This window comes from Streptomyces sp. NPDC048718 (assembly GCF_043198875.1).
Classification (GTDB): domain Bacteria; phylum Actinomycetota; class Actinomycetes; order Streptomycetales; family Streptomycetaceae; genus Streptomyces.
Map to the genome: position 1 here is coordinate 56,315 of NZ_JBICVG010000017.1, position 94,867 is coordinate 151,181.

Consider the following 94,867-nt stretch of genomic DNA (forward strand, 5'->3'; position numbering starts at 1 on the left):
CGGGCAACTACTACTTCCTCACCGCCGGTCACTGCACCGACGGCGCGGGCACCTGGTGGGCCGACTCCGCGCACGCCACCACGCTCGGCACCACCGCCGGATCGAGCTTCCCCACCAACGACTACGGCATCGTGCGCTACACCAACAGCTCGGTGACCAAGTCCGGCACGGTCGGCAGCGTCGACATCACCGGCGCCGGCAACGCCAGTGTCGGCATGTCCGTCACCCGCCGCGGCTCCACCACCGGCATCCACGGCGGCACGGTCACCGGCCTCAACGCGACCGTGAACTACGGCGGCGGCGACATCGTCTACGGCCTGATCCAGACCAATGTCTGCGCCGAGCCCGGCGACTCCGGCGGCCCGCTCTACTCGGGCAGCCTCGCCATCGGTCTTACCTCGGGCGGCAGCGGCAACTGCACCTCGGGCGGCACGACGTTCTTCCAGCCGGTGACGAAGGCGCTGAGCGCGTACGGCGTGAACGTGTTCTGATCCACCCTGTTCCCTCCGATCCACCCTCGCCCGGCCGCTTGAAAAGGCCCCGGCGGACCTCCCGTGAGGGAGGCCCGCCGGGGCCTTTCGCGTGTGGACCGGTCGCCGGTCGATCGGCTACGGGTTACCGGCTCCGGGTCACGTGGTTACGTGGTTACGTGGTCACGGGCGGGCGCTGTCGGCCGGGGCCGCCGCGGCCGGCACCGACTGTTTGAGCGCGGACATCATCACGGTGATCGCGGCGCCGACGACGGCCCAGGCGGAGAGCACCAGCATCGAGCCGATCATGTCGTTGCCCTTGAAGTACGCGATCGAGCGGGCCGCCCAGGTGCCCGCCCCCGGTGGCAGGGCCGGGCCGATGAGCTGCCAGAACGGTGGCAGCATCGGCAGCGGGAAGGCGCCGCCCGCGCTCGGGTTGCCCGCGACCACGATGAGGAGGATCGCCAGGCCGATGCCGACGATCCCGAACAGCGATTGCAGGGCGAGGGTGGTCGCGCCGACCGCGAAGACCACCAGCGCGCCCAGCCCCCACAGGGCGGCGACGCTGCCCGGCAGGGCGCCCAGGATCGGGCCGACGATGAGTGCGCCGCCGAGCCCGCCGAGGATCGCGTAGAGCGCGAGCGCGCCGAGCCGGATGACCGCCCGCTCCGCGCTGGCGGGGCGCGCGCCGGCGCTGATCGCCAGGATCGCGGCGCAGATGTAGCCGCCGACGCACCAGCCGATGACCAGGTAGAAGGCGGAGAGTCCGTTGAAGTCCTGGGGGGAGGCCGGGGCCACGTCGACGGTCCGCAGTTCGCGGTGCTCGGCCGCCGCCACCCCGCGGAAGGTCGCCTCCAGGGTGACGGAGAGCGCCTTGCCGCCACCGGAGGCGACGAGCAGGGTGTCGGTACGGCCGGCCGGGTCGGCGATCAGGGCCCCGTAGATGTCCCGGTTCAGGATCTGTTTCCGGGCCTCGGCCTCGTCGGCGACGGCGCGCGGGTCGAGCGGCCCGCCGGGCAATCGCTCCAGCCGGGTCACCAAGGGGGCCGAGGCCTGTGCGGGCGCCACCACGCCGAAGGGGACGTCCTTCGGCTTCGGGTGGTGCAGGGCCCCCACGTAGGAAGCGATGAACAGCATCTGGAGGGCGAAGACCCCGACGACCAGCAGGGCTGCTCTCGGTGTGACGGCGCTCTTCAGTTCGTCGACGAAACTCATCCCCCCAGGATCGGGGAGAGTGATCGTTTCCGCAGGTCGGGCTAGGCCGAACGGGTGAGGCGCGGGCATGGAGGGGCGCCCACCTCGGTAATCGTACGGACGTTCGAAGATGGGTTAAGGTGAGAAAAAGGGGGTGGGAACGTGTGTACGAATTTTGAGCGGGGCGTGAAAGGTGGTGCGGCATATGCCGGGATTCACGCATCTGCACACCGCGTCGGGCTACTCCGTGCGATACGGCGCCTCGCACCCCGCCCGGCTGGCCGAGCGCGCCGCCGAACGCGGCATGGACGCCCTCGCCCTCACCGACCGCGACACCGTCGCGGGTGCGGTCCGCTTCGCGAAGGCGTGCGCGACGGCGGGCGTCCGCCCGCTGTTCGGTGCCGACCTCTCGTACGAGCCCGCCGCACCGCACCCGGACGGCGCGCCCTCCCGTAACCCCGGCTCACCCTCCCGTACCCCCGGCGCGCCCCCTGCCCCCGGAGCCTCCGGCGCGTCCAGCGCGTCCGCCCGCGCCCGGCGGGAGACCTCCGCCCGCCGCGCGCCGGTGCGCGGCGGAGCGTTCGTGGACGAGTCCGCGCCCCGGGCCGTCTTCCTCGCCCGCTCCCGGGCCGGCTGGGCCGGGCTCTGCGCCCGGGTCACCGCTGCCCACGCCCGGGCCGGCGACGGTCCGCCCGTACTGCCCTGGTCCGCCCACACCGGCGACGGCCTCTTCGTCCTGCTGGGTCCCGGCTCCGACATCGGCCGCGCCCTCGCCGCCGGCCGCCCCGACCGGGCCGCGCGGCTGCTCGCCCCCTGGCGCGAACGGTACGGGGACGCCCTGTGCCTGGAGGCCGTCCACCACGGCCTCGCCGGCACCGGCCCCGGCTCGCTGCGGCTGGCCGCCCGTACGGTCGGCTTCGCCGCCGAGCAGGGCGTACGGCCCGTGCTCGGCAACGGGGTGCGCTACGCCGACCCCGGCCAGGGCCCCGTCGCCGACGTCCTCGACGCCGCCCGCCGGCTCGTCCCCGTCGACCTGCGTGCCGGGCTCGACAGCGGCGAGGCCTGGCTCAAGGAACCCGGCGCCATGCGGGAGGCCGCCGAGCGGATCGCCGAGGCCGCCGGATTCCGGCGGGACGCCGCGTACCGGCTGCTGGAGCGGACCGAGGAGGTCGCCGCGGCCTGCCGGGTCGACCCCGAGGACGACCTCGGCATGGGCTCCGCGCACTTCCCCGAGCCGTACCTGGTCGGCGCCGCGCACCGGACCGCCCAGCGGGTGCTCGCCTCCCGGGCCGCCGCCGGTCTGCTCCTGAAGGGGTACGACCGGGGTCCCGACCGGCGCGTCTACTGGGACCGGATGCACCACGAGCTGGACATCATCGCCCACCATGGATTCGCCAGCTACTTCCTGACGGTCGCCCGGGTCGTGGACGACGTCCGGGGGATGGGTATCCGGGTGGCCGCCCGGGGCTCCGGCGCCGGCTCCCTCGTCAACCACCTCCTCGGCATCGCGCACGCCGACCCGGTCGCGCACGGCCTGCTGATGGAACGTTTCCTGTCCAAGCGCCGCACCGTCCTGCCCGACATCGACATCGACGTGGAGTCCGCCCGCCGGCTTGAGGTCTACCGCGCGATCCTCGGCCGCTTCGGCGCCGAACGGGTCGCCGCCGTCGCCATGCCCGAGACCTACCGGGTCCGGCACGCCGTACGGGACGTGGGCGCCGCCCTGTCCATGGATCCGGCCGAGACCGACCGGATCGCCAAGGCGTTCCCGCACATCCGCGCCCGGGACGCCCGTGCCGCCCTCGCCGAGCTGCCCGAACTGCGCGGGCTGCGGGCCGAACTCGCCGGCCGGGGCCGGCCGGGGGAGCGGTTCTGGGAACTGGTCGAGGCCCTCGACGCGCTGCCCCGGGGCACCGCCATGCATCCGTGCGGCGTGCTGCTCTCGGACGCCTCGCTGCTCACCCGTACCCCCGTCGTCCCCACCAGCGGCGAGGGGCTGCCCATGTCCCTGTTCGACAAGGAGGACGTGGAGGACCTCGGACTGCTCAAGCTCGACGTGCTCGGGGTGCGGATGCAGTCGGCGATGGCGCACGCCGTCGCCGAGGTCGGCCGGGTCACCGGCACCCGGCCGGACATCGACGCGATCCCGCCCGGCGACGGCGCCACGTACGAACTGATCCGCTCCGCCGAGACCCTGGGCTGCTTCCAGATCGAGTCGCCGGGCCAGCGCGACCTGGTGGGCCGGCTCCAGCCGGCCGACTTCCACGACCTGGTCGTGGACATCTCGCTCTTCCGGCCGGGCCCGGTCGCCGCCGACATGGTCCGCCCGTTCATCGAGGCCCGCCACGGCCGCGCGCCGGTCCGCTGTCCGCACCCCGACCTGGAGGACGCGCTGAAGGAGACGTACGGGGTCGTCGTCTTCCACGAGCAGATCATCGAGATCGTGAGCGTCATGACCGGCTGTGGCCGCGACGAGGCCGACCAGGTGCGCCGTGGGCTCTCGGACCCCGGGGCGCGGGGCCGGATCAAGGCGTGGTTCGCCGAGCGCGCCGGGCGCCGCGGCTACGCGCCCGAGGTCGTCGCCCGCACCTGGGGGATCGTCGAGGCGTTCGGCTCGTACGGCTTCTGCAAGGCGCACGCGGTGGCCTTCGCCGTACCGACGTACCAGTCGGCCTGGCTCAAGGCGCACCACCCGGCCGCCTTCTACGCGGGGCTGCTCACCCACGACCCCGGCATGTACCCGAAGCGGCTGCTGCTCGCGGACGCCCGGCGGCGCGGGGTGCCCGTGCTGCCGGTGGATGTGAACCGGTCGGCGGTCGCCCATCGAATCAAACTGGTGTCCGGGAAGGCGGGTGTGCCGGACGCGGTGTGGGGGCTGCGGCTCGGCCTCGCCGACGTCCACGGCATCGGCGAGGCCGAGAGCGCCCGGATCGAGACCGGCGCGCCCTACGACTCGCTGCTCGACTTCTGGGAACGGGCCCGCCCGCGCCGCCCGGTCGCCGAACGCCTCGCTCGGGTCGGCGCGCTCGACTCCTTCGGCACCAACCGCCGCGACCTGCTGCTCCACCTCGCCGAACTCCACCGCGCCCGGCGCAAGGACGCCGCCCACGGCGGTCAGCTGCCGCTCGCCGAGGGGCTGCGGACCGCCCCCGTCGGCCTGCCCGACCTCGACGGTGCCGAACGGCTCAGCGCCGAACTCGGCATCCTCGGCATGGACGCCTCCCGCCATCTCATGGGCGACCACGCAGAGTTCCTGCGCGAACTCGGCGTGGTCCCCGCCCGGCGGCTGCGCTCGGCCGAGCACGGCCGAACCGTCCTGGTCGCGGGCGCCAAGGTGGCCACCCAGACCCCGCCGATCCTGCGCCGCGCCGCGTCTGGGCCGTACGGCGAGACGGCCGCGCGGGAGCCGCAGCGGATCGTCTTCGTCACCCTCGACGACGCCACGGGCCTGGTCGACCTGGCCTTCTTCGCCGACAGCCAGGCCGGCAGCGCGCACACGGTCTTCCACAGCGGACTGCTCCTCGTCCGGGGGAAGGTCCAGCGCCGAGGGCCGCGTTCGCTCAGCGTGGCGGGCTCGGCCGCGTGGGACCTGGCGGAGCTGGCGGAGCTGCGGCGCACGGGCGGGCTCGACGCGGTGGCGGCCCGGCTGGCCGGACGGCCCGGTACGGGCGGTGCGGGTGCCAGTGCCGGTGCGGCCGGTGCGGGTGCGGGCGCGGGTGCGGGCGCGGGCGGCGCGGAGCCGGACGGCGGGGTGACGAGCGGGCGCGGCCGGACCCTCCGGGTCGCCGACGGTGTCGAGATGAACCCCTGGTCGGACCTCCGGCCCGCCGGCGGAGACTGTCTGGGCGGACGCAAACTGTGGCACTCCAGCCCCGGAAGCGCCGGGTGAGCGCGATGAACGTCGTATACGTCCAGGTGACCGCCCCCGTTTCCGCCCTCGCCCCCGTTTCCGGTCCTGACGCCACCCCCGCCCCGGGTCCGGACGCCGGTCCCGGCGCGCCGGGGGAGAGCGGCCGGCTGCTCCTGCGGGTGCTGGAGGACATCACCCCGGTCGTCCAGGCGCTGCCCCCCGACGCCGCCCTCGCGGACATCACCGGCAGCGTCCGCTACTTCGGCCGCGACGCCACGGAGATCGCCCGCTGGATCCGGGTGCGCGCGCTGGCCTGGTACGGCCTCGACTGCACCGTCGGCGTGGCCGCGGGGCCCCTGCTCGCCCGGATGGCCGGACAGTGGGGGCCGCCCGGCGGTGTCCACGTGGTCCCGGACACCCCCGAGGCCGTCGCCGCGTTCCTGGACCGCAAACCGGTGGTGGCCCTGTACGGGGTGGGGCCGAAGACGGCGCACACCCTGTGCGCGTACGGCCTGGACAGCGTCGGAAAGGTGGCGGCCACCTCCGAGGCCACCCTCCAGCGGATCCTGGGCGCCCGGCTGGGACGCCAGGTGGGCGAACGCGCCCACGGTATCGACCGGACACGGGTGACCCCGCACACCCCGCCCCGGTCGGCCGGCGCCGAACGGCGGTTCACCCGGCACGAGACCGACCCGGCGGTCCGGCGCGGGGCGCTGCTGGAGCTGGCCGTCGGCATCGGCCGCCGGCTGCGGGCGGACGAGCAGGTGGCCCGCGCGCTGACGCTCACCGTCCGGTACGCGGACCGGTCCACGACCACCCGGACGCGCGCGCTCCCGGAACCCACCGCGCACACCCCCGCGCTGGCGGGCACCGCGCAGGCCCTGCACGACGCCCTGGGGCTCCAGCGGGCCCGGGTCACGGGGCTCTCGCTGCGGGCCGAGGAACTGACGGACGCGCGGCTCGCGGGCCGGCAGCTCACCTTCGACCGGCGGACCGAGAGCGCCGACCGGCTGGAGCCGGTCCTCGACCGGATCGCGGCGCGCTGGCCCGGCGCGGTGGGCCCGGCCACCCTGGCCCGGCCGGCGGCAGGGCCGATGGCGGTCTGACGCGCGGGAGGAGAGGGCCGGCGGCGTGCGAGGCCGGGGCACAAGGCCGGGGCGTGGCGACGGCGCCCCGGTGTGACGGCGCGGCACTTTTTGCCGACGCGTCACTTCCCCCGGGAGCTACCCGTACGTAGCGTGACGAGAACGCGTCCCCCTGTGTGGTCCGGACCGCAAGGCGCCGTGCATCCCCCGCTTTTCGAGCCGCGAGGAGATCACCCCATGCTGCCCCGGAACCCCGCAGGACGTCTCGCCCGCGCGCTGTCCGTGCTCGCGCTGACCGCCGCCGCCACCCTCGTTCCCACCGCCGCCCAGGCCGCCGCTTCCGCTTCCGGTCCGGCCTCGGCCTCGGCTCCGTTTTCCTCCGCCGCCTCCACCGGCCGGGGGTGGAACGACTTCTCCTGCGAGCCGTCCGCCGCCCACCCCCGCCCCGTCGTGCTGGTCCACGGCACGCTCGGCAACTCCGTCGACAACTGGCTCGGCCTCGCGCCGTATCTGGTCGAGCGCGGGTACTGCGTCTTCTCGCTCGACTACGGGCAGCTGCCCGGCGTTCCGCTCTTCCACGGTCTCGGGCCGATCGACGCGTCCGCCGGCCGGCTCTCCGCGTACGTGGACCGGGTCCTCGCCGCCACCGGCGCCGCGAAGGCGGATCTGGTCGGACACTCGCAGGGCGGCATGATGCCCCGTCACTATCTGCGGTTCCTGGGCGGCGCGGCCAAGGTGAACGCGCTCGTCGCGCTCGCCCCCGACAACCACGGCACCACCCTGCTGGGGCTGACCAGACTGCTGCCGTACTTCCCCGGCGCCGAGGACCTGATCACCGCCGCCACCCCGGGGCTCACCGACCAGATCGCCGCCTCGCCGTTCCTGACCCGCCTGAACGAGGGCGGCGACACCGTGCCCGGGGTGCGGTACACGGTGATCATGACGCGGTACGACGAGGTCGTCACCCCGTACGGGTCCGGCCGGCTCTCCGGACCGGACGTCACCAACGTGGTGATCCAGGACCGTTGTGCGCTCGACCTGTCGGAGCATCTGGCGATCGCCCTCACCGACCGGATCGCCTTCCACGAGGTGGCGAACGCCCTCGACCCGGCCCGCGCGACCCCGACCACCTGTGCGTCGGCCCTCGACTAGAAGCGCGGCCGGAAGCTCTCCATGCCACGGAAGGGAAGGGAACGTTCATTCGAGAATGCGCATAAACGTGCGTACTCCGGCAAAGATCCCAACTCGCCGCCGGAGGGTGAGTTTCGGACATTTTTCACGTAGATCGGATATCCCTTGCGGGCGTCATATTCCCCTCCCGAAGGGATCTTTCGTCCATGCGCGTACGACTCGCCCTCGCCGCCGGTGTCCTGGCGACCGCCACCACCGCCACCGCGCTGACCGGCGCGACCGCGACGGCCGCCCCCGAGTCCGCTCCCAGGGGCGCCCGGGCCGCCGCGGCCGCCCCCGCCCGGGCCGCCGCCACCTTGACCATCGACCGTCGCGGGGTGGCCCGGAAGAGCGGCGAGGTCGCCGTCTCCGGCACCTACCGCTGCGCCCGCGGCGGCTCGGGGCCGGTCTTCCTCGCCACCACGCTGGTGCGGCAGGACCGTTCCATCGGACTGGGCGGCACCAGCGCCGTCTGCGACGGCCGGACCCACCGCTGGACCCACCACTCCTTCATGGCGCGGCAGGGCGCCACGGCGGCCAAGGCGAGCAAGGCCGAGAAAGGCAAGGCGGCCAAGGTGAGCAAGACGGCCAAGGCGAAGGCGAGCAAGGCCAAGGCGGCCAAGGGCAAGGCGAGCAAGATCAAGGCGACCGAGGCGCGTGTCGAGGCCGTCCTCGTCCGGCTCGCTCCCGGCGGCCCGATGGGTCTGCCGATGCCCGTCTTCCTGGCCCGGCGCGACCAGGCGGTCAGCCTGGGCTAGCAGTCCCTAAGGGATGTCAGGGCGATCAGCCCGTCCCGTCCCAGGGCCTCCAGCTCGTCGAGGGCGAGCACGGCGCGGCGGGCCGCCTCCGGATCGGTGGCGGCGAGCCCGCTCGCCGCGAACTCGTCCTCGTCGAGCCGCAGCACCTCCGAGCCGTCCGCCGACACCCACAGGTCCAGGTCCAGGTCCTCGACCCGGACCTCGGCGCCGTCGGCCAGCGCGGGCCGGGTCACGTCGCAGTACCAGCCCTTGAGGGTGCCGTCGCCGGTCCGGACCTCCTTCACCGCGTACCACCGGTCACGCCAGTAGTGCTCGGTGAAGACGTCGCCGGGCTCGAAGCGCACGAAGCCGAAGTCCCGTACGCCCTCGCCGGCCCAGGGCGCGCGGACCGTCAGCCGGACGCCGTCGTCGGCCACGATGCCGGCCGGGTAGCGGATCTTCGTCCGCCCCGCCTTCATCAGGATCACTTCGACCGTGGCCTCAGCCAAGGGTGCGGACATGACGGACCTCCCGTGCGCCGATCTCGTAACCGAACCACCGGTTGACGGCCAGCATCGGCGCGTTCCCGGCGTCGTTCCCCGTGAACGCCTCCGTGCGGCCGGCCGCGCGGGCCCGGTGCAGCGAGGCGTTCTTCACCAGCTTGGCCAGGCCCCGGCCCCGGAACCCGGGCGCCGTGCCCGTCATACCGGAGCCGTAGCGGCCGAGGCCGTCGTCAAGCGCGGCGCTGAAGGCCACCGGTCGCCCGCCGGAGAGTGCGACCATGGTCAGCTCGTGGTTTTGCAACGGATGGCGCCAGGTGGTGGCCAGCCAGTGCTCGTAGTCCGTCAGACCGGCCGCCACGTCCCCCGGTTCGTCGGCCGTGGTCAACGCGTCCAGTTCGAACAGCGGTCGCGGGTCGGCCGCGAAGTCGGACGCCGGGCGCAGCTCGACGCCGTCCGGCGGGCTCTGGAGCGGCGGCAGCGCGGCCGTCGTCAGGTCGAGCCGCAGGAAGTAGGCGGTGCGGCGGCCCTCGTAGCCGTGCCGGCCGGCGAAGGCGCGGGACGCCGGGTCGTCGAAGACCCAGCTGTAGACCCGGCGCGCGCCGGCGTGCGCGAGGTGCTCCTCGGCGGCGCGCAGCAGCAGCGTCCCGGCCCCCCGGCCGAGGTGCTCCGGGTGGACGTGGACGTTCGCCACTCCGTCGCCCGGCTCCGGGGACTCGTGGGCCAGCTCGACCTCCGCGCAGCCGACGATCTCGCCGTCGGCCTCGGCGAGCAGGGGCCGCGCGTGCGCGTCGGGATGCGCGTGCGCCCACTCGTGGATCAGATGGGGGCCGGTGGACAGCATGAACGGCAGGGCGGCGCGGCGTACCCGCGCGAAACCCTCGGCGTCCTCGGCGGACCCGGGCCCTACATCGCGGACGATCACAGTCATGGGGTCGCACGGTAGGTGGCGGGTGGGGCCGGGCGCCTCCCATTTTCCCCGTGGACGGGTGCAGAATCGGGTGGGTGACGCTTCGAATCAGCGTGGATGCCGGTTCCACCACTCACCCCTACGAACAACTGCGTGCCCAGATCTCGGAGCGGGCCCGCTCCGGCGATCTGCCCGTCGGCTACAAGCTGCCGACGGTACGGGGCCTCGCGGAGGACCTCGGGCTCGCGGCGAACACGGTCGCGAAGGCGTACAAGGCCCTGGAGGCCGACGGAGTGATCGAGACCCGGGGCCGCAATGGCACCTTCGTCGCCGCCGCCTCCGACGCGGCCTCCCGGCTCGCCGCCACCTCGGCCGCGGCCTATGTGACGGAGGTCCACCGGCTGGGCCTGAGCCGGGAGGAGGCGGAGGCGGCGGTGCGGGACGCGCTGCGGGCCGCCTACGACGACTGACCCACCCCGGCCCACGGCCCTGACTCACGGGCCCCGGTGCTGACTGGCGTGTCCCGGCCCAAGAGTCCCGACCCGTGGGCCCCGGCCCGCCATCCGTCCGTCCGGCAGCCCCGGACGCGACCTCCGGCGGACCTCCCGACACACCTCCCGACACACCATCCGACGCAACCCCTGACGGCCCCCGGCCGATCGCGTGCGCCACGCGATCGGCCGGGGGCCGTCGTCCGTCCGGGGACCGCTCCACACGTGGTCCACCAGTGGCCGGTTAGCGATCTGTCGGCGGTTTGCCAGTGGCTTGTTAGTGATCCGTCGGCGATCCGTCAAGGGATCCGCCCGGCGCGCCCTCGGGAGAGTGGTCAAAGGGGCGTGAGCTACCTGGACGCGTACGGTCGGCGCACCGGTTCCCGGGGGGAGGCACGCACCCTGTCGAATGTCTTGATACCGACGTTTTTTGACCGTGGCTCGCAGAAATTTCGTCACGAGTTTTGACATGAACACTTCTCGCGCGGCCGATCCACTGCTACTACCTGGTAGCGCAGAAATCCTGCCCCTGGAGGTCTTCATGAAGCTGTCTCGTTTGGCTGCGGTTTCGTCTTCACTTCTTCTCGGCGCCGTCCTCGCCTTCACCGGATCCGGTGCGGCTCAGGCGGCGGCGACCGCCTCGGTCAACTACGTGGCCCTCGGCGACTCGTACTCCTCCGGCGTCGGCGCCGGCAGCTACGACAGCGCGAGCGGCGACTGCAAGCGCTCGGCCAACGCGTATCCGATGCTGTGGAAGGCCTCCCACGCCACGACGTCCTTCGCCTTCAACGCCTGTTCCGGCGCGGTGACGACGGACGTGACGAACAACCAGCTCGGCTCGCTCAACTCCAGCACCACCCTCGTCTCCATCACGATCGGCGGCAACGACGCCGGCTTCTCCGATGTCATGACGACCTGCATCCTGCAGTCCGACGCGACCTGCGTCTCCCGGGTGAACCAGGCGAAGAGCTACGTGGACACCACGCTGCCCGCGCGCCTCGACGCCGTGTACACCGCGATCCGCAACAAGGCGCCCAACGCCAAGGTCGTCGTCCTCGGCTACCCGCGCTTCTACATGCTCAACGGCACCTGCATCGCCGGCCTGAGCGAGACCGAGCGCAGCGCCATCAACGGTGCCTCGGACTACCTGAACGCGGCCATCTCCAAGCGCGCCGCCAACAAGGGCTTCACCTTCTCCAGCGTGACCTCGACCTTCAGCGGTCACGAGATCTGCTCCGGCTCCGCCTGGCTGCACAGCGTCAACTGGCTGAACATCGGCGAGTCCTACCACCCGACCGCCGCGGGTCAGTCGGGCGGCTACCTGCCCCGCCTCAACGCGGTGGCGTAACGGCCCTCAGGCCGTCACCCGGCCGCCGGGGAGGAGGTCCCGCCCGAAGGAGTCCCCGCCGTGGCCGTGGCCGTGGCCGTCGGTGCCGGGGACGAGGGTGTGGCCGTCTCCCCCTCGCAACGCACAGAGAACGACACCCAGTCGGACGTCAGCGCGACCGGTTCCCGGATCTCGATCCGGATCCGGTCGCGCACCGTCGTGTCCGGCTCGTACGCGGACCAGGTCCGCGTCACCCGCTGCCCGGCGGGCCCGCCCGCCGGGAAGTCCAGCGTCCGCCACCCGGTGTCCTCGTCCTCGCCGCTCCCGGTCGTCCAGCGGTACGACACGGTGGCCGGCGTGTGGTCCACCGTGACCGTCGCCGCGAACTCCGGTCCCTTGTTCTCGGGCGGCGGGCAGATGCCCGCGTAGTCGCCGCGCACCTGCCGCACCGAGACGGCGACCGACACCGGGGGAGTGGTCGTGGGGCTCGGCGAGGCGCTCGTGCTCGCCGTGCTCGGCCGGTCCGTGGGCGAGGGTGTGGCGGTCGTCGTGCTCGTGGCCGGGGGCGCGGGCGCGGGCTCGGTCTTCCCCGGGTCCCGCAGCAGCGCGTACGCCACCCCGCCCGCCACCAGCGCCAGCGCGGCGATGCCGGCGATCAGCGCCGCCCGGCCACCGCTCCGGCGTGGCTCCGGTCCGGGCGCCCGCACCGGCGCCGTCGCACCAGGATCGGCGGGCCCGCCCGTATGCGCCGCTCCCGGGCCGCCCGCGCCCGGGTCCTGGCCGGCCGGCGGGGGCGTGGGGAGCGGACGGGTACGGAAGGAGTCCGCCCCCTGAGGTTCGGTGCGGGGCGTGCCGCCCGCGGCGATCAGCCGCAGCCGGTCCTCGGCCTCCGCCGCGGACATCCGCCGCTCCGGGGCCTTGCGCAACAGCCCCTCGATGACCGGCCCCAGCGGCCCCGCGTGCGCGGGCGGCACGGGCTCCTCGTCGACCGCCGTGCGCAGCGTGGCGAGCGCGGTGTCCCGCCGGAACGGCGACACGCCCTCGACCGCCGTGTACAGCAGGGCGCCCAGCGACCACAGATCCGACTCGGGTCCGGGCACCCGCCCCAGCGCGCGCTCCGGCGCGAGATATTCGGGGGAGCCGACCAGTTCCCCCGTCATGGTGAGCGGCGAGGTGTCCGCCATCGCCGCGATGCCGAAGTCGGTGAGGACCACCCGGCCGTCGTTGGCGAGCTGGACGTTGGCCGGCTTGACGTCCCGGTGCAGCACCCCCGCCGCGTGGGCGGCCCGCAGGGCGGACAGCACCGCGACGCCCACCCGCGCGGCCTGCCGGGGCGGCATCGGCCCCTCGGCCTGAAGGGTCTCGGCCAGCGTGAGACCGGGGACCAGCTCCATCACGATCCACGGGCGGCCGTCGCCCTGCGCCACGTCGTAGACCGTGACCACATGGGGGTGGGTGATCCGGGCCGCCGAGCGGGCCTCCCGCTCCAGCCGGGCGTACAGCCGGGCGCGCTCGTCGTCCGGCAGACCGTCCGGCGCCCGTACCTCCTTGACGGCGACGTCCCGCCCGAGGACCTCGTCCCGGGCGCGCCAGACCGTCCCCATCCCGCCTTCGCCGAGCACGTCCAGCAGTCGATAACGACCCGCGATGAGCGTCATCACTCCAAGGTAGCCGAGGAACGCGGGCCATGGTGGCGAGGATCACACCCGGGCGCGGAGGCGGGAGCGGAGCGGCCGGACCCGGTGCGTGCGGGATGGTTCGTGACGATTCGACAGGTGTCCGCTCTCCGGACGGCCCGCCCGGGAGCCGAAGGGAATCGGACGGTGGTCGTCAACCCCCGTCACCTGATGGTGAATCCCGCGGCCGGAATACACGGGTGTCGTAGCGGGGCGATAGGGTTAACCTGCCCGGGCCGGGTGCCCTTGTACGGGTGGGGAGTGACATGGAACAGACAGCAATGCGCAGCAGGCCGCGAGTGCCTGCCATCACCTGCGGGAGCGTCGCGACCAGTTCGCGCCTCGACCGCCATCTCTCGGTGCTCGGCGGCCCCGCCATACCGCAGCGCGAGGCGGCCGAGGCGACGCTGCTCATGCGGGAGCTGACGACCCGCCCGCGCGAGGCGGCGGTGCACGGTCACCGCGGCGCCAGCGCGCGGGTCTCGCTCTTCGCCCCGCTGCGCCGGCTGCGCCGCTCCCTCTTCGGCAGCCACCGCTGACGGACGGGCCGGGCCGGGCCCTCGTGTGGCCCGGCGTACCGCTCCCGCCCACCGGGGCCCGGCCCTCGGCGCGCCGCTGACACAAGAACGCCGGACGTGTCCCCGCCCGTCCGGCGTTCTCGCATGCCCGGCCGGCCGTCACCCGGCCGGCTTCCTGGCCCCGTGCACCTTGTGTCGTTCGCCTTCCGGGCGCGCGCCGGGAGTTCATCTCCGCGCGTTCACGTCCGTGCGTTCACCTTCGCGCGTTCACGCCCGCGCGTTCACGCCGGGGCGCTCAGGTCCGCGCGTACCGCCGGACCGCCGCCGGCGCGCACAGCGCGATCAGCGCCAGTGACCACAGCAGCGCCCCCGCCACCGGATGCGCCACCGGCCAGGCCGCGTCCACCGGCGCCGGCGCGTTCCCGAACAGGTCGCGGACGGCCGTCGACACCGCCGAGATCGGATTCCACTCCGCGACCGTGCGCAGCCAGCCCGGCATCCCGTCGGTCGGGATGTACGCGTTGGACAGCAGTGGGAGCATGAAGGTGGCGCTGCCCAGCTGACTCGCCGCCTCCTCGCTTCGCGACGCGAGCCCGAAGAAGATGCCCACCCAGGTCACCGCGAAGCGGAACAGCAGCAACAGGCCGACCGCGCCCAGGGCTTCGAGTACGGTGCCGTCGATCCGCCAGCCCATCGCGAGCCCGACCAGCAGCAGCGGCACCGTGCCCGCCGCGCTCGTCACCAGATCGGCCAGCGCCTGCCCGAGCGGCACCGCGGCCCGGCTGACCGGCATCGCGCGCAGCCGGTCCGTGACGCCCCGGTGGGTGTCCTGGGCGGCCTGGAACATCGCGGTCATCAGACCGTTCGCCGCCGTCGCCGTCAGCATGCCCGGCACCAGGAAGGCCCGGTAGTCGGTGCCCGGCATGGCGAGCGCGCTGCCGAAGACGTACCCGAAGAACAGCAGGAAGACGATCGGCATCGTCTGGGTCATGACCGTCATCGCCGGGGCGCGCCGGATCCGCTGGAGATGCCGGCCGAGGATCGCGGTGCCGTCGTGGGCGAGGGAGCTCATGCGGCGGCCTCCTGGCGGGTCCCGGGGGCGAGTGTCCGCCCGGCGGTGGGCGGGCGGCCGGTGAGCCGCAGGAACACCTCGTCGAGGGAGGGCGGGCGCAGGGACGCGTCGATCAGCGGGACCCCGGCCGCGTCGGCCTCGCGCACGATCCGGGGCAGGGTGAGGGTGGTGTCGGTGGTGACCGCGCCGACCGTGTGGCGCTCGGCGTCCAGGACCGGCGCGGATCCGGTGAGCCGGTCGAGCACCGCGGCCGCGGCGGGCAGGGCGCCGGCGTCGGCCACCTTCACCTCGGCGTAGCTGCCGATCAGGGCCTTCAGTTCGGCCGGGGTGCCGCGCTGGGCGGCCTGCCCCTCGTCGACCAGGACGATCTCGTCGGCGAGCTGGTCGGCCTCCTCCAGATACTGCGTGGTGAGCAGCACGGTCGTGCCCTGGGACGCCAACCCCCGTACGGCGTCCCAGATTTCGTTGCGGCTGCGCGGGTCGAGACCGGTGGTGGGCTCGTCCAGGAAGAGGACCTTCGGCGTCGCGATCAGGCTCGCGGCGAGGTCGAGCCGGCGGCGCATGCCGCCGGAGTACGTGCGTGCGGGCCGGTCCGCGGCGCCTTCGAGCCCGAAGCGCTCCAGGAGCTCGGCGGCGCGCGAGCGTGGGGCGCGCAGCAGCCGGGCGAAGAGCCGCAGATTCTCGGCGCCCGTCAGATCGCCGTCGACGGAGGCGTACTGGCCGGTGACGGCGATCCGGGCGCGCACCCCGGCCGGGTCGCGCACCACATCGCACCCGGCGACCCGGGCGCTGCCGGAGTCGGGTGAGACGAGGGTGGTGAGCACCCGTACGGCGGTGGTCTTGCCGGCTCCATTGGGGCCGAGGACTCCGCAGACGGTGCCTTCGGGGACGGCGAGGTCGAGCCCGCGCAGGGCGTGCACCTCTCCGTACCGTTTCCGCAGACCTTCACTAAGTACAGCGTACGTAGTCGTCATGCGGCGACGATAGCGCACTACGTACGGTGTACGTAACGGGGTGGGGTGAAAGCGTCATTACGATGGGGGCGGCGAGGTGATGAACGATGGCGGGCCGAGCGGCCGAACCCGAAGTGATCTGGGCGCGCCCCGAGCGCGCCGGCCGGGGGCCGAAGCCGGCCTACAGCCGGGGCGACATCGTGGCCGCGGCCGTCCGCATCGCCGACGAGGAGGGCATCGACGCCCTCTCCATGCGCCGCGTCGCCGCCGAACTGGGCTGCGGCACCATGTCGCTCTACAACTACGTGCCGCGCAAGGAAGACCTGTACGAGCTGATGGTCGACGCCGTCAGCGCGGAGTACGAGCTCGGCGAACCCGGCGGCGACTGGCGCGCCGACATGACCTCGATCGCCCGCCAGACCCGCGCGATCATGTACCGGCACCCCTGGGTGACCCGGGTCATGACCACCGCCTACGGCTTCAGTCCGAACGCCCTGCGCTTCCTGGAGTGGTGTCTGGCCTGCCTGGAGCCGCTCGCCATCGAGCCCGGACTGAAGATGCAGCTCATCGCCATGGTCAACGGCACCGTGATGGCGACCGTCCGCAACGAACAGGCCATGGCCGAGCGGGCCCGGGGGCTGCCCTGGAGCGAGGAAGAGGAACAGGCGGTGCGCGGCGCCTATCTGGCCGGACAGGTCGCGACGGGCGCCTACCCGCACCTCGCGGCCCTGCTCGCCGCGTCCGCCGCCCCGGTCGACCCCGACGAGATCTTCGAGATGGGGATCGCCCGGCTCCTGGACTCGTTCGCGCCGAGGTAATCCTTGAATGACATCCTTGGACCTCAATCCTGCCATCAACTCAGGTGCTGCTCACTTGAGTTGATGGCAATCAATGAGAAGCCTCGCCTCATCCCGACCGGCAAGTGCCGGTGCGGCTGCGCGAAGGATGTCGATCACCCCGACCGGTAGGCCCTTGCTTCAGGCGATGTGCGCCCTCGGCGGCACCTGGGATCCACAGCGCGCCATCAAGACTCCGGGCGACCACGGTCACACGTGGGAAGACCAACGGGGCCCGTTCGCCGGCCAAGGCGGCGACCATCGCATTCCGGGTCGCGGCGTACCTGGTCGCCTCTACAGTTGCGTCATGGAGTTCAACCGGGGTGACTGGATCTGGGAACTGATGCTGACGAGGCGTCCCTCCGAGACGCATTTCTCGGAGTCGAGCACTCCGGGTGGAGAAAGCCCGCTGGCGAGGGATGACGAAAACAAGCTCGTCACACACGCCGTGCTGTTCGACGGGACCAAGGCGGCCCTGGGGATCCTCGGCACGGGCGTCGTGCTGGGAGCCGTCGCGATGAAGGCCGCGCCGCACGTCAAGAGCGGGCTGGTCAGCCTCAAGTCGAAGCTACGGCGTCGGGGGGAGGACGCCACCGAGGTCGAGACCCCCGTTCCCCTCACGGTTGTCGCGGAGGCCGATCCGGAGCAGCCGGATCCTCCTCGACTGCGTGTTGTATGACCGTCAGGCCAGGCGTCGACGTGTGCCCGGGTGGATCTGGATCACTGACTGTCCAGCATCCAGCACCCTTGCGGTACCCCCATCACTGCGACTGGCGCGGTGCGGGCGTGCGGGGGGCCGGGGCCCGGGGCCGTACGGGCGGGGAGTGAGACGCTCAGTGGGCCTCGACCGTCACCGTGAACGAGAACCGGTCGCCCCGGTAGTGGATCCGGGCCACGTCGACGACCCGGCCCCCGTCGTCGTACGTCACGCCCGTGTAGTGGAGGATCGGCGACAGCAGCGGCACCTGGAGCAGCCGCGCGGTCTCGGGGTCGGCGAGGCGCGCCTCGACGGTGTCGGTGATCCGGCTGATCTTCACCCCGACGACGTCCCGCAGCACCTTCGTCATCGGCCAGCGCTCCAGATCCGCCGGGTCGATGCCGGCCGCGATCTCCGGAAGTACCGCGTTCTCCACCCAGTTGGTGGGCTCGCCGCTCTCCCCGTCCGCGCGCAGCCGGCGAAAGACGGCGACCTCGCGGGTGGCGGGGAAGTGTTCGACGAGCTCGCCCGGCACCGGCTCGGTGCCGTGGCCGAGCACGGTGGTCCGCTCGCCGGACTGCTGGGCCACGATCGCGTCGATCGAACCCAGCAGCCGGCGCGGCGCCGAGCGCCGGGCGCCCGGCTCGATGAAGGTGCCGCGCCGCCGGTGCCTGCTGATCAGGCCCTCCTCCTCCAGCTCCTTGAGGGCCTGGCGCATGGTCAGCACGCTGACGCCGTAGTGCGCGGCGAGCTGCTCCTCGGTGGGCAGCCGCAGCGAGGCGTCCGGGGTGCGGCCCAGTATGGAGGCGCGCAACGACTGCGAGACCTGGTACCAGAGAGGAAGCTTCCGGTTCAGGACCAGTGAGTCGGGGGCGAAGGCGGTCACGGCTCTCTCCGTACGACGGCTACGGACTACGGGGCACCACCCGGTGGCCGGTCACCGGTCACCGGGTGGGGTGACGGTCACGGCCGGAAGTGGCGCTCAAGACCCTGCCATACGTCGTCGTAGCCCTGCTGCAGGTGGTCGGCCCCGGCGGCCTGGGCCGTCGGGTGCACCGGCCAGCGGGTCTCGAACATGAAGGCAAGACCGTCGTCGATCTTCTGCGGGACGAGCTCGGCGGCGCTGGCCTTGTCGAAGGTCTCCTGGTCGGGACCGTGCGCCGACATCATGTTGTGCAGCGAGCCGCCGCCCGGCACGAAACCTCCCTCGCCGGCGGACTTGGCGTCGTAGGCCCCGTCGATCAGGCCCATGTACTCGCTCATCACATTGCGGTGGAAGTACGGGGGACGGAAGGTGTCCTCGCCGACCAGCCAGCGCGGGGCGAAGACCACGAAGTCGACGCCGGCGACACCGGGGGTGTCGGACGGGGCGGTCAGCACCGTGAAGATCGACGGGTCCGGGTGGTCATAGGAGATCGATCCGATGACATTGAAGCGGTGCAGGTCGTAGACGTACGGCGTGTGGGTGCCGTGCCAGGCGACGACGTCGAGCGGGGAGTGGCCGTAGGTCGCGGACCACAGGTTGCCGCAGTACTTGTTGATCACCTCGACCGGGCCCTCGTAGTCCTCGTAGGCCGCCACGGGGGCCCGGAAGTCACGGGCGTTCGCCAGGCCGTTGGCGCCGATCGGGCCGAGGTCGGGGAGCTGGAACGGGGCGCCGTAGTTCTCGCAGACATAGCCTCGGGCGGTCGCGTCGAGGAGTTCGACCCGGAAGCGGACCCCGCGCGGGATCAGCGCGACCTCGCCGGGGCGGGCGGCGAGCAGGCCGAGTTCGGTGCGCAGCAGCAGACCGCCGCGCTCGGGGACGATCAGCAGCTCGCCGTCGGCGTCGCTGAACACCCGCTCCATGGGCGCGTTCGCGTGGTAGAGATGCACGGCCATGCCGCTGCGCTGGGTCGCGTCGCCGTTGCCGCCGAGCGTCCACAGGCCGGCCAGCCAGTCCGTACCGGGGGCCGGCTCCGGCAGCGGGTTCCAGCGCAGCCGGTTGGGGTCGGGCACGGTCTCGGTGAACGGCGCGCTGCGCACGGTGCCGTTGTCGATCCGGACGAACGGCGGATGCGCGGCCGAGGGGCGGATCCGGTAGAGCCACGAGCGCCGGTTGTAGGCCCTTGGCTCGGTGAAGGCGCTGCCGCTCAGCTGCTCGGCGTGCAGCCCGAGCGGAGCCCGCTGCGGCGCGTTGCGGCCTTCGGGGAGGGCACCGGGAACGGCTTCGGTGGTGTGCTCGTTGCCGAATCCCGTGCTGTAGGTCAGCGCGTCGGCGATCTTTCCCGCCGCTTCCGCGTTCAGCGCGTGCATCGTGTGCTCCTGTCCTGACGCTCACAACAATCCTATGTATGACCGTAGGATTCGGCTCCCCCTCGCGTCAACGGAAATCGCGTATCTCCACCGGGTTCGTTGGGACGTGGCGGCTGCACGGGGGGTTCCAAAAGATGAGCGGTGCTCTACTCTCGCGCCATGTCATGGACCCGACGGTTCGTTCTCGCGCTCTCGGCCGTGCTCACGGTGCTCGCCACCGCCCTGTCCACCGCCCCCGCCGCCCAGGCGCACGAGGAGCGGCCCGTCACCCTGCCCGACGGCTCCGGCAGCGTCCCCGCGGCGCACACCGGCGAGCCCGATCTGCTCGTGTGCAAGACCGGCCGGGCCGCCTTCGAACGTCGGGTGGCCGGCTTCCCGGCCGCCCTGAAGGCCCGTAACCTCGCGCTGTTCGACCGCTGCGTCCGGCAGGGCTACCGCCATCTCCAGCAGGCCGTCGACGCCGTCGACCGCCCCGGCATGACCATCGCGATGCTGCCCGGACTGTACGAGGAGGAGCCGTCCCTGCCCGCGCCCACCGGCGCGTGCGCCGCGCTCAAGGCGCCCCGCTCGGCGCTCGGCTACCAGATCCTCAGCTACGCGCAGCAGCGGCAGTGCCCGCACAACCAGAACCTGGTCGCCATCCTCGGCAAGAAGGACCTCCAGATCGAGGGCACCGGCGCCTCCCGGCTCGACGTCGTCGTCGACGCCCGGTACGCCAAGCTCAACGCCCTGCGCGCCGACTCCTCCGACGGCGTCTACTTCCGCAACTTCACCGCCCAGCGCACCACCTTCAACTCGCTCTACGTCCTCGCGAGCGACGGATTCGTCATCGACGACGTCCTCACCCGCTGGAACGACGAGTACGGCTTCCTCACCTTCGCCTCCGACCACGGCCTCTACAAGAACTGCGAGTCCTACGGCAACGGCGACTCCGGCATCTACCCCGGCTCGGCCTCCGACATCAACGACGGCCGCGGCTACGACGTCCCCCGCCACTCCATCGAGATCACCGGCTGCCACAGCCACCACAACATGGTCGGCTACAGCGGCACCGCCGGAGACTCCGTCTACGTCCACGACAACGAGTTCGACCACAACATGGGCGGCGCCTCCATGGACTCCGCCTTCCCCGGCCACCCCGGCCTCCCGCAGAACCACGCCCGCTTCGAACGGAACCTGATCCACGACAACAACGAGGACTACTACCCGTACGTCGCCGACGGCACCTGTGCCCGGCCCCCGGTCGACCGGGGCTACGAACAAGGGGTCGTCTGCCCCCAGATCTCCATGCCGCCCGGCACCGGCATCATCACCGCGGGCGGCAACTGGAACCTCTACGAGAACAACTGGATCTACGGTCACCGGCGCGCCGGCGTCTTCCTCAGCGCCGTCCCCGCCTTCATCCGCGGCGAATCCGCCTGGGGCAAGCAGGCCGACACCTCGCACCACAACCGGTACGCCGGCAACCACCTGGGCGTCGACCGGGCCGGCCACGCACGGCCGAACCGCACCGACGTGTGGTGGGACGGCCAGGGGAGCGGCAACTGCTGGCAGTCCGACACCGGCACCACCACCCCGTACACACTGCCCGTCTGCGGCCCGCGGCGCGGCGACGTCACCGGTGGCACCGGCCGCCTCGTCGGCGAACCCGTCAAACTCGCCCAGCTCCTCGTCTGCGCCGACTACGACGTCCGGGCCCGCCGGCTGCCCGCCGGATGCGACTGGTACGGCGCCCACGGCATCCGGCGCGTCGAGACCCAGCTCGCCCTCGGCGTCGCGGCGGTCCTCACCCTGGTCGGCACCGTGCTGTGGCGGCGCCGGCTGCGCGGCAGCCGGCTCGCGGGCACGGCGGCCCTGCTGGGCCTGCTCGGACTGGCCCTCGACGTGGCCGCCTCCACCCGCTCGCTCACCCCCACCCCGCTGCCCGCCCTGGCCCTGCTCCTGACGGGCCTCGCGTGGACCGGCCTCGGCCTCGCCCTGCGCACCCGCCTCCCACGCCGCCCCGCCTTCGCCTGGACCACGATCGCCCTCGGCGCCCTGACCCTTCTCGACGCGTTCGACAAGGCGGTCCTGATGATCCCCTGGATACCCGTCGGCCCGGCGTGGGTGCGCGGACTGCTCGGTGTGGTGTGGGTGCTCTGGGCCGTCGTGGTGACCGGCGCCCGCCGCCGTCCCGCCCCGTCCCCCGATCCGGCGGGGAGCGCCGCGTGAACGCCGGGCGGGTGGGCGCCGGCCGTCGGCGCCGGGCGGGGGCCGCGCTGTTCGCGCTCATGCTCGGCGCGGTCCTCGTCACCGGCTGCGGCGGGCGCCCCACCACCCACCACAAGCCCGGCACCAGCCACCAGGAGGCGACCGGCGGCGCGGGCGCCCTGCTCGACGCCCGGGACGGCACCGGGCACCGCCTGCGAGAGGTGCCCGCGTCCGGCGCGCCCGCCGTCCGGGTCGAGACCCGGCCCGACAGCGACGGCGGCTGGAACGTCCACCTCCTGGTGGAGAGGTTCCAGTTCACCCCCGAGACCACCGGCGACGCCGCCCTGCCGGGCCGTGGCTACGCCCGCCTCCTCCTCGGCGGCCGCGAGATCGCCCGCGCCTACGGACCCTGGGCCCATGTCCCGGCCGGTGCCCGCGCCCTCACCGCGCGGCTCTTCGCCGACGACCACACCGTCTGGGCCGTCGCCGGCCGTCCCGTCGAGACCACCGCCCGCCTGGGCGCCGGAGCGCCGGACGCGAGCCCGGGCACGCCCACGCTCACGCTCACGCACGTACCCACGTCCGCCACCCCGAGCGGCCGTACCGTCGACATCACCATCACCGACGGCTCCGTACAACCACCCCCTTCCCGCATCGAACTGAAGAAGGGTGAACTCCTCACCCTCCGGGTGACCAGCGACCGCGCCGACACCCTGCACGTGCACGGCTACGACCGTGAACTGTCCCTGTCGCCCGGCCGGACCGCCACCCTCACCCTGACCGCCGACCGCACCGGCCTGTTCGAGGTCGAGACCCACACCTCCGCACTCGTCCTCACGCAACTGGTCGTCAGATGACACCGCCCGCCGTTCTCCTGGCCGCGCCCCTGCCCCTGCCCCTGCCCCTGCCCCTGCCCCTGCCCCTGCCCCCGGCGGCGCCGCTGTCCATGCCGCTCGCCCATGGCGTGGGCGCCCGGCACGATCTGCCGCTCCCGCCCTTCTACGCGTACGCCGGCGCCTTCGCCGCGCTCTTCGTCTCCTTCCTCTCGCTCGGCCTGCTCTGGTCCGCTTCCCGCTTCCGCGGCGACCTGGCGGGCCGTCCGCTTCCCGGCGCCGTGCAGCGCCTCGCCGACGCCCCCGCCACCCGCACCGCCCTCCGATCGCTCGGCGCCGCCGCCGGCCTCGCCCTCGTCCTGTACCTCCTCCTCGGCCCCGACGATCCGGACCGCAACCCCGCACCCGGCGCCGTCTACGTCCTGTTCTGGGTCGGCCTCGTCCCCGCCTCCGTTCTCCTCGGCCCCGTCTGGCGCCTCCTCAACCCCCTGCGCACCCTGTCCGCCCTGCTGCCCGCCCGGAGCGCGCCCCGCCCACTGCCGTCCCGGCTCGGCATCCGGCCCGCGGCCGCCGGACTCCTTCTCTTCACCTGGCTCGAACTCGTCGCCCCCGACAACGTCACCGCCCCCGTCCTCCTCGCCGCCCTCGCCGTCCACACGGCCGTCGGACTTCTCGGCGCCGCCCGGTACGGGCCCGCCTGGTTCGACCACGCCGACCCCTTCGAGGCCTACTCCTCCCTGCTCGCCCGGCTTTCCCCGCTCGGCCGCCGCGCCGACGGCCGGCTCGTCGTGCGCTCCCCCTTCGACAGCCTCGACGCCACCCCGCCCACGCCCGGCCTCGTCGCCACCGTCAGCGTCCTCCTCGGTTCCACCGCCTACGACGGTTTCTCCGACAGCCCCCGCTGGATCACCACCCTGCAGACCTCATCCCTCGGCCGCACCGCCACCGCCACGCTCGGCCTGCTCGCCGCCGTCCTTCTGGTCGCCGCGCTCTACACCCTGTGCACCGGCGTCCTCCGGCTCTTCGACCGCGCACTCGACGCCCCGCTCACCTCCTTCGCCCACTCCCTGCTGCCCATCGCCCTCGGCTACCTCGTCGCCCACTACTTCTCGCTCTTCGTCATCGAATCGCCACGCACCGTCATGATGGCACTCGGCACTGACAACGCCCCCGCGCCCGCTCTGCCCCTGGGTCCCGGGGGCCTCGCCACCCTCCAGGTCGTCGCGATCGTCACCGGGCACGTCCTCGGTGTGGTGGCCGCGCACGATCGCTCCGTCCGGCTGTTCCCGCCCGAACGGTCCGTGGCGTGCGGCCTTCCGCTGTTCGCGCTGATGATCGCGTACACCCTCGGCGGCATCGGCCTGCTCATCGCCTGAGCCCGGCCGGAACGGCATGATGGTCCCGTGCCCCAGTCCAGCCCGCGCCCGCTCGCCCCGCAGCCGCCCGTTCCGCAGTCGCCCGCCCCGCGCCCGGCGACGGGGCCCGCGCTCCGGCGCGCCCCGGTCCAGCGGCGCAGCGCCGAACGCCTCACCCGCATCCTCGACGCGTGCGCCGAACTCCTCGACGAGACCGGGTACGAGCAGTTGAGCACCCGCGCCGTCGCGGCCCGCGCGGGTGTCCCGATCGGATCGGTCTACCGCTTCTTCGGCAACAAACGGGCCATGGTCGCCGCCCTCGCCCACCGCAACCTCGACCACTACGCGGCCCGCGTCGCCGCAGGCCTCGCCGCGCTCCCGGCCGCGCCGGCCGACGCCCCGGTCGGCGGCCAGGCTGACGGGGCCTCGGGTGAAGGTGCTTCAGGCGGGAGCGGGAGCGGTTCGAATGAGGGGGTCCCGAATGACGGCGCCGACGCCGCCCAGGTCATCGACGCCGTCCTTGACGCGTACCTCGCGATGAAGCGCACCGTGCCCGGCTTCGGCCTCGTCGACTTCGGCGTCCCGGGCCCCTGTGCCCCTGCGGACGCCACGGACGCCGGGGGTGTCGGAGGTGCCGAGGGCGTTCCGGATGTCGCGGACGCCCCCTGTGGGCAGGTGGAGCCGGAACTCCCCGGCGAGAGCCCCAACCCCCTGGTCGCCGCCCGTATCTGCGGGCTGATCGCCGGCCCCCTCGGCCGGCCCGTCGACGACACCCTGCGCCGCAAGGTGCTGGTCTGCGTCGAGGCCACCGACGCCCTGCTCCGGCTCGCCTTCCGTGCCGACCCCTCCGGTGACCCGGAGCTCGTCGCCGAGACCCGCGCCCTCCTGCATGCCTATCTGGCTCCCGCGCTGGGCCGCCCCGGCGGCGCCCGCTGACCTCGCGCGCCCCTCAGCGCGTAGCCCCGAACCCGTACCCCGAGCGCCCGCCCCCGAGGGGGTCGCGGGGAGGGCTCGGAGGGTGGACTCAGGGCCGGATGGGTGGAAGTCGGAGGGCGACACGGCTTGTTGCCACCCTGCGTAGTCAAGGGATGACCAATAGTCAGATTATCGGCCAATAGGTTCGGTATCGGTACGACTGGAGGAATCCCGCATGATTGCCCCGGCTCTCCGCCCCCTGCTGTCCACCGCCGTGACCGCGCTCGCCGTCGGTTCACTGGCCCTGACGAGTGCGCCCGCGGCCTTCGCCGCCCCCGGCGACAACGGTGACGTCAAGATCCATCTGTCGGGTACCGCCGTCGGTTCCCTGAGTGACGAGACCAAGGTCTGCCGGTTCTACCTCGACGCCTTCAACTTCGACACCCTCGCGCTGGTGGACTGGGAGATCTCGCCGCAGCCGGCGAAGTCGGCCACGCCGAGCCTCAGCGGCTCGATCAACCTCTCGGTCGGCATCGGGCACACCAACGACCTCATGCTCCCGAACGGTACCTACCAGCTCACCTGGAAGTTCCTGGGCGAGACCGGCGTCGCCAAGCACAAGGTCTTCACGGTCGACTGCACCGGCAACCACCCGGGCGGCGGCAGGCCGCCCCACGGCCCGGTCGGCGCGGGCGGCGGCGGATCGGCCGAGATGGTCGCGGCCTCCGCGGACGGCACCGCCTTCGGGGTCGGATCGGCCGTCGTCGCGGCGCTCGCGGGTACCGCGGGCCTGATTCTCGTCCGCCGCTCGCGCCGCCGCAGCGATGGCGTCGCGTAGGTCCGTTCCCCCGCGCGGGATGGCGTCCGCCGGCCGGGCCGTGGTCTCCGGGACGGCGTCCACCGGCCGGGTCGCGGTCGCGTCCCCGTCTGAGCGGTCCTCGTACGAGCGGCGCCCGTACGCGCGGTACCCGTACGAGGGACACCCGCGTCACGAGCGGCATCCGCGTCACGAGGGGCGTCCGCGCGGGACGGGCCCGCGACAGGGCCACCCGCGCGGGGTCGCCCCGCGCGGTGGTGCCGCCGTCCGCCGGAAGCGTCGGCTCCGTCGCACCCGGCGGCTCGCCCGCACTCTCCTCGTGACGGTGTCCCTGGTCGTCGGCGGGGTGTGGTGGGCGGCGGACGACCAACCGCCGCCCACCCCCGTGCTCGCCGCGGCGCCGGTCGGCCACGGCGTGGCGGCGCCGGTCGCGGCCCGCCCCGTCGTGGCGCCGCAGGTCAAGCCCCGGCCGCCACTCGCACCGCTGAAGCCCTCCCGGCCCACCGCCCTCGCCGTCCCCGCGATCACCATCCAGGCGCCGGTCGTCGGACTGGACCTCGACGCCTCCGGGCGGCTCGCGGTCCCGCCCGTCGACAACCCCCGGGTCGTCGGCTGGTACGCGAAGGGCGTCACCCCCGGCGAACGCGGCACCGCCGTCATGGTCGGCCACCGCGACACCCGGACCGGGCCGGCGATCTTCCTCAACCTCAACGTGCTCAACCCCGGCAACACGGTCCGGATCGCCCGCGACGACGGCCGCGTCGCCGTCTTCACGGTCGACAAGGTTCGTACGTACGACAAGGCGACCTTCCCCGACAGTGAGGTGTACGGCCCCTCCGACCGGGCCGAACTGCGCCTGCTCACCTGCGGCGGACCGTTCGACCGCAAGCACGGCTACGCCTCCAACCTCGTGGTCTTCGCCCATCTCACCGGCGTGGACCGCCAGATCTGACCCCGCCTCACGCCCCGACCCAACCCGACCAGCCCTCGCCCCCTTCCTTTCTGTCCCTCCCCTTTCCCTCTGGCCTCCTGGTCCTGCCGGTCCGCCCGTACGGCGTGCCCGGTGTGGCGAGAACTTGCCAGGTGCTTCCGCTTCCACGGGCCCGGCACGCAGGATGGCCAAGGAGCCGGAAGGAGCCCGCGCCCCCTGCGGGTGCCCGTCCGGTCCGCTGTACGGGCCGCTCCGCCCTGCCATGTGACGTGCGGTCCGTCCTCGCCCGGTACGGGGTGTTCCCGCCTCCTCCTCGGGATCGCTCCCGCATCCGGGTGTGCTCGCCCCAGGACGGCGGCGGAGGGGTTCGGCGCGGACATCCGCTCCCGCACCGGACCCCTCCGTGGCCGGCCGGTCCGCCGGCCTGCCGTCCGGGGGCCGGGCCGATCCGCCTCGCGCGGCCGCGCGCCGGGGCGCGGCGCACCCTGCCGCCACGCCCCGACGTCCGACGTTTCCGGACCCCGGTCCTGACCTGCCAGGGCTCGGCCCCCCAGACCGGGCCGTCGCAATCCGGCGTCTCCGGACCCGACATCCTCAGCCCCCGGACCCGCCGCTTCGGACCCCGCGCCCCGGCGCCCCCTCCCGCGCCCCGGGCCCGTGCGTCCCGGCGCCGCGCGCGAAGGGCCCTGGCGCACGAAAACTAACGGCGCTAGTTTGGGCCGGCGGGTTCGCGGACCCGCGGACCCGAGACAAGCGGTGAAGGCAAGGAGCGAGCGGATGAAGGTCCACGACGCGATGTACATCGGCGGAGAGTGGCGCGCGCCCGCCTCCCCGGAGACGATCGCCGTGATCGATCCGTGGACCGAACAGGTCGTCGCCCATGTCCCGGCCGGGACCGCCGAGGACGTGAACGCCGCCGTACGGGCCGCCCGCGCCGCGCTGCCCGGCTGGGCGGCCACCCCGCCCGCCGAGCGGGCCGCCCGGCTCACCGCGCTCCGCGACGCGCTCGCCGCCCGCGCCGAGGAGATCGCCGCCACGGTCACCACCGAACTGGGCGCCCCGCCCCGGCTCGCCGCCGGGGTGCACGCCGCCCTGCCGGTCACGGTCGCCGGCTCGTACGCCGAACTCGCCGCCACCCACCCCTTCGAGGAGAAGGTCGGCAACTCCACGGTCTACTCCGAGCCGGTCGGTGTCGTCGCCGCCATCACCCCCTGGAACTACCCGCTCCACCAGATCGTCGCCAAGGTCGCCCCGGCCCTCGCCGCCGGCTGCACCCTCGTCCTCAAGCCCGCCGAGGACACGCCGCTGACCGCCCAGCTCTTCGCCGAGGCCGTCCACGACGCGGGTGTGCCGGCCGGGGTGTTCAACCTCGTCACCGGACTCGGCCCGGTCGCGGGGCAGGCCCTCGCCGAGCACCCCGATGTGGGCCTGGTCTCCTTCACCGGCTCCACCGCCGTCGGCCGCGCCATCGGCGCGCTCGCCGGGGGCGCCGTCAAACGTGTCGCCCTCGAACTCGGCGGCAAGTCCGCCAATGTCATCCTGCCCGGCGCCGACCTCGGCAGGGCCGTCGCCGTGGGCGTCGCCAACGTCATGGCCAACTCCGGCCAGACGTGCAGCGCCTGGACCCGGATGCTCGTGCACACCGACCAGTACGACGAGGCGGTGGAGCTCGCCGTCACGGCCGCCGCCAAGTACGTCCCGGGCGAACGCATCGGCCCGCTCGTCAGCGCCCGGCAGCGCGACCGGGTCCGCGGCTACATCGAGCAGGGCGTCGCCGAGGGCGCCCGACTCGTCGCCGGCGGCCCCGAAGCCCCGTGCGAGACCGGCTACTTCGTCGCCCCCACCGTCTTCGCCGACGTCACCCCGGACATGACCATCGCCCAGGAGGAGATCTTCGGCCCGGTCGTGTCGATCCTCCGGTACGAGGACGAGGACCACGCCCTCGCACTCGCCAACGGCACCGTGTACGGGCTCGCCGGCGCGGTCTGGGGTGAACAGGAGGAGGCCGTCGCCTTCGCCCGCCGGATGGAGACCGGCCAGGTCGACATCAACGGCGGCCGGTTCAACCCGCTGGCCCCGTTCGGCGGCTGGAAGCAGTCCGGCGTCGGCCGCGAGTTCGGCGTCCATGGTCTGGCCGAGTACCTCCAGACCAAGTCCCTCCAGTTCTGACCCCGGATCCCCGAGCCCCCGGGCCCGCCCGTTGGCGGTGGGGGCCGGGGCCCGGATCCGGGCCGCACGACCGGGATCCCGCCGCGAACCCCGCTGCGGGATCCCCGTTCCGGGCGCCGGTCCCGGGACCGGCGGGGCCCGTCCCCGGCCGGCCCGGCGCTCTCCGTACGCGCGTTTCGACACCCGAGGAGACACCCGCGTGATCCGTGCCGCCGTTCTGCCCGCCGTCGGTTCTCCGCTGGAGGTCACCGGCATCGAACTGCCCGCCCCCGGACCCGGTCGGGTACGGGTCCGGCTCGCCGCCGCCGGGGTCTGCCACTCCGACCTGTCGCTGTCCGACGGCACCCTGCGGGTCCCCGTCCCCGCCGTCCTCGGACACGAGGGCGCCGGCACGGTCGTCGCCGTCGGCGAGGGTGTCACCCATGTGGCCCCCGGCGACGGCGTCGTCCTCAACTGGGCGCCGTCCTGCGGCCGCTGCCACCCCTGCTCGCTCGGCGAGGTATGGCTCTGCCTCGACGCGCTGTCCGGCGCCGCCGCCGTCCACGCCCGCACCGAGGACGGCACCGAACTCCACCCGGGCCTCAACGTCGCCGCCTTCGCCGAGGAGACCGTCGTCGCGGCCGGCTGCGTCCTGCCCGCGCCCGAGGGCGTACCGCTCACCGAGGCCGCCCTGCTCGGCTGCGCCGTCCTCACCGGCTGGGGCGCCGTCCACCACTCCGCCCGGGTCCGGGCGGGCGAGACCGTCGCGGTGTTCGGCGTCGGCGGGGTCGGTCTCGCGACCCTCCAGGCCGCCCGCGCCGCCGGGGCCTCGGCCATCGTCGCCGTCGACGTCTCGCCCGAGAAGGAGGCCCTGGCCCGGGCCGCCGGAGCCACCGCGTACGTCGTCGCCTCCGACACCACCGCCAAGGACATCCGGAAACTGACCGGCGGCCACGGCGTCGACGTGGCCCTCGAATGCGTCGGCCGCGCCGCCACCATCCGGGCCGCCTGGGAGTCCACCCGGCGCGGCGGGCGCACCACGGTCGTCGGCATCGGCGGCAAGGACCAGCAGGTCTCCTTCAACGCCCTGGAGATCTTCCACTGGGGCCGCACCCTGTCCGGCTGCGTCTACGGAAACTCCGATCCGGCCCGCGACCTTCCGGTTCTCGCCGAGAACATCCGCGCGGGCCGCCTCGACCCGGGCTCCCTGGTCACCGACCGGATCACCCTGGACGACATCCCGGCCGCCTTCGACGCCATGAGGGCGGGCAAGGGCGGCCGTGCGCTCGTCGTCTTCTAGACGGTCTCGCGCCGCTGTACGGTCTCGCGCCCCGCGGACCCGGCCGGGGCGGCGGCCGTCACGGCGGCCCTCGGCCGGGAGCGGGACACCGCCACGCCCGCCAGGCACAGCGCGCCGCCGGCCAGCGTGAGCGGCCCCGGCAGCTCGCCGAGGAACAGCCAGGCCAGCAGCACCACCAGGGCGGGTACGGCGTACGTCGTCGCGCCCATCCGGCCCGCCGTCGTCCGGGCCAGGGCGTAGGCCCAGGTGGTGAAGGCCAGCGCGGTCGGGAAGACGCCGAGGTAGACCATGTTCAGGGTCGCGGACAGCGGTGCCCGGCCCGCCTCCTCGACGAGCTGTCCGGCGAACGGCAGACACGCCACCGTGCCGACCAGACAGCCGAACGTCGTCACCTGGAGCGCGCTGCCGTGCGCGAGCGCCGGCTTCTGGGAGACCACCCCGCCCGCGTACGCCATCGCCGCCAGCAGACACAGCACCACGCCCAGGACGGAGGCGTGCCCGCCGCCCGATCCGCCCGACATCGAGAGCCCGACGGCGATCGCGCCCGCGAAGGACACCGCCATGCCCGCGAGCAGCCGGGGCGGCAGCGTCTCGCCGAGCACCTTGGCGCCGAGCAGGGCGATCAGAATCGGGCCGATGTTCACGACCATCGCGGCCGTGCCCGCGTCGACCTCCTGCTCACCCCAGTTGAGCACCACCATGTACGCCCCGAACCACAAGAGCCCGGATATGCCGATGCCGCGCCAGGCGGCCCGGGGCGGCAGCCCCTCGCGCCGGATCAGCAGGACGGTCCCGAGGACGAGCGATCCGGCGAGCAGCCGGCCGAGCGCGAGGGCGCCGGGGGAGTAGGTGGCTCCCGCGCTGCGGATGGAGACGAAGGCGGAGGCCCACAGGACGACGGTGACCGCGGCAGCGGCGAGCGCGCGTCGGGAGGTTCGGTTCGGCGTGGTCGGCATGGCACGACGGTACGGCCGGAATCGTTCGGTGTTCACCGTACGGTCCCGGCCGCCCGGCGGAAGGAGTCGTTCCGGCGGGCTGCCCGAGCCTCCCGGGTCACCCGACGGACTTCCCGGGCCCGTCCGGCCCTCCCGGACCACGACCCGGTTCAGCGCAGTGCCGCCGGTTCGATGCCTAGCAGCGACTCCAGGGCCCGCTCCCCGTCGGCGGTCACCTTCACCGCCCGCCCGGACCCGATCCGTACGCACCACCCGGCCTCCAGCGCGTGCCGGCACAGCGCCGCGCCCGCGAGGCCGGCCAGGTGCGGTCGGCGCTCGGTCCAGTCCAGACAGCCGCGGGCGACCGGCCGCCGTCCCTTCCCGTCCTTGCCTTCCTTGCCGGTGGGGGACGCGAGCGGGACGCCGAGGTCGGCGAACCAGGCGAGGCCGCCGTCGGTGAGGGCGAACCCGGTGTCCTGGCGGAGCAGTCCGCGCGTGGTCAGGGCGTCGGTGAGCGTGATGCCGAGCCGCCCGGCGAGATGGTCGTAACAGGTGCGCCCGCGCGCCATCGCCTCACCGGCGCGTACCGCCCGCAGACCGCGCGGCGGTTCGGGAACGGCCGGTTCGGAGCGGGCGGCCAGATCCTCGACGAGGTGCGCGACGCCGGGGTCGGCGAGGCGTACGTACCGGTGCCGTCCCTGCCGCTCCTCCGCTAGGACCCCGCCCGCGACCAGCTTGCCGAGGTGCTCACTCGCGGTGGAGGCGGCGACGCCCGCGTGCCGGGCCAGCTCGCCGGCGGTCCAGGCCCGTCCGTCGAGCAGCGCGAGCAGGAAGGCGGCGCGGGTCTCGTCGGCGAAGAGGGCGGCGAGGGCGGCGAGGTGTCGGGGGGCCATGCCATCAAGGATGCCGCGGTCACTGTTCGGCGGCGGCCGAAGTGTTCCCGTACTCCTGCTCGCGCCGCCAGTGCCAGTCCCACAGCCGGGACCAGCGGTGGTCGTGTTCGAGCGCGGGCCCCGGCGGCCCGATCCGGGCGTAGCCGTCGACCGTGCGCGGATCGTCGCGGCGCATCAGGCCATACGCGGCGATCACCCGTACCAGCTGTCTCTCCTCGCCGAGCAGTCCGGCGAGTGCGTCGGCGATCTCGGGCGCGTGGTCGTCGGATTCGGACAAGCGCTCCGCCGCACACCAGCGGACCTCGTCGTCGGGGTCCCGGGCCAGGCCGACCAGGCACGCCCGGACGGCGGCGGAGCCGTCGTGCCGGCGGCCGAGCACCGCACACGCGCTACGGCGCACGGAGTCGTCCTCGTCCCGGGCCAGGGTCAGGAGCGCGGCCCGGGCGGCCGGGGCGAGCGGGCTCGCGTCCAGACAGTCCGGTACGGCCGCGCGGACGAGCGGGCTCGGGTGGCCGGTGTGGCCGAGGCCGGTGGCCACCATGTCCGGGTGCTCGTGCTCGGTCCCCCATGCGAACAGCACGTCCGCGAGGACCCGGGGGTCGCTCTCCTCCGCCGCCCAGGCCGCGAACAGTTCGCTCGTCTCCCGCTCGAAGGAGGGGGTGGTGTCCTCCTCCTCGAAGAGCGTCAGACATCGCAGGACGTCCGCGGCGAACCGCCGGTGGGCGGGGCCCGGGTGGTGTCGCAGCGCGGCGACGGCCGACCAGGTCCGCACGCTGCGCCGCTTGCAGAGAACACGGAGAGGGCTTCCCCAGTCCACATGATCGGGGTCGGGATGTGCCACCCCCCGGTCGGCCAACTCCTCGACGGGGGTGAGGAGGCGCAGTGTCCATTCGAGGTCGGTGAGGATCGCCCCGTGCCCGGCCCGTACCGAGCGCCCGTCCAGGGTCAGTTCGTCGAGGTGCCCGAACCAGTCGCCGTCCTGGACTCTGGTCCGCTCCCCGGGGGCCACGAGGCGCCGCTCGTACCAGTTCCGCGCCAGGGCGAGGGCCCGATCGGCGGCGGGTCCGCGCAGCCGGAGGCCGGGGTCCTTGCCGAGGACCTCCGAGTAGACCCCGTAGGAACCTCTCTCGATCGCCCGCAGCAGCGGAGTCGTACCGTCCGGCAGCGCCCGGTCCGGGTCGGCGCCCGCGTGCGTCAGGGCACCGGCGACCCGCTCGGCGCAGGCGTCGATCGCCAGGCACAGCACCGGCAGCCCGTCCTCGGCGAGCGTGTCGGGATCGGCGCCCGCGTCGAGCAGCCGCTCCACCGCCTCCGCGTCCCCCGCCCGGACCGCCGCTACGAGCTCCGTCCCGAGCCCGAGTCCCGCCCCCATGCCCGGCGCGCGTCCTGCGGCGCCGTCGCCGATGTCCCCCACCCGTCCCCCGTCCCCGTGTCGTACTGCGTCTGCAAGCCGTCGAGCAGCGCCCGCAGCCCCGTCGCGAACGCCCCCTCGTCCACCTTCTCGCGGTGCTCCGCGAGCAGGTGGGCCTGGCCGAGATGAGGGTAGTCGGCCGGGTCGTACGCGGTCTCGTCGTCGACGAAGCCGCGGGCGAAGGAGCCGAGGGCGGAGCCGGTGACGAAGTAGCGCATCAAGGCGCCGATGTACGTGGCCTGGGCAGCCGGCCAGCCCGCGCGGACCATCGCCCCGAAGACCGTGTCCGCGACCTTCAGACCGGCCGGGCGGCGACCGGGGCCCTGGGCGAGCAGGGGCACGAGGTGGGGGTGCCGGGCGAGCGCGGCGCGGTAGGAGAGGGCCCAGTCGTGCAGGGCCGTGCGCCAGTCCCGGGGGTCGTCCGGCGCGAACATCGACAGATCGACCTTGGCGCTGACGGTGTCCGCGACCGCGTCCAGGATCTCGTCCTTGGTGCGGAAGTGGTTGTAGAGGGAGGGCCCGCTCACGCCCAGTTCGGCCGCGAGACGGCGGGTCGACAGGGCGGCGAGCCCCTCGGTGTCCACGAGCGCGCCCGCCGCCTCGACGATGAGGTCGCGACTGAGGAGGGGCTTGCGCGGTCGGGCCATGGCGCACATAGTAGGCGGGACCCATAAAACTAGCAGTGTTAATTAAACGGGGCGGGTGGCGTGGTGGACCTGGGGCTCAGCGAGGAGCAGACGGCGATACGGCGGCTCGCCGAGGACTTCGTCGCCCGCGAGATCACCCCGCACGCCACCGCCTGGGACCGCGCCGAGCAGGTCGACCGGGCCCTCGTCAAGAAGCTCGGAGCGGTCGGCTTCCTGGGGCTGACCCTCCCCGAGGAGTACGGCGGCTCGGGCGGCGACCATCTCTCGTACTGCCTCGTCACCGAGGAGCTGGGCCGGGGCGACTCCGCCGTCCGGGGCATCGTCTCCGTCTCCCTCGGCCTGGTCGCCAAGACCATCGCGGCCTGGGGCGACGAGGAGCAGAATCGGACCTGGCTGCCCCGGCTCGCCTCCGGTGACGCCCTCGGCTGCTTCGGCCTCACCGAGCCGGGCACCGGCTCCGACGCCGGGAACCTCGCCACCCGCGCCGTCCACGACCCCGCCACCGGGACGTACGCGATCAGCGGCACCAAGATGTTCATCACCAACGGCACCTGGGCCGACGTCGTCCTGCTCTTCGCCCGCACCGGCGACACCCCCGGCCACCGGGGCGTCTCGGCCTTCCTCGTCCCCGCCGACACCCCCGGCCTGACCCGCCGGGCCATCCACGGCAAGCTCGGCCTGCGCGGCCAGGCCACGGCCGAACTGCTCCTCGACGACGTCCGCGTACCCGAGAGCGCGCTCCTCGGCCCCGAGGGCAAGGGCTTCGCCGTCGCCATGTCCGCGCTCGCCAAGGGCCGGATGTCGGTCGCCGCCGGCTGCGTCGGGATCGCCCAGGCCGCGCTCGACGCGGCCGTGCGCTACGCCGGCGAGCGCGAACAGTTCGGCCGGCCCATCGCCTCGTACCAGCTGGTCCAGGAGCTGATCAGCGACATCGCCGTGGACGTCGACGCCGCCCGGCTGCTCACCTGGCGGGTCGCCGATCTGATCGACCGGGGCGAGGAGTTCGCCACCGCCGCCTCCAAGGCCAAGCTGTACGCCTCCGAGGCCGCCGTCCGGGCCGCGAACAACGCCCTCCAGGTCTTCGGCGGCTACGGCTACATCGACGAGTACCCGGTCGGGAAGCTGCTGCGCGACGCCCGTGTGATGACCCTCTATGAAGGCACGAGCCAGATCCAGAAGCTCATCATCGGGCGGGCGCTGACGGGCGTCTCCGCGTTCTGAGTCCGAGTAGGGCCATGGGTGCGTCCATGGACACGGGCGGGGGGCGGTCCCGCCTCCCGGTCCGCCTCCCGGCCCGGGTCTCGTTTCCCCCGTGGACGGGCGTGACCTGCCCCGTCAGCCTCTAAGCGCTTGCTCACCTTCGTTGTATGGTGTTCGTCCCTGTGACGGCCCGAAGAGGAGAGTGCGATGAGCGCGGCGGAGGAGACGGAGGAGACGCCCGGCGGCGAGGACACTCCGTGGGTCGAGGTCACACCCGAGGCCGCCCGGCGTCTGCTGATCGCGGCCGTCGAGGCGTTCGCCGAGCGCGGCTACCACGCCACCACGACCCGCGACATCGCGGGCCGCGCCGGGATGAGCCCGGCCGCGCTCTACATCCACTACAAGACCAAGGAAGAGCTGCTCCACCGGATCAGCCGGATCGGGCACGACAAGGCCCTGGAGATCCTGCGCGACGCCGCCGCCGACGACGGGACGGCCGCCGAGCGCCTCGCCGCCGCCGTCCGGTCCTTCGTCCGCTGGCACGCCGAGCGGCACACTACCGCCCGGGTCGTGCAGTACGAGCTGGACGCGCTCGTCCCCGAGCACCGCACCGAGATCGTGGCGCTGCGCCGCGAGTCGGACGCGACGGTGCGGCGGATCATCGAGGAGGGCGTGGCGAGCGGCGAGTTCGACGTCCCGGACGTGGCCGGGACGACCGTCGCCGTGCTCTCCCTCTGCATCGACGTCTCGCGCTGGTTCACCACCCAGGGCCGGCGCACCGCCGACGAGGTCGGCGCGCTCTACGCCGACCTCGTGCTGCGGATGGTGGGCGCCCGTACGGACGCCGGGGCGGACGCGAGTGCGGGCGCGGGGGCGGACGGGGCCGGGGCTCAGAAGTAGTAGCGGGACACCGACTCGGCGACGCACACCGGCTTGTCGCCGCCCTCGCGCTCCACGGTCACCTTCGCCGTGACCTGCACGCCGCCGCCGGCCTCCCGCACCTCGGTGAGCACGGCGGTGGCGCGCAGCCGGGAGCCGACCGGCACCGGGGCGGGGAAACGGACCTTCTCGGTGCCGTAGTTGAGGCCCATCTTCATGCCCTCGACCCGCATGACCTGCGGGACCAGCGCCGGCAGCAACGACAGCGTCAGATAGCCGTGCGCGATCGTCCGCCCGAAGGGGCCGGCGGCGGCGCGCTCCGGGTCGACATGGATCCACTGGTGGTCGCCGGTGGCGTCGGCGAACCGGTCGATGCGGTCCTGCTCGATCTCCAGCCAGTCGCTGTACCCCAACTGCTCGCCGACCGCGGCGCGCAGCTCCTCGGCGGAGGTGAAGATCCTCGGCTCGGCCATGTTCCGCTCCCTTTCGTGCTCCTGCTCGAACGCGGGCGCACACGGGACGCATACGCCTAAGCGACTGCTCAGCATGTTGTGGGGCGGGTGGCGTCCTGTCAATGTGCCGGTCCGGGGCGGGTGGTGGTCCGGCCCCGGACCGGCCGCGATCCGGGCGGGGGCTGCTCGCCACCCGTGCGCGGACCAGCGGCGGGCCGGCGGCGGACCAGTGGCGGGCTGGCGGCGGACCGATGGTGGTCCGGACCACGACCCCTGCGTCCAACGGGGGTTGACGTAGGGTCGGGTGGGTGCCGCAGATTCCCGAGAAGATCCAAGAGCTCACCGTCGGCCAGCTGTCCGCGCGTAGCGGAGCGGCCGTCTCGGCCCTGCACTTCTACGAGTCAAAAGGGCTGATCGCCAGTCGCCGCACCAGCGGCAACCAGCGCCGCTACTGCCGGGACACCTTGCGCCGGGTCGCCTTCATCAGGGCCGCCCAGCGCGTCGGCATCCCCCTCGCCACCGTGCGCGAGGCGCTCGCCCAGCTGCCCGAGGAGCGCACCCCCACCCACGAGGACTGGGCCCGGCTCTCCAAGGCCTGGCGGGCGGAACTCGACGAACGGATAAGCCGGCTCGGGCGGTTGCGCGACCACCTGACGGACTGCATCGGCTGCGGCTGTCTGTCGCTGGAGACCTGCGTGCTGTCCAACCCCGACGACGTCTTCGGCGAGCAGATCACGGGCTCGCGCCTGCTGGGCGAGCGCAGAAAGAGCTGAGCGCGGAAGGAGCCGAGGGCGGAAAAGGGGCGGGCACGACGGTCGACCGGCGGTCGGCCTCGCCCTCTTCGCCGGCGCCCTCGGCGGAGCACCGGCAGGACCGATGCCCTGCCGGACCGCACGACGGGCCGTGCGACAGACCGCGAGCCTGACAGTACGCCCGACCGCACGGCGAACCGCGCCACGGACCGTACGACGAGCCGTGCGGCCGAGCGGACGAGGAACCGCGAGGTCGCCGGGGGAGCGGCGTACGCGGGGCCGGGCTCACGCCGCCCGTACCAGCCGGGAGACGGCCTCCTCGCGCGCACCCTCCTCGCGCGTGCGCGTCCGGGACCGGGGTGCCAGGACGGGGCGGGGTATGCGTATGCCGCAGTCCGCGCACACCGGCCCGAACCACGGTTCGTCCCCCGTGCCTCCCGTGCGCCACTCGACGCGGGCCCCCGCGCACACCGGGCATCCATCGCCCGGGCCCCGCCGCAGCGCGGTCACCAGCCGGTCCATCACCTCCGGCAGCGACTCCGCCGGATGACGGTCCGGGTCGTCACACCGGGCCACCCCGTTGCCGCCCCAGATCCGGCGGTGCCAGGCGTCGAGCGCGGCCGGTCTGCGCAGCCCGTCGCGCTTCTCGAGCCGCCGCCGCTCGGCGTACTCCGTCTCGTACGCGAGCCAGATCGCCCGGGCCCGCTCCAGCTCCTCCAGCGCGGCCACCAACCGCGCCGGATCGGCGTCCCGGTCCTCCGGGCCGAAGCCGTGCCTGCGGCACAGATGATCCCAGGTCGCCCGGTGACCGTACGGCGCGAACCGCTCCAGGCACTTGCGCAGCGCGTAACGGCGCAAGGCCGTGTCGCACCGCGGATCGCGAACCTGTCCCGCGAGACTTCGGAACCCGGCCATGTCCTGCCACCCTCCGTCGCTGACACTTCGGCGTCATCAGAGGGACGAACGAACGGCCTTTCCTGTTCCATTTATTGATTCGATCACTCGTATGGGGGACACCGAAGCCCGGCCGACGCACCGGTGTCCCGCCCCACCGCACCCTGTCCCACCTCAGGCGAAGCGCCCGGCCCGGGCCACCACCCGGGCCAGCTCCTCGTGGCAGATGTCACTGTGCTCGGACACCACGGCGGCGGCGTCCACGTTCACACAGCCCGAGGCGGGCAGCCCGTCGCGCAGCGCCGCCGCCAGCGGGACGGCGGCCGTGCCCGGGACGGCCTGGACGCCGTCGTGGCCCACGGCCCACCAGCGGCGGTCGTCGCCGAGCAGCGAGTCGTCGTCCCGGGCCACCCGGGACGCCAGCGGGTAGAAGATCCCGAGCGCGGTGTCGTGCGCGGAATGGCAGGCGACCAGTGGCCCGTCGATCCGCGCCTGGAGCCCCGGCAGCGAGCCGGGCCGGGCCTTGCCGTACGGCACCCGGTCGGTGAACGCGTAATGGGAGAAGGCGCCCTGAAGCAGCGTCACCGACTTCACGGTCCGCATGCCCTCGGGCAGTCCGCGCAGCGCGTACGCGACCAGCCGGCCGCCGAAGCTGTGCCCGGTCAGATGGACCCGCAACCCCGGCGCCAACCGGGCGAGTTCGCCGAGCAGCGGACCGAGCCCGTGCTCGCCGACCACCCCCGCGCGGCGCTTCATCGTGTAGTACGTCGCCTGCCGCAGGGCCTCCTTGGCGCCCCGCCACAGCCGCTTCACCGGATCGCCGCCGAACAACTCGGCCGCCCCCGGGTCCGACGCCGCCCCCGCCCCCGTGCCCGCTGCGGCGTCGTGCGCGTCGGCGAACATCGCGTACACCGTCCGAGGATCGCCGACCAGGAACCCCGGCGCCTCCACTCCGCTGCCTATGCCGCCGGTGCCGGGACCGGACGCGGGGTCCGGCCTGTCCGCCACCCCCGCCAACTCCCGCAGCAGCCCCGCGAACTCCGTGAACGCGGCCTCGTCCGCCGGTTCCGCCCCGGCCAGCTCCGCGAGCCGGGCGACCACCGCCGCCCGCTCCGGCACGACCCGGGCCACCGCCGCGTAGTCGGGCACCGGCTCGTCGGAGAACATCATCGAGGGCCACACCACGCCCGCGTACCCGAGCCGCGCCGCCTTGCCCGCCACCCGGGGGAAGGGGGCGAGGAAGCGGTCGAAGAGCCCGGTGGCCGACGACGGCGTGTTGTTCCAGCCGTGCGTGAACACCACCAGGTCCGTGCATCCCTGCCGGGCGAGCGCGGCGAGCGCCCGCGCCTGCCCGGCCGGGCCGTCGCCGTCCTTGTCGAAAACGATCTGCTGGTACGGCCCGACACTCGTCACCGTCTTGGCCATGGCCCCGTCCCTCCGCGTCGAGGTGCGCCTCGCCCGCGAGCCGGGACGGCACGGCGCGGGGCCCCGGCCGTTCAGGGGACTCTCGCCGCGGCCCGGCCACGGGCGTCCGCCGGGATTCTTCCCGCGCGCGGCGCCGGCCAGTCGTCGGCCGGACGTCAGTGGCGCAGCCTCGCCGCCGAGATCCGCGGGAAGTACGCGACCGCGTCGAAGGAACGGGAGAGCGACACGTTGGACACGTCGCCCGCCCACGGGTACGTGGTGCCGATCGACCGGGTCGGTCGCGCGGTGGCCAGCCAGGTCCGCGCCGCGGGGGTGGCCCGGCGCGGGTCGAGCAGGAAGGGGTGGTCCGAGACCCGGTCCAGGACGGCCGCGTTGCTGTCCGCGCCCAGCGGCCCGACGGTGAACGTCCGTACCGGCTCGCCCTCCTCCCGCGAGTCGTGCGCGTTGAACGAGCCCTGCCCGAAGGCCGATCCGAGCGCCACGTAGTCGCGGCCGAGCGCGTCGCGCAGGAACGAGCCCTGGGTGCGCGGGTACGTGTCGGGGAGCGTCGAGCGGTAGCCGACGTGGTCGTTGTGCGCGGACAGCACCATCCGGTCGCCGGTGTGCCGCTGCCACCACGCGGTGTTCTCGGCCATGACCCGGTCGCGGTAGAGCATGGCCCCGGCGACACCCTCGTCGGTCATGAAGTCGTAGGAATACTCCGTGCCGACCTGGGCGATGGCCCGGGCGTGCTGCACCGCCCAGGTGTACGCCTCGCGCGCCGCGCGGTCCGGGCCCGCCGGGCCCTGTCGCTGGAGGAGGTCGAGCGCCTGCCGGACGTTCTCGCCCATCGCGCGCCGTTCGGCACCCGGCTTGAACATGTACGCGTTCATCCAGGCGTCGACGTCGTCACCGGTCGGCCGCGAGGTGCGGTACAGCTCGCGGAAGCGGGGGAGCAGGGCCGGACGGGTGCGGGCCACGTAGTCGGTGACCTTGTCGAAGAGGTTCGGGCCCGCGTAGCCGAGGTCGTTGCCCATGAAGCGGACCGGGTGCTCCGGGTGGCGCAGATTGTGCCGGCGCATCCAGGTGAACAGATCCAGGTATTCGGCGGTGTCCCAGAAGGCGTAGGAGTTCTGGAACTCGTCCCGCATGATCGTGGCGATGTCGCCCCGGCCGTGGCGGACGTAGTCGTCGACGAGCAGGCCGGTGCTCCAGTTGGCCTCCAGCGCGAAGGTGGTGAACCCGCGCCGTTCGACCAGTTCCTCGAAGATCCGGTGTTTGGCGGCGAAGAACTCGGTGGAGCTGTGGGTGGCCTCGCCGATCCCCACCACCTTGGCCGAGCCGACGATCCGCTCCAGGGTCGGGACGTCGGTCAACGGCCCTGCGGCGGAGCGGAGTTCGCGCGCCGGGTCGGGGGCGGACGTCGGTCGTCCGGTGGCGGCGGTGGCGGTGGCGGCGGGGGTCGGAAGGCCGACGGCGACGGCGGCCAGCAGGGCGGCGAGCGGGCGGAGGAAGCGGCGGCGGGTGCGTAACGTGTTCATGGCCCCAGCCTCGCCGCCGGCCGCGGGCGGGACCATCCCGGCCCCACCCGTCACTCCAGGGGGACAGCCCTACCCGGCGAGCCCCCGCCCCGCAGGCCCCCGCCCGGCCGTCTCGGCGGGCCGTCAGTGATACATCAGATACGCCTTCCGCATCGCCCGGAACGCCTTCAGATCCGCCTCCCACGCCCCGACGACCTCGTCCACCGGCGCCCCCGCGTCGATCATCGTGCGCACCCGCGCCGAACCGGTCAGCTTGTCGATCCAGTTGTCCGGCCGCCAGGCGAACCCGCGCCACGACCGCCGCGCCGTCACGAGCAGCGCGATCCCGGTCCGTACCGGATCGAAGGCGGCGCGATCGTGCACCATCAGCTGCACCCCGCCCACCGTCTTCCCCTGGAACTTCGAGAACGTCGGCGCGAAATACGCCTCCCGGAAGCGCACCCCCGGCAGCCCGAGCGCGTTGGCGGCCTCCGCCCACGCCCCGTCGATCCCCTCCGCGCCGAGCAGTTCGAACGGCCGGGTGGTGCCGCGCCCCTCGGAGAGGTTGGTGCCCTCGAACAGGCAGGTGCCGGAGTAGACCAGCGCGGTGTCGGGCGTCGGCATGTTGGGGCTCGGCGGCACCCACGGCAGCCCGGTCGTATCGAAGAAGTCCGCCCGGTGCCAGCCGGTCGCGGCCACCGTCTCCAGGGCCGCCGGCTTCGCCAGGAACTCCGCGTTGAACAGCCGGGCCAGCTCCGCGACCGTCATCCCGTGCGCCTGCGCGATCGGTTCGCGGCCCACGAAGGTCGCGTACGCCCGGTCGAGCACGGGGCCGAGGGCCGCCCGCCCGGTCACCGGGTTCGGCCGGTCCAGGACGACGAAACGTTTCCCGGCGAGCGCGGCCGCCTCCATGCAGTCGTACAGCGTCCAGATGTACGTGTAGAAGCGGGCGCCGACGTCCTGGATGTCGAAGACGACCGTGTCGACCCCGGAGGCCGTGAACACGTCCGCCAGCGGCTGCCCGCTCTTGGTGTACGTGTCGTAGACCGGCAGCCCCGTGGCCGGATCGTCGTACCGGCCCTCCGATCCGCCCGCCTGCGCCGTCCCCCGGAAACCGTGCTCGGGGCCGAAGACGGCGACCAGGTCGACCCGTTCGTCGGCGTGCATCACGTCCACCAGGTGCCGGGCTTCGGCGGTGATGCCGGTCGGGTTGGTGACCACGCCGACGCGCTGCCCGGCGAGCCGCGCGTAACCGCCGGCGGCGAGCCGGTCGAAGCCGGTGCGCACCGAACGGCCCTTGCCGAGCGGTGCGTCCGCCGCCGCTGGTGCCGCGCCCGCCCCCACTCCCGCCGCCGCCACGATGCCGCCCCCCGCGGCCAGCAGACCACGCCGGGACGGACCCCGCCTGGACAGGCTCATGAAGAAACCTCCTTGATCGCCTTCCCTGACATGGGCACGCACGCTAGCGTCCGCCGGGCCTTCGCGGGAGGAGGCGTGCGCGAGGAATCCCCCGGCGGGAGCGCCGGGTGCGGCTCTTCCCCGGCTCCGTACCGACCGGTTAGTCTGCGCGGGCGCCAGTCTGCGGCCGCGTGTCGACGGTGGTCACGGGATCGCACGGAACTGTACGAGTCGTACGGCCCCGCGACCCCGAGGACCGGCACCGCGGACCGGCCCCGACCCGCGATCCGAGGAGAGGTGGACCCGATGAGCGCGCTCCAGGGCAAGGGAGTGGTCGTGACCGGTGCGGCCGGCGGCATCGGCGTCGCGCTCGCCCGCCGGTTCGCCGCCGAGGGGGCGCGGGTCGTCGTCAACGACCTCGAACCCGGCCGCACCCGGGCCGTCGCCGACGAGATCGGCGCCCTCGCCGTGCCCGGCGACGCCTCCACCGTCGTCGACGAGGCCCGCGCCGCGCTCGCGGCGACCGGCGCCGGCATCGACATCTGGTGCGCCAACGCCGGACTCGGCTCGCCCGGCGACGCGTTCGCCGACGAGGAGGTGTGGGCCGCCGCCTGGGACGTCAACGTCATGGCCCATGTACGCGCCGCCCGCGCCCTGCTCCCCGAGTGGCTGGAACGCGGCAGCGGCCGCTTCGTCTCCACCGTGTCGGCCGCCGGACTGCTCACGATGATCGGCGCCGCTCCGTACAGCGTCTCCAAGCACGGCGCGTACGCCTTCGCCGAATGGCTCTCCCTCACCTACCGCCACCGCGGTCTGAAGGTGCACGCGATCTGCCCGCAGGGTGTCCGTACGGACATGCTCGACGCCGCCGGATCGGCCGGCGAACTCGTCCTCGCCCCCAGCGCCATCGAGCCCGAGGCCGTCGCCGACGCACTGCTCGACGCCATCGCCACCGACCGTTTCCTCGTCCTGCCGCACCCCGAGGTCGCCGGGTACTACCAGGCCAGGGCCGCCGACCCCGAGCGGTGGATCGGGGGCATGAACCGCGTCCAGCGGACCTGGGAGGCTGCGGACGGATGACGGACCGCTGACCGGCCCGGTCTCCGTCCCGCCTCCGCCCGGCCACCGGCGGACGGAGGGCGGGTGACCGGCGGCCGCCCGGGCGAGCCTGGTCCTGCCGCAGTCCGCCCCGGCGGGAAGTGGGAAGATTCCCGTACGGGCCGCCGCGCGCGGCCTTGTGGAGGACCCCCGTACGGGACCGCGCACCGCGGGCCCGGCAGCGGGGCGACGGGTCCCGGGCGACAGGTACCGGAAGACAGCGGTCGCCGCGACGGCGGCGGCAGGCGAGAGAGGCGGAGCGGCATGGCCAGGACGACGGACGGGAGCGGAACGCCCGTCCCCCAGAGGCTGCTGGCCGCCGCCACCCGGCTCTTCGCCGAGCAGGGCTACGACCGGACCTCCGTCCAGGAGATCGTGGAGGCGGCCGGCGTCACCAAGGGCGCCCTCTACCACTACTTCGGCTCCAAGGAAGACCTGCTCCAAGAGGTCTACGCGCGTGTACTGCGTCTCCAGCAGGAGCGGCTCGACGCCTTCGCGGGCGCCGACGCCCCGGTCGAGCGCCGGCTGCGTGACGCGGCCGCCGACGTCGTCGTCACCACCATCGAGAACCTCGACGACGCGGCGATCTTCTTCCGCTCCATGCACCACCTCAGCCCGGAGAAGAACCTGCAGGTGCGGGCCGAACGGCGGCGCTACCACGAGCGGTTTCGCGCCCTGATCGAAGAGGGCCAGCGGGCCGGGGTGTTCTCCGGCGCGACCCCGGCCGACCTGGTGGTGGACTACCACTTCGGCTCGGTCCACCATCTGTCCACCTGGTACCGCCCGGACGGACCGCTCACCCCGCAGCAGGTGGCCGACCACCTCGCCGACCTCCTGCTGCGCGCCCTGCGCCCGTAGGGGCTGTCCGCCGGTCCCTGCGCGGCGAGGCTGTGGCACCCGGCTCGGCCCGGTGCCCGGCCGCTTCTCGCCGTGACGGTCAGCTGTTCGGACCTCCCGCGGACGGGGCCGTCTGCTGTGACTCCACCGGCCTTCCCGGCATCAGGACGGCAAGGGTGCTGCGCGCTTCACGGCGCAGCGTGCGACGCCGGGCGAAGGTCGCGGTCAGAGCGAGGAGCGAGACCGTGCCCGTGTAGAGCGCGGCGGCAATCGTGGAGAGGAGCCCGATCGTCATCGGGCACGCACCTTTCTTCCCCCGTTCGGCCACCCGGCTCACAGCGCGGGCGGGCGTCGATGCGATTCCCCTCCACCATACGCGCGCCGTCAACTCCCTCCGTGCCCAGGCTCGTTACGGCCTGGGAGTCGACGGCCGCAGCCCTGGCCCGTCGGACCGGCCTAGGCGTAACGCTTCAGCTCCCGGCGGGCCAGCGACCGCTGGTGCACCTCGTCCGGCCCGTCGGCCAGCCGCAGCGTCCGCGCCGCCGCCCACAGTTCGGCGAGCGGGGTGTCCTGCGAGACGCCGCCCGCGCCGTACAGCTGCACCGCCTGGTCGATGATGCCGACGACCGCCCGCGGGGTGGCGATCTTGATCGCCTGGATCTCGGTGTGGGCGCCCCGGTTGCCGGCGGTGTCCATCAGCCAGGCCGTCTTGAGGACGAGCAGCCGCAGCTGTTCGATCGTCACCCGGGCGTCCGCGATCCAGTTCTGTACGACGCCCTGCTGGGCGAGCGGCTTGCCGAAGGCCGTACGGGAGACCGCGCGCCGGCACATCAGCTCGACCGCCCGCTCGGCCATCCCGATCAGCCGCATGCAGTGGTGGATCCGGCCCGGCCCGAGGCGGGCCTGGGCGATGGCGAAGCCGCCGCCCTCCTCGCCGAGCAGGTTCGCGGCGGGGACCCGGACCTGGTCGAAGACGACCTCGGCGTGACCGCCGTGGTAGTGGTCCTCGTACCCGTACACCCGCATCGCGCGCCGTACCTCGACACCGGCGGTGTCACGCGGCACCAGGATCATCGACTGCTGGCGGCGCACGTCGGCGCCGTCCGGGTCGGTCTTGCCCATGACGATGAAGATCCGGCAATCGGGGTGCAGCGCCCCGGAGATGTACCACTTGCGGCCGTCGACGACGTAGGAGTCCCCGTCCCGCCGGATCCGGGTCTCGATGTTGGTCGCGTCGGACGAGGCGACCTCGGGCTCGGTCATCGCGAACGCCGACCGGATCTCGCCCGCGAGCAGCGGCTCCAGCCACTGTTTCTTCTGCGCCTCGTCGCCGAACTGGGCGAGCAGTTCCATGTTCCCGGTGTCCGGGGCGGCGCAGTTGGTGGCGGTGGGCGCGAGCTGCGGGCTGCGGCCGGTGATCTCGGCGAGCGGCGCGTACTGGAGATTGGTGAGCCCGGCCCCGTACTCCGTGTCCGGCAGGAAGAGGTTCCACAGGCCCCGGCGGCGCGCCTCGGCCTTCAGCTCCTCGACGACCGGCGGTACGTCCCAGGGCGAGGCGAGCGCGGCCCGCTGCTCCTCGGCGACGGCCTCGGCGGGGTACACGTGCTCGTCCATGAAGGCGAGGAGCCTTGCCCGCAGTTCCTCGGTGCGGGCGTCGAACGCGAAGTCCATGGCGGATCAGCCTTCCTGGCCGCGGAGCGTGGTGAGGCCGTGCTCGATGAAGAGGGGGACGAGTTCGCCGATGCGGTCGAAGCCCGCGCCGACGGTCTGGCCCAGGGTGTAGCGGTAGTGGATGCCTTCGAGGATGACGGCGAGCTTGAACCAGGCGAAGGCGGTGTACCAGGCGAGGGAGCCGGTGTCGCGGCCGGAGCGGGCGGCGTAGCGCTCGACCAGCTCGGCGGCGGCGGGGTGGCCGGCGGCCGCGGCGGTGGTCGAGATGGGGGAGTCCGGCAGGTCGAGCGGGGTGCTGTACATGACCAGCAGACCGAGGTCGGTGAGCGGGTCGCCGAGCGTGGACATCTCCCAGTCCAGGACGGCCCTGATCTCCTCGTCGGGGCCGACGAGGACGTTGTCGAGCCGGTAGTCGCCGTGGATCACGGTGGGCGCGGGGGAGTCGGGCAGGCTCCGGCCGAGGGCGGTGTGCAGCTCGTCGATGCCGGGCAGTTCGCGGCCCCGGGACGCGGCGAGCTGCTTGCCCCAGCGGCGCAGCTGCCGGTCGAGGAAGCCGTCGGGGCGCCCGAAGTCGCCGAGCCCGGCGGCGGCCGGGTCGACGGCGTGCAGATCGACGAGGGTGTCGACGAGACCGAGGACGGCGGCGCGGGTGCGGTCGGCGCCGAGCGGGGCGAGTTCGGCGGCCGAGCGGTACGGGACGCCGTCGACGAACTCCATGACGTAGAACGGCGCGCCGAGCACCGACTCGTCCTCGCACAGCAGGACCGTCCCCGGCACGGGTACGGCGGTGTCGCGCAGCGCGCTGACGACCCGGTGCTCGCGCCGCATGTCGTGCGCGGTGGCGAGGACATGGCCGAGCGGGGGCCGGCGGACGACCCAGCGGCCGGTGCCGTCGGTCACCGTGTACGTCAGGTTCGACCGGCCGCCCTCGATCAGCCGGGCCTCCAGGGGGCCGGCGACCAGTCCGGGCCGCTCGCGGTCGAGGAAGCGGCGCAGCCGCTCGGGGTCGAGGCCTGGCAGGGCGGAACTCATGCGGGCGTACCTCCGGGGTCGGCGTCGCGCTCATCATGACCGACCAGTCGGTATGTCGTCCAGAGGGGTGTTCCGGGACCCATGGAGGTCGCCGGTGGAACCTGCGGGCGCGGTCCCGGTGATCCCTGAACGCGCCCGGCCACGGGACTCTCTGACACGGGATTCTCCGGCACCCGGCCATGGGACCCCCGGACGCCGGCCCCAGGGGTGCGGGGGCCGGTGCCCGGGGGAGAGCGGGGCGCCGGACGGCGGGTGGGCCGGCCGGCGCCGGGCCGGGCCGTTCAGGCGTGGCAGGCCACCGGCCGGCCGCCGTTCATGACGGTCATGTCCGTGAACACGGCCACCGGGTCCAGCGGGTGACCCTCCGGCAGCCCCTCCAGCTCCGAGTACGCGCGGTGCAGATTGGCCACCAGACGCTCGCTCTCCGGCCAGGTCCCGAACTCGCCCGGGTCGGCCTTGCGCGCCGTCTCCAGCGGGGAGTCCCCCCGGGCCCAGCCCTGCTCCGCGAGCTCCGTCACCCAGCGCAGATAGCGCTCGGTCGGCTCGTACGCCGAGGGGTCGGTGACCCGGCCGTGGCCCGGCACCACGATCTCCGCGTCCAGCGCGCGCAGCAGGTCGAGGGCCCGCAGCGAACCGGCGAGCGAGCCCATAGGCACGAACGGGGTGCCCCCGTTGAAGACCAGATCGCCGGTGAACACGATGCCGTGCCGCGGGAGATGGACGATCGAGTCGCCGATGGTGTGCGCCGGACCCGGGTGGATCACCCGGACCTCGGTGTCCCCGACGTACAGCGTCAGCCGGCCCTCGTAGGTGAGGTGCGGCGGCTCGATCTCGATGTGCCCGAAATCGTTGGCCGGCCACATCTGATGGAGCTGGTGACCGGCCGCGAGCTGCTCGGAGCGGCAGCTCGCGTGTCCGACGATCCGGGCCTCGGGGAGGAACACCCCGTTGCCGTAGGTGTGATCGCCGTGGTGATGCGTGGTCACGATGGTGCGGGGCAGGGCGAGCCCCGCACCGAGGACGGCGTCCCGCAGCAGCCGGGCGCGGCGCTCGGTGGCGGCGGTGTCGACGAGCAGACTCTCGTCGGCGTCGCCGAGGAAACCGGCGTTGTTCAGACACCAGCCGCCGTCGGGCTGGATGAAGGCATGGACCCGCGGCGCGAGCGTGACCACGTAAGGAGCGGTGGCAGACAAGGGATTCCCCCGGTTGAGAGCCCGATTGGACAGGGGAAGAGTGCCAGTCGATTCAGGCCAGGGGGAAGTGGGGGCGCCCAGGGTCCGAGGGGTGGACGGTGCGGCGGCTCAGAGCAGTATGGCGACGGCGAAGCCCGCGAACGCGATCGCGCACCCCGCCGCGAGCAGCGCGCCGCGGTGGGACAGGGGCCGGGGCCGGGCCGTGTCCAGGCATCGGATACGACGGTGGGCGACGGCCACGAGACCGAGCCAGGCCAGCGCCGAAAGGCCCACGGCGGTCATCCCGGCGGCGCTCGCGCCGTCCCGGAGCGCCTGCCGGGCGGCGAGCAGGGCCACCACCGCGGCCGACAGTGTCGTCCGGCGCCAGGCGAGCCGGGTCCGCTCGGGCTGGAGCCCCGGATCGCGGGCGGGTTCCGCTTCGGGTACGGGCCCGGAGGCGGCGGAACCGGGGCCGCTGGGCCCGCCGGGGCCGGGCTCCGGCCCCGTGGGCGGCGGGTTCATCGCCCGGCCCAGCCGGAGAGCACGATCGCCGCCATCGCCAGCGCGACCAGCGCCACCGTCACACTCAGGACGGCCGGGAACCGGGACACCGGCAGATCCTCCCCGCGCCGCATCGCCCGCTCGGTGCGGACCCAGTGGTTCACGGCGCGCAGCGCGCACAGCACTCCGGCCACCAGCAGCGCGAGCGACAGCGCGACCCGCAGGACCCGGTTCAGATCCGGCAGGAACTGGGCCACGGCGAATCCGCCGCCGATCAGGGCGAGCGCCGTCCGCAGCCAGGCGAGGAAGGTGCGTTCGTTGGCCAGCGAGAAGCGGTAGTCCGGGGTCGTGCCCTCCTGCTGGAGGCGCCGGGGGGCGAACCACAGCCGCATGCTCTGTACGAAGTCGCTCACCCGGGCACCCTACCGGCGGCCGTCCGCGCGTTCCGGGCCCGCCACCGGCGCGTGCCGGGCCGCTCCCGCACCGACCGCCGGGCCCCGCGCCTGCCCTTCCCCGCCTGACTTCCGTGCCGGTCGCCTCACCCCGCCTGGTGCTCCCGGTGCGCCCGCAGCCGCTCGTACGCGGCGAGCCCGTCCGGCACCCACGGCCAGTCGCCGAGCCGGGCCGCCACCTCCGCCTCCGGAAGAAAGGCGTGCCAGGCCACCTCCTCGACCTGCGGATGGACGGGCAGATCACAGCGCACCTCGTACACCGCCGACCACCACTTCCCGGCCGCGCCCCCGTCGTACAGGAACCGGAACAGCGGCGCCGGCCGGGCGAGCCCGGTCACCCCCAGCTCCTCCTCGGCTTCGCGCAGGGCGGCGTCGTCGTACGACTCGCCGGCGCCGAGGACACCGCCCACGAACATGTCGTACAGCGACGGGTAGAGCGGCTTCGTCGCCGTCCTTCGGTGTACGAAGATCCGGCCCTGGCCGTCGCGCACCTGGACGAAGGAGACCCGGTGGATCAGCCCCCGGGCGTACACCTCGCCGCGCGGGGCCCGCCCGATCACCCGGTCGTTCTCGTCGACGACGTCGATCACTTCCTCAGCGCTCATGCGCCCATCATGGACCCGGCCGCGCCCTTCCGGAGTCCGGCCCGCGCCCCGCACCGAAGCCCCGCCCGCGCCCCGCACGGAAGCCCCGCCCGCGCCCGTCCCGAAGCCCCGCCCGCGCCCCGGGCCCGAGCGGGACCAAGGGGAGCGGCCGGACCGTTGACGCGCCGCACCCCCGTCCTCAGGATGCGGTGCATGTCCCATGAGCCGTACGACGCCGATGTCATCGTGATCGGGGCGGGCCTCGCCGGTCTCGCCGCCACCGCCGAACTGGCCGACGCCGGCCGCTCCGTCCTCCTCCTCGACCAGGAACCCGGGCAGTCCATCGGCGGCCAGGCCCACTGGTCCTTCGGCGGCCTCTTCCTCGTCGACTCGCCCGAGCAGCGCCGGATGCGGATCCGCGACAGCCATGCCCTGGCGCTCCAGGACTGGTTCGGCACCGCCGGCTTCGACCGGCCCGAGGACGACTGGGCGCGCCGCTGGGCCGAGGCGTACGTCCACTTCGCGGCCGGCGAGAAGCGGGCCTGGCTGCACGGGCTCGGGGTGCGTTTCTTCCCGGTCGTCGGCTGGGCCGAGCGCGGCGGCTACGAGGCGACCGGGCACGGCAACTCCGTACCCCGTTTCCACATCACCTGGGGTACGGGGCCCGGCCTCGTCGCCCCCTTCGAGCGGCGGGTGCGCGAGGGGGCCGCGCGGGGCCTGGTCCGGTTCCGGTTCCGGCACCGCGTCACCGGCCTCGCCCGGACCGCCGGGGCCGTCGACACCGTCACCGGGGATGTCCTGGCCCGCTCCGACGTCCCTCGCGGCACCGTCAGTGGCCGCGAGGCCGTCGGCTCCTTCTCGCTGCGTGCCCAGGCCGTGATCGTCACCAGCGGCGGCATCGGTGGCAACCACGACCTGGTCCGTGCCCAGTGGCCCGAGCGCCTGGGCACCCCGCCCGCCCGGCTGCTGTCCGGTGTCCCCGCCCATGTGGACGGGCTGATGCTGGGTGTCGCCGAGGCGGCCGGCGCCCACCACGTCAACCGCGACCGGATGTGGCACTACACCGAGGGCATCGAGAACTGGAACCCGATCTGGGCCCGGCACGGCATCCGCATCCTGCCCGGCCCCTCCTCGCTGTGGCTGGACGCGACCGGCCGGCGGCTGCCCGTCCCGCTCTTCCCGGGCTTCGACACCCTCGGCACCCTCGAACACATCATGCGCACCGGCCACGACCACACCTGGTTCGTGCTCGACCGGAAGATCATCGGCAAGGAGTTCGCGCTCTCCGGCTCCGAGCAGAACCCCGATCTCACCGGCAAGTCCGTGCGCGGCGTCCTCGACCGGGCCCGCGCCGGCGTCCCCGGCCCGGTGCGGGCGTTCATGGACAAGGGCGCCGACTTCGTCGTCGAGGACGATCTGGGCGCCCTGGTCCGGGGCATGAACCGGATCACCGGCGAGGACCTGATCGACGAGACCGCGCTGCGCCGCGAGATCACCGCCCGCGACCGCGAGATGGCGAACCCCTTCACCAAGGACCTCCAGGTCACGGCGGTTCGCGGGGCCCGCCGCTATCTGGGCGACCGGCTGATCCGTACGGCCGCCCCGCACCGCCTCCTCGATCCCGGGGCCGGCCCGCTGATCGCCGTGCGGCTGAGCATCCTCACCCGCAAGTCCCTCGGCGGCCTGCGGACCGACCTCGCCTCCCGGGTCCTCACACCCGACGGCGAGCCGCTGCCCGGTGTGTACGCGGCGGGCGAGGCGGCCGGGTTCGGCGGCGGGGGCGTCCACGGCTACCGCTCCCTCGAAGGCACCTTCCTCGGCGGCTGCCTCTTCTCGGGGCGTACGGCGGGCAGGGCGGCCGCGAAGGCGGTGGGGTGAGCGGCCGGCCGTACGGAACGGCATGGCCCCGCGACGACGCGAGGCCCGGAACGGCACGAGGCCCCGGAACGCGGGATGAACCGCGTGTCCGGGGCCTCGTGAGGACGTCGGGCCGGGGCCCGTCACGCCATCCGCGCGTGACGCGTCATATGACCAACGACAGCAGCAGCACGAAGACGATGCCGACCACCGAGATGATCGTCTCCATCACCGACCAGGTCTTGACGGTCTGGACGACGTTCATCCCGAAGTACTCCTTCACCAGCCAGAAACCCGCGTCGTTGACGTGGCTGAAGAAGAGCGAACCGGCGCCGATCGCGAGGACGAGCAGCGAGACCTCGCCCGTCGACATGCCCTCGGCCAGCGGGGCCACCAGACCGGCGGCCGAGATGGTGGCGACGGTGGCCGAGCCGGTCGCGAGCCGGATCGCGACGGCGATCAGCCAGGCCAGCAGCAGGGCCGGGATGGCCCAGCTCTTCGAGAAGTCGAGGATCATCTGGCCGACACCGAGGTCGATCAGGGTCTGCTTGAAACCGCCGCCGGCGCCGACGATCAGCAGCACGCCCGCGATCGGGCCGAGCGACTTGTCGACGGTCAGGGCGAGCCGGTCCCGGGTGAAACCGGCCGCGCGGCCCAGCGTGAACAGCGCGACGATGACGGCCGCGAGCAGCGCGATCAGCGGCGAGCCGATGACGTCGGTGACCTTCTGCACGGCGTTGTCCGGGTCGTCGACGACGATGTCGACGAGCGCCTTGACCAGCATCAGGACGACCGGCAGCAGCACGGTCGCGACGGTGACGCCGAAGCCGGGACGCTTGTCCAGGTCCTCCGACGGGCGGGTCGGGATCATCCGCTCGGGGGCCGGGATGTCCACCCAGCGGGCGGCGTAACGGGAGAACAGCGGACCGGCGATGACGACGGTCGGGATGGCGACGAGCAGACCCAGGGCGAGCGTGACACCCAGGTTGGCGCCGACCGCGTCGATGGCGACGAGCGGGCCGGGGTGCGGCGGGATGAGCCCGTGCATCACGGACAGACCGGCCAGCGCCGGGATGCCGATGCGCATCAGCGAGTAGTTGCCGCGCTTGGCGACCAGCAGCACCACCGGGATCAGCAGCACGATGCCGACCTCGAAGAACAGCGGCAGACCGATCACGGAGGCGATCAGGACCATCGCCCATGGCATGGTTTTCCGGCTCGCGCGGGCGAGGATCGTGTCGACGATCTGGTCCGCGCCGCCGGAGTCGGCGAGCAGCTTGCCGAGGATCGCGCCCAGCGCGATCAGCACGCCGACGCCGGCCACGGTGTTGCCGAGACCGGTGCTGAACGACTTGATCGTGTCCGCGAGCGGGGCGGCCGCGAACGCGCCGAGCGCCAGCGAGCCGATGGTCAGCGACAGGAACGCGTGCAGCTTGAACTTGGTGATGAGCAGGACGATGACGGCGATGCCGGCGAGTACGGCGATGCCGAGCTGGGCGTTGCCCGCCGAGGTGATGGGTTCGGCGGCGTCCGCTGCCAGGATCTCGACGCTGAGACTGGACACGGTGTGAGTTCCTCGGGGATCAGGGGATCAGGAGATCAGTGGGGGAGCCGGCGCAGTGCGGCGACGGCGCGGGCCGAGATTTCTTCGGGGGTGCCGGACACGTCGACGGCGACGCCGGCCTCGTCCTCCCGCAGCGGCTGGAGGGTGGCGAACTGGGAGTCGAGGAGCGCGGTCGGCATGAAGTGTCCCTTGCGCGCCCGCATGCGCCCCTCGATGAGGTCCCGGTCACCGGTCAGATGAAGGAAGACCACGCCGGGGGCGGCCGCGCGCAGCCGGTCCCGGTAGATCCGCTTCAGCGCGGAGCTGCTCACCACACCGCCGAGCCCGGCCCGGCCGTGCGCCCACTGCCCGATGGCGTCCAGCCAGGGCCCCCGGTCCTCGTCGTCGAGGGGGGTGCCGGCGGACATCTTGGCGACATTGGCGGCCGGGTGGAAGTCGTCGCCCTCCGCGTAGGGGAGGCCGAGGGCTTCGGCGACCAGCGGACCGATGGTGGTCTTGCCGGTTCCGGCGACGCCCATCACGACGACGACCCGGGGGTCGTCGTCGTGGAGGGCGTCGTCTGGCTGGGGGGTGGTGTGCATGGGGGGATGCCTCGCTGTCTTCTTCGACATCGATCCGTCGCGCTCATGAAACCCATTGAGTACGACTTATTCAAGAGACTGTGACCTAAACATCGTACTTTTTATGGGTGGCGTGATCGTCCACCCGGGGTGCGTAGGCTTGCCGGCATGACGACACCGGCCCAGGGGCTCCATCCGCACGTGCTGACCACCCTGGGCCTGGCGATCACCGCGGGGGAGTATCCGCCCGGCAGCGTGCTGCGCTCCGACGAGCTGGCCGAACGCTTCGAGGTGTCCCGGACCGTGGTGCGCGAGGTCGTCCGCGTCCTGGAGTCCATGCACCTGGTCGCCTCCCGCCGCCGGGTCGGCGTGATCGTGCTGCCCACCGAGCAGTGGAACGTCTACGACCCCCAGGTCATCCGCTGGCGTCTCGCCGGCGCCGACCGCCCCCGCCAGCTCCGTTCGCTCACCGTGCTGCGCTCCGCGATCGAACCCGTCGCCGCCGGCCTCGCCGCCGTCCACGCCGGGCCCGAGCAGTGCCGCGCGCTCACCGAGCACGCCCTCGGCATGGTCGCCACCTCGCGCGGCGGCCGGCTGGACGAGTACCTGGTGCACGACATCGCCTTCCACCGGGTCGTCCTCGACGCCTCCGGCAACGAGATGTTCGCCCGGCTCGGCGATGTCGTCGCCGAGGTCCTCACCGGACGCACCCGTCACCAGGTGATGTTCGAGGACCCGGACCCGGCCGCCGTCACCTTGCACGTCCAGGTCGCCGAGGCCGTACGCGAGAAGGACGCGGTCCGCGCCGAGGAACTGACCCGGCAGATCGCGGTGGGCGCGCTCAAGGAACTCGACGTCCTGGCACCGTGAGGCCGGGCCTCGGCGGCTGAGGCCCGGGGGCCGTACGGCTCGGCGGCCCGGAGCCCGTAGCGAGGATTCCGCCCCGGGATCCCGCCCCGGGAGTCCCGGGGGCTTTCGGCTCGTGGATCCCGTCTCGGACCGCCGGTCAGCCGGCGACGACAGTCCGCTCGGCGCCGGGGAACCCCTTGTCCCACCAGTGCCCGTACCGGCCGTAGACGGCCGGATCGCGGTCGGCGAGCAGTGCCGACAGCCGCTCCGCCTCCCCGGTCAGGCCCTGCCACGCGGCCTTGCCGAGCCGCCGGAAGGCCGTCATCTCCACACCGCCCCCGGCCGCCGCGCGCCACACTCCGGCGACCTGCCCGTCGACGAGCAGACAGGGCAGTACGTCGCCGTTGCGCCGGACGACCAGGGGCCGGTACTCCGGCGGCATGAGCCGCCCCGGGACGGCGTGGGCCAACAGCGTGCTGTCCCACATCGGCAGCAGCCTCGCCGGCGCCGGGGTGTCCTCGTCCGGCACGGTGGCGCCGGCCAGATCGAACAGGGCGGTACGGCCGGGGCCCGGCACCCGCACCACCCGGTCGTCGAGCTCCCGTACCGCCTTGGTGAACGCCGCGCCGGTCAGCAGCGGTCATTGCTGCCTGCACGTTTTTTCGGCCAGCCGTGAGCAGGGTGGGTGCGGTTGAGGACGGTGAGGCGAGAGCGCAGGTCGGAGGCGGAAGGGCGTCCAGAGGGCGGAGGACGGCGAGGAAGGGGACGAGGCGGTGACGACAGGGTGTTCGCCGGGTGAAGCGTGATGTCGGGCGGGGTGCGAGGGGCGTAGCAGCGGGTTCGGCGGCACGCGACCGGATTGGCCACTGTGATCTTCCGCCGTGCCTTCCATAGTGGATGCCGTCTCCGGAAGTCCCGGCGACATGGAGGGGGAACATCATGCGACTGACTCGAAGGATGGGCATCGCCCTGACCACGGCCGTGATGGCGGGGGGCCTCGTCACGGCGACATCCGGCGCGGCGTCCGCCTCGCCGGTGGCGCCGTCGAAGGGTGCCGCGGCCGACTGCGTTCTCAAGTCCATCACTCTGTACAACGACTCGGGCGTGGCCGGCTACGCCCTGTGGAACGCGGACCCCAGCGCCTGCGCGAACGGGGACAACCTCGGCGCGCAGGACATCGCGAGCGACGGTTACAGCGTCGTTGCCCATTTGAGCAAGCCCGACGGCAGTGTCCCCGACCGGGTGGTCTCCACCTCCGGTCACAACGCTCCCTACACCGCGTGGAAGGGCGGCGACCTGCCCGAGGGCGCTCCTTACTACATGTGGGGCTGCCTGTCGAAGAACGGGGTCGAGTCCCACTGCTCGGGCGTGGCGGTCGTCTACGCCTGACGGTCCACGTCCTTCCCGAGGGGCTGAGCCCCGGCCGGCGCGGTGTACTCCCCGCCGGCCGGATCCGCCCCCGACTCAGTGACCGTGCCCCGGACCGCCCGCGTGGTCGTGCCCCAGCGGCAGCACCTCCGGCGGCATCACCACGAACGGCCGCATCATGCCCATGTCCTCGTGCTCCAGCAGATGGCAGTGGTACATGAACCGGCCGTACGCCCCGTCGAACCGCCCCATCACCCGCACCAGCTGGCCCCCGGGCACCCGGAACACGTCCTTCCAGCCCTGCTCGTTCGGCGGCACCGCCACCGGCCGCTCCGGATCGAAGCGCACCGGCTCCCGCGTCCCGCCGACCGCCGGGTCGAACCCGGCCGGCACGTACGCCTCCCGCGCCATCACCTGGAAGTCCGCCAGATGGATGTGCATCGGGTGCAGCACCGTCTGCGGCGCCAGGTTGAGGAACGACCACTGCTCGTACGCGCCCTCGCCGATGGTGAAGCCGAGCCCGTCGTTGAACGTCCGGGCGGTGCGCCGGTACGTACGGACCTTGCCGTCCGACGACTGGACCCGTATCACCCCGTTCACCGGCCCGCGCGGCCCGGCCTGCTCGTGCTCCGGGACCTCCTCCATCTCCCAGATCTCCGGGTGCCCGCCGCCCCCGACCGTGCCCGGAGGGGTGAGCACGACCAGCCGGTGCCCGTGCTCCACGGCCGCGTGGTCGTACCGCCGGAAGGAACCGGAGAGCACCGGCGGCACCTCGAAGGCGTCCCGGTCGTCCCGGCCGTCCCGGTCGTCCCGGCCGCCCCGGCCGTCCGGCTCCTCGCCCCGCTCCGCCGGCTCGCCCACCCGGAACTCCATGACCTGCGGATACGGCACGTTCAGCGTCGCGTCCGCGACCCCCGGCGCCCGGCCCGGCGCCTTGTTGAGCAGCCGCAGCCGCCGCCCCGCGAGCTGCCGGAAGTCGACCAGCAGATCGAAGCGTTCGGCGGGCGCGATCGTCAACGGCACCACCCCCACGCCGTCGGCGTCCCCGGCGCCCTCCGAGTCCTCGGCACCCGCAGCACCCCCGGCACCCGCAGCACCCTCGGCACCCGCAGCACCCCCGGCACCCGCAGCACCCCCGGCACCCCCGGTACCCATCCCAAAGTCGACCGCCACCGGACGCGGCAGCAGCCCGCCGTCACTGCCGATCTGATGCAGCACCCCGGTGACCGGCCGGTCGTCCTCGTCGACCAGGACGAGGTCGTACACCCGCGCGTTCGACGCGTTCACCAGCCGGAAGCGGTACCAGCCCGCCTCGACGTCGGCGTACGGCCAGATCGTGCCGTTGACCGTCGTGTACGGGCCGAGGAACGGCAGCGACACCGGCTTCCCCGTCTCCGGATGGGCCGCCACCAGCCGGGTCGTCTTGTGCAGCAGCCGCCCGTTCAGCCGCCCGTCCTCGTCCTGGTCCAGATTCCGGTCCGCGAGGATCAGCGGCAGCTCCCGCGCCCCCGACGGCAGCCCGAGCGCGTCCTCCTCGTCGTCACGCACCAGATAGGTGCCCACCAGGCCCGCGTACACGTTCCAGCGGGTGATGTTCATGGCGTGGTCGTGGTACCAGTACTGCGTCGCCTGGTGGTCGTTCGGGTACTCGGACAGCTGGGCGTCCCCGAAGCCCACCGCGTTGTCCGCCCACCCGTCGTTGCCGCCGCCGGTCTGCGCGCCGTGCAGATGCGTCACCGACCAGGCGGGCAGCGCCGCCACCTCCTTGATCGGCTCCGCGCCCTCCCGGCCCGGCCGGTTGTGCGGAGCGGCCTGACCGGCGCTCTGCTCCACCTCGACGGCGGTCACCGGGTACGCGCTGCCCTTCGGGATCCGGTTGGTCCACGCGACCTTGATCCGCTGCCCGCGCCGCACCTCGATGGTCGGCCCGGGGAAGCTTCCCCCGTACCCCCACATCAGCGTCGGCGGCAGCTGCCGGTGCAGCCGCGTCCAGGTCGGCCGGAGCTCGACCACGACATCCCCCGACTCGTCCGGACGGAGCACCAAAGGTGTCGTCAGGGCATCGGCAAACGGCTCGATTTCACTGCTCATCTTTCCCCCTGAGGCTGTGTCATGCCTGTACAGGGGCAGACGGCGACCACCTGGGCGAAGGTTGCGAGGTCCGCGTAACCTGGCCGTTATCGTCACATCCGAAACGTGGATTGCCGTTTTATTCGAGAGGACACCACATGCCGCAGCAGGTCCAGGGAGTCATCGCCCCGGGGAAGAACGAACCCGTACGGGTCGAGACGATCGTCATTCCCGACCCGGGCCCCGGTGAGGCCGTGGTGAAGATCCAGGCGTGCGGGGTCTGCCACACCGATCTCCACTACAAGCAGGGCGCCATCAACGACGAGTTCCCCTTCCTCCTCGGTCACGAGGCGGCCGGAATCGTCGAGTCCGTCGGCGAGGGCGTCACCGACGTCGCCCCCGGCGACTTCGTCGTCCTCAACTGGCGCGCGGTGTGCGGCCAGTGCCGGGCCTGTCTGCGCGGCCGCCCGTGGTACTGCTTCGCCACCCACAACGCCAAGCAGAAGATGACCCTGCTCGACGGCACCGAGCTGTCGCCCGCGCTCGGCATCGGCGCCTTCGCCGAGAAGACCCTGGTCGCCTCCGGCCAGTGCACCAAGGTCGACCCCGCCGTCGCCCCCGAGGTCGCGGGCCTCCTCGGCTGCGGCGTCATGGCAGGCATCGGCGCCGCCATCAACACCGGCAACGTGGGCCGGGGCGACAGCGTCGCCGTCATCGGCTGCGGCGGCGTCGGCGACGCGGCCATCGCCGGCTCCCGCCTCGCCGGAGCCGCCCGGATCATCGCCGTCGACATCGACGACCGGAAGCTCGAGAAGGCGAAGGAGATGGGCGCCACCCACACCGTCAACTCCCGCACCGCCGACCCCGTCGAGGCCATCCGCGAGCTCACCGGCGGCTTCGGCGCCGACGTCGTCATCGAGGCCGTCGGCCGTCCCGAGACGTACACGCAGGCCTTCTACGCCCGCGACCTCGCCGGAACCGTCGTCCTCGTCGGCGTCCCCACCCCCGAGATGAAGCTGGAGCTCCCGCTCCTCGACGTCTTCGGCCGGGGCGGCGCGCTCAAGTCCTCCTGGTACGGCGACTGCCTGCCCTCCCGCGACTTCCCGATGCTCATCGACCTGCACCAGCAGGGCCGTATCGACCTCGGCGCCTTCGTCACCGAGACCATCGGCCTCGGCGACATCGAGAAGGCCTTCGCCCGCATGCACGAGGGCGACGTGCTGCGCTCGGTGGTGATCCTCTGATGTCCACCCGCATCGACCACCTGGTCACCTCCGGCACCTTCAGCCTCGACGGCGGCACCTGGGACGTCGACAACAACGTCTGGATCGTCGGCGACGACACCGAGGCGATTGTCGTCGACGCCGCCCACGACGCCGACGCGATCCTCGCCGCCCTCGACGGCCGCGCCCTGCGCGCCATCGTCTGCACCCACGCCCACGACGACCACATCGACGCGGCCCCCGCGCTCGCCGCCGCCACCGGCGCCCGGATCCTGCTGCACCCCGCCGACCTGCCGCTGTGGAAGAACACCCACCCCGACCACACCCCGGACGGCGACCTCGCCGACGGCCAGGTCCTCACCATCGCCGGCGTCGACCTGCACGTCCTGCACACCCCCGGGCACGCCCCCGGCGCGGTCTGCCTGTACGCCCCCGACCTCGGCACCGTCTTCAGCGGGGACACCCTCTTCCAGGGCGGCCCCGGCGCCACCGGCCGGTCCTTCTCGGACTTCCCCACGATCATCGACTCGATCCGGGACAAGCTCCTGACCCTGCCGGCCGAGACCGTCGTCCGCACCGGCCACGGCGAAACCACCACCATCGGGACCGAGGCCCCGCACCTTCAGGAGTGGATCAGCAGGGGGCACTGAGCGAGAGCCCGCTCCTGAACCACCTCGGGGACCCGTCCAGCGGGTCGGTGAACTCCAGCGTCCGCGCCAGCAACTGCAGCGGCCGCCCGAAGTCCTCCGGCCCGTCCTCCCGCACCACCGGATACACCGGATCGTGCAGGATCGGCAGTCCCAGCGCGTTCATGTGCACCCGCAGCTGATGGGTCCGCCCGGTCTTCGGCACCAGCCGGTACCGGGCGAGCCCGCCGCCGCACCGCTCCAGCAACTCGATCCGGCTCTCGCTGTTCGGCTCGCCCGCCACCTCGCGGGCCGCCATCACCCCGCGCTCCTTCTCGATCCGGCTGCGCACCGTCACCGGCAGCGCCGGCTCGGGGGAGTACGGGGCGACCGCCTCGTACTCCTTGCGCACCCGCCGGTCCCGGAACAGCGTCTGATACGCCCCCCGGTCCTCGGCCCGCACCACGAACAGCACCAGGCCCGCCGTCAGCCGGTCCAGCCGGTGCGCCGGCTGGAGCCCGGGCAGCCCCAGGTCCCGCCGCAGCCGCGCCATCGCGGTCTCGGTCACATGCCGTCCGCGCGGCATCGTCGCCAGGAAGTGCGGCTTGTCGGCCACCACGATCCGCTCGTCGCGGTACACCACGCCGACCTCGAACGGCACCCGCTCCTCGGCCGGGAAGTCCCGGTGGAACCACAGATACCGGCCCGCCGTGTACGGCTCGTCGCCCCCGGCGGCCCGGCCGTCGGCCCCGACGAACCGTCCTTCCCCGAGCATCCCGTCGACCCGCTCGGCGCCGACGGCCCCCGCGTACCGGTCCATCAGATGCTCCCGCACGGTCCGCCACGCCCCGGCCGGGTCCTCGGGCAGCCGCACCCGCACGGCGTCGATGCCCTCCCGCTGGGGCAGGGGCGAAGCGGGGGCCTTGGTTCTGCGTCTCACGTCCCCACGGTAACGAGCCGCGACCGCCGCACCGCCCGGCTCCCGGGGCGGCCGGGGGAGACACCTGACACATCCCCGGCGTATCTCCGGTACGTATCCCGGGCATCCGACAGGTCTTGGGGACGTGTCCGCCGGTACGTATCCCCGACGCCCGATCCGTCTCCGACACATCCCCGGTAACGCGAAAAGGCCCCACGTGATGTGGGGCCTTTTCCTTGGTGTCCGAGGGGGGACTTGAACCCCCACGCCCGATAAAGGGCACTAGCACCTCAAGCTAGCGCGTCTGCCATTCCGCCACCCGGACAGGTGATCTTGTCTTCCGGGCCGCTCGGCCCTTCCGACGAGGAAAACCATAGCAAACATTCGAGGGGGTCGATCACCACCCCCGGTGCCGCCCACCGGCGGTCTTGGGCGGGCGGGGGCGGCGCGGGAGGATGGGGGGGATCAACCGTCATCGCGTGGGCAGGCAGTGGGAGGAAGCAGCGTGAGCGAGTCGAACACCGGCAGGAGCGTCGCGGGCGAGGACGAGGTCGTCGACCTGTGCCGTGACCTCATCCGTATCGACACCAGCAACTACGGCGACCACTCCGGGCCCGGCGAGCGGGCGGCGGCCGAGTACATCGCCGAGAAGCTCGCGGAGGTCGGACTCGAACCGACGATCATCGAGTCGCACCGGGGCCGGGCCTCCACCGTCGCCCGGATCGAGGGGGAGGACCCGTCGCGGCCCGCCCTGCTGATCCACGGCCACACCGACGTCGTCCCGGCCAACGCCGCGGACTGGACGCACGACCCGTTCTCCGGGGAGATCGCCGACGGCTGCGTGTGGGGCCGCGGGGCGGTCGACATGAAGGACATGGACGCGATGACCCTCGCGGTCGTCCGCGACCGGCTGCGCAGCGGCCGCAAGCCGCCGCGCGACATCGTCCTCGCCTTCCTCGCCGACGAGGAGGCCGGCGGCGTCTACGGCGCCCGCCACCTCGTCGACAACCACCGCCACCTCTTCGACGGGGTGACGGAGGCGATCGGCGAGGTCGGCGGCTTCTCCTTCACCGTCAACGAGAACCTGCGGCTCTACCTGGTCGAGACCGCCCAGAAGGGCATGCACTGGATGCGGCTCACCGTCGACGGCACGGCCGGCCACGGCTCGATGACCAACGACGACAACGCCATCACCGAGCTGTGCGAGGCCGTGGGCCGGCTCGGCCGGCACACCTGGCCGGTCCGGGTGACCAAGACCGTGCGGTCCTTCCTCGACGAGCTGTCCGACGCCCTCGGCACCCCGCTCGACCCCGACGACATGGACGCCACGCTCGTCAAGCTCGGCGGCATCGCCAAGATGATCGGCGCCACCCTGCGCAACTCCGCCGCCCCCACCATGCTGAGCGCCGGGTACAAGGTGAACGTCATCCCGGGGCAGGCCACCGCGCACGTCGACGGCCGCTTCCTGCCCGGGTTCGAGGAGGAGTTCCTCGCCGACCTCGACCGGATCCTCGGCCCGCGCGTCAAGCGCGAGGACGTGCACGGCGACAAGGCGCTGGAGACCACCTTCGACGGCGCCCTGGTCGACGCGATGCAGCTCGCCCTGCGCGCCGAGGACCCGATCGCCCGCGCCGTGCCGTACATGCTCTCCGGCGGCACCGACGCCAAGGCCTTCGACGACCTCGGCATCCGCTGCTTCGGCTTCGCGCCGCTTCAGCTCCCGCCCGAGCTGGACTTCGCCGGGATGTTCCACGGCGTCGACGAGCGGGTACCGGTGGACGGCCTGAAGTTCGGCGTCCGCGTCCTGGACCGGTTCATCGACGCGTCCTGACACCCGTCCGGGCGGCGCGCTCGGCGCACCGTCCGGACGGCATCGGCACACCGCCCGCACACCGCCCGCACACGGCCCGTACACCGCCCGCGCACCGGTTTCCGCCCCGGCGCGCGGGCGGTGCGCGTGTGGGGCGCGTGTGGGGTGGGTGTGCGCGGCGCGCGGCTCCGGGGCTCCGGCGGCCTGGAAGGGCGTCACCCGATCACCTGATCGCCCGACAACTCCGGAATCGACCGCGCGTGCGTGGATACCCGGAAAGAGTGAATGCCCGGGGGCGCTCGTAGCCCCCCTACGACCTCCTCGTTACAGGTGGTGCGGTCCGCGGCTGGGGCCGCTTTGCCAACAAGGAGGAAGAATGATCAAGAAGGTCGTCGCCGCTGCGGCGGTCACCGGCAGTCTCGTTCTCGCGGGCGCGGGCCTGGCCGTCGCCGACTCGGGTGCCGAGGGTGTCGCGGTCGGCTCCCCGGGCGTCGTCTCGGGCGATGTCATCCAGGTTCCGGTCGACCTGGACCTGAACCTGTGCGGTGACACGATCGACATCATCGGGATCATGAACCCCGCCTTCGGGGTCACCTGCATCAACGACTGACGTTGTACCTCGGCCCTTTCCGGGGTCCGAGCCAGGCCGGCCCCGGAGTGCGTGCCATGCACTTCGGGGCCGGTGGTTACCGAGTCGAGCCGAACAGGCATGGAAGCAGAGCAGGTCACACAGCAAATGCGACAGGTCACGCGCATCACGCGCATCTCCCGTAAGAGCCTCGTCACCGTCGCCGCGGCGGGCGGCGTGCTCGCCCTCGGAGGCGGCTACGCCCAGGCCGACGCGGGTGCCCACGGCGTCGCGGCCGGTTCGCCGGGCGTCGCCTCCGGCAACACCGTCCAGGTGCCGGTCAACGTTCCGGTCAACATCTGCGGCGACACCGTCAACGTCGTCGGGCTGATGAACCCCGCGATGGGCACCAAGTGCGTCAACGCGGGCGGCGGTCACGGAGGTCACGGGGGCCACGGCGCCACCGCCACCGGGGTCGCCTCGAACTCGCCGGGCGTCATCTCCGGCAACAACGTCCAGGTGCCCGTCGACATCCCGGTGAACGCCTGCGGGCTCAGCATCGACGTCATCGGCCTCGGCAACGCCGCCGGCGGCGACGCCTGCGCCAACGGCGTCGAGCCGACGACCCCGGTCGTTCCCACCACCCCGGTGACCCCGGCGCACCCGGGCACCCCGACGCACCCGGGCCACCCGGTGACGCCGCCGGCGCACCCGGGTACGCCGTACCACCCGAACACGCCGGGCACCCACTCGGTCACCCCGCCCATGGAGGAGCTGGCCCAGACCGGCGCCGCGCCGCTCGGGCTCGTCCTCCCCGTCGGGGCGGGCATGCTCCTCGCGGGCGCCGTGCTCTACCGCAAGACCCGCCGCGCCTCGTAGTCGAACGGACGGCACCGGCGACGGCGGCCGCGGCCACGGGTGTTCGGCGGAGCCGTGCCCGGAAAGAGGAAGGGGCCCCATGACGGGGCCCCTTTCCTCATGTCACCAGGTGGCGCGGATCTGACGGATGATGCGCCGTTTCAGCCGTACCCTCCGGCTGCCGTCCCGGCGCAGACTCAAGCGGTCCAACTCCCATTGCCCGTACTCGGCATGGTCGGTCAGAAGCCGCGTCGTCTCCTTCCGGGAGACCCCGCGCGGCACGTACACGTCGACAAATTCGTATTCCGGCATCGCATCTATTGTGCGGCCAAGGGTCAGGTACGGATAGCGTCTGTCCTATGTCTGATGCTGCGCAGCCCACCGCTGCCGAGGTCCGCGCCGCCGCCGAGGCGGTCAAAACCGCACTGGACCGTCACCTCGCCGCGGTCGAACGCCGCTCGGGGCAGGACGACCCGGCCGTCTACGAGGCGTTCAACGCGCTCGCGGCGGCGGCGGAGGCCTACGACGAACTCCTCTACGACCGGCACGACGAAGTCACCCCCTTCGAGATCCCCGACGTCGACGATTCCCCGCCTCCCTACGCCGGGCCGGAGGAGCCGCACGCGCTGAGCGTGCTGATCCGGCGGGACTACGCCGTGGTGGAGCCGCAGCGTCTCATCGCCCAGGCCCGGCGGGTCACCGACCTCGACCGGGAGGACGAGCCGGTCACCACCCACGCGGCGCTCGGTGTCCTCTTCGGCGAGTACGAGCCCGACGAAATCGCCTCCCGGCACACCGAGTTCGGCCTGGAGGAGGGCGACTCCACCCTCTGGATCGAGGCCGCCGAGGACCTGGCCGAACCGGGGGAGTGGCTGAACGACCCCTTCGACCACATCGATCAGGAGAGCATCGTCTGCCGCTTCGACGTCAGCGCCGTCTTCGACGACGAGGATGACGATCACGACGACGAAGGCGCCGACGATGACGACGACATCGAGGACGTCGAGGGCGACGGACATGACGAAGATGAAGAAGATCACGACGAGGACGACGAGCACGACGACGACGTGAACGACGGCGAATCGGACGGGCAGGTCCCGGTGCGCCGGGCCTGAACGACCGGCGACACGACGAAGCCCTCCCGAGCGCGCCGCGCTCGGGAGGGCTTCTGCCCTACTGCTTCCCGGCTAGGGCGTGTTTCGAAAGTAGCTCCGTCCGCCCGGAGGGCGGGGCCTGCGGCGTCTGGTGCACTGCGCTCGCTTCGCTCGCTCCGTCTCGGCGCCTTGATTCATCCTTCGGATGCCGAGCAGCATCGCAAGGCGGAGGATCATCCTCGTACTGGACGTACTTGGATGACTCCGACAACGCGGCGAGCGTGCGTGCCAGGCGTCGCAGGCCAGGAGGGACTTTCGAAACACGCCCTAGCTCTCCTCGTCGGCGAGCAGGGCGTCGAGCAGCGGGCGCAGCCGGGTCGTACGCTCCGGGGCCACGCGCTCGGCGACCGCGCGCGGCAGGGCCTGCTCGACCCCGTGGACCACCGACAGATGCCGCTCCGCGCGCCCGAACGCGGTGTACACCCAGGCCCGGCTCAGGCCTCCGGCCGCGTCCCCGGGCAGCACCACGACCGCGGCCGGCCAGCGTGCCCCGGCCGCCTGATGCGCGGTCAGCGCCCAGCCGTGCCGCAGCGCCGACTCCACCCGCTCCTTCGGTACGACGACCCGCGCACCCTCGCAGTCCAGGTGCAGCCCTTCGGCGTCGGCCGAGACCACCGTGCCGGGGACGGTCCGTCCGGGCGCGGGGGAGTGGGCCACCCGGTCGCCCGGGTCGAAGCCGCCGAAGCGGCCGGGGCCCGGGTTGAGCCGCTGCTTCAGGGCCGCGTTCAGGGCGCGGGTGCCGGCGGAGCCGCCGTGCCCGACCGTGATCACCTGGGTCTGGCCGGCCGGCACCCCGATCGCCCTCGGGATCGAGTCCGCGACGAGCTGCACCGTGCGGTGCACCGCGTCGGCGGCGTCGCGGACCGGGACGATCACGACCTCCTTGCCGGGGGCCGCCACCTGGTTCAGCTCACCGATGCCGACCCCCGACACCAGCTCGCCGATGGGGCCGGGGTCGGGCGTGCGGGAGGCGATCACCGGGGCGATCCGGGCGGCGAGCAGATCGGCGAAGACCCGGCCGGGACCGGCCGCGCCCAGGACGTGCGGGTCGCCGCTGAGGACGAGCCGGCAGCCGTCGGGCAGCGCCTCGACGAGCGTGGCGGCGGACTCCAGACCGAGCTGCGGCGCGTCCAGGACGACGAGCAGGTCCAGGGCCAGCGCTCCCTCGGCGTCCCGGCCCGGGCCCGCCGCGCCGGACAGCAGCGCGGCCACCGGTACGGCGCCGTCGCGCGCGGTGTGGGCCGCGAGGACGACCCGCAGGCCCCGCGCGCGGGCCTCGGCGGCCAGCGCGGCGGGTTCGGCGCGGGCAGCCTCGCCGCCGGTGTGCAGCACCAGCCCGTGCGCGCCGGCGGCACGGGCCAGCTCGGGGCCGTCCCACGGGGCCGCCTGGACCGTACGGACCAGCCGTGCGAGACCGTCGGCCAGGCTCTCCTCGGCGAGCGCGAAGCGTTCGAGGCCCAGCAGTACCGGTGCCTCGGGCCGGGGCGGCTGCCCCTGGCCTTCTCCGGGCTCCCCGGTCTCGTCGGCGCCGTCCTCCAGGCCGTCTTCCCCTTCCTGGTCCTGCTCGTCCTCCTCCTGGAAGACCAGGACCGCCGCCTCGGAGACGGCCAGGTCGACCGCCTTCTCGGGCTCGGGCACGGAGAGCCGGGCGAGCCCGTCCCGTACGGCGCCGATCTCCAGGGCCGTGTGCCCCTGCCGGGCCGCTTGCTCCAGGATCCACGCGGTGAGCGCCACCGCGCGGCGCGGGTCGCCGGGCCCGCATTCCGCGCCCAGCAGCGCGCGGGCGAACCCGTCGGCCTGCTCGGGGCGTACCCCGGGCACGGCCAGCAGCTGCCACGGGTCGCCGGCCAGGGCGCGGCCGGCGCCCTCGCCGAGCACGGCCGCCACCTGGGGCGCCAGGGTCTCCGGGGCACCCCCGCGCGCGAGGACCTGGCGGACCGCCGTCTCCGTCTCCTCGGTCACCGCCGGGGCCTGGGGCGCGGGCGGGCGTACCGTCCGCTCCGGCGCGGCGGACGGGGCCGGCGCCGGCACGGGCCGCTCGGCGGCGGGTTCCTCGGCACGCGGGACCGCGACCGGTCGCGCGCCGCTCTCCACGGCCCGGACCGCCGCCAGCAGGTCCGCCGCCGTCCCGCTGAGCTTCGCGCCGGCCTCGACGGGCCCGCGTTCGGCCTTGCGCTGTTCGATTCTGGCCCGCAGCTCCCGCTGCGCGGCCAGCTCCGCCTGCGCCTCGTTCAGCCCGGCCGCGGCTTCCCCCTCGGCAGCGGACTCGCCCTCGGAGCGGTCGCCCGCGGGTTCGCCGCCGGACTCCGGGGCGTCGCCGGGTTCCTCTCCGTCTCCGTCACCGCCGGACTCGCCCCCGTCCTCGCTTCCGGCCGGGGCCTCCGCGTCGTCCGCGCCATCCGTGTCGGCCACGCTGTCCGTACTATCCGTTCTGTCCGCGTCATCCGGGCCTGTCCCGGCCTCCGGCTCCGCCTCCGTCCCGGTCTCCAAGCCCGCCTCGGTCTCCGGCTCCGCCTCGTCCGTTCCGCTCGTACCGGGTCCCGGCTCGCCCTCGGGGACGATGTCCCCGGTGGTGTCCGGTTCCGTGCCGTCGGCGGGGACCTCTGCGGGGTCGGGCGGCGGGGTGGCCGCGGAGGGGTCGGTCACAAGGTGCTCCAGTCGTGATCCGGATAACGGTGCACGGGCGCCGACACATCGTCGAGCGCCTGGCAGATCTCGTCAGGAAGACTAAGGGCCTCCACTGACAGCGCCGCGGCCAGCTGCCGCGCGTTGCGCGCGCCGACGATCGGCGCGGTCACTCCGGGCCGGTCGCGGACCCAGGCCAGCGCGACCTGGAGCGGGGTGGTCGCGAGGCCGTCGGCGGCCGTCGTCACGGCGCCCACGATGCGGCTCGCGGTCTCGTCCAGGTACGGCTCCACGAACGGGGCCAGCGCCTCCGAACCGCCGCGCGACCCGGCCGGGGTGCCGTCGCGGTACTTGCCGGTGAGCACCCCGCGTCCCAGCGGCGAGGAGGGCAGCAGCCCGATGCCCAGGTCCAGCGCCGCCGGCAGCACCTCGCGCTCGATGCCGCGCTGGAGCAGCGAGTACTCCATCTGCGTACCGGCGAGCCGGGTCCGCTCACCGGCCAGCTGCCAGGTGCCGGCCTTGGCGAGCTGCCAGCCGCAGAATCCGGACACGCCGACATAGCGGGCCCGCCCGCTGTGCACGGCGATGTCGAGGGCCTGCAGCGACTCCTCCAGGGGCGTGTACGGGTCGAAGGAGTGCAGCTGCCACAGGTCCACGTGATCGGTGCCGAGCCGGGCCAGCGAGTCGTCCAGCGAGGCGAGTAGATGCCCGCGCGAGCCGTTCGTCCGCCGGTCCGGGTCGGGGATGCTGCCCGCCTTGGTCGAGATCACCAGCTCGTGCCGGGGCACCAGGGTGTTCAGGAACTTCCCGAGCAGGTACTCTGCCTCGCCGCCCCCGTACACGTCGGCGGTGTCCACGAGGGTGCCGCCCGCGTCCCAGAACGCCTTCATCTGCTCGGCCGCGTCGTGCTCGTCGGTGTCCCGGCCCCAGGTGAGGGTGCCGAGCCCGAGCCGGGACACACGCAGGCCGGTACGTCCGAGATGCCTCTGCTCCATGGCGGCGAGATTACTGGCCACGGCGCGACACCGAGAGAGCCTGTGGACAACTTGTCCACAGGTACCGGTCCGCCCGGGCTCCTGTCGGAGGCCGGCACCGCGCGCTAGAGTCCCGCCCACAACGACGTTACCGACGGGTAAGGGGTACGTGGCATGCGGCTCGGCATCAACCTCGGTTATTGGGGCGCGGGCATGGACGGCGACAATCTCGCCGTCGCCCAGGAGGCGGACCGCCTCGGCTACGACGTCTGCTGGGCCGCGGAGGCGTACGGCTCCGACGCCCCCACCGTGCTCTCCTTCGTCGCCGCCCGCACCGAGCGGATCGACATCGGCTCGGCCATCATGCAGATCCCGGCCCGCCAGCCCGCGATGACGGCGATGACCGCCGCGACGCTCGACTCCCTGTCCGGCGGCCGGTTCCGGCTCGGGCTCGGTGTCTCCGGGCCGCAGGTCTCCGAGGGCTGGTACGGCGTCAGGTTCGACAAGCCGCTCGCCCGCACCCGCGAGTACGTCGAGATCGTCCGCAAGGCCATGACCCGCGAACGCCTGACCCACCAGGGCGAGCACTGGACCCTGCCGCTGCCGGACGGTCCGGGCAAGCCGCTCAAGCTCACGGTCCACCCGACCCGCCCGCGCATCCCGCTCTACATCGCCGCCATCGGGCCGAAGAACCTGGAGCAGACGGGCGAGATCGCCGACGGCGCCCTGCTGATCTTCCCCGCCGCCGAACACCTGGAGGAGACCGCGCTGCGCCCGCTGCGCGCGGGCCGCGAGAAGGCCGGGCTCACGATGGAGGGCTTCGACGTCCATCCCACCCTTCCGCTCGCGCTCGGCGACGACGTCGAGGCGCTCGCCGACATCTTCCGCCCGTACACCGCCCTCTACGTCGGCGGCATGGGCAGCCGGAAGCAGAACTTCTACAACCGGCTCGCCCAGCGCATGGGCTACGAGAAGGCGGCCGCCGAGATCCAGGACAAGTACCTGTCCGGCGACAAGGACGGCGCCGCCGCGGCCGTACCGCACCAGCTGATCGACCGGACCACCCTCCTCGGCTCCGTCGACCGGATCGCCGACCGTATGCGGGAGTACGCGGCCGCCGGAGTGACGACCCTGACCCTGGCCCCCGCGGGCTTCACGCTCGACGAACGGATCGCCGCCCTGCGGGCCGGTGTGGAGGCGCTGGAGCGGTCCGGAGCGGCCTGACCGACCGGATCCGGACAGGACCCGGACGGGTCTCACGGCCGTGGTGAGGGCTCGGGGTGCCCCGCCACGGCCGTTACGGAGCACAACGCGCGAGCGCTCCCGCGGGTTACGCCCCGCGCCGTCCCCTGGCCGTCCCTCAGCCGCCCCTTGCCCTCTTCGGCCGGTCGCGGTGACCGTCCCACCGGCCCTCCCTGGCCCGTCCCCGGTCCGTCTCGGCCCGTCCCGGCGCGTCCCGGCGCGTCCTTCGTTCGGCTCAGTCGCCGTGCCCTCCTGTTGCCCGCCCCGGCGTGGCGCACTTGACTCGTACCGCACGGGAGGTGGCAGCCATGCTCACGGCCAAGAGCCTGTTCCAGGAAATCATCGACGACGACGAGACGTTCCAGCTCTTCTGCTCCATCGCCGCCAGCGGCGAGGCGCAGGGCGGCTGGGAGAACGGCCGTATCGCGGCCCTCGTCGCCCCCGGTATGCGGGACCTGGCCCCCAAGATCGCGCGGCACGGCGCCGACGAGGACAAGCACGGCAGGATCTTCAACGCCCTGCTGAGAAAGCGGGGTCTCGACCCCGTCCCGGTGCCCCCCGACACCGACTACACGATGCTCCTGGAACGGCGCGGCATCGGGCTCGCCCACACGACCCTGCGCCGCGACGAGCCGCTGACCGAGCGGGACATCGTCGTCTATCTCGCGCACAGCCGGATCACCGAGGAGCGCGCCGCCTCCCAGATGGACATGCTCGTCACGCACTTCGGGGACCACCCCGAACTCGGCAAGGCGATCAGGATGATCTGCCACGACGAGGAGAATCACCTCGCCTACTGCCACGAGGAACTGCTCCGGCTCAACCACCAGGGCCACGGCCGGCTCATCCAGCGCACCCTGCGCGCGTGCGCGCTGGCCGAGATCGCGATCTACCGGGACGTCAGCCTCTCGGTGATGGGCCACATGGGCCGCATCCTGCGGTGGCCGCGCGCGAAGGCCGGCGCGCTCGCCGCCGGCATCCACGCCATGTACGCGTACGAACGGGCCGCCGGCTGGCACCGGATGGTCGACCTCAGGATGCCCGAACGCCGTGACGCTCTCGGTGGCCCGCCGGTCCCGGCCGGCGCCTTCTGAGCCTGCCGGGGGCCGGCCGCAGGACCGGCCGTCCCGTCACATCCAGCCGCGCCGCTTGAACTGCACGTAGAGGGCGGTGACGACGCCCGCCATCAGGACGATCACGGCCGGGTACGACCAGACCCAGTCCAGCTCCGGCATATGCCGGAAGTTCATTCCGTAGATCCCCGCGACCATCGTGGGAACGGCGGCCATCGCCGCCCACGCCGAGATCTTGCGCATGTCGTCGTTCTGCCGTACGCCCATCTGCGCCAGATGCGCCGAGAGCATGTCCGACAGCAGCCGGTCCAACCCCTCCACCTGCTCGTTCGCCCGCAGCAGATGGTCCTGTACGTCCCGGAAGAACGGCATCGAGTGATCGTGTACGAAGGGCAGCGAGCCCGTCGCGAGCCTGCCCACCGGCCCCGCCAGCGGACCGCTCGCCCGCCGGAACTCCAGGACCTGCCGCTTGGCCGTGTAGATCCGCTCCGCCGTGCGCCCCGAACCCCCGCCCGACGGCGCGAAGACGTCCGCCTCCAGCTCCTCCAGGTCGATCTGGAGCTCCCCGGCCACGTCGATGTAGTGGTCCACCACCGCGTCGCCGATCGCGTAGAGCACCGAGGCCGGGCCGTGCCGCAGGACCTCGGGCTCGTCCTCCAGCCGCTGCCGTACCGCCGCCAGCGGCGCTCCCTCCCCGTGCCGCACGGTCACCACGAACGAGTCGCCGATGAAGACCATCACCTCGCCCGATGACACCCGGTCGCTGGCCGCGTCGTACACCACCGGCTTGAGCACCATGAACAGCGAGTCGTCGTAGACCTCCAGCTTGGGCCGCTGATGGGCCTTCAGAGCGTCCTCCACCGCCAGCGGGTGCAGCGCGAACTCCTCCGAGACATGGGCGAACTCGGCTTCCGACGGCTCGTGCAGGCCGACCCACAAGAATGCGTGGCCGGTCGCCCGCGCCTCGGCGAGCGCGTCCGAGAGGTCGTCGGGGCCGGACGTCCTGCGTCCGTCCCGGTAGATGGCTGAGTCCACGATCACGGGCCGTATTCTCCCTCGTCCGGCCCCTTCCCGCACCTCTTCCGCGTCTGTTCCGGCCCGGTTCCGGCCCGGCTCCCGCCTCCTTTGGCCCCTCCCCCCGGACCTTCCCGGTTCATCTCCCGGGCTCGCCCGCCCGCGTCCGCCGAACCCCCGGGCCCCGCCGCCCCGCGCGCGTAGGCTGGCCGCCATGGCCACGCTGATCCTCGTCCGGCACGGACGCTCCACCGCCAACACCTCCGGAGTGCTCGCGGGTCGCACGCCCGGTGTCGCGCTCGACGAACGCGGCACCGCCCAGGCCGCCGCGCTGCCCGGACGGCTCGCCGGCATCCCCCTGGCCGCCGTCGTCTCCAGCCCGCTCCAGCGCTGCCGCGAGACCGTACGGCCGCTGCTCGACGCCCGCCCCGGGCTGCCGCTCCACATCGAGGAGCGGATCAACGAGTGCGACTACGGCGACTGGTCCGGCCGCAAGCTCGCCGAGCTGATGGACGAACCGCTGATGAACGTCGTCCAGGCGCACCCCGCCGCCGCCGCCTTCCCCGGCGGCGAGTCCATGCGCGCCATGCAGGCCCGCGCCGTGGACGCCGTCCACGACTGGAACGCCCGGATCGAGGCCGGGCACGGCGAGGACGCCGTCTACGCGATGTGCACCCACGGCGACATCGTGAAGGCGCTCGTCGCCGACGCCCTCGGCCTGCACCTCGACCTCTTCCAGCGGATCCAGGCCGACCCCTGCTCGGTCACCGCGATCCGCTACACCCGGCTGCGCCCCTTCCTGATCCGGCTCGGCGACACCGGCGATCTCGCCTCCCTCGCCCCTCGCGAGACCCCGGCAGGCGACGGGGCGGCCGAGGTGGGAGGCGGTGCGGGCGCACCGTGATCCCTACGCGCAGTAGGGTGGACGCGCCGCTGTAGCACAGCTGTGCCCGACCCCACCGGGACAGCTGCCCACCGAGACCCAAGGGAGTCGGGACGTGTCCCGTCAGGTGTTCCTCTACGACCCACCGGAGCGTTTCGTGGCCGGTACGGTCGGGCTGCCTGGCCGCCGTACGTTCTTCCTGCAGGCGTCCGCGCCCGGCCGGGTCACCAGCGTCGCCCTGGAGAAGAGCCAGGTCGCGGCGCTCGCCGAACGGATCGACGAACTGCTGGACGAGGTCGTCCGCCGCACCGGCGGCAACGCCCCCGTCCCCGCTGTCGCGCTCGCCGAGAACGCCGACGCCGCACCCCTCGACACCCCCGTCGAGGAGGAGTTCCGGGTCGGCACCATGGCCCTCGCCTGGGACGGCGGGGAAGAACGCATGATCGTCGAGGCGCAGGCGCTCGTCGAACTCGACGCCGACTCCGAGGAGGAGCTCGCCGAGGCCGAGGAACGGCTGCTCCAGGACGAGGAGAACGGCCCGCCGATGCTGCGCGTCCGGCTCACCGGCGCCCAGGCCCGGGCCTTCGCCAAGCGCGCCCTCGACGTGGTCAACGCGGGCCGCCCGCCGTGCCCGCTGTGCGGCCTGCCGCTCGATCCCGAGGGCCATGTCTGCCCGCGTCAGAACGGATACCGCCGAGGCGCATGAGCGGCGACCAGGACCGTCTCGCGGCCGACCCGGCCCGCCGGCCCCGGCCCGGCGGGCCGGGCGGCGTCATCGACCTGCTCTCCCGGGGCGAACTGACCGTCCGGGGCCGGATCCGTGAGGCGTCCAACGCGGTGCTGTACTGCTCCGTCGCCCACGCGGGCGAGGAAGCCGACTGCGTCTACAAGCCGGTCGCGGGCGAGCGCCCGCTGTGGGACTTCCCCGACGGCACGCTCGCCCAGCGCGAGGTCGCCGCCTACGAACTGTCCGAGGCGATGGGCTGGGGCCTGGTCCCGCCGACCGTGCTGCGCGAGGGCCCGTACGGCGAGGGCATGGTGCAGCTGTGGGTCGAACCCGACCCGTCGGCGACGCTCCTCGCCCTCGTCGACGACGAGGAGGCGGGGGAGGGCTGGAAGGCCGTCGGCCCCGCCCAGGTCGACGAGGACCGCACGGCGCTCCTCGTGCACGCCGACGCCCCGCAGCTGCGCCGGCTCGCCGTCCTGGATGCTGTGATCAACAACTCCGACCGCAAGGGCGGGCATCTGCTGCCCACCGCCGACGGCCGGCTCTACGGGATCGACCACGGGGTCTCCTTCCATGTCGACGACAAGCTGCGCACCCTGCTGTGGGGCTGGGCGGGGGAGGAGCTGACCGACGAGGCCACCGCCGCCCTGCGGGCACTCGGCGAGCGGCTGGCCCCCGGCACTGTGCTGGCCGATCGGCTGGCCGCACTGCTGACCGGGGCGGAGGTGACCGCGCTGCGCCGGCGGGTCGCCGTCCTGCTGGAGGCCGGCCGGCACCCCGTACCGACCGGGCAGTGGCCGGCCATCCCCTGGCCGCCGGTCTAGCGGACCCTTCCCGGGCCGCCGGTCCAGCCGATCCCTGCCGAGCCGTCGGCCCGGCAGGCGCCTGCCGAACTTGCCATAGTCCCCCGAAGCTTTTCGGCCAATCGCCCCCGCGCGACAAGGCCCCTGGACAGGCCCCTTCGGGCTATGCATGTACACGCCGAGTCCGCAAGACCGCCTAATCGGCCGAGATCCAGGGTGCGGTTCGTATCCGGAACTGCCGTCCGGTTACGCTCAGGACATGCATGCCTGGCCCGCTTCTGAAGTCCCCGCCCTGCCCGGCAAGGGCCGCGACCTCCGGATTCACGACACCGCGACCGGTGGACGAGTGACCCTCGCCCCCGGTCCCGTCGCCCGCCTGTACGTCTGCGGCATCACGCCGTACGACGCGACCCACATGGGTCACGCGGCGACCTACAACGCGTTCGACCTCGTGCAGCGCGTGTGGCTCGACACCAAGCGGCAGGTCCACTACGTCCAGAACGTCACCGACGTGGACGACCCGCTCCTGGAGCGCGCGATCCGCGACGGGATCGACTGGGTCGGCCTCGCCGAGCGCGAGACCGCTCTGTTCCGCGAGGACATGACCGCCCTGCGCATGCTGCCGCCGAAGAACTACATCGGCGCGGTCGAGGCCATTCCGGCCATCATCCCGCTGGTCGAGCGGCTGCGGGACTCCGGCGCCGCCTACGAGCTCGACGGCGACATCTACTTCTCCATCGAGGCCGACCCGCACTTCGGCGAGGTCTCGCACTACGACACCGCGCTCATGCGCCACCTCTCCGCCGAGCGCGGCGGCGACCCGGACCGTCCGGGCAAGAAGAACCCGCTCGACCCGATGCTGTGGATGGCCGCCCGCGAGGGCGAGCCCAGCTGGGACGGCGGCAGCCTCGGCGCGGGCCGCCCCGGCTGGCACATCGAGTGCGTCGCCATCGCCCTCGACCACCTCGGCATGGGCTTCGACATCCAGGGCGGCGGGTCCGACCTGATCTTCCCGCACCACGAGATGGGCGCCTCGCACGCCCAGGCGCTCACCGGCGAGTTCCCCATGGCCAAGGCGTACGTACACGCCGGCATGGTCGCCCTGGACGGCGAGAAGATGTCGAAGTCCAAGGGCAACCTGGTCTTCGTCTCCCGACTGCGCCAGGACGGCGTCGACCCGGCCGCGATCCGGCTCGCCCTGCTCTCCCACCACTACCGGGCCAACTGGGAGTGGACCGACCAGGTCCTCCAGGACGCCGTGGAGCGGCTGGGCCGCTGGCGCGCCGCCGTCTCGCGCCCCGACGGCCCGTCCGCCGACGCGCTCGTCGAGGAGATGCGCGACGCGCTCGCCGACGACCTGGACGCCCCGGCCGCGCTCGCCGCGGTCGACCGCTGGGCCGCGCTCCAGACCGCCGACGGCGGCACCGACGAGTCCGCCCCCGGTGTCGTCTCGCGCGCCGTCGACGCGCTGCTCGGCGTCGCCCTGTAAGCGGGCGCCCGTACCCCGTACAACGGCGGGCCGCACCCCTGGGGCATGTGCCCGGGTGCGGCCCGCCGCTGTGTTGTGTTCCGACGACATTCCCGCCACCGCGCTGCCTGGCATAGGCCGGACGTGCCCGGTGCCGGGAAAACGAGACGGGAGGGGTGGCCGTGCCACCCCTCCCGTACGCCTACTTCTCGGTGTCCTGGGAGCCCTCGGGCCCCTCGGGCCGGTCGCCCGCACCCGGCACCGGCGGCTCCGAGCCCGCGTCCGCGTCCGGAATAGAGCCCGTGCCCGCGTTCGTACCGGAGCCGGAGTCCTTGCCGGAGTCCGAGGCTTCTGTGTCCTCGTCGTTCTTGCTGTTCTTGCTGCTCTTGCCGCTCTTGGCGGCCTTGCCGTCCTCGCCGTCCCGCGCGTCCGTCTCCGCGCCCGCGCCCGCGTCCGGCTTCTCCGCCGCGGGTCCGGTCTCGCCGGACTCCGACGTGTCCGCCTCCGTGCCCGGCACCGCCTCCGGCCCCGGCTGTGCCGGCTTCGGCGGACGGGTCCGGTCGCTGGGAGCGTCCCGCAGGTACGAGGGGTCGGTGCCCTCCGTCGCCACTCCCGGGCCGGCGCCCGGCCCCGGCTCACGGCGCCGCAGATAGCGCTCGAACTCCCGGGCGATGGCCTCGCCTGACGCCTCCGGCAGCTCGGCCGTGTCCCGTGCCTCCTCCAGCGTCTGCACGTACTCGGCGACCTCGCTGTCCTCGGCGGCCAGCTGGTCCACGCCCAGCTGCCACGCCCGCGCGTCCTCGGGCAGCTCGCCCAGCGGGATGTGCAGACCGACGAGGTCCTCCAGCCGGTTGAGCAGCGCCAGGGTCGCCTTCGGGTTCGGCGGCTGCGACACGTAGTGCGGCACCGCCGCCCACAGGCTCACCGCCGGGACCCCGGCATGGGTGCACGCCTCCTGGAGGATGCCCACGATGCCGGTCGGACCCTCGTAACGGGTCTCCTCCAGGTCCATCGTGCGGGCCAGGTCGGGGTCGGAGGTGACGCCGCTGACCGGTACCGGACGGGTGTGCGGGGTGTCGCCGAGCAGCGCGCCCAGGATCACCACCATCTCCACGCCCAGTTCGTGCGCGAAGCCGAGCAGCTCGTTGCAGAACGAACGCCAGCGCATCGACGGCTCGATCCCGCGCACCAGCACCAGGTCGCGGGGCTTCTCGCCGCCGACCCGGACCACGGACAGCCGGGTCGTCGGCCAGGTGATCTTCCGTACCCCGTTGTCCAGCCACACCGTGGGCCGGTTGACCTGGAAGTCGTAGTAGTCCTCGGCGTCGAGCGCCGCGAACACCTCGCCCTTCCACTCCCGGTCGAGATGGGCGACCGCGGCGGAGGCGGCGTCACCGGCGTCGTTCCACCCCTCGAACGCGGCCACCATGACCGGGTCGATCAGCTCGGGAACCCCCTCGAGCTCGATCACCCAGCGCCTCCTTCGTCGATAGTTGTCTCGTACGGACCAACCTTATGCCCATCCGGCGGCCCGCCCGCAGCCCTCGGACGACGCCCGGGGCACTCTCGGCTGTGATCGACTACCCAGGAACTCCGGTCGGCACACGGCACGATCGTGGCCGGCCGTTTCCGGGCGGTTTCCGGGCATGGGTAAGGGGCGGTCTCCAGAGAGACCGCCCCTTACCCATGGCCCTCGTGGGCCCCCTGAACGATCAGCCGCGCAGCATGTCCTCCACCTTGCCCCGTATCTCGTCCGTGGCCAGGCCGCGGATGGTCAGGGTGGTGCGGCGGCGCAGCACGTCGTCCGCGGTCTCGGCCCACTCGTGGTCGCGCGCGTAGGCGACCTGGGCCCAGATCTCCGGCGCGTCCGGGTGGATACGCTCGGCGAGGGCGGGGTCCTCGTTCGCCATGCGGGCGATGTCGAAGGAGAGCGAGCCGTAGTGGGTGGCCAGGTGCTTGGCGGTGTCGGCGGCCATCCGCGGGCCGGGCGCCGGGCCGTCGACGAGGAGCCGGTGGGCGACCGCGTTCGGGTTGGCGATACCGGGCAGCGGCAGCCGCTTCGGCAGCGCGGACACCGGCTCGAAGGAGTCGCCGAGCGGGTGCCCCGGCAGCGCCTCCAGCTTCTTCATGATGGTGCGGCCGATGTGCCGGAAGGTGGTCCACTTGCCGCCGGCCACCGACAGCATGCCGCCGCGGCCCTCGGTGACGACCGTCTCCCGCTTCGCCTTCGAGGTGTCGCCGGGGCCGCCCGGCAGCACCCGCAGGCCCGCGAAGGAGTAGGTGATCAGGGAGCGGTCGAGCTGCTGGTCGCGGATGGAGAAGGCGGCCTCGTCCAGGATCTGGGCGATGTCCTTGTCGTTGACGGCGACCTCGCCCGGCTCGCCCTCGTACTCCTCGTCGGTGGTGCCGAGCAGCAGCATGTCCTCCCAGGGGAGGGCGAAGGTGATCCGGTACTTGTCGATCGGGGTGGCGAGGGCCGCCTTCCAGGGGGAGGTGCGCTTGAGGACCAGGTGGGCGCCCTTGGACAGCCGGATGGAGGGGGCCGCGTGGGGGTCCTCCATCCGGCGGACGTGGTCGACCCAGGGGCCGGTGGCGTTGAGCACCAGCCGGGCGTCGACGCCGAACTCCTCGCCCGTCAGCCGGTCCCTGAGCTCGGCGCCGGTGACCCGGCCCCGGGTGAAGCGCAGCCCGCCGACCTCGGCGTGGTTGAGGACGACCGCGCCGGCGTCGACCGCGGCGCGGACCGTCATCAGCGCCATGCGGGCGTCGTTCATCTGGTCGTCGCCGTAGACGGCGACGGCCTTGAGACCGTCGGTGCGCAGCTCCGGCACGTCCTGGGCGGCCTTGGCGGGGCTCAGCAGATGGCCGACGCCGTCGCCGAAGGCTGACAGGGCGCTGTAGGCGAAGACGCCGGCGCCGAGCTTGGCGGCGCCGTGCGGGCCGCCCTTGTAGACCGGCAGGTAGAAGGTGAGCGGGTTGGACAGGTGGGGGGCCACCTGGCGGGAGACCGCGCGCCGTTCGAAGTGGTTCTCGGCGACCAGCTTGACCGCGCCGGTCTGGAGGTAGCGCAGGCCGCCGTGGAGCAACTTGGAGGAGGCCGAGGAGGTGGCGCCGGCGAAGTCGCCGGCGTCCACGAGGGCCACCCGCAGCCCGGACTGCGCGGCGTGCCAGGCGGTGGAGATGCCCAGGATGCCGCCGCCGATCACCAGGAGGTCGTAGGTCGCCCTGGACAGCTGATCACGGGTCTCGGCGCGGGTCGGGAGCGAACCGGCGGCCGGGTGCGTCCCCAGGGAGGGGAGGCTCTGCGGGGTGGTCATCGCGAATTACTCCTCGTCACTTCTCTTCTTCTTCGAGCCAGCCCATGGAACGCTCTACGGCCTTGAGCCAGCTCTTGTACTCGCGCTCGCGCTTGTCGGCGTCCATGCGAGGGGTCCACTCGGCGGCCCGGCGCCAGTTGGCGCGCAAGGCGTCGGTGTCCGGCCAGAAGCCGACGGCGAGACCGGCGGCGTAGGCGGCGCCGAGGCAGGTGGTCTCGGCGACCATCGGGCGCACCACGGGGGCGTCCAGGAAGTCGGAGAGGGTCTGCATCAGCAGGTTGTTGGAGGTCATGCCGCCGTCGACCTTGAGGGCGGCCAGCTCGACGCCGGAGTCCTTGGTCATGGCGTCGGTGATCTCGCGGGTCTGCCAGGCGGTGGCCTCCAGGACGGCGCGGGCGATGTGCGCCTTGGTGACGTACCGGGTGAGACCGGCGATCACACCGCGGGCGTCGGAGCGCCAGTACGGGGCGAACAGCCCGGAGAAGGCCGGCACGAAGTAGGCGCCGCCGTTGTCCTCGACGGAGGAGGCCAGGGTCTCGATCTCGGCGGCGGACTTGATGAGGCCCATCTGGTCGCGCATCCACTGGACGAGCGAGCCGGTGACGGCGATCGAGCCCTCCAGGGCGTAGACCGGCTTCTGGTCGCCGATCCGGTAGCCGACGGTGGTCAGCAGGCCGCTGTAGGAGTTGATGATCTTGTCGCCGGTGTTCATCAGCATGAACGTGCCGGTGCCGTACGTGGACTTGGCCTCGCCCTCGGCGAAGCAGGTCTGGCCGAACAGGGCGGCCTGCTGGTCGCCGAGCGCCGACGCCACCGGGACGCCGTCGAGGACGCCGCCCTTGACCGCGCCGTACACCTCGGCGGAGGAGCGGATCTCGGGCAGCACGGTGGCCGGGATGTCCATCGACGCGAGGATGCGCTCGTCCCACGCCATCTCGTGCAGGTTCATCAGCATGGTGCGGGAGGCGTTGGTGACGTCGGTGACGTGGACGCCGCCCTCGGTGCCGCCGGTCAGGTTCCAGATGACCCAGGAGTCCATGGTGCCGAAGAGGATGTCGCCGCGCTCGGCACGCGCCCGCAGGCCCTCGACGTTGTCGAGCAGCCAGCGGACCTTGGGGCCGGAGAAGTAGGAGGCGAGCGGCAGCCCGGTCTCACGGCGGAAACGGTCCTGCCCGACGTTGCGGCCGAGTTCCTTGCACAGGGCGTCGGTACGGGTGTCCTGCCACACCAGCGCGTTGTGGACCGGCTCGCCGGTCGTCCGGTCCCACATCAGCGTGGTCTCGCGCTGGTTGGTGATGCCGATGGCCTTGACGTCGGCCGCGGTGATGCCGGCCTTCGCGATGGCGGCGGCGACGACCTCCTGGACGTTGGTCCAGATCTCGACGGCGTCGTGCTCGACCCAGCCCGGCTTCGGGAAGATCTGCTCGTGCTCCTTCTGATCGACGGAGACGATCCGGCCGTCCTTGTCGAAGACGATGCAGCGCGAGGAAGTGGTGCCCTGGTCGATCGCGGCGATGAACGGACCCGCGCCATGGGTGGCGGTGGCGGAGGTGGGGGCGTCGGTCACGGTGTACTCCAAGGGAAGTCTGGAAGAAGGACGGCTCAGGCGAACACGATGTTGTAGATGCCTCCGCCGATCACGGCGCCGACGAGCGGACCGACGACCGGGACCCAGGCGTAGCCCCAGTCGGAGCCCCCCTTGTTGGGCAGCGGGAGGAGCGCGTGCACGATGCGCGGGCCCAGGTCGCGGGCCGGGTTGATGGCGTAACCGGTGGGGCCGCCGAGCGAGAGGCCGATGGAGACCACGACGAACGCGGTGATGAGCGCGCCGAGCGGGCCGAGGCCCTTGCCGTCGTCGTTGAGACCCTGGGTGAGCACGGCGAGGATCAGGACGATCGTGCCGATGATCTCGGTGGCGAGGTTCTGCCAGACGACGCGGATCTCCGGGCCGGTCGAGAAGATGCCGAGCACCGGACCGGCGTCCGGGGCGGCCTGCTGGTCGACCATGCCCTCCTCGCGCGGGACCGAGACGATCTCCTCGTCGGTGAGGTGGGCCTGGAACTGGCCGTAGTACGCCACCCATACGAGCGCCGCGCCGATCATGGCGCCGAGCAGCTGACCGGCGAGATAGACCGGCACCTTGCCCCATTCGCCGTCCTTGACGGCTATCGCGACGGTGACGGCGGGGTTCAGATGGGCACCGGAAAGGGAAGCGGTCATGTAGACGGCCGTCATGACGGCGAAGCCCCACCCGAAAGCGATCGCGAGCCAGCCCGCGTCCCGGGCCTTGGACTTCTTGAGCGTGACGGCGGCGCACACGCCACCGCCGAGCAGGATGAGCACGGCGGTACCGAGGGTCTCGCCGATGAAGATGTCGGAGCTGGACACCCGCGACTCCTTTGTCCTTCGTCCAGGGGAAGGCGAACCACGGGTCCTCCGGTGGTCCGTGCCCTCGTATGAGGGCGGTGCCGGCCCTTGGCACTGTCACACCCTAACGCGTATTGCCGTTACCTGTTCGACAATGCCGACCGATGCACGGAAGTTTTGCGCCACGGTCAACAGCCCGTCAAGGGGCGTGAACACCAAAAACCCGCCGATGACGGGATCGTTACCGGCGGGTTCAGTCGTGTTCGAAGGGGGAGGGGCGGGTGGCCGGAAGCGATGCGTCCGGAAGGTCCGGTACGCGGACCCGGCGCCGGCCCGCGGACGGCGGAAGTAGTCGGCCCTCAATCGTCGGAAGCGACGGGCGAGGGGTCCCATTCGCCGGAAGCGGCCTGCCCCGGTCGTCAGAAGCGGCCGGCCCCCAGATCCCGCGAGACCGCCCGGGCGCAGTCCCGCACCGCCGCCACGAGCTCCGAACGCAGCTCGCCCCCGGCCTCGCCCCCGGCGCAGACCCGCTCCACCGCGCCCGTGATGGCCACCGCCCCCACCGGCATCCGCCGCCGGTCGTGGATCGGCGCCGCCACCGCGGCCACGCCCTCCCAGGTCTCCTCCACGTCCGCGGCCCAGCCGCGCGCCCGGGTCGTGTCGAGCAGCGTCTCGAACTCCGCGAGACCCGTGACCGTACGGGGCGTGAAGGAGTCCCGTACGCCCTCCACCGCCTCGCTGTGCGCCATCGGGTCGTAGGCCGACAGGACCTTGCCGAGCGCGGTGGAGTGCAGCGGCTGCATGGCCCCCACCTCCAGGACCTGCCGGCTGTCGTCGGGCCGGAAGACGTGGTGCACGATCAGCACGCCCCCCTGGTGCAGGACCCCGAGATGCACGCTCTCGCCACTGGAGCGGGCCAGGTCGTCCGTCCACACCAGGGCCCGCGCGCGCAGTTCGTGCACGTCCAGATAGCTGTTGCCGAGCCGCAGCAGCTCCGCGCCCAGCTGGTAGCGGCCCGAGGCGGGGTCCTGCTCCACGAAACCCTCGGCCTGCAGGGTGCGCAGGATCCCGTGGGCAGTGCCCTTGGCCAGCCCCAGGGAGGAGGAGATGTCGGACAGGCCGAGCCGGCGCTCGCCGCCGGCGAGCAGTCGCAGCATGGCCGCCGCGCGTTCAAGCGACTGGATGTTCTTCGCCATCGCTCGGCCCTTCTTCTCATTCTTGTTCGGTAATGCTGAACAGTATCGGTCGATGTCGACCTCGCGTCACATTCGACAGTGTCGGGCACAAGCGGGCCGGAACGGGAGTCCCCGCACACAGAATGCAGTCCACCGACTGGAACACCGTGTCCACCCCGGCCTCCGCACGGTTACGCTGGCCCCGTGCGCGCTCCGCCGAGCACGCAAAGCCGACAGCCGTCGCATCCCAGGGAGCTCATTCCATGGCCTCGTTGCCGACCCCTTCCGCCGCCTCCGCGACCGCCGCCCAGCGGGCCGACGCCCTCCGTGAGGCCCTCGCCTCCCGGGTCGTCGTCTCCGACGGCGCCATGGGCACCATGCTCCAGGCCCAGGACCCCTCCCTCGAGGACTTCCAGCAGCTCGAGGGCTGCAACGAGATCCTCAACGTCTCCCGCCCGGACATCGTCCGCTCGGTCCACGACGCCTATCTCGCCGTCGGCACCGACTGCGTCGGCACCAATACCTTCAACTGCAACTTCTCCGCGCTCGGCGAGTACGACATCGCCCACCGCGTCCAGGAACTGTCCGAGGCCGGCGCCCGCATCGCCCGCGAGGCCGCCGACGCGTACACCGAGAGCACCGGACAGCAGCGCTGGGTCCTCGGCTCCATGGGCCCCGGCACCAAGCTGCCGACCCTCGGCCACGTCGCCTACGGCACCATCCGCGACGCCTATCAGCAAAACGCCGAGGGCCTGCTCGCCGGCGGCGCCGACGCCCTGCTCGTCGAGACCACCCAGGACCTCCTGCAGACCAAGGCCGCCGTCATCGCGGCCCACCGCGCCATGGAGATCGCCGGCTACACCGTCCCGCTGATCACCTCGGTCACCGTCGAGACGACCGGCACCATGCTGCTCGGCTCCGAGATCGGCGCGGCCCTGACGGCGCTGGAGCCGCTCGGCATCGACATGATCGGCATGAACTGCGCCACCGGCCCCGCCGAGATGAGCGAGCACCTGCGCTACCTCGCCCGGCACTCCGGCATCGCGCTCTCCTGCATGCCGAACGCCGGCCTGCCGGTGCTGACCAAGGACGGCGCCCACTACCCGCTCTCCCCGGCCGAACTCGCCGACGCCCACGAGACCTTCGTGACCGAGTACGGCCTCAGCCTGATCGGCGGCTGCTGCGGTACGACCCCGGAGCACCTGCGCCAGGTCGTGGAGCGGGTCCGGGGCATCGTCCCGCCGGTCCGCGTGCCGCACCCCGAGCCGGGAGCCGCGTCCCTCTACCAGACCGTGCCGTTCCGGCAGGACACCTCGTATCTCGCGATCGGCGAGCGGACCAATGCCAACGGGTCGAAGAAGTTCCGCGAGGCCATGCTGGAAGGCCGCTGGGACGACTGTGTGGAGATGGCCCGGGACCAGATCCGCGAGGGCGCGCACATGCTCGATCTGTGCGTGGACTACGTCGGGCGGGACGGCGTCGCCGACATGGAGGAGCTGGCGGGTCGCTTCGCCACCGCCTCCACCCTGCCGATCGTGCTCGACTCCACCGAGGTCGACGTCATTCAGGCCGGCCTGGAGAAGCTGGGCGGGCGCGCCGTCATCAACTCCGTCAACTACGAGGACGGGGACGGCCCGGAGTCTCGCTTCGCCAAGGTGACCCGGCTGGCCCGGCAGCACGGCGCCGCGCTGATCGCGCTGACCATCGACGAGAACGGCCAGGCCCGCACCGTCGAGCACAAGGTCGCCATCGCCGAGCGGCTGATCGACGACCTGACCGGCAACTGGGGGATCCGTGAGTCGGACATCCTCATCGACACCCTGACCTTCACCATCTGCACCGGTCAGGAGGAGTCGCGGAAGGACGGCATCGCCACGATCGAGGCGATCCGGGAACTCAAGCGACGCCACCCCGACGTCCAGACCACCCTCGGCCTGTCCAACATCTCCTTCGGCCTCAACCCGGCCGCCCGCATCCTGCTCAACTCCGTCTTCCTGGACGAGTGCGTCAAGGCGGGCCTGGACTCGGCGATCGTGCACGCGTCGAAGATCCTGCCGATCGCCCGCTTCGACGAGGAGCAGGTGACCTGCGCCCTCGACCTGATCTACGACCGGCGGCGGCCCCAGCAGGGGGACGAGCCGGCCTACGACCCGCTCCAGAAGCTGATGGCCCTGTTCGAGGGTGCGACGGCGAAGTCGCTGAAGGCCGGCAAGGCGGAGGAGCTGCTGGCGCTGCCGCTGGAGGAGCGGCTGAAGCGGCGGATCATCGACGGCGAGAAGAACGGCCTGGAGGCCGATCTCGACGAGGCCCTGACCGCCCGGCCCGCCCTCGACATCGTCAACGAGACGTTGCTCGACGGCATGAAGACCGTCGGCGAGCTCTTCGGCTCCGGACAGATGCAGCTGCCGTTCGTGCTCCAGTCCGCCGAGGTCATGAAGACCGCGGTGGCGCACTTGGAGCCGCACATGGAGAAGTCGGATGCCGAGGGCAAGGGGACGATCGTCCTGGCCACCGTGCGCGGTGACGTCCATGACATCGGCAAGAACCTGGTCGACATCATCCTGTCCAACAACGGCTACAACGTCGTCAACCTGGGCATCAAGCAGCCGGTCTCCGCGATCCTGGACGCCGCCGAGGAGCACCGGGCCGACGTCATCGGCATGTCCGGTCTCCTGGTGAAGTCCACCGTGATCATGAAGGAGAACCTGGAGGAGCTCAACCAGCGCGAGCTGGCCGCGAAGTACCCCGTGATCCTTGGCGGCGCCGCGCTGACCAGGGCGTACGTCGAGCAGGACCTCCACGAGATCTACCAGGGCGAGGTCCGCTACGCCCGGGACGCCTTCGAGGGGCTGCGTCTGATGGACGCACTTGTCGCCGTCAAGCGGGGCGTCCCCGGAGCCGTACTCCCGGAGCTGAAGCAGCGTCGCGTCCCGAGGGCCACCACGGCCGTCCCGGCCGACGAGCCCGAGCCCGGCGGCCGTTCGGACGTCGCCACCGACAACCCGGTGCCCACCCCGCCGTTCTGGGGCACCCGCGTCGTCAAGGGCATCCCGCTCAAGGACTACGCGTCCTGGCTCGACGAGGGCGCCCTGTTCAAGGGTCAGTGGGGCCTCAAGCAGAACCGGGCCGGCGACGGACCGTCGTACGAGGAACTGGTCGAGACCGAGGGCCGGCCCCGGCTGCGCGGCTGGCTGGAGCGGCTGCACACCGAGAACCTGCTCGAAGCGGCCGTCGTCCACGGCTACTTCCCGTGCGTCTCCAAGGGCGACGACCTGATCGTCCTCGACGAGGACGGCAACGAGCGCACCCGCTTCACCTTCCCGCGCCAGCGCCGCGGCCGTCGGCTCTGCCTCGCCGACTTCTTCCGCCCGGAGGAGTCCGGCGAGACCGATGTCGTCGGCTTCCAGGTGGTCACCGTCGGCTCGCGGATCGGGGAGGCCACGGCGAAGCTCTTCGCGTCCGACTCCTACCGCGACTACCTCGAACTGCACGGTCTGTCCGTCCAGCTCGCCGAGGCCCTCGCCGAGTACTGGCACGCGCGCGTGCGCGCCGAGCTGGGCTTCGCCGGCGAGGACCCGGCGGACGTCGAGGGCATGTTCGACCTCAAGTACCGGGGCGCCCGCTTCTCGCTGGGTTACGGCGCCTGCCCGGACCTGGAGGACCGCGCGAAGATCGCCGAGCTGTTGCGGCCCGAGCGGATCGGCGTGCGTCTCTCGGAGGAGTTCCAGCTGCACCCCGAGCAGTCCACCGACGCCCTCGTCATCCATCACCCCGAGGCGAAGTACTTCAACGCGCGGTAACCGATCGTCACCGGTCCGGCGTCAATCCGCTGCGTTCGGTGGCCCGGCGACGTACACTGGTCGGTCCAGTGCAGGCCGGTCGCCCACCCCCGTACCGGGGAGGGAGGCCGGCCTCTTCGTCCCTTCATGGAGGTGTGCCGGATGACCAGCACGGTCCCCGCGTCCCTGATCCGTGCCAACGGCAGCTCCGCCCTGCAGGCGGTATTCCTCGACATGGACGGCACCCTCGTCGACACCGAGGGCTTCTGGTGGGACGCGGAGGTGGAGGTCTTCGCCGGCCTCGGCCACCGGCTCGACGAGGCATGGCGGGACATCGTCGTCGGCGGCCCGATGACCCGCAGCGCGGGCTATCTCATCGAGGCGACCGGCGCGGACATCACCCTCGACGAGCTGACGGTGCTGCTCAACGACCGCTTCGAGCGGCGCATCGACGGGGGCGTCCCGCTGATGCCGGGCGCCGACCGGCTGCTGGACGAGCTGGCCCGGCACGACATCCCCACCGCACTGGTCTCCGCCTCGCACCGCCGGATCATCGACCGGGTGCTCGCCTCCCTTGGCCCCGAGCGGTTCACGCTGACGGTGGCGGGCGACGAGGTGGCCCGTACGAAGCCGCACCCGGAGCCGTATCTGGCCGCCGCGCGCGGGGTGGGCGCCGACCCGCTGCGCTGCGCGGTCGTCGAGGACACCGCGACCGGGGTCGCGGCGGCCGAGGCCGCCGGCTGCCGGGTGGTCGCCGTGCCGTCGGTCGCGCCGATCGCCCCGTCGGCGGGCCGGGTCGTCGTGAAGTCCCTGGAGGAGGTCGACGTCCCCTTCCTGCGGACGCTGGTCGCCGGGGCCCGCAGGAACTGACCGCCGGAACCGATCGCCGGACCCGATCGCAGGACCGACCCCGGATCCAGCCCCGGACGGGCCGTCAGCGCCTGAACTCCCTTTCCGGGCACGGAATTTGAGCTTCTTTTGAGGTTCGTTATCGGAAACCTCATTCCGCTTCCCTCCCAGCCCTGAGGGGCGGGAATACCCAAGGCCGCCCAGCGGTGGATCTCGCGTGACCTTGATCACGCAGAGTGCCCACCGCTGGGCGGCCTTCGTGCACCCCCCGTCCGGAATGCGGGGATTGATTCACCCTCATCTGTCCCGATTCGATCGATGGCGTACGGATCATGCCGCCGCATGAATATCGCGAACCGTGTATCCGCTATCACTGTGCGATTACTCCCGGCGTCCGCCCCGCCGGGTAATGGCAGGCGCCGCCCACTAACCTTTCGCGAGTACTCCGCCGCCATTCCGAGTGCCCCGGCGCCCACCCAAGTCGCCGCGTACACAGGACCGATCGCGCCCCGCACGGGCCGTTCGCCCCCACCGCCCCGACCGGGCGGCCGGGCGTCCGGCGGAGTGACCGAAAGCCGCTGTACCACCGCCGGCCGTCACCCCGCGCCGGATGAGGAGAACGTCCCGATGAACCGCAAGACCCTGGTGCTGCCGCTCACGGCCGCACTGCTCACGCCCCTGCTCGCCGGCTGCGGCGGGAGCGGCGACAGCAGAGCCATCGTGGTCGGCACCACGGACCAGTTCGTCGCCACCGCGGACGCCCCCGCCCCGCTCGACCCCGCCTTCGCCTACGACACCGGCACCTGGAACGTTCTGCGCCAGACCGTCCAGACCCTCATGCGCGCCCCGCGCGGCAGCGGAGCCCCCGTCCCCGAGGCGGCCAAGAGCTGCGCCTTCTCCGACAAGGAGAGCGAGAGCTACCGCTGCGAGCTGCGCGAGGGCCTCACCTTCGCCGACGGCACCCCGCTCACCGCCGAGGACGTCAAGTTCTCCATGGAGCGCGTCCTCGCCATCAAGTCGGACAACGGCACCGCCGCCCTCCTCTCCGACATCGACACCATCGAGACCAAGGGCGAGCGCGAGGTCGTCTTCCACCTCAAGGCGCCCGACGCGACCTTCCCGTACAAGCTCTCCACCCCCGTCGCCGGCATCCTCAGCAAGGACAAGTACGACGGCAAGGCGCTCCGCGAGGGCTTCGAGGTCGACGGCTCCGGCCCGTACACCATGAAGACCGAGGTCTCCGGCGACCGGGTGACGAAGTTCGTCTTCACCAAGAACCCGAACTACAAGGGCGACATCAGCCTCCGCAACGAGAAGGTCGAACTGCGCGCCTTCCCCGACGCCGGCGCCATGGACAAGGCACTGCGCGACGACGACATCGACATGGCCGCCCGCGCGATGTCCCAGGCGCAGATCAAGGAGCACAGCGAGAAGCCGCAGGACGGCATCGACCTCACCGAGGTCCCCGGCCTGGAGATCCGCTACCTCGCCTTCAACACCAAGGCCCCCGCCGTCGAGGACAAGGCCGTCCGGCAGGCCATGGCCGCCGTCGTGGACCGGGGCGCCCTCGTCAGCAAGGTGTACGGCCCCACCGCCGAGCCGCTCTACTCGCTGATCCCCTCCAGCATCACCGGCCACGCCACGTCGTTCATCGACACCTACGGCGAGCCGGACACCGCGCGCGCCGCCAAGATCCTCAGCGACGCCGGTGTGAAGACCCCGGTCAAGACGACCCTCGACTACACCACCGATCACTACGGCGCCGAGACCGCCCAGGAGTTCGAGGCCCTGCGCGACCAGCTCAACGCCACCAAGCTCTTCGACGTACGGATCCAGGGCACCGAATGGGCCAAGTTCCGCCCGGCCCAGAAGCGCGGCGACTACGCCGTCTACGGCCTCGGCTGGTTCCCCGACTACCCGGACCCGGACAACTACGTCGCGCCCTTCCTCGACAGCGACAACTTCCTCAACACCCCCTACGTCAACCAGTCCGTCCGTGACGAGCTGATCCCGCAGTCGCGCCGCCAGGCCGACCGCTCCGCCGCGAGCCCCGTCTTCGACCAGATCCAGAAGATCGTCGCCAAGGACGTACCCGTTCTGCCGCTGTGGCAGGGCAAGCAGTACGTCGCCGCCCGCGACGACCTCACCGGCGTCGAATGGTCGCTGAACACCTCCTCCGACCTGCTCCTGTGGGAGCTGGGCCGCGGCACCGCCTGACCCCTTCGTTGTACCGGCCGCGCACTGCCCGCGCGGCCGGCCTGGCAAGAGATCAAGAGGCAAGTTCTGTGAAGGCACCCCACAAGTGGCTGACCGCCCCGCTCGCCGCGGGCCTGGCGGCCGCCCTGCTCAGTGGCTGCGGCTCCGAGCCGGGCGGTGACTCCCAAGGCTCCGCGGACACCGTGCGCATCGGCATGTCGGACGAGATCCTGTCCATCGACCCCGCCGCCGGTTACGACCCCGGCTCCTGGATCCTGTTCAACAACGTCTTCCAGACCCTTGTCGCCTTCCCGAACGGCGGTACCCAGCCCGCCCCCGAGGCCGCCGAGCGGTGCGGCTTCTCGGCCGGCAGCACCGTCTACACCTGCACCCTCCGCGACGGCCTGAAGTTCTCCAACGGCAACCCGCTCACCTCGAAGGACGTCAAGTTCTCCTTCGAGCGCGCCCTCAAGATCGACGACCCCGCCGGCCCGGCCCCGCTCCTGGCGACCATCGACACCATCGAGACCCCCGACGCCCGCACCGTCGTCTTCCGTCTCAAGGTCCCCGACGCCACCTTCCCCAGCAAGATCGCCTCCGGCGCCGGCTCGATCGTCGACCACCGCGAGTACCCCGCCGACGGACTGCGCACCGACGGCAAGGCCATCGGCTCCGGCCCGTACAAGCTCGACTCCTACGGCGAGACCGCGGCCGTCTTCTCCGCCAACCCCGACTACCACGGCACGTTCAAGCGCAAGAACGAGCACGTCACCCTCAAGCTCTACCGGGGCGACCGCAAGGCCCTCGCCAAGGCACTGACCGGCGGCGACCTCGACGTCGCCTACCGAGGCCTGTCCGACGACGACATCGTCAGCCTCGAGAACGCCACCGGCTCCGACCAGAGCCTCGAAGTCGTCCAGGGCAGCAGCGCCGAGGTCCAGCACCTCGTCTTCAACATGGACGACCCGGTCACCGGCAAGCTCGGCGTCCGCCAGGCCATCGCCCACCTCGTCGACCGCGAGGCGCTCGTCCAGAACGTCTACAAGTCGACCGCCACCCCGCTCTACTCGATCGTCCCGGCGGGCATCGCGGGCCACAACACCGCCTTCTACGACACCTACGGCAGCCCCGACCGCGCCAAGGCCGAGAAGGCCCTGCGCTCCGCCGGCATCACCGACAAGGTCCGGCTCACCCTCTGGTCCACCCCCAGCCGCTACGGCCCGGCCACCGACCAGGAACTGAAGGCGATCGCCCGGCAGCTCAACGCCAGCGGTCTGTTCGACGCCGACGTCGAGTCCGTCGAGTTCGACCAGTACGAGAAGGACATAGCGGCCGGCAAGTACGGCGTCTACGTCAAGGGCTGGGTCCCCGACTACGCCGACGCCGACAACTTCACCACCCCCTTCTTCGGCGAGGACAACGTCACCGGCAGCAGCTACCGGAACAAGACCGTCACCGGCCTGCTCCCGAAGGCCGCCGCCTCCGCCGACCGAGGCGCCGCCTCCGCCGACTTCGGCCGCATCCAGGACATCGTCGCCGACGAGGTCCCCCTCCTGCCGCTGTGGCAGGGCAAGCAGTACGCCGTCGCCCGCGACGTCGTCACCGGCCTCGAATGGACCCTCGACGCCAACGCCGTCTTCCGCTTCTGGGAGATCAAGGCGGGCTGAACCGGTCGAGCACGGCCGGGCCATCCATGACAACGGGCGAGGGCCCGGCGCGTACCCCACGCGCCGGGCCCTCGCCCGTACCTCTTGTGATCACCCGCCGTCGCGGTCATCCGCGGCCATGGTCATCCGAGGTCATGATCAGCTACGGTCACCCGTGACCGGCCGTGCGGCACGCCCGGTCAGGTCCGGCCGCGTCACTGCGCCCCCGGGCGCACCAGACCGCTCTCGTACGCGTACACCGCCGCCTGCACCCGGTCCCGCAGGCTCAGCTTCGTCAGCACATGACCCACATGCGTCTTCACCGTCGTCTCGCTGACGAACAGATCCGCCGCGATCTCCGCGTTCGACAACCCGCGCGCCACCAGCTTCAGCACCTCGACCTCGCGGTCCGTCAGCGTGCTCAGCGCGTCCGGCACCTGCTCCTCGCCCGACGGCAGATGCGCCGAGTACTTGTCGAGCAGCCGCCGCGTGATCGACGGCGCCAGCATCGCCTCGCCCGCCGCCACCACCCGGATCGCCTGCACCAGCTCCGTCGCCGGCGCGTCCTTCAGCAGAAAGCCGCTCGCCCCCGCCTTCAGCGCCTCCACCACGTACTCGTCCAGATCGAACGTGGTCAGCACCAGCACCTTCGCCGGACCGTCCCGTCCCGGCCCGGTGATCTGCCGGGTCGCCTCCACCCCGTCCATCCGAGGCATCCGGATGTCCATCAGCACCACATCGGGCTGCAGCGCCCGCACCTGTTCCAGAGCCTGCAGGCCGTCACCGGCCTCACCGACCACCGCGATGTCCCCCTCCGCCTCCAGAATCATCCGGAAACCGGTACGCAGCAGCGGCTGGTCGTCGACCAGTAGGACGCGGATAGCCACGGGCAACTCCTCGGAACCTCAGGGGGCAGGCGAAATCGCGTCCATTCTGCCCTGACCCGGCTCGCCCGACTCCGGCGGGCGGGCACCCACCACCGGCAGCGGATACACCGGGGGAGTCCCACCGAACTCCGGACACACCGCCTGATGATCACACCAGCCGCACAGCTTCGTCGGCCGAGGCCGCCACTCACCCGTACGCGTCGCCAGCTCGATCGCCTCCCACAGCGCCAGCAGCTTCCGCTCCACCCGCAGCAGATCCGCCTCCACCGGGTCGTACGTCAGCACGTCCCCACTGCCCAGATACACCAGCTGCAGCCGACGCGGCACCACGTTCTTCAGCCGCCACACCACCAGCGCGTAGAACTTCATCTGGAACAGCGCGCCCTCGCTGTACTCCGGCCGAGGCGCCTTGCCCGTCTTGTAGTCGACGATCCGCACCTCACCCGTCGGCGCCACGTCGACCCGGTCGATCACCCCGCGCAGCCGCAGCCCCGACGCCAGCTCCGTCTCCACGAACAGCTCACGCTCCGCCGGCTCCAGCCGCGTCGGATCCTCCAGCGTGAACCACCGCTCGACCAGCGCCTCCGCCTGCGTCAGCCACTCCGCCAGCCGCTCGCCCGCCGGATCCTCCGCGAACAGCTCCGCCAGCTCCGGACGCGACTCCAGCAACCGGTCCCACTGCCCCGGCACCAGCGACTTCGCCCGAGGCGCCGTCCGCTCCACCGCCGGCGCGTCGAAAAGCCGCTCCAGAACCGCGTGCACCAGCGTCCCCCGAGTCGCCGCCGCACTCGGCTTCTCCGGCAGCCGGTCGATCACCCGGAACCGGTACAACAACGGACACTGCATGAAATCGCCCGCCCGCGACGGGGACAACGACATGGGCGGCCGGGGCCCCGGCGCCGCACCGGACACCACGGCCGGCTCCGGCCGCTGCTCGCTCGTACTCATGACACAGACCCTACGACCCGCCACTGACAGCGAGCGGAATACCATCGACTCAGGACCCCGTCAGACCGCATGATCGAAAAGACCGGCAAAGCCCGGGCGAAGGCCCGCGACAACCGACACGCGACCGTGCCACACGACGCGGGCCGAACAGCTCGGCGACGAAGGGAACCCGTGAACCAGGACGAGTCCAAGCCGCAGCGGACCGAGGAGCCGGGCGGCGGCATTCTCATGGGCCGGCCCTTCGGCGTGCCCGTCTACGTCGCACCCAGCTGGTTCCTGGTCGCCGCCCTCATCACCTGGGTCTTCGGCGACCAGATCGAACGCGTCCTGCCCGAGCTCGGCGCCGCCCGCTACCTCGTCTCCCTCTTCTTCGCGATCGCGTTCTACGCCTCCGTACTCGTCCACGAACTCGCCCACACCCTCGTCGCCCTCCGCTACAAACTCCCCGTCCGCCGCATCCAGCTCCAGTTCTTCGGCGGCGTCTCCGAGATCGACAAGGAAACCGAGACCCCCGGCCGCGAATTCGTCCTCGCCTTCGTCGGCCCCCTGCTCTCCCTCGTCCTCGCCGGAATCTTCTACCTGACGCTCTACACCGTCGAACCCGGCACCGTCCCCGGCGTCCTGCTCGGCGGACTCATGATCTCCAACCTCATCGTGGCCGTCTTCAACCTGCTGCCCGGCCTCCCCCTCGACGGCGGCCGCATGCTCCGCGCCATCGTCTGGAAGATCACCGGCAGCGCCATGAGCGGCACCGTCGCCGCCGCCTGGGTCGGCCGCGCCCTCGCCCTCGCCGTCCTCGTCGGACTGCCCCTGCTCACCCGCAGCGGCATCGCCGGCAACAACACCGAGGACATCTCCGGCTTCACCACCGTCACCGACGCACTCCTCGCCGCGATCCTCGCCGCGATCATCTGGACCGGCGCCGGCAACAGCCTCCGCATGGCCCGGCTGCGCGAACACCTCCCCGAGCTCCGCGCCCGCACCCTCACCCGGCGCGCCATCCCCGTCGAATCCGCCACCCCCCTCTCCGAAGCCCTCCGCCGCGCCAACGAAGCCGGCGCCCGCGCCCTCGTCGTCGTCGACGGCCACGGCGCCCCCACCGGCATCGTCCGTGAGACCGCCATCGCCGGCATCCCCCAGCACCGCCGCCCCTGGGTCGCCGTCAGCGCCCTCTCCCAGGACCTCACCGACGGCATGAAGGTCCCCGCCGACCTCACCGGCCAGCCCCTCCTCGACCACCTCCGCGCCAGCCCCGCCACCGAATACCTGGTGGTCGAGGAAGGCGGCGAGATCTACGGCGTCATGTCGACGGCGGACGTGGAGAAGGCCTTCGTGAAGGCGATGGCGCGGCCCACGGGCTGAGCCCCCCCTTTTTTTGTGCCTCGGTTCGCCTCCGGGGTGCTGGAGTCGGACTCACAGCACCGATCGTGCTCGGCCCACTCGTTCCTCGCGGGCCTGTGCGCGTT

Annotated in this window: 83 protein-coding genes and 1 tRNA gene (1 of these 84 only partly in view); 43 read left to right on the plus strand and 41 right to left on the minus strand. The window is 72.8% G+C overall.

Annotation, left to right across the window (positions count from 1 at the left end):
* Positions 1 to 491 carry the 3' portion of a S1 family peptidase gene (locus tag ACGFRB_RS27820; RefSeq protein ID WP_393246906.1) on the plus strand. It extends 400 nt beyond the left edge of the window, so only the last 491 of its 891 coding nucleotides appear in the window; its start codon lies off the left edge, out of view; the stop codon is at positions 489 to 491.
* A gap of 162 nt (positions 492 to 653) precedes the next feature.
* On the opposite strand, the gene ACGFRB_RS27825 is transcribed toward ACGFRB_RS27820, so the two are convergent.
* The gene (locus ACGFRB_RS27825; RefSeq protein ID WP_393246908.1) at positions 654 to 1,685 is read right to left on the minus strand and encodes a DUF3533 domain-containing protein; all 1,032 of its coding nucleotides are present in this window, start codon (positions 1,683 to 1,685) and stop codon (positions 654 to 656) included.
* A 184-nt stretch (positions 1,686 to 1,869) separates the two neighbouring features.
* Between ACGFRB_RS27825 and ACGFRB_RS27830 the strand changes: the two genes are divergently transcribed.
* The 4 genes from ACGFRB_RS27830 (at position 1,870) to ACGFRB_RS27845 (ending at position 8,527) form a co-directional block, all read left to right on the plus strand.
* Entirely contained in the window at positions 1,870 to 5,553 is a 3,684-nt protein-coding gene (locus ACGFRB_RS27830; protein WP_393246910.1) for a DNA polymerase III subunit alpha, read from the plus strand.
* 5 nt (positions 5,554 to 5,558) lie between these two features.
* Positions 5,559 to 6,620, plus strand: a complete 1,062-nt coding sequence (locus tag ACGFRB_RS27835; RefSeq protein WP_393246912.1) for a hypothetical protein — start codon at positions 5,559 to 5,561, stop codon at positions 6,618 to 6,620.
* A 216-nt stretch (positions 6,621 to 6,836) separates the two neighbouring features.
* Complete coding sequence (locus ACGFRB_RS27840; protein ID WP_393246914.1) at positions 6,837 to 7,751, plus strand: esterase/lipase family protein; 915 nt, start codon at positions 6,837 to 6,839, stop codon at positions 7,749 to 7,751.
* Between the two features lie 185 nt (positions 7,752 to 7,936).
* Entirely contained in the window at positions 7,937 to 8,527 is a 591-nt protein-coding gene (locus ACGFRB_RS27845; protein WP_393246916.1) for a DUF6299 family protein, read from the plus strand.
* On the opposite strand, the gene ACGFRB_RS27850 is transcribed toward ACGFRB_RS27845, so the two are convergent.
* Together ACGFRB_RS27850 and ACGFRB_RS27855 are read right to left on the minus strand one after the other, a co-directional pair.
* Positions 8,524 to 9,027, minus strand: coding sequence for a DUF402 domain-containing protein (locus tag ACGFRB_RS27850; RefSeq protein WP_393246918.1), 504 nt, complete (start codon positions 9,025 to 9,027; stop codon positions 8,524 to 8,526). The two genes, ACGFRB_RS27845 and ACGFRB_RS27850, sit on opposite strands and share 4 nt — an antisense overlap.
* On the minus strand, positions 9,008 to 9,937 hold the full coding sequence (locus ACGFRB_RS27855) for a GNAT family N-acetyltransferase (protein WP_393246920.1): 930 nt from the start codon (positions 9,935 to 9,937) through the stop codon (positions 9,008 to 9,010). The genes ACGFRB_RS27850 and ACGFRB_RS27855 overlap by 20 nt, the downstream gene beginning before the upstream one ends.
* 74 nt (positions 9,938 to 10,011) lie before the next feature.
* On the opposite strand from ACGFRB_RS27855, the gene ACGFRB_RS27860 reads away from it, so the two are divergent.
* Positions 10,012 to 10,386, plus strand: coding sequence for a GntR family transcriptional regulator (locus tag ACGFRB_RS27860; RefSeq protein WP_363008793.1), 375 nt, complete (start codon positions 10,012 to 10,014; stop codon positions 10,384 to 10,386).
* 562 nt (positions 10,387 to 10,948) lie between these two features.
* Positions 10,949 to 11,755, plus strand: coding sequence for an SGNH/GDSL hydrolase family protein (locus ACGFRB_RS27865; RefSeq protein ID WP_393246922.1), 807 nt, complete (start codon positions 10,949 to 10,951; stop codon positions 11,753 to 11,755).
* Between the two features lie 14 nt (positions 11,756 to 11,769).
* Here the strand turns inward: ACGFRB_RS27865 and ACGFRB_RS27870 are convergent, their stop codons facing one another.
* Positions 11,770 to 13,392 (minus strand): serine/threonine-protein kinase, encoded by a 1,623-nt coding sequence (locus ACGFRB_RS27870; RefSeq protein WP_393246924.1) that lies wholly within the window; start codon positions 13,390 to 13,392, stop codon positions 11,770 to 11,772.
* A gap of 284 nt (positions 13,393 to 13,676) precedes the next feature.
* On the opposite strand from ACGFRB_RS27870, the gene ACGFRB_RS27875 reads away from it, so the two are divergent.
* Positions 13,677 to 13,949, plus strand: coding sequence for a hypothetical protein (locus ACGFRB_RS27875; RefSeq protein WP_361227936.1), 273 nt, complete (start codon positions 13,677 to 13,679; stop codon positions 13,947 to 13,949).
* Between the two features lie 274 nt (positions 13,950 to 14,223).
* On the opposite strand, the gene ACGFRB_RS27880 is transcribed toward ACGFRB_RS27875, so the two are convergent.
* Together ACGFRB_RS27880 and ACGFRB_RS27885 are read right to left on the minus strand one after the other, a co-directional pair.
* Positions 14,224 to 15,000, minus strand: a complete 777-nt coding sequence (locus ACGFRB_RS27880) for an ABC transporter permease (RefSeq protein WP_363008787.1) — start codon at positions 14,998 to 15,000, stop codon at positions 14,224 to 14,226.
* Entirely contained in the window at positions 14,997 to 15,974 is a 978-nt protein-coding gene (locus tag ACGFRB_RS27885; protein WP_393246926.1) for an ATP-binding cassette domain-containing protein, read from the minus strand. Before ACGFRB_RS27885 ends, ACGFRB_RS27880 begins: the two co-directional genes overlap by 4 nt.
* Positions 15,975 to 16,060: 86 nt before the next feature.
* Here ACGFRB_RS27885 and ACGFRB_RS27890 point away from each other — a divergent pair, with 86 nt between their 5' ends.
* Both ACGFRB_RS27890 and ACGFRB_RS27895 read left to right on the plus strand, forming a co-directional pair.
* Positions 16,061 to 16,771, plus strand: coding sequence for a TetR/AcrR family transcriptional regulator (locus tag ACGFRB_RS27890; RefSeq protein ID WP_393246928.1), 711 nt, complete (start codon positions 16,061 to 16,063; stop codon positions 16,769 to 16,771).
* Between the two features lie 325 nt (positions 16,772 to 17,096).
* Positions 17,097 to 17,468 carry a hypothetical protein gene (locus tag ACGFRB_RS27895; protein ID WP_393246930.1) on the plus strand — a complete coding sequence of 124 codons (372 nt, stop codon included), beginning with the start codon at positions 17,097 to 17,099 and terminating at the stop codon, positions 17,466 to 17,468.
* Between the two features lie 154 nt (positions 17,469 to 17,622).
* Here the strand turns inward: ACGFRB_RS27895 and ACGFRB_RS27900 are convergent, their stop codons facing one another.
* Both ACGFRB_RS27900 and hmgA read right to left on the minus strand, forming a co-directional pair.
* Positions 17,623 to 18,372: a GntR family transcriptional regulator gene (locus ACGFRB_RS27900; RefSeq protein ID WP_393246932.1), complete on the minus strand. Its 750-nt coding sequence runs from the start codon at positions 18,370 to 18,372 to the stop codon at positions 17,623 to 17,625.
* Between the two features lie 77 nt (positions 18,373 to 18,449).
* The gene (gene hmgA, locus ACGFRB_RS27905; protein WP_363008777.1) at positions 18,450 to 19,781 is read right to left on the minus strand and encodes a homogentisate 1,2-dioxygenase; all 1,332 of its coding nucleotides are present in this window, start codon (positions 19,779 to 19,781) and stop codon (positions 18,450 to 18,452) included.
* A 159-nt stretch (positions 19,782 to 19,940) separates the two neighbouring features.
* On the opposite strand from hmgA, the gene ACGFRB_RS27910 reads away from it, so the two are divergent.
* The 8 genes from ACGFRB_RS27910 to ACGFRB_RS27945 all read left to right on the plus strand — a co-directional run bounded on the left by ACGFRB_RS27910 (position 19,941) and on the right by ACGFRB_RS27945 (position 30,270).
* On the plus strand, positions 19,941 to 21,992 hold the full coding sequence (locus ACGFRB_RS27910) for a right-handed parallel beta-helix repeat-containing protein (RefSeq protein ID WP_393246934.1): 2,052 nt from the start codon (positions 19,941 to 19,943) through the stop codon (positions 21,990 to 21,992).
* Positions 21,993 to 22,051: 59 nt separating this feature from the next.
* Positions 22,052 to 22,828: a hypothetical protein gene (locus tag ACGFRB_RS27915; protein WP_393247012.1), complete on the plus strand. Its 777-nt coding sequence runs from the start codon at positions 22,052 to 22,054 to the stop codon at positions 22,826 to 22,828.
* An 89-nt stretch (positions 22,829 to 22,917) separates the two neighbouring features.
* The gene (locus ACGFRB_RS27920; protein ID WP_393247014.1) at positions 22,918 to 24,180 is read left to right on the plus strand and encodes a hypothetical protein; all 1,263 of its coding nucleotides are present in this window, start codon (positions 22,918 to 22,920) and stop codon (positions 24,178 to 24,180) included.
* Between the two features lie 27 nt (positions 24,181 to 24,207).
* Positions 24,208 to 25,095 carry a TetR family transcriptional regulator gene (locus tag ACGFRB_RS27925; RefSeq protein ID WP_393246936.1) on the plus strand — a complete coding sequence of 296 codons (888 nt, stop codon included), beginning with the start codon at positions 24,208 to 24,210 and terminating at the stop codon, positions 25,093 to 25,095.
* A gap of 214 nt (positions 25,096 to 25,309) precedes the next feature.
* A complete protein-coding gene (locus ACGFRB_RS27930; RefSeq protein WP_363008771.1) occupies positions 25,310 to 25,912 on the plus strand; it encodes a hypothetical protein in 603 nt (200 codons plus the stop codon).
* Positions 25,913 to 26,210: 298 nt separating this feature from the next.
* On the plus strand, positions 26,211 to 26,843 hold the full coding sequence (locus ACGFRB_RS27935) for a class F sortase (RefSeq protein ID WP_393246938.1): 633 nt from the start codon (positions 26,211 to 26,213) through the stop codon (positions 26,841 to 26,843).
* A 756-nt stretch (positions 26,844 to 27,599) separates the two neighbouring features.
* On the plus strand, positions 27,600 to 28,991 hold the full coding sequence (locus tag ACGFRB_RS27940) for an aldehyde dehydrogenase family protein (RefSeq protein WP_393246939.1): 1,392 nt from the start codon (positions 27,600 to 27,602) through the stop codon (positions 28,989 to 28,991).
* 199 nt (positions 28,992 to 29,190) lie between these two features.
* Positions 29,191 to 30,270, plus strand: coding sequence for a zinc-binding dehydrogenase (locus ACGFRB_RS27945; RefSeq protein WP_393246941.1), 1,080 nt, complete (start codon positions 29,191 to 29,193; stop codon positions 30,268 to 30,270).
* Here the strand turns inward: ACGFRB_RS27945 and ACGFRB_RS27950 are convergent.
* The 4 genes from ACGFRB_RS27950 to ACGFRB_RS27965 all read right to left on the minus strand — a co-directional run bounded on the left by ACGFRB_RS27950 (position 30,267) and on the right by ACGFRB_RS27965 (position 34,156).
* Entirely contained in the window at positions 30,267 to 31,226 is a 960-nt protein-coding gene (locus ACGFRB_RS27950) for a DMT family transporter (RefSeq protein ID WP_393246943.1), read from the minus strand. The genes ACGFRB_RS27945 and ACGFRB_RS27950 overlap by 4 nt on opposite strands.
* 149 nt (positions 31,227 to 31,375) lie before the next feature.
* Positions 31,376 to 32,098: an ArsR/SmtB family transcription factor gene (locus ACGFRB_RS27955; RefSeq protein ID WP_393246945.1), complete on the minus strand. Its 723-nt coding sequence runs from the start codon at positions 32,096 to 32,098 to the stop codon at positions 31,376 to 31,378.
* Positions 32,099 to 32,117: 19 nt separating this feature from the next.
* Positions 32,118 to 33,470 (minus strand): HEAT repeat domain-containing protein, encoded by a 1,353-nt coding sequence (locus ACGFRB_RS27960; protein ID WP_393246947.1) that lies wholly within the window; start codon positions 33,468 to 33,470, stop codon positions 32,118 to 32,120.
* A complete protein-coding gene (locus ACGFRB_RS27965; RefSeq protein WP_393246948.1) occupies positions 33,434 to 34,156 on the minus strand; it encodes a TetR/AcrR family transcriptional regulator in 723 nt (240 codons plus the stop codon). The genes ACGFRB_RS27960 and ACGFRB_RS27965 overlap by 37 nt, the downstream gene beginning before the upstream one ends.
* A 60-nt stretch (positions 34,157 to 34,216) precedes the next feature.
* Between ACGFRB_RS27965 and ACGFRB_RS27970 the strand changes: the two genes are divergently transcribed.
* Both ACGFRB_RS27970 and ACGFRB_RS27975 read left to right on the plus strand, forming a co-directional pair.
* Complete coding sequence (locus ACGFRB_RS27970) at positions 34,217 to 35,377, plus strand: acyl-CoA dehydrogenase family protein (protein WP_393246950.1); 1,161 nt, start codon at positions 34,217 to 34,219, stop codon at positions 35,375 to 35,377.
* Positions 35,378 to 35,563: 186 nt separating this feature from the next.
* Entirely contained in the window at positions 35,564 to 36,256 is a 693-nt protein-coding gene (locus ACGFRB_RS27975; protein WP_363008753.1) for a TetR/AcrR family transcriptional regulator, read from the plus strand.
* Here the strand turns inward: ACGFRB_RS27975 and ACGFRB_RS27980 are convergent.
* The gene (locus ACGFRB_RS27980) at positions 36,247 to 36,708 is read right to left on the minus strand and encodes a MaoC family dehydratase (protein ID WP_393246952.1); all 462 of its coding nucleotides are present in this window, start codon (positions 36,706 to 36,708) and stop codon (positions 36,247 to 36,249) included. The genes ACGFRB_RS27975 and ACGFRB_RS27980 overlap by 10 nt on opposite strands.
* A gap of 287 nt (positions 36,709 to 36,995) precedes the next feature.
* On the opposite strand from ACGFRB_RS27980, the gene soxR reads away from it, so the two are divergent.
* Complete coding sequence (gene soxR, locus ACGFRB_RS27985; protein ID WP_361227884.1) at positions 36,996 to 37,460, plus strand: redox-sensitive transcriptional activator SoxR; 465 nt, start codon at positions 36,996 to 36,998, stop codon at positions 37,458 to 37,460.
* Positions 37,461 to 37,724: 264 nt separating this feature from the next.
* Here the strand turns inward: soxR and ACGFRB_RS27990 are convergent, their stop codons facing one another.
* The 4 genes from ACGFRB_RS27990 to ACGFRB_RS28005 all read right to left on the minus strand — a co-directional run bounded on the left by ACGFRB_RS27990 (position 37,725) and on the right by ACGFRB_RS28005 (position 42,676).
* On the minus strand, positions 37,725 to 38,354 hold the full coding sequence (locus ACGFRB_RS27990) for a hypothetical protein (RefSeq protein ID WP_363008749.1): 630 nt from the start codon (positions 38,352 to 38,354) through the stop codon (positions 37,725 to 37,727).
* Between the two features lie 153 nt (positions 38,355 to 38,507).
* Complete coding sequence (locus ACGFRB_RS27995) at positions 38,508 to 39,758, minus strand: serine-threonine protein kinase (protein WP_393246954.1); 1,251 nt, start codon at positions 39,756 to 39,758, stop codon at positions 38,508 to 38,510.
* A gap of 155 nt (positions 39,759 to 39,913) precedes the next feature.
* On the minus strand, positions 39,914 to 41,278 hold the full coding sequence (locus tag ACGFRB_RS28000; protein WP_393246956.1) for an erythromycin esterase family protein: 1,365 nt from the start codon (positions 41,276 to 41,278) through the stop codon (positions 39,914 to 39,916).
* 123 nt (positions 41,279 to 41,401) lie between these two features.
* A complete protein-coding gene (locus ACGFRB_RS28005; RefSeq protein ID WP_393246958.1) occupies positions 41,402 to 42,676 on the minus strand; it encodes an exo-beta-N-acetylmuramidase NamZ domain-containing protein in 1,275 nt (424 codons plus the stop codon).
* A gap of 285 nt (positions 42,677 to 42,961) precedes the next feature.
* Here ACGFRB_RS28005 and ACGFRB_RS28010 point away from each other — a divergent pair, with 285 nt between their 5' ends.
* The gene (locus ACGFRB_RS28010) at positions 42,962 to 43,735 is read left to right on the plus strand and encodes an SDR family oxidoreductase (RefSeq protein ID WP_393246960.1); all 774 of its coding nucleotides are present in this window, start codon (positions 42,962 to 42,964) and stop codon (positions 43,733 to 43,735) included.
* Positions 43,736 to 44,017: 282 nt separating this feature from the next.
* Positions 44,018 to 44,611, plus strand: coding sequence for a TetR/AcrR family transcriptional regulator (locus ACGFRB_RS28015; protein ID WP_393246962.1), 594 nt, complete (start codon positions 44,018 to 44,020; stop codon positions 44,609 to 44,611).
* Positions 44,612 to 44,690: 79 nt separating this feature from the next.
* Here the strand turns inward: ACGFRB_RS28015 and ACGFRB_RS28020 are convergent, their stop codons facing one another.
* From ACGFRB_RS28020 to ACGFRB_RS28050, 7 genes are all read right to left on the minus strand, one after another.
* Positions 44,691 to 44,885, minus strand: a complete 195-nt coding sequence (locus ACGFRB_RS28020) for a hypothetical protein (RefSeq protein ID WP_393246964.1) — start codon at positions 44,883 to 44,885, stop codon at positions 44,691 to 44,693.
* Between the two features lie 161 nt (positions 44,886 to 45,046).
* Positions 45,047 to 46,261 carry an acyl-CoA dehydrogenase family protein gene (locus tag ACGFRB_RS28025; RefSeq protein ID WP_393246966.1) on the minus strand — a complete coding sequence of 405 codons (1,215 nt, stop codon included), beginning with the start codon at positions 46,259 to 46,261 and terminating at the stop codon, positions 45,047 to 45,049.
* 6 nt (positions 46,262 to 46,267) lie between these two features.
* Positions 46,268 to 47,293, minus strand: a complete 1,026-nt coding sequence (locus tag ACGFRB_RS28030) for a phosphotransferase family protein (protein ID WP_393246968.1) — start codon at positions 47,291 to 47,293, stop codon at positions 46,268 to 46,270.
* Between the two features lie 281 nt (positions 47,294 to 47,574).
* Positions 47,575 to 48,486 carry an MBL fold metallo-hydrolase gene (locus ACGFRB_RS28035; protein ID WP_363008731.1) on the minus strand — a complete coding sequence of 304 codons (912 nt, stop codon included), beginning with the start codon at positions 48,484 to 48,486 and terminating at the stop codon, positions 47,575 to 47,577.
* Positions 48,487 to 48,594: 108 nt separating this feature from the next.
* Positions 48,595 to 48,987, minus strand: coding sequence for a DUF202 domain-containing protein (locus tag ACGFRB_RS28040; protein ID WP_393246970.1), 393 nt, complete (start codon positions 48,985 to 48,987; stop codon positions 48,595 to 48,597).
* On the minus strand, positions 48,984 to 49,358 hold the full coding sequence (locus ACGFRB_RS28045; RefSeq protein ID WP_393247016.1) for a YidH family protein: 375 nt from the start codon (positions 49,356 to 49,358) through the stop codon (positions 48,984 to 48,986). Before ACGFRB_RS28045 ends, ACGFRB_RS28040 begins: the two co-directional genes overlap by 4 nt.
* Before the next feature lie 146 nt (positions 49,359 to 49,504).
* Positions 49,505 to 50,023: an NUDIX hydrolase gene (locus tag ACGFRB_RS28050; RefSeq protein WP_393246972.1), complete on the minus strand. Its 519-nt coding sequence runs from the start codon at positions 50,021 to 50,023 to the stop codon at positions 49,505 to 49,507.
* Between the two features lie 192 nt (positions 50,024 to 50,215).
* Here ACGFRB_RS28050 and ACGFRB_RS28055 point away from each other — a divergent pair, with 192 nt between their 5' ends.
* Positions 50,216 to 51,880 carry an FAD-binding dehydrogenase gene (locus tag ACGFRB_RS28055; protein ID WP_393246974.1) on the plus strand — a complete coding sequence of 555 codons (1,665 nt, stop codon included), beginning with the start codon at positions 50,216 to 50,218 and terminating at the stop codon, positions 51,878 to 51,880.
* Positions 51,881 to 52,025: 145 nt separating this feature from the next.
* Here the strand turns inward: ACGFRB_RS28055 and ACGFRB_RS28060 are convergent, their stop codons facing one another.
* Together ACGFRB_RS28060 and ACGFRB_RS28065 are read right to left on the minus strand one after the other, a co-directional pair.
* Positions 52,026 to 53,423: a gluconate:H+ symporter gene (locus ACGFRB_RS28060; RefSeq protein WP_361227847.1), complete on the minus strand. Its 1,398-nt coding sequence runs from the start codon at positions 53,421 to 53,423 to the stop codon at positions 52,026 to 52,028.
* Positions 53,424 to 53,458: 35 nt separating this feature from the next.
* Entirely contained in the window at positions 53,459 to 54,004 is a 546-nt protein-coding gene (locus tag ACGFRB_RS28065) for a gluconokinase (protein WP_393246976.1), read from the minus strand.
* A 147-nt stretch (positions 54,005 to 54,151) separates the two neighbouring features.
* On the opposite strand from ACGFRB_RS28065, the gene ACGFRB_RS28070 reads away from it, so the two are divergent.
* On the plus strand, positions 54,152 to 54,853 hold the full coding sequence (locus tag ACGFRB_RS28070) for an FCD domain-containing protein (RefSeq protein WP_363008719.1): 702 nt from the start codon (positions 54,152 to 54,154) through the stop codon (positions 54,851 to 54,853).
* Positions 54,854 to 54,989: 136 nt separating this feature from the next.
* On the opposite strand, the gene ACGFRB_RS28075 is transcribed toward ACGFRB_RS28070, so the two are convergent.
* Complete coding sequence (locus ACGFRB_RS28075; RefSeq protein WP_393247018.1) at positions 54,990 to 55,469, minus strand: DNA glycosylase AlkZ-like family protein; 480 nt, start codon at positions 55,467 to 55,469, stop codon at positions 54,990 to 54,992.
* A 302-nt stretch (positions 55,470 to 55,771) separates the two neighbouring features.
* Between ACGFRB_RS28075 and ACGFRB_RS28080 the strand changes: the two genes are divergently transcribed.
* Positions 55,772 to 56,221, plus strand: coding sequence for a hypothetical protein (locus tag ACGFRB_RS28080; RefSeq protein ID WP_393246978.1), 450 nt, complete (start codon positions 55,772 to 55,774; stop codon positions 56,219 to 56,221).
* Positions 56,222 to 56,296: 75 nt separating this feature from the next.
* Here the strand turns inward: ACGFRB_RS28080 and ACGFRB_RS28085 are convergent, their stop codons facing one another.
* Positions 56,297 to 58,291 carry a multicopper oxidase family protein gene (locus ACGFRB_RS28085; RefSeq protein ID WP_393246980.1) on the minus strand — a complete coding sequence of 665 codons (1,995 nt, stop codon included), beginning with the start codon at positions 58,289 to 58,291 and terminating at the stop codon, positions 56,297 to 56,299.
* Between the two features lie 137 nt (positions 58,292 to 58,428).
* On the opposite strand from ACGFRB_RS28085, the gene ACGFRB_RS28090 reads away from it, so the two are divergent.
* Positions 58,429 to 59,514: an S-(hydroxymethyl)mycothiol dehydrogenase gene (locus ACGFRB_RS28090; RefSeq protein WP_363008713.1), complete on the plus strand. Its 1,086-nt coding sequence runs from the start codon at positions 58,429 to 58,431 to the stop codon at positions 59,512 to 59,514.
* Positions 59,514 to 60,143 (plus strand): MBL fold metallo-hydrolase, encoded by a 630-nt coding sequence (locus tag ACGFRB_RS28095; RefSeq protein WP_363008711.1) that lies wholly within the window; start codon positions 59,514 to 59,516, stop codon positions 60,141 to 60,143. Before ACGFRB_RS28090 ends, ACGFRB_RS28095 begins: the two co-directional genes overlap by 1 nt.
* Here ACGFRB_RS28095 and ACGFRB_RS28100 read toward each other — a convergent pair.
* Together ACGFRB_RS28100 and ACGFRB_RS28105 are read right to left on the minus strand one after the other, a co-directional pair.
* Entirely contained in the window at positions 60,127 to 61,059 is a 933-nt protein-coding gene (locus ACGFRB_RS28100) for an RluA family pseudouridine synthase (RefSeq protein ID WP_393246982.1), read from the minus strand. The two genes, ACGFRB_RS28095 and ACGFRB_RS28100, sit on opposite strands and share 17 nt — an antisense overlap.
* Before the next feature lie 216 nt (positions 61,060 to 61,275).
* Positions 61,276 to 61,363, minus strand: a tRNA-Leu gene (locus tag ACGFRB_RS28105).
* A 180-nt stretch (positions 61,364 to 61,543) separates the two neighbouring features.
* Here ACGFRB_RS28105 and ACGFRB_RS28110 point away from each other — a divergent pair.
* From ACGFRB_RS28110 to ACGFRB_RS28120, 3 genes are all read left to right on the plus strand, one after another.
* Positions 61,544 to 62,869: a M20/M25/M40 family metallo-hydrolase gene (locus ACGFRB_RS28110; RefSeq protein WP_363008708.1), complete on the plus strand. Its 1,326-nt coding sequence runs from the start codon at positions 61,544 to 61,546 to the stop codon at positions 62,867 to 62,869.
* Between the two features lie 355 nt (positions 62,870 to 63,224).
* The gene (locus tag ACGFRB_RS28115) at positions 63,225 to 63,458 is read left to right on the plus strand and encodes a chaplin (RefSeq protein ID WP_363008707.1); all 234 of its coding nucleotides are present in this window, start codon (positions 63,225 to 63,227) and stop codon (positions 63,456 to 63,458) included.
* A gap of 144 nt (positions 63,459 to 63,602) precedes the next feature.
* Positions 63,603 to 64,295, plus strand: a complete 693-nt coding sequence (locus ACGFRB_RS28120) for a chaplin (RefSeq protein WP_393247020.1) — start codon at positions 63,603 to 63,605, stop codon at positions 64,293 to 64,295.
* Positions 64,296 to 64,397: 102 nt separating this feature from the next.
* Here the strand turns inward: ACGFRB_RS28120 and ACGFRB_RS28125 are convergent, their stop codons facing one another.
* A complete protein-coding gene (locus ACGFRB_RS28125) occupies positions 64,398 to 64,586 on the minus strand; it encodes a DUF5703 family protein (protein ID WP_361227815.1) in 189 nt (62 codons plus the stop codon).
* Between the two features lie 47 nt (positions 64,587 to 64,633).
* On the opposite strand from ACGFRB_RS28125, the gene ACGFRB_RS28130 reads away from it, so the two are divergent.
* Positions 64,634 to 65,389 carry a hypothetical protein gene (locus ACGFRB_RS28130; RefSeq protein WP_393246984.1) on the plus strand — a complete coding sequence of 252 codons (756 nt, stop codon included), beginning with the start codon at positions 64,634 to 64,636 and terminating at the stop codon, positions 65,387 to 65,389.
* 306 nt (positions 65,390 to 65,695) lie between these two features.
* On the opposite strand, the gene ACGFRB_RS28135 is transcribed toward ACGFRB_RS28130, so the two are convergent.
* Positions 65,696 to 68,074: a helix-hairpin-helix domain-containing protein gene (locus tag ACGFRB_RS28135; RefSeq protein WP_393246985.1), complete on the minus strand. Its 2,379-nt coding sequence runs from the start codon at positions 68,072 to 68,074 to the stop codon at positions 65,696 to 65,698.
* A complete protein-coding gene (locus ACGFRB_RS28140; protein ID WP_363008698.1) occupies positions 68,071 to 69,048 on the minus strand; it encodes an aldo/keto reductase in 978 nt (325 codons plus the stop codon). The genes ACGFRB_RS28135 and ACGFRB_RS28140 overlap by 4 nt, the downstream gene beginning before the upstream one ends.
* A 153-nt stretch (positions 69,049 to 69,201) precedes the next feature.
* Here ACGFRB_RS28140 and ACGFRB_RS28145 point away from each other — a divergent pair, with 153 nt between their 5' ends.
* Positions 69,202 to 70,251, plus strand: a complete 1,050-nt coding sequence (locus ACGFRB_RS28145) for an LLM class F420-dependent oxidoreductase (RefSeq protein ID WP_393246987.1) — start codon at positions 69,202 to 69,204, stop codon at positions 70,249 to 70,251.
* A 326-nt stretch (positions 70,252 to 70,577) separates the two neighbouring features.
* Entirely contained in the window at positions 70,578 to 71,363 is a 786-nt protein-coding gene (locus ACGFRB_RS28150) for a ferritin-like domain-containing protein (RefSeq protein WP_393246989.1), read from the plus strand.
* 36 nt (positions 71,364 to 71,399) lie between these two features.
* Here the strand turns inward: ACGFRB_RS28150 and ACGFRB_RS28155 are convergent, their stop codons facing one another.
* Positions 71,400 to 72,392: a magnesium and cobalt transport protein CorA gene (locus ACGFRB_RS28155; RefSeq protein ID WP_363008839.1), complete on the minus strand. Its 993-nt coding sequence runs from the start codon at positions 72,390 to 72,392 to the stop codon at positions 71,400 to 71,402.
* Between the two features lie 178 nt (positions 72,393 to 72,570).
* Between ACGFRB_RS28155 and ACGFRB_RS28160 the strand changes: the two genes are divergently transcribed.
* The 4 genes from ACGFRB_RS28160 to mshC all read left to right on the plus strand — a co-directional run bounded on the left by ACGFRB_RS28160 (position 72,571) and on the right by mshC (position 76,258).
* Entirely contained in the window at positions 72,571 to 73,260 is a 690-nt protein-coding gene (locus ACGFRB_RS28160; protein ID WP_393246991.1) for a histidine phosphatase family protein, read from the plus strand.
* Between the two features lie 94 nt (positions 73,261 to 73,354).
* Positions 73,355 to 73,945, plus strand: coding sequence for a DUF3090 domain-containing protein (locus ACGFRB_RS28165; protein WP_363008690.1), 591 nt, complete (start codon positions 73,355 to 73,357; stop codon positions 73,943 to 73,945).
* Positions 73,909 to 74,790 carry an SCO1664 family protein gene (locus ACGFRB_RS28170; RefSeq protein ID WP_393247022.1) on the plus strand — a complete coding sequence of 294 codons (882 nt, stop codon included), beginning with the start codon at positions 73,909 to 73,911 and terminating at the stop codon, positions 74,788 to 74,790. Before ACGFRB_RS28165 ends, ACGFRB_RS28170 begins: the two co-directional genes overlap by 37 nt.
* 238 nt (positions 74,791 to 75,028) lie before the next feature.
* On the plus strand, positions 75,029 to 76,258 hold the full coding sequence (gene mshC, locus ACGFRB_RS28175) for a cysteine--1-D-myo-inosityl 2-amino-2-deoxy-alpha-D-glucopyranoside ligase (RefSeq protein ID WP_393246993.1): 1,230 nt from the start codon (positions 75,029 to 75,031) through the stop codon (positions 76,256 to 76,258).
* A gap of 181 nt (positions 76,259 to 76,439) precedes the next feature.
* Here mshC and ACGFRB_RS28180 read toward each other — a convergent pair whose 3' ends face one another.
* The 5 genes from ACGFRB_RS28180 to ACGFRB_RS28200 form a co-directional block, all read right to left on the minus strand.
* On the minus strand, positions 76,440 to 77,708 hold the full coding sequence (locus tag ACGFRB_RS28180) for a PAC2 family protein (protein ID WP_393246994.1): 1,269 nt from the start codon (positions 77,706 to 77,708) through the stop codon (positions 76,440 to 76,442).
* A gap of 241 nt (positions 77,709 to 77,949) precedes the next feature.
* Positions 77,950 to 79,554: an FAD-dependent oxidoreductase gene (locus tag ACGFRB_RS28185; RefSeq protein ID WP_393246996.1), complete on the minus strand. Its 1,605-nt coding sequence runs from the start codon at positions 79,552 to 79,554 to the stop codon at positions 77,950 to 77,952.
* Positions 79,555 to 79,570: 16 nt separating this feature from the next.
* On the minus strand, positions 79,571 to 81,121 hold the full coding sequence (glpK, locus tag ACGFRB_RS28190; protein WP_363008682.1) for a glycerol kinase GlpK: 1,551 nt from the start codon (positions 81,119 to 81,121) through the stop codon (positions 79,571 to 79,573).
* A gap of 35 nt (positions 81,122 to 81,156) precedes the next feature.
* Positions 81,157 to 81,942, minus strand: a complete 786-nt coding sequence (locus ACGFRB_RS28195) for an MIP/aquaporin family protein (RefSeq protein ID WP_363008680.1) — start codon at positions 81,940 to 81,942, stop codon at positions 81,157 to 81,159.
* 398 nt (positions 81,943 to 82,340) lie between these two features.
* Positions 82,341 to 83,117 (minus strand): IclR family transcriptional regulator, encoded by a 777-nt coding sequence (locus tag ACGFRB_RS28200; protein WP_361227775.1) that lies wholly within the window; start codon positions 83,115 to 83,117, stop codon positions 82,341 to 82,343.
* 242 nt (positions 83,118 to 83,359) lie between these two features.
* Here ACGFRB_RS28200 and metH point away from each other — a divergent pair, with 242 nt between their 5' ends.
* From metH to ACGFRB_RS28220, 4 genes are all read left to right on the plus strand, one after another.
* Positions 83,360 to 86,896 (plus strand): methionine synthase, encoded by a 3,537-nt coding sequence (gene metH, locus ACGFRB_RS28205; protein ID WP_393246998.1) that lies wholly within the window; start codon positions 83,360 to 83,362, stop codon positions 86,894 to 86,896.
* A 141-nt stretch (positions 86,897 to 87,037) separates the two neighbouring features.
* On the plus strand, positions 87,038 to 87,745 hold the full coding sequence (locus ACGFRB_RS28210; protein WP_363008674.1) for an HAD family phosphatase: 708 nt from the start codon (positions 87,038 to 87,040) through the stop codon (positions 87,743 to 87,745).
* A gap of 606 nt (positions 87,746 to 88,351) precedes the next feature.
* On the plus strand, positions 88,352 to 89,941 hold the full coding sequence (locus ACGFRB_RS28215) for an ABC transporter substrate-binding protein (protein WP_363008673.1): 1,590 nt from the start codon (positions 88,352 to 88,354) through the stop codon (positions 89,939 to 89,941).
* 68 nt (positions 89,942 to 90,009) lie between these two features.
* Positions 90,010 to 91,587, plus strand: coding sequence for an ABC transporter substrate-binding protein (locus tag ACGFRB_RS28220; protein WP_393247000.1), 1,578 nt, complete (start codon positions 90,010 to 90,012; stop codon positions 91,585 to 91,587).
* Positions 91,588 to 91,781: 194 nt separating this feature from the next.
* Here ACGFRB_RS28220 and ACGFRB_RS28225 read toward each other — a convergent pair whose 3' ends face one another.
* Both ACGFRB_RS28225 and ACGFRB_RS28230 read right to left on the minus strand, forming a co-directional pair.
* Entirely contained in the window at positions 91,782 to 92,453 is a 672-nt protein-coding gene (locus ACGFRB_RS28225) for a response regulator (RefSeq protein ID WP_393247001.1), read from the minus strand.
* 18 nt (positions 92,454 to 92,471) lie between these two features.
* Positions 92,472 to 93,401: a RecB family exonuclease gene (locus ACGFRB_RS28230; RefSeq protein WP_363008667.1), complete on the minus strand. Its 930-nt coding sequence runs from the start codon at positions 93,399 to 93,401 to the stop codon at positions 92,472 to 92,474.
* Positions 93,402 to 93,629: 228 nt separating this feature from the next.
* Here ACGFRB_RS28230 and ACGFRB_RS28235 point away from each other — a divergent pair, with 228 nt between their 5' ends.
* The gene (locus ACGFRB_RS28235; RefSeq protein ID WP_393247024.1) at positions 93,630 to 94,763 is read left to right on the plus strand and encodes a site-2 protease family protein; all 1,134 of its coding nucleotides are present in this window, start codon (positions 93,630 to 93,632) and stop codon (positions 94,761 to 94,763) included.
* Positions 94,764 to 94,867 lie beyond the last annotated feature (104 nt).

Coding starts and splice junctions, on each gene's coding strand:
- ACGFRB_RS27825 (WP_393246908.1), bottom strand. CDS start 1,685: ATGAGTTTCGTCGACGAACTGAAGAGCGCCGTCACACCGAGAGCAGCC.
- ACGFRB_RS27830 (WP_393246910.1), top strand. CDS start 1,870: ATGCCGGGATTCACGCATCTGCACACCGCGTCGGGCTACTCCGTGCGA.
- ACGFRB_RS27835 (WP_393246912.1), top strand. CDS start 5,559: ATGAACGTCGTATACGTCCAGGTGACCGCCCCCGTTTCCGCCCTCGCC.
- ACGFRB_RS27840 (WP_393246914.1), top strand. CDS start 6,837: ATGCTGCCCCGGAACCCCGCAGGACGTCTCGCCCGCGCGCTGTCCGTG.
- ACGFRB_RS27845 (WP_393246916.1), top strand. CDS start 7,937: ATGCGCGTACGACTCGCCCTCGCCGCCGGTGTCCTGGCGACCGCCACC.
- ACGFRB_RS27850 (WP_393246918.1), bottom strand. CDS start 9,027: ATGTCCGCACCCTTGGCTGAGGCCACGGTCGAAGTGATCCTGATGAAG.
- ACGFRB_RS27855 (WP_393246920.1), bottom strand. CDS start 9,937: ATGACTGTGATCGTCCGCGATGTAGGGCCCGGGTCCGCCGAGGACGCC.
- ACGFRB_RS27865 (WP_393246922.1), top strand. CDS start 10,949: ATGAAGCTGTCTCGTTTGGCTGCGGTTTCGTCTTCACTTCTTCTCGGC.
- ACGFRB_RS27870 (WP_393246924.1), bottom strand. CDS start 13,392: ATGACGCTCATCGCGGGTCGTTATCGACTGCTGGACGTGCTCGGCGAA.
- ACGFRB_RS27875 (WP_361227936.1), top strand. CDS start 13,677: ATGGAACAGACAGCAATGCGCAGCAGGCCGCGAGTGCCTGCCATCACC.
- ACGFRB_RS27880 (WP_363008787.1), bottom strand. CDS start 15,000: ATGAGCTCCCTCGCCCACGACGGCACCGCGATCCTCGGCCGGCATCTC.
- ACGFRB_RS27885 (WP_393246926.1), bottom strand. CDS start 15,974: ATGACGACTACGTACGCTGTACTTAGTGAAGGTCTGCGGAAACGGTAC.
- ACGFRB_RS27890 (WP_393246928.1), top strand. CDS start 16,061: ATGGCGGGCCGAGCGGCCGAACCCGAAGTGATCTGGGCGCGCCCCGAG.
- ACGFRB_RS27895 (WP_393246930.1), top strand. CDS start 17,097: ATGGAGTTCAACCGGGGTGACTGGATCTGGGAACTGATGCTGACGAGG.
- hmgA (WP_363008777.1), bottom strand. CDS start 19,781: ATGCACGCGCTGAACGCGGAAGCGGCGGGAAAGATCGCCGACGCGCTG.
- ACGFRB_RS27910 (WP_393246934.1), top strand. CDS start 19,941: ATGTCATGGACCCGACGGTTCGTTCTCGCGCTCTCGGCCGTGCTCACG.
- ACGFRB_RS27915 (WP_393247012.1), top strand. CDS start 22,052: ATGCTCGGCGCGGTCCTCGTCACCGGCTGCGGCGGGCGCCCCACCACC.
- ACGFRB_RS27920 (WP_393247014.1), top strand. CDS start 22,918: ATGCCGCTCGCCCATGGCGTGGGCGCCCGGCACGATCTGCCGCTCCCG.
- ACGFRB_RS27930 (WP_363008771.1), top strand. CDS start 25,310: ATGATTGCCCCGGCTCTCCGCCCCCTGCTGTCCACCGCCGTGACCGCG.
- ACGFRB_RS27940 (WP_393246939.1), top strand. CDS start 27,600: ATGAAGGTCCACGACGCGATGTACATCGGCGGAGAGTGGCGCGCGCCC.
- ACGFRB_RS27950 (WP_393246943.1), bottom strand. CDS start 31,226: ATGCCGACCACGCCGAACCGAACCTCCCGACGCGCGCTCGCCGCTGCC.
- ACGFRB_RS27955 (WP_393246945.1), bottom strand. CDS start 32,098: ATGGCCCCCCGACACCTCGCCGCCCTCGCCGCCCTCTTCGCCGACGAG.
- ACGFRB_RS27960 (WP_393246947.1), bottom strand. CDS start 33,470: ATGGGGGCGGGACTCGGGCTCGGGACGGAGCTCGTAGCGGCGGTCCGG.
- ACGFRB_RS27965 (WP_393246948.1), bottom strand. CDS start 34,156: ATGGCCCGACCGCGCAAGCCCCTCCTCAGTCGCGACCTCATCGTCGAG.
- ACGFRB_RS27975 (WP_363008753.1), top strand. CDS start 35,564: ATGAGCGCGGCGGAGGAGACGGAGGAGACGCCCGGCGGCGAGGACACT.
- ACGFRB_RS27980 (WP_393246952.1), bottom strand. CDS start 36,708: ATGGCCGAGCCGAGGATCTTCACCTCCGCCGAGGAGCTGCGCGCCGCG.
- ACGFRB_RS27990 (WP_363008749.1), bottom strand. CDS start 38,354: ATGGCCGGGTTCCGAAGTCTCGCGGGACAGGTTCGCGATCCGCGGTGC.
- ACGFRB_RS27995 (WP_393246954.1), bottom strand. CDS start 39,758: ATGGCCAAGACGGTGACGAGTGTCGGGCCGTACCAGCAGATCGTTTTC.
- ACGFRB_RS28000 (WP_393246956.1), bottom strand. CDS start 41,278: ATGAACACGTTACGCACCCGCCGCCGCTTCCTCCGCCCGCTCGCCGCC.
- ACGFRB_RS28005 (WP_393246958.1), bottom strand. CDS start 42,676: ATGAGCCTGTCCAGGCGGGGTCCGTCCCGGCGTGGTCTGCTGGCCGCG.
- ACGFRB_RS28010 (WP_393246960.1), top strand. CDS start 42,962: ATGAGCGCGCTCCAGGGCAAGGGAGTGGTCGTGACCGGTGCGGCCGGC.
- ACGFRB_RS28015 (WP_393246962.1), top strand. CDS start 44,018: ATGGCCAGGACGACGGACGGGAGCGGAACGCCCGTCCCCCAGAGGCTG.
- ACGFRB_RS28020 (WP_393246964.1), bottom strand. CDS start 44,885: ATGACGATCGGGCTCCTCTCCACGATTGCCGCCGCGCTCTACACGGGC.
- ACGFRB_RS28025 (WP_393246966.1), bottom strand. CDS start 46,261: ATGGACTTCGCGTTCGACGCCCGCACCGAGGAACTGCGGGCAAGGCTC.
- ACGFRB_RS28030 (WP_393246968.1), bottom strand. CDS start 47,293: ATGAGTTCCGCCCTGCCAGGCCTCGACCCCGAGCGGCTGCGCCGCTTC.
- ACGFRB_RS28040 (WP_393246970.1), bottom strand. CDS start 48,987: ATGAACCCGCCGCCCACGGGGCCGGAGCCCGGCCCCGGCGGGCCCAGC.
- ACGFRB_RS28045 (WP_393247016.1), bottom strand. CDS start 49,358: ATGCGGCTGTGGTTCGCCCCCCGGCGCCTCCAGCAGGAGGGCACGACC.
- ACGFRB_RS28050 (WP_393246972.1), bottom strand. CDS start 50,023: ATGAGCGCTGAGGAAGTGATCGACGTCGTCGACGAGAACGACCGGGTG.
- ACGFRB_RS28055 (WP_393246974.1), top strand. CDS start 50,216: ATGTCCCATGAGCCGTACGACGCCGATGTCATCGTGATCGGGGCGGGC.
- ACGFRB_RS28065 (WP_393246976.1), bottom strand. CDS start 54,004: ATGCACACCACCCCCCAGCCAGACGACGCCCTCCACGACGACGACCCC.
- ACGFRB_RS28070 (WP_363008719.1), top strand. CDS start 54,152: ATGACGACACCGGCCCAGGGGCTCCATCCGCACGTGCTGACCACCCTG.
- ACGFRB_RS28080 (WP_393246978.1), top strand. CDS start 55,772: ATGCGACTGACTCGAAGGATGGGCATCGCCCTGACCACGGCCGTGATG.
- ACGFRB_RS28085 (WP_393246980.1), bottom strand. CDS start 58,291: ATGAGCAGTGAAATCGAGCCGTTTGCCGATGCCCTGACGACACCTTTG.
- ACGFRB_RS28090 (WP_363008713.1), top strand. CDS start 58,429: ATGCCGCAGCAGGTCCAGGGAGTCATCGCCCCGGGGAAGAACGAACCC.
- ACGFRB_RS28095 (WP_363008711.1), top strand. CDS start 59,514: ATGTCCACCCGCATCGACCACCTGGTCACCTCCGGCACCTTCAGCCTC.
- ACGFRB_RS28115 (WP_363008707.1), top strand. CDS start 63,225: ATGATCAAGAAGGTCGTCGCCGCTGCGGCGGTCACCGGCAGTCTCGTT.
- ACGFRB_RS28125 (WP_361227815.1), bottom strand. CDS start 64,586: ATGCCGGAATACGAATTTGTCGACGTGTACGTGCCGCGCGGGGTCTCC.
- ACGFRB_RS28130 (WP_393246984.1), top strand. CDS start 64,634: ATGTCTGATGCTGCGCAGCCCACCGCTGCCGAGGTCCGCGCCGCCGCC.
- ACGFRB_RS28140 (WP_363008698.1), bottom strand. CDS start 69,048: ATGGAGCAGAGGCATCTCGGACGTACCGGCCTGCGTGTGTCCCGGCTC.
- ACGFRB_RS28145 (WP_393246987.1), top strand. CDS start 69,202: ATGCGGCTCGGCATCAACCTCGGTTATTGGGGCGCGGGCATGGACGGC.
- ACGFRB_RS28150 (WP_393246989.1), top strand. CDS start 70,578: ATGCTCACGGCCAAGAGCCTGTTCCAGGAAATCATCGACGACGACGAG.
- ACGFRB_RS28160 (WP_393246991.1), top strand. CDS start 72,571: ATGGCCACGCTGATCCTCGTCCGGCACGGACGCTCCACCGCCAACACC.
- mshC (WP_393246993.1), top strand. CDS start 75,029: ATGCATGCCTGGCCCGCTTCTGAAGTCCCCGCCCTGCCCGGCAAGGGC.
- ACGFRB_RS28185 (WP_393246996.1), bottom strand. CDS start 79,554: ATGACCACCCCGCAGAGCCTCCCCTCCCTGGGGACGCACCCGGCCGCC.
- ACGFRB_RS28200 (WP_361227775.1), bottom strand. CDS start 83,117: ATGGCGAAGAACATCCAGTCGCTTGAACGCGCGGCGGCCATGCTGCGA.
- metH (WP_393246998.1), top strand. CDS start 83,360: ATGGCCTCGTTGCCGACCCCTTCCGCCGCCTCCGCGACCGCCGCCCAG.
- ACGFRB_RS28210 (WP_363008674.1), top strand. CDS start 87,038: ATGACCAGCACGGTCCCCGCGTCCCTGATCCGTGCCAACGGCAGCTCC.
- ACGFRB_RS28215 (WP_363008673.1), top strand. CDS start 88,352: ATGAACCGCAAGACCCTGGTGCTGCCGCTCACGGCCGCACTGCTCACG.
- ACGFRB_RS28230 (WP_363008667.1), bottom strand. CDS start 93,401: ATGAGTACGAGCGAGCAGCGGCCGGAGCCGGCCGTGGTGTCCGGTGCG.
- ACGFRB_RS28235 (WP_393247024.1), top strand. CDS start 93,630: ATGGGCCGGCCCTTCGGCGTGCCCGTCTACGTCGCACCCAGCTGGTTC.